Here is a 115,343-nt window from a genome sequence, read left to right as displayed (position 1 = left end):
AGCGCGCGCCGCGAGGCCGGCGCCGCGTTCGGCGACGACACATTGTTCCTGGAGCGGTTCGTCACCCGGCCGCGCCACATCGAGGTGCAGGTGCTGGCCGACCAGTTCGGCAATGTGCTGCATCTGGGCGAGCGCGAATGCAGCCTGCAGCGCCGCCACCAGAAGGTGATCGAGGAGGCGCCCTCGCCCCTGCTGGACGCCGCCACCCGCGCGAGAATCGGTGCGGCGGCGTGCAATACGGCCCGCAGCGTCGACTATGTCGGCGCGGGCACCGTCGAGTTCATCGTGTCCGCGGACCGGCCGGACGAGTTCTTCTTCATGGAGATGAATACCCGGCTACAGGTCGAGCATCCGGTGACCGAGCTGGTCACCGGCGTGGACCTGGTGGAATGCCAGGTGCGGGTGGCGGCCGGGCAGAAGATCGCAGTGGCCCAGGAGGACGTCCGGCTGACCGGGCACGCCATCGAGGCCCGGGTCTACGCCGAGGATCCGGGTCGCGGTTTCCTGCCGACCGGCGGCACGGTGCTCGGCCTGAGCGAGCCGGACGGGCAAGGGGTCCGGGTGGATTCGGGCCTGAGCCCCGGCACCGTGGTCGGCAGCGACTATGACCCCATGCTCTCGAAGGTGATCGCGCACGGCGCCGACCGGGCCGCCGCGATCGCGAAACTCGATCGAGCCCTGGGCGATACGGTGCTGCTCGGCGTCACGAGCAATATCGAGTTCCTCCGGTTCCTGCTGGCCGATCCGGACGTCCGGGCCGGCAAGCTCGACACCGGGCTGCTGGATCGGCGGGTCGGCGACTTCCAGCCCGCCGAACCCGGTGCGGATCTGTTCGTCGCCGCGGCGGCCTACCACTGGCTGCGCGAATGGCCTGCCGGCCCGGCCGACCCGTGGGAGCTGCCCACCGGCTGGCGCATCGGCTCCCCCGCGCCCACCGCGATCCGGCTCAGCGGCGGCGAGCGCACCGAGCACGTCTACCTCACCGGAACGCCCGCGGCCGCCACCGCGCGCCTCGACGGTGGCGAATCCCGCAAGCTCACCGCCGCCTACGCCGACGGCCGCCTGACGGTGACGCTGGACGGCCTGCGCCAGGACTACCGCGTCGCCGAAGACGAAGCCCAGCTGTGGGTTTCGGGACCGACCGGCGTCGCGGTGCTGCGCACGGTGCCCGAGGAGCGCGTCCGCCGCGGCGGCGACCAGGTCGGCGACGCCGAAATCCGCAGCCCCATGCCGGGTTCGGTGATCGCCGTGCTGGTCGAACCGGGCGCCGTCGTCGCGGCGGGGGCACCGATCGTGGTCGTCGAGGCCATGAAGATGGAGCACACCCTCACCGCGCCGACCGCCGGCGCCGTAGAAATTCTCGCCGCGGCGGGCACGCAGGTCCGCCTGGACCAGCCGCTGGCCCGTATCGCCGCCCAGACTCCCGCAGCAGAAGGACTTTCCGAATGACCGACTTCCTATCCACCGGCACGCTGCCCGAGGATTACCGCGATCTCGCCCTGACCGTCCGGGATTTCGCGAACTCCGTGGTCGCACCCGTGGCCGCCCAGCACGACGCCGCGCACACCTTCCCGTACGAGGTGGTGGCGGGTATGGCCGAGATGGGCCTGTTCGGCCTGCCGTTCCCGGAGGAGTTCGGCGGCATGGGCGGCGACTACTTCGCGCTCTGCCTGGCGCTCGAGGAACTCGGCAAGGTGGATCAGAGCGTCGCCATCACGCTGGAGGCCGGCGTCTCGCTGGGCGCGATGCCGATCTACCGCTTCGGCAACGACAAGCAGAAGCAGGAGTGGCTGCCGCAGTTGACCTCCGGGCGCGCGCTGGCCGCCTTCGGCCTCACCGAGCCCGGCGCGGGCAGCGACGCGGGCGGCACCCGCACCACCGCGATCGTGGACAGCGGCGACTGGGTGATCAACGGCAGCAAGCAGTTCATCACCAACTCCGGCACCGACATCACCCGGCTGGTGACGGTCACCGCGGTCACCGGCCAGGCCGAGGGCAAGAAGGAGATCTCCACCATCCTGGTGCCCACGGACACACCGGGCTTCGTCGCCGAGCCGGCCTACAACAAGGTCGGCTGGAATGCCTCCGACACCCATCCGCTCAGCTTCACCGATGTGCGCGTGCCCGAGGAGAACCTGCTCGGCGAGCGCGGCCGCGGCTACGCCAACTTCCTGCGCATCCTGGACGAGGGCCGCATCGCCATCGCCGCGCTCGCGGTCGGCGCGGCCCAGGGCTGTGTCGAGGAGAGCGTGCGCTACGCCAAGGAGCGCGAGGCCTTCGGCCGGTCCATCGGCCGCAACCAGGCCATCGCGTTCAAGATCGCCCGGATGGAGGCCCGCGCGCACGCCGCGCGCACCGCCTACTACGACGCCGCCGCGCTGATGCTGGCCGGCAAGCCGTTCAAGAAGCAGGCCGCCATCGCCAAGCTGGTGGCCAGCGAGGCCGCGATGGACAACGCCCGCGACGCCACCCAGATTTTCGGCGGCTACGGCTTCATGAACGAATACGCTGTGGCCAGGCACTACCGCGACAGCAAGATCCTGGAAATCGGCGAGGGCACAACGGAGGTGCAGCTGATGCTGATCGGGCGGGAGCTGGGCCTGTGAAAAAGGTCGTCCAGCGCGGACTGTGGTTCGAGGAGTTCGAGACCGACGTGGTCTACGAGCACCGGCCCGGACGCACCATCACCGAGGCCGACAACGTCCTGTTCACCACGCTGACCATGAACACCCAGGCGTTGCACCTGGACGCCGCGTTCGCCGACGCGCAGCCGCCGTTCAACCAGCGGCTGGTGAACTCGATGTTCACGCTGTCCACGCTGATCGGACTGTCGGTGGCGCAGCTGACCCAGGGCACGCTGGTGGCCAATCTCGGCTTCTCCGAGATCGCCTTCCCGAAGCCGCTGTTCCACGGCGACACCATGTACGCCGAGACGGTGGTCACCGATAAGCGCGAGTCGAAGTCGCGGCCCGGTGAGGGTGTCGTCACCCTGGTGCACACCGCACGCAATCAGCACGGCGTGGTCGTGGCCACCGCCACCCGCTCCACGCTGGTCCGGAAGCGGCCGGCATGAGCTGGGAGATGGCGGGCCCGGGCTGGTTGTTCTGCCCGGCCGATCGCCCGGAACGTTTCGAAAAGGCCGCCGCGGCAGCCGATGTGGTGATCCTCGATCTCGAAGACGGTGTGGCCGCGGCCGACAAGGCGGCCGCGCGCGAGGCGCTGCTGAGCACCCGGCTGGATCCGGAGAGCACCGTCGTGCGGATCAACCCGTACGGCACCGAGGCGCACACCCTGGATCTGCGTGTGCTCGCGCAAACCGGGTATCGACGGGTCATGCTCCCGAAATGCGAATCGGGCGAACAGATCCGGGCGCTCGCGCAGTGCGAGGTGATCGCGCTGATCGAATCGCCGCTGGGCGCGCTGACGGTCGCCGAGGCGATGCACGTGGACAACGCCATCGGCGTGATGTGGGGCGCGGAGGATCTGGTGGCCGGGCTCGGTGGCACCGCCAGCCGGTACGCCGACGGCGGCTACCGGGAGGTGGCGCGCCACGTCCGCTCCACGGCGCTGCTGGCGGCCAAAGCGTACGGCAAGTTCGCGCTGGATTCGGTCTACCTGAACATCCGGGATCTGGACGGGCTGCGGGCCGAGTCCGAGGACGCGGTGGCGGTGGGCTTCGACGCCAAGGTGGCGATCCATCCCAGCCAGGTGCCGGTGGTGCGGGCGGCCTACGCGCCGGGCGCCGCCGAAGTCGACTGGGCCCGGCGGGTACTCGCCGAGGTACCCCACCATCGCGGCGTCTTCGCGTTCGAGGGACGCATGGTCGACGCGCCGGTGCTGCGGCACGCCGAACAGGTGCTGCGGCGCGCGGAAACAAGCTAGTCAGCTAGGAAAGGATTGCGATGGAACCACAGCGCCCACCCACCCCGTCGGCCGAACCGCCCGCCACCCCCCAGTGGGTGCCCACCGAGCGCGACATCGCCGACGCCCGGATCACGGACTTCGCCGGGTTCGTGCGGGCCCGGACCGGGTTCCAGGCGCCGGACTACCGGGCGCTGTGGCAGTGGTCCGTCGACGATCTGCCCGGGTTCTGGCACGCGCTGTGGGACTACTTCGAGCTCGGCGAGATCGACGGCGAGGTGCTCGTCGCCCCGGACATGCCGGGCGCGCAGTGGTTTCCGGGTACCAAGCTGAACTACACCGATCAGATCGTGCGGCAGTTCCGCACCGACCGGCCCGCCATCGTCGCACTCACCGAGGACGCCGAGCCGCGCGAGGTGTCCTGGGTCGAATTGATCGATCACACCGCCGCTTTCGCGCGCAGCCTACGTGAACTCGGTGTGCGCCCGGGTGACCGGGTGGCGGGATACCTGCCGAACGTTCCGGAGGCGGTGATCGCCTTCCTGGCGACCGCCGCCCTGGGAGCGGTGTGGAGCGCCTGCGGGCAGGATTACTCCGCCAAGGCCGCCCTGGACCGGCTCGGCCAGCTGGAGCCGGTGGTGCTGATCACCGCCGACGGCTACCGATTCGGCGGCAAGGCGCACGACAAACGCGAGGACATCGCCGCGCTGCAAGCCGGATTGGGCTCGCTGCGCGCGACCATCGCCGTCTCCCGCCTGGGGCTCGAGGTGCCCGACGCCGTGCCGTGGGCCGACGCGGTCGCCGACACCGGTAACGACGCCGCCGTCATCGAGACCGAGGCGGTCGATTTCGATCACCCGCTGTGGATCGTGTTCTCCTCCGGCACCACCGGATTGCCGAAGGGCATCGTGCACAGCCACGGCGGCGTCGTGCTCGAACATCTCAAAGCCGTTGCGCTGCAATCCGATATCGGGCCGGAAGACACATTCTTCTGGTACACCAGCCCGAGCTGGATGATGTGGAACTTCCAGGTCGCCGGGCTGCTGGTGGGCGCCACCATCGTCACCTACGACGGCAGCCCGACCCATCCGGCCCCGGACGCGCTGTGGCGCATGGCCGCCGAGGTTCGCGCCACCGTGCTGGGCACCAGTCCCGGCTACGTACTCGCCTGCATCAAGGCGGGCGCGGTGCCGCGCGCCGAGCACGATCTGACGGCGCTGCGCACCGTCGGCATCACCGGCTCCGCGCTGCCGCCCGCCAGCGCGCTCTGGCTCGGCTCGAATATCGGTGACCACGTGCAGGTGTCGTCGATCAGCGGCGGCACCGACGTGGTGTCGGCGTTCATCGGCGGCGTCCGCACCGTGCCGGTGTGGCCGGGTGAGCTGTCCGCGCCGTTCCTGGGCGCCGCGCTGGACGCCTACGATCCCGACGGGAAACCGGTGCGCGGCGAGGTCGGCGAGCTGGTGATCACCCGGCCGATGCCCTCCATGCCGATCCGGTTCTGGAACGATCCGGACGGAAGTCGTTACCGCGACGCCTATTTCGACATGTTCCCCGGCGTCTGGCGGCACGGCGACTGGATCGAGATCACCGGCCACGGCAGCGTCGTGGTGCACGGGCGCTCCGACTCCACGCTGAACCGCCACGGCATCCGCATGGGCAGCGCCGACATCTACCAGGCCGTCGAGCGACTGCCCGAGATCACCGAGGCCCTGGTCATCGGCGCCGAGCAGCCCGACGGCGGATATTGGATGCCGCTGTTCGTCACCCTGACGGCGGGGACCGAACTCACCGAGGAGCTGAAGAGCCGGATCAACAGCACCATTCGCGCCGAAGTGTCCCCGCGGCACGTGCCCGACGACATTATCCTCGCCCCGGGCATCCCGCACACCCGCACCGGCAAGAAGCTCGAGGTCCCGATCAAGAAACTCTTTCAGGGCGCCGACCCGGCCCGCGTCGTCGAGCGCAGCGCCGTCGACAACCCGGATCTGCTGGACTGGTACGGCGGGCAGCGCCGCCCCTAACCCGCCTGCCGGACGCCTTCGTCGCAGGCGTCGAGCCAGGCCTGTTTGCCGGACGGGAAGCGGCCGCCGCCCTCGAGCCCCTCGATGAAGCCCTGCTCACAGAAGTTGGCGGGCAGCCGGGTGCCGGCCTCACGGACGGATTCGGCGAGGCGGCGGGCTTCGCGGACGGTGCGCGGGCGGTTCCAGACGTCGCCGTCGGGGTCGATCATGATGACCGCGGCCGGGTCGAGGGCGGCAGACGGCGCGACCGGGAGCGGAGCCTCGGAGGATGCGGGTGCGGCGGTCGCGATATCGCCACCGCAGGCGGTCAGGCTCAGGGCCGTGGCGGCCACCGCGGTGACGATGAAGAGCTTCTGCACATCAGGTCCTTAACGAATGAGCGAGACGCAATGTTAGCAAGGCGAACGTTGTCGAGCCGTGCTCGTCGACCTGGGCAAATCACCGCCGGGAGCAGGCCGATACCATGTGCGGCATGAGTGTCGACAATCGCCGTACGGCGCGCAAGGCGGTCAGCGGCGACCCGGCACCTCGCGAGATCCGGCGCCGGCCGAAGAATCGGCGCGCGCAGATCGCCGCGGCCTCGGCCGCCGCGTTCGGTTCGCTGGGTTATCACGGCGTGAGCATGGAGGACATCGCCTCCGGGCTCGGCATCAGCTCGGCCGCGCTGTACCGGCACTATCCGAGCAAGTACGCGCTGTTCCGCGAGGAACTACTGCGTGTCGGCAACGCCATGTCCGCCTCGGTGCGCCTGCCCGAGGACGCCGCGCAGGCCACGGCCGAGGAACGCCTGCGCCTGGTCGTCGACGCGCTCATCGGCTCGACCATCGAGAACCGGGCCAGCGTCACCCTGGTGCGCTGGGAGGGCCGCTATCTGGAGCCGCAGGATCAGCAGATCCTGGCCGGCCTGCAATCGGAGGTGCTCGACGCGCTCGGCGGCGAATTGGCCGCGCTGCGACCGGGTCTGGCCGAGGACGATCGCCGGGTCCTGCGCGTCGCGCTGCTCAGCACCATCACCAGCATCGCCGACCATCACGCAACCCTGCCCGCCAAACAGCTCGCGCGCCTGCTGAGTTCGGCCTGCGCGACGGTCGCCGCGACCGAGCTTCCGCCCGCCGAGGTCACCGAACCGCTGGTCGCCGCCGAGATCCCGGAGTCGTTCAAGCACGAACTGCTGCTGCGCAAGGCGGTGGAGCTGTTCCACGAGCGCGGCTACCCGAATGTCAGCGTGGAGGACATCGCCACCGCCGCGGGGCTTTCCGCCGCCTCGGCGGTGTACCGCTTCTATCGCGGCAAGTCCGATCTGCTCTCGGCGGCGTTCCGCCGCGCCGCCGAGCGCGTCTCCGGCGCGATCGGCCCCGCGGTGGCCGCGGCCGACGGCCCGGAGGCCGCACTGCGGGCGCTGATCGGCCACTACGTGACGGGCTCGTTCGCCGAGCGGGATCTGACCTTCGTCTACTACACCGAGTTCCAGCACGTCCCGCCGGAGGATCGCACCGTGCTGCGCAATATCCAGCGGCTCAGCGTCGAGGAGTGGGCGCGACTGCTGCGCGAGGTGCGGCCCGAGCTGGCGGCCGCCGAGGCGCGCTTCCTGATCCACGCGGCGTTCGCGCTCGTGGTGGATCTGGGGCGGGCGTTCGACGCGGAGCCCTTCGCCGGGCCCGCGCGGGTCTGCGCGCTGATGGAATCGGTGCTGTTCGGGCGGCCCGGAAACTAACTTCGCCCGACTGTCAATGTTAACCGGCATTCTTTGCAGACTTTTTGTTAGACTCCGTGCTGAAGGCCACGTTCACGCATTCTTGTAACGCTCGATTCCGAACGCACTCGTGCGATAGCATCGCGGGATGACTGCCGACAATCGCCGCGCCGCGCGCGAAGGTGAGGCGCCCCGGGTGCGCCGCAGACCCAGGGATCGGCGGGCCCAGATCGCGGCCGCGTCCGCGGAGGCCTTCGGGTCGCTCGGGTATCACGGCGTCAGCATGGAGGACATCGCCTCCCGCCTCGACATCACCTCCACCGCGCTCTACCGGCACTATCCCAGCAAATACGCGCTGTTCCGGGAGGAGGCGCTGCGGCTGAGCGCGCTCAGCGCCGAAGCCGTGCGGCTGCCGCCGGAACTCGCGGCGGCAGCGCCGGCCGAGCAACTCGGGCACATCGTGGACGCGCTGATCGCGAAGTCGATCAGCAACCGCCGCAGCGCGGCGCTGCTGCGCTGGCAGAGCCGGTACCTGGAGCCCGAGGACTACCGCGTCCTGATCGAGCACCTGGCCCGGACCTACGCCGTGCTCGGCGACCTGCTCGCCCGGACCCGCTCCGGACTGGACGGCGCCGACCGCGCGGTGCTGGCCACCGCCGCGCTCAGCGTGATCGGCAGCATCTCCGATCACCACGTCTCGGTGCCCGCTCGCTCGCTCACCAACCTGCTGCGCGCGGCCTGCGCAGCGGTCTTCGAGACGGACCTGCCGCCGCTGGCCGACCGGCCGGAACCCGGGGGCAGCACCGAGGTTCCGCTGACCTTCAAACACGAACTGCTGCTCAAGCGCGCAATCGAACTCTTCCACGAACGCGGCTATCCCAACGTCAGCGTCGAGGACATCGCCACCGCGGCGGGCCTGCCCGCCTCCTCCGCGGTGTACCGGTTCTATCGCGGCAAGGGCGACATCCTCGCGGCGGCGTTCCGCCGTGCGGCGGACCGGGTTTCGGCGGCGATCGGCCCGGCCATCGCCGCCTCCGACGGGCCGGAGCAGGCGCTCACCGCGCTGATCGAGCTCTATGTGACCGGCTCCTTCGAGGAGCGGGAACTGACCTTCGTCTACTACGCCGAGATCAGCAACGTCCCCGCCGAGGAGCGCACGATGCTGCGCAATATCCAGCGGCTCAACGTCGAGGAGTGGGCCAAGCTGGTGGTCGGCGTGCGGCCGGAGTTGACCACCGCCGAGGCCCGGGTGCTGGTGCACGCCGCGCTCGCGCTGGTCGTCGACCTCGGTCAATGGCTGGGCCCGGACAATCCGATCTCCAACCGCCCCCGCGTGATCCGGCTCATGCAGGTCATCCTGTTCGGGCGGCCTGCGGGCTGAACGCGACCGTGCCGGGGTGCGGGGCGCGCCGGTTGGCAAGGGGATGTGGGCCGGCGCGCCCCGCCATTCAGGTGGTCTCGGAGCGCATGGCGGCGATCAGCGAATTCGGGCGCATGTCGAGCCAGTGCGATTCGACGTAGTCCAGGCAGGCGGTGCGGGTGGTCGCGCCGTGCGCGACGCGCCATCCGGTGGGAACCGCCGCGAAGACGGGCCACAGCGAGTGCTCGCCCTCGTCGTTGATCAGGACGTAGAACTGGGCGTGCGGGTCGTCGAACGGGTTGGTCATGGCGATTGCCTTCCTGGGTGGGAGCTTTCAGGCGCCGGTGGACCACAGCGTGGTCAGGACGTGACCGATCCGGGACAGTGCGGATCCGGAGGTCATGCGCCAGTGCGTGGCCTGCACGGCGTGGTTGTGCACGGTGCCGTCGACGGCGTCGGACCACCCGGCCGCCCCGGTGGCGCCGCTCGGATCATCGAGGGCCGCGGTGAAATAGACGAGATCACCCTTGTAGCGGCGCGGCCGGTAGCGGGTGATCAGCGTCAGCGCGTGCGCGCCCGCCTCGACCAGCCGGGTGAGGCGGTCCGCGCCGAAGGAGGCGAAGGGCTCCGGCAGTTCGGCGAGCCGGGCCGGGAGCCGCGTCAGGTCCAGATCGGCCTCGTCGGCCTGATCGCCCAGCAGGCCGCCGAGCAGGTCCGCGACCGGGACCGCCGCCGCGGCGTCGACCGTGCCGAGGCGCGGGCTGTCCATCATGGCCAGCAGCGCGACATGTCGGCCGTCGTCCTGCAACTGGATCGCGACGGCGTGCGCCAGCACTCCGCCGAGCGACCAGCCCAGCAGGTGGTACGGCCCCTCCGGTTGCACCGCGCGGATCTCCCGGACGTAGCGGCTCGCCCACTCCTCGATCGAATCCGGCAGGGCGGCGGTCGAATTGAGCACCGGCGACTGGAGCCCGTAGAGGCCGCGCTCCGGATCCAGATGTGCGGCCAGGCCCGCGAAGGACCAGGCGACGCCGCCCGCCGGATGCAGACAGAACACCGGCTCCTTCGTGCCGCCCGGCCGCAGCGGCAGCAGAACGTCGAAGGCGGCGTCCGCGTCGAGCCGGCCGTGGCCGGAGCGCGCGAGGGTCACCTGCGCCAGCAGCAGGGCCGGGGTCGGCGCGGAGAACAGCCAGAGGATCGGAACGTCCTCGGCCAGTGCGGTACTCAGTCGCACCGCGAGCCGGGTGGCGAGCAGCGAGTTGCCGCCGCGTTCGAAGAAGTTGTCGTCCAGGCCGATCGACTCGACTTCGAGCACCTCCGCGAAGGCCGCGCAGATCGTCTGTTCGAGTTCCGTAGCGGGCGCGCGGTATTCGCGGTTGCCCGGCTCCGGGCGCGGCAGGGCCCGCCGGTCCACCTTCCCGTTCGCGGTCAGCGGCAGCGCGTCCAGGCGCAGCAGCACCTGCGGGACCATGTAGCTGGGCAGTGCCTCGGCCAGCGCCGAGCGCAGGGCGGCCGGATCGATCGGCTCGGCGGCGGTGAAATAGCCTGCCAGTACGGCATTGTCGGTGCCGGAGCGATGCGCCACCACGAAGGCCTCGCCGATACCGGGCCGCGAACGCAGCGCGTGCTCGATCTCGGCGAGCTCGATCCGGTAGCCGCGCACCTTGACCTGGAAGTCGCGGCGCTCGACGTACTCGAGGTTGCCGTCGGCCGCCCAGCGCACCATGTCGCCGGTGCGGTACAGCCGGGTGCCCGCGGCGCCGAAGGGGTTGGCCACGAACCTCTCCGCGCTCAGGTCGGCGCGACCGTGGTAGCCGCGGGCCAGTTGCGCGCCACCGAGGTACAGCTCACCGGTGACGCCCACCGGCACCGGGTGCAGGCGGTCGTCCAGGACATAGACCTGGTTGCCGTCCTCGACGGTGCCGATCGGCACGATCGAGCCGGTGGCGGACCCGGTGCGGTACCGGGTCACCGAGACGGCGGCTTCGGTCGGCCCGTACAGATTGTCCAGGCGGGCGTCGGTCAGCGGGGCCAGCCGCCGCACCGTCGCGGCGGGCAGCGGTTCGCCGATGACCAGCAGCCGCCGCAGCGAGCCGGGTAGTCGCGCCGCGCCGGACACCTCGGCCAGCATCGCCAGCAGCGACGGCACCAGCGTGAGGGTGGACACCTCGGCCTCCCGCACCAGCTCCAGCAGCGCGGCCGGATCCCGTTGCGCCCCTTGCGGAGCCAGTACCACGTGGGCGCCGGTGCGCAGCGCCCACCAGAACTCCCAGACCGACAGGTCGAAGGCCGCCGAGGTCATCAGCAACACCGAATCGGCCGTGTCCAAACGGTATTCGGACTGCATCCACTCCAGCTGGTGGGTGACCGCGGCATGGGTCACGGCCACGCCCTTGGGCAGTCCCGTGGAGCCGGAGGTGAAGATGACGTAGGCGGTGTGCTCCGGGCGCAGCGCGACCGGGCGGTCGCGGTCGGTGACCGGGCGGGCGTCGAGATGCTCGGACACGGTCGAGATGTCCAGCAGCAGTTCGTGTCGCGAGACCTCGTGCGGCAGCATCGGCTGCCGTCCGGAGACCAGCACCAGCGCCGGATCGGCGGCCTCGAGCACCCGCACCGTGCGATCCAGCGGATGCGCGGGATCCAGCGGCACGTAGGCCCCGCCGGCCGCCACCACCGCGTACATCGCGACGAGCAGATCGACGCTGCGCGGAATCGCCAGTGCCACCGGGACATCCGGTCCGATGCCGCGCGCGATGAGCACCCGCGCCAGCCGGTTGACCTCGGCCGCGAGCTCGGCGTAGGTCAGCAGCAGCACACCGTCGTCGACCGCGACCGCCGTCGGCGTGCGGGCCGCTTGCGCGCGGAACCCGGCGTCCAGCGTGCCCGGTGCGCAGTCGCGCCCGGCCCGGTTCCAGGTGCTGAGCACCCGCTCGGATTCGGCGGCGTCCAGCAGCGGCAGATCGCCGACCGGCGTCCGTGGATTCGCGCACAGCGCCGCGAGCAGCCGGTGCAGCCGGCCCGCGAAGCCCGCCACCGTCGATTCGTCGAACAGGGCGGTGGCGTAGGTGAGCGTGGCGGCCATGCCCGCCGGCGCGCCCGCGTCGTCGTAGCGGTCGGTGATCACCAGGTGCAGATCGAACTGGGCGACGCCGGAGTCGAAATCGACCGCGGCGACCTGCAATCCGGCCAGCTCGAAGTCGGCCTCGGCCTGATTGTGGAAGGAGAACCCGACCTGGAACAGCGGGTGCCGGGCGGTGGAGCGCTCCGGATTCAGCACCTCCACCAGGCGCTCGAAGGGGATGTCGGCGTGCGAGAACGCGGCCAGGTCGCCGTCGCGGACGCGGCGCAGCAGCGCGTCGAAACCGTCGGTGGCGGCGACCTCGGTGCGCAACACCAGGGTGTTGACGAACATGCCGACCAGATCGTCGAGATCGGCCGCGCCGCGCCCGGCCACCGGGGTGCCGACCGCGATGTCCGCGGTACCCGAGAGCCGTGACAGCAGCACGGCGAAGGCCGCGTGCAGCACCATGAACAGCGTGGCCCCGGTCTCGCGGCCGACCTCCTGGAGCCGGGCGTGCAGCGCGGGCTCGATGGCGAAGTCGACGTGGCGGCCACGGGTGGACACGACCGGTGGCCGGGGCCGATCGGCGGGCAGGTTCAGCTGTGCGGGCAGCCCGGCCAGGGTGTCGGTCCAGAACGCCACCTGCCGCGCGGCCACCGAATCCGGCTCGGTCTCCGAGCCCAGCCGCTCCCGCTGCCACCTGCTGTAGTCGCCGTACTGCACCGGCAGCGGAGTCCACTCCGGAGCGCGACCGTCCTTGCGAGCGGCGTAGGCGAGCATCACGTCACGGGCCAGCGGCACCAGGGACGAGCCGTCCGCCGCGATGTGATGCAGCACCACGACCAGCACGTGCTCGCGGGCGGCGGGCGGCACAGCGGCCGAGTCCCGCTCCGCGCGACCCGCAGGATGCACCTCGTCGGTCTGCTCACCGCGAGCCGAGCGGCCGGCCGCGCCGCGCACGGCGGGCATGCCCGCGACCACGGCCTGCCAGCGTCGGCCGATATCGGCGGTACCGGCGGGCGTGCCGAGTTCACCCGGCCTGCCGTCCCCTGCCTCCGACGGTCGGGGCCGCGTCGATTCCGCTACGGCGATTGCCGGTCCGGGGCTCGGGGCGGCGTCTGCCTGCGCCGAGTCCGCGAAACCGCCGGAAGTGCTCGGCTCGCCCCGGGTGTCCAGTGGATCCACCTCGTCGCGGGTTTCGGCGACCGCCGCGAAGAGTCGGGCCCGGAGGGGGACGGCCTCGGTGACGTCGAACCCCGCCGCGACGAAATCGGCGATGGCCGTAGGGAGGTCCTCGGCTCGGGTGGGCACCGGCGCGAGCCGCGGGATCGGGGCCGTGGTGACAGGCAGGACAATCTGGACAGGGCCGGAGTCCTGCTGGGGGTAGTAGGTGCGCAGGACCTCGTGCCTTTCGATCACGTCGGCGATCGCGGCGTTCAAGGCGGCGATATCGAGGTCGCCCGTCAGGCGGACGGCCAGGGGGATGTTGTAGGCGGTGGATTGGCGGTCCAGGCGGTTGAGGAACCACATCCGCTGCTGGGCCAGGGACAAGGGGATCGGTCCGCTGCCGGTGTGCCTGGTGAGCCGGGGCCGCGCCGGTGCGGCGTCCGGGATATCGCCGAGGGCGGCGGCCAGGGCCGACACGGTCGGATGCTCGAAAATGGTGCGGACGCCGACGGTCACCGCGCGCGCCTCACCCAGTCGAGCGGCCAATTGGGTTGCGGTGAGCGAGTTTCCGCCGCGCGCGAAGAAGTCGTCGTCGCGCCCGATCGGGTCGGCGCAGCCGAGGACCTCGGCGATGGCCCGAGCCACCGCCTGTTCGGCGGCTGTCTCGGGCGCGCGGAACTCCGTGGTCCGGAACACCGGCGCGGGCAGGGCCGTGCGATCCAGCTTGCCGACCGGGGTCAGCGGGATCGTGTCGAGCACCATGATCGCGGCGGGCACCATGTAGGCCGCGAGGGAGCGGCCCGCGAAGGCGGCCAGTTCGCCGCTGTCGACGACCCGCCCCGGCGCCGCGACGACGTAGGAGACCAGCACGGTGGCGCCGCCCTCGGCGTGCCCGACGGTGGCGGCGAACTCGACCGACTCGTGGGCGGTGAGCACGGCGTCGATCTCGCCGAGTTCGATGCGCAGGCCGCGCACCTTCACCTGCTGATCGGCCCGGCCGACGTACTGGATCGCCCCGGCGCCGGTCCAGCGCGCGAGGTCGCCGGTGCGATACAACCGGCCGCCCGGCACGAACGGGTCGGCGACGAAGCGCCCCGCCGAAAGTGCCGGTCGCGCATGGTATCCCCGGGCCAGACCGGGTCCGCGCAGATACAGCTCGCCGGTCACGCCCGCCGGCACCGGCTGCAACCGCCGGTCCAGCAGCACCGCCGACATGCCGTGGATCGGGGTGCCGAGATCCAGCGGCTCCCCGGGCCGCTTGGGCGCGCTGATCGTGGTGATGATGGTGGTCTCGGTCGGACCGTAGGTGTTGTAGAACTGCCGGCCGATCGCCCAGCGCCGCACCAGATCCGGGCCGTAGGCTTCGCCGCCGACCGTCAGCTGCGCCAGTTCGGGCAGCTGCGCCGGATCCAGCGTCTGCAGCACCGCGGGCGTGAGGAAGGCATGGGTGACGTGCTGATCCCGCAGCAGCGCGGTCAATTCCGCGCCGCCGTAGATCCCGGCGGGCGCCACCACCAGCGCCGCGCCCGCGGCCAGCGCGAGCAGCAGTTCGAGCATGGACGCGTCGAAGCTCGGCGAGGCGACGTGCAGGACGCGGGATCCGGCCGTGACCGAGTACCGATCACGCTGTGCGACAGCGACACCGGCGATGCCGGCGTGGGTGGCCAGCACGCCCTTCGGCGTGCCGGTGGACCCGGAGGTGTAGATCATCCACGCCGGATGCTGCGGGCGCTGCGGGCGCGTCAGTTCCTCGGACCGCACCGGCCCGGCGGCGAAGTGCCGCATCCGCGCCGCGACGGCGGGGGCGTCCAGCACCAGCCAGTCGGTGTGCGCGGGCAGGGTCTCGGCGGTGCCGCGCACCGTCAGTCCCAGCGCCGCACCGGAATCGGTGAGCATGTGCGCGATGCGCTCGGCCGGATAGGTCGGATCCACGGGCACGAAGGCGGCACCGGTCTTGGCGACCGCCCACACCGCGAGCACCGACTCCGGCGAGCGGGGAATAGCGAGAGCGACAATGTCTTCCGGGCCGACGCCGCGATCGATCAGCAGCCGGGCCAAGCGGGAGGACTGCTCGTCCAGTGCCCGATAGGACAGCCGCAGACCGCCGTACAGCACCGCGGCGCCGTGCGGATTCCGTGCCACGGCCCCGGCGATCACGGCGGCCAGCGTCTGCGCCGGGATTCCCGGCTTGCCCCGCCGCGCGAGCAGGGCGGCGCGCTCGGCGGGTGCCAGCAGGTCGGCGGCGCCGATCGGCGCCGCCGGGTCCGCGGTCAGCGCGCCGAGCAGCCGGCCGAAGCGGCGCAGCAGCCCGGCGGCGGTGCCCGGGTCGAACAGGTCGCTCGCGTAATCGAGTTCGATGCCGAGGTGGCCGTCGGCGTCGAGCTCGGCGGCGACGGTGAACTGCAGGTCGAAACGGGCGACGGACTCGTCGAATTCGACCGCGGACAACTCCAGACCGGGTAGCGCGGCCGACCCGGCGCCGGTGTTCGCATAGCTCAGCGCCACGGTGAACAGCGGATGCCGGGCCGGGGACGGTGCCACGCCGAGTTCCTCGACGACGCGCTCGAACGGCACGGCGGCGTGGGCGAAGGCCGCCAGGTCCGTCGCCCGGGTGGCGGCGATCGACTCGGCGAAGGACTGCTCGGCGACCGGCCGGGTCCGCAGCACCAGGGTGTTGACGAACATGCCGACCAGGTCGTCGAGCGCGGCCGAGCCGCGTCCGGCGACCGGAGTGCCGATGGCGATGTCCGGCGACCCCGACAGCCGCGACAGCAGCACCGCGAGGGCCGCGTGCACCACCATGAACGGCGTCGCGCCGTGCCGGGCGGCCAGGTCGCGGATCCGGGCGCCGACGCCGCCGCCGACCCGAGCCCGCACGGTGCCGCCGCGTTTGCTCGCGACCGCCGGGCGCGGGCGATCCGCGGGCAGGGCGAGTTCCTCGGGCAAGTCACGCAGCGTCCGCCGCCAGTACGAGAGCTGTTCGGCGGCAGTCGCTTCCGCGATGTCGTGCTGCCACAGCGCGTAGTCGGCGTACTGCACCGGCAGCGGACGCCACAGCGGGGCGGCGCCCAGCACCCGGCCCAGGTAGGCCGCCAGCAGGTCACCCAGCAGCGGCGTCAGCGAATAGCCGTCGGCGGCGAGGTGGTGCAGCACCACCACCAGCACGTGGCTGGTGCCGTGCTCACGCAGCAGCACCGCGCGCACGGGCACCTCGGCGGTGACGTCGAAGCCTGCGCCGGCGAAGGCGCTGATCCGGGGGTGCAGATCGGTCACCGATTCCACCGGCAGCGGCACCGGCGACGGGTCGGCGGGGAGGATCACCTGGTGGCCGAGGCCGTCCGGGCCCACGGGATACCGCGTCCGCAAGACCTCGTGCCGGGCAATGACATCGGCGAAGGCCGCCGCCAATTCGACCGTGTCCAGCGCGCCTTCGATGCGCAGGGCCGCGGGAATGTTGTGCACGGCCGAGTCCGGGTCGAGCCGGTTGGCCAGCCACATGCCGCGCTGGACCGGCGCGAGCGGGACGAGCTCCGGGCGCGGACCCGCGGTCGGCCCGGGTAGTCGCTCGGCGACGCCCGCGCTGTCCAGGCGCTCGGCCAGCCGGTGCACCACAGGCGCTTCGAACAGCGCCCGCACCGGGATCCGCCGGTCCAGTCGTTCGCTCAGGCGGGCCAGCACCTTGGTCGCGCTGAGCGAGTTGCCGCCCAGCTCGAAGAAGCTGTCGTCCGCGCCGACCAGCGCCAGCCCCAGGACCTCGGCGAAGGTCTCGGCGACGGCCTGCTCGGCGGCGGTCTCCGGTGCACGGTAGGCCACGCTGTCGAAGACCGGTTCCGGCAACGCCTTCCGATCCAGCTTCCCGGCGGCGTTGAGCGGGAAGGTCTCCAGGACCAGCACCACCGAGGGCAGCATGTAGGACGGCAGGGCGGCCGCGGCCGCGGCCCGCACCTCGTCCGCGAGCGCCGGCGCGCCACCCGGCGTCACCGGCAGGACGTACCCGGCCAGATGATCGCCGACCACCGAGGCCGCGGCCTGGGCGACGCCCGGCACGGCGGCGAGCACGGCTTCGATCTCGCCCAGCTCGATGCGCTGACCGCGGAACTTCACCTGGAAGTCGGTGCGGCCCAGATACACCAGCTCCGCGCCCGGACCACCCGCCACCAGTTCCCAGCGCACCAGATCGCCGGTGCGGTACATGCGCTCGCCGGGCGCACCGAAGGGATTGGCCACGAAACGATCCGAGGTCAGGTCGGCCCGGCCGTGGTAGCCGCGCGCGAGCTGCGTTCCGGCCAGGTACAACTCCCCCGCCACACCGGGCAGGGTCGGCCGCAGGCGCGAATCCAGCACGTAGACCCTGCTGTTCCACTCCGGGTTGCCGATCGGCATGACGGTGCGGTCGATCTCGCCGGTCACCTCGCGGTAGGTGATGCTCACCGCCGCCTCGGTCGGCCCGTACAGGTTGTGCAGCCGCGCCCGGCTCACCGCGCCGAAGGCGCGCACCGTCTCGGCCGGAAGCGCCTCGCCGATGACGAAGACCGTGCGCAGCGTCGCCAGCCCGGCGCGCGTCCCGGCGGCGCCGAGTTGCCCGGCGAAGACGCTGAGCATCGACGGCACGAAATCGGTCACGGTGACGCCGTGCGCCTCGATCACCTCGGCCAGGTAGCCGGGATCGCGATGCCCGTCGGGGGTCGCCAGCACCAGGCTCGCGCCGACGCGCAGGGGCAGGAAGTAGCCCCAGAGCGAGACGTCGAAGGTGGTCGCGGTCTTCTGCAGGTACACATCGCCGGCGCCGAAGCGGTACTCGGCCTGCATCCAGGTCATCTGGTTGACGATCGCGGCGTGGGAGACGCTGACGCCCTTGGGCTTTCCGGTCGAGCCGGAGGTGAACAGCACATAGGCCGGGTGCTGCGGATGCAGCGGCGCGGTGCGCTCGTGCGCCGCGACGGGATCGTCGGCGTAACCGTGCAATTCGAGGGTGTCGACCGCCAGTACGGCTCCCGCGTAGCCGAATTCGGCCCGGTCCCCCGCCCTGGTGAGCAGCACGGCCGGCCGCGCGGTGGCCAGGATGTGCGCGATGCGCTGGGCGGGGTGGTCCGGATCGATCGGCACGTAGGCGCCGCCGGCCTTCAGCACGGCGTACATCGCGACGACGAGATCGGTGCTGCGGCGAATCGCCAAGGCCACCAGCGACTCCGGGCCCACGCCGAGTCCGATCAGATGCCGGGCCAGCTGGTTCGAGCGCCGATCCAGCTCGCCGTAGGTCAGCACGGTGACCGCCCCGTCCTCGGGGACGTAGCGCAGCGCGGGATCGAACGGCGTGGCCGCGGCCTGCGCCTCGAACTCGTCGAGCAGCAGTTCGGCGACGTAGGCGGTGTGCGCGGAATCGTTCCAGCCCGCCACGACCCGGTCCAGTTCACCCGTGTCGAACAGATCGATGTCGCCGGTGATCTGGTGCGGATCGGCGATGACCGCGGCCAGCAGGCGGGTGAAGCGCGCGGCCATGGTCGCGACGGTGGCCGCGTCGAACAGGTCGGTGGCGTAGTCGAAGCGGAGCAGATCGCCGGCCACGGTCAGCTGGAGATCGAAACGCGTGGTGCGGTAGTCGAAGTCGTGCGCCGCGACGGTGAGCCCGTCCAGCTCGACGGCGACCGCGCCCAGATTCTGGAAGAACAGCGCCACCTGGAACAGCGGATGCCTGGCCTCCGAGCGCGGCGGGTCGAGCACCTCCACCAGCCGTTCGAACGGCACATCGGCGTGGGCGAAGGCATCCAGGTCGCGTTCGCGCACGCGGCGCAGCACCGCGGCGAAGCTGTCGGAGCCGGGCACCTCGGCGCGCAGCACCAGGGTGTTGACGAACATGCCCACCAACTCGTCGAGCGCGGCCTCGCCGCGGCCCGCCAGCGGTGCGCCGATCACGATGTCGGTGGTGCCGGACAGCCGGGCCAGCAGGGTGGCCAGCGCGGCGTGCACCACCATGAACGGCGTCGCGTCGAATCGCGCGGCGACCGCCTCGATACCGCGCAGCACCGCCTCGTCCAGGCGCACGCCGACGCTGTCCGCGGCATGAGTGGCCAGGGCCGGTCGCGGGCGATCGGCGGGCAGGTCCAGTTGCGCGGGCAGGCCGCTCAGGGTGCGCTGCCAGTAGCGGAGCTGGCGGGCCGACACCGATTCCGGGTCGGCCTCGAGGCCCAGCAGGTCGCGTTGCCACAGCGCGTAATCCGCGTACTGCACGGGCAGTTCGGTCCAGCCGGGCGCTCGGCCGGCGAGCCGGGCGGCGTAGGCGACGGCGATGTCGCGGGCGAGCGGGCCCAGCGAGAAACCGTCGGCGGCGATGTGGTGGACCACGAGCGCGAGCAGGTGGTCGCGCTCGGTCAGCCGCACCAGGCCGACCCGCACGGGCACGGCCGCGGTCACGTCGAAGGGCTGGGCGGCGAACTCCGCCAGCGCCGCGGCCGCGGTGTGCGCCGCCGCGGGGACGACCATCAGCGGCGGCACCGCGTCCGGCGCCAGGACGCGCTGGTAGCCGATGCCCGCACGCTCCGGATACACGGTGCGCAGCGACTCGTGCCGTCCGATCACGTCGGCGACGGCGGCGGTGAGCGCGGCCGGGTCCAGCGGCCCGGTGAGCCGCAGGGCGACCGGAATGTTGTTGACGGTGTCGGCCGGGTCGAAACGGTTCAGGAACCACATGCGCCGCTGCGCGGGGGACAGCGGGATCAGCTCCGGGCGCTCCCGCACCGTGAGCGGCGGGCGGGCGCCGGTGCCGCTGAGCCGGTCGGCGCCGGCGGCGAGACCGGCGACGGTCGGCGCGTCGAACAGCAGCCGCAGCGGCACCTCGGCGGCCAGTTCCGCGCCGAGCCGCGCCGCGACCTGGGTGGCGATCAGCGAATTGCCGCCGAGGGCGAAGAAATCGTCGTCCGCGCCGATTCCGTCGCGGCCGAGCAGGTCGCCGAAGATTCCGGCGACGAGTTCCTCGGTGGCGCTCCCGGGTGCGCGGAAGGCCGCGGACTCGAAGACCGGTTGCGGCAGCGCACGCTCGTCGAGCTTGCCGGACGCGTTCAGCGGGAACGCGTCGAGCACCACGAACGCGGTGGGCACCATATAGCCCGGCAGTGCGGCGCGCGCCGCGTGCCGGGCCCGGTCGGTCACGCCGTCCGCGCCGGTGAGATAGGCGACCAGCTGGTCGCCCCGCAGCCGGACCGCCACCTGGCCGACGCCGTCCACGACCGCGAGCACGGATTCGATCTCGCCGAGTTCGATGCGCAGGCCGCGCAGCTTCACCTGGAAGTCGGTGCGGCCCAGATACTCCAGGGCGCCATCGGGATTCCAGGCGACGAGATCACCGGTGCGATACATTCGCGCGCCGGACGCGCCGTAGGGGTTGGCGACGAAGCGGTCCGCCGTCAGATCCGGTCGGGCCACGTAGCCCAGCGCCAATTGCGCACCCGCCAGGTACAACTCACCCGGAACCCCGGCGGGGACCGGTCGCAGGCGCGAATCCAGCACCAGCAGTGCGGTGTTGAACACCGGCCGCCCGATCGGGACCGACACCGTGTCCGCCGCGGTCACCTCGTGGAAGGTGACGTCCACGGCCGCCTCGGTCGGCCCGTACAGATTGTGCACCCGGGCGCCGGTGAGCCGGCGGGCCCGCTGCGCGACAGCGGCGGGCAGCGCCTCGCCGGAGGCGAAGACACGGCGCAGCGCGGGGTGCGCCGACTCGGTGATCGCGCCGGTGAACACCGCCAGCAGCGACGGCACGAAGTGGACCGTCGTGACCTGCTCGGCGGCGATCAACCGGGACAGGTACGCCGGATCCCGATGGCCGTCCGGCCGGGCCACGACCAGGCGCGCGCCGATCTGCAAGGGCCAGAAGAACTCCCACACCGACACGTCGAAGGTGGCCGGGGTCTTCTGCAGGACGACGTCGTCGGGGCGCAGGACATAGCGGTCCTGCATCCACATCAGCCGGTTGACGATCGCCGCGTGCGAGATCGCCACGCCCTTCGGCCGGCCGGTCGAACCGGAGGTGAACAGGACGTAGGCGGTGTCGGCGGCCCGCAGCGTGCCACGACGTTCAACGGCCGTCACGGGCGCGGCCGAATGGCCGGACAGGTCCAGCTCGTCGATCGCCAGGCCCGCGAGGCCGTCCCGGGTGGTGGTGAGTACGCACACCGGTTGCGCGGTGTCGAGGACATAGCGCGTCCGGTCGGCCGGATGGTCGGGGTCCAGCGGCACGTACGCACCACCGGCGACGACCGTGGCGTACATGGCCACAACCAGCTCCACCGAGCGCCGCATGCCCAGCGCCACCAGGGTATTCGGACCGACGCCGAGATCGATCAGGTGCCGGGCGAGGCGATTCACCCGCGCGTCGAACTCCGCATAGGTCAGCGTGGCGAGGTCACTCGACCCCGCGTCCTCGAAGCGCACCGCGACCGCGTCCGGCGTCCGGGCGGCCTGGGCCTGATACATCGACGCCAGCGTCGCGGCCGGGTCGATCGGGTGCGCGGTCTCGTTCCAATGTCGCAGGACCAGTGCGCGTTCGGCGGCGTCCAGCAGTTCGATATCGCCGACCCGGATGCCGGCGTCGGCGGTCACGGCGCGCAGGACCCGTAGGAAGCGGGCGCCGAAGCCCTCGATGGTGGCGTGATCGAACAGGTCGGTCGCATACCGCAGCAGGCCACGCAGCGCGGTGCCCGTCTCGGTGCCGTATTCGCCGATCTCCAGCGCCAGGTCGAACTGGGCGACCCGATTGTCCAGCGGGTAGGCCGAGACTTCCAGGCCGGGCAGCCGCAGCACCGTGTCCTCGCGGTGCTCGAAGGTGAGCAGGGTCTGCACGATCGGCGAATGCGCCTGGGAACGCACCGGATTCAGCTCATCGACCAGACGCTCGAACGGCAGGTCGGCATGGGCGAAGGCGCGCACGTCGACCGCGCGCACCGCACGCAGCAGTTCGGCGAAGGTGTCCGCACCCCGGACCGCCGTGCGCAGCACCAGGGTGTTGACGAACATGCCGACCAGCTCGTAGAGGGCTTCCTCGGACCGGCCCGCGACCGGGGTGCCGATCGCGATGTCGTCGGTGCGCGCCAGCCGCGCCAGCAGCGTCGCGTAGGCGGCGTGCAGCACCATGAAGGTCGAAACACCGTGCCGCCGCGCGAGTTCGGTGATGGCGCCGGTGAGCTCGGCGGGCACCGCGAACTCGACCGTCGCGCCCCGCCCGGACGCCACCGGTGGACGCGGGCGGTCGGCGGGCAGGTCGAGCACCGGCGCGAGGCGGTCCAGCTCGGACCGCCAGTGCGCGAGCTGCGCGGCCAGCAGGGACTTCGGGTCGTCGGCGGAACCCAGCAGTTCGTGCTGCCAGAGCGTGAAGTCGGCGTACTGCACCGGCAGTGGCGTCCAGCGCGGCGGCTCTTCGGCGACGCGGGCGGTGTAGGCGGTCATCAGGTCCCGCGCCAGTGGAGCCGTGGAGACGCCGTCGGCGGCGATGTGGTGCACCACGAAGGCCAGCACGTGGTCCTCGGGGTCGACCCGGAACAGGGTTGCCCGCCAAGGCAGTTCGCTCCGCAGATCGAAGCCCGCCGCGGCGCGGTGCAGGATCGCGGCACGCAGATCCGCCTCGGTGACGGCGGCGACGTCCAGACCGGCGGGGACATCGTCCGAAACGACCTGCATCGGACCGGCGGCGTCGGCGGGGAACGTCGTCCGCAGCGACTCGTGCCGTTCGACGAGGTCGTGCAGCGCGGCGCGCAGCGCCGCCTCGTCCAGCGCGCCGGTCAGGCGAATGGTGAGGGGGATGTTGTAGACGGCGGACTCCGGATCCATCCGGTTCAGCAGCCACATCCGGGTCTGGGCCAGCGACAGCGGAATCCGCACCGGGCGGTCCTTCGGGGTCAGCGCGGGCCGGTCGGTCCCGCCGCCGAGCCGCGCCGAGCGCGCGACGCGCGCGGCCAGTTCGGCCACCGTCGGCGCTTCGAACACCTCACGGACGGTGAGGGTCGCGCCGAAGGTGGCGTTGGCGCGGGCCACCAGGCGCATGGCCAGCAGCGAGTTGCCGCCCCTGGCGAAGAAGTCGTCGTCCGCACCGAGCCGCGCACCGCCGATCAGGTCGGTGATCAGGGTCGCGAGCACCGACTCGACGCCCTCACGCGGCGCGCGGAATTCCACTGCGGCGCCGGTGAATTCGACTGCGGGCAGCGCCGCGCGGTCGAGTTTTCCGACGGTGGTCAGCGGCATGTCCGCCAGCACGACGATATGCGCGGGCACCATGTAGGCGGGTAACTGCGCGCGCAGGGTGTCGAGCACGGAGTCCGCGGACAGCGCCGCGCCGCTGACGTAGCCGACGAGATTCTCGGATCCGGCCGTGTCCCGGGCCACCACCGCGGCGTTGGCGACACCCGGCACCGCGGCCAGCGCGGCCTCGATCTCGCCGAGCTCGATCCGCTGACCGCGCAGTTTGATCTGGAAGTCGTTGCGCCCCAAATACACCAGGTCACCGTCGCGGTTCCAACGCACCAGGTCGCCGGTGCGGTACATCAGCCGGCCGGGCACACCGAACGGATCCGCGACGAACCGCTCGGCGGTGAGCCCGGCCCGGCCGTGGTAGCCCCGCGCCAGTTGATCGCCCGCCAGATACAGCTCACCCGTCACGCCGATCGGCACCGGCCGCAGCCGGGCGTCCAGCACGTAGGCGCGGGTGTTCCAGCAGGGGCGGCCGATGGCGACCTCGCGCCCGGATTCGGCGTCGGCATCGGAGAACTCGTGATAGATCGCCGAGATCGCGGCCTCGGTGGGGCCGTAGGCGTTGTGCACGGCCCCGTCGAAGGCGCCCCGCAGTTGCGCGAGCAGATCCGGCGTCAACGCCTCACCGCCGCAGTGCAGATGCCGGAACGAGCGCAGGGCCTCGCCCATGCCCTCACCGAGCAGCGCCGCCAGCACCGAGGGCACGTATTCGGCGATGGTGATGCCGTGTTCGCGCAGCAGGCCCGCGAAGTAGTCCAGGTCCAGGTGGCCGCCGGGCCGCGCCAGCACCAGCGGCGCGCCGACGGCGACGGGCAGGAAGCACTCCCACACCGACACGTCGAAGGTCAGCGGAGCGCGCTGCAGGATGCGATCGGCGGCGGTCACCTGATAGCGGAACTCCAGCCAGCGCAATTGGTTCATGATCGCGCGGTGGGTGACCGCGACGCCCTTGGGGCGGCCGGTGGAGCCGGAGGTGAACAGCACGTAGGCGGTGTTGGCCTGGCGCAGGCGGCCGAGCCGCTCCGCGTCGGCGACGGTCGTCGCCGCGAATCCGTCGAGCTCCAGAGTGGCTACGTCGACCACGCGAACCCCGTCCAGCGCGGGCAGTTCCGCGCCGCCGACCGCCAGAATGAGTGCGGGCGAAGCGCTTTCGACGACCAGTGCGATACGGTCGGCCGGATGCTCGGGGTCGATCGGCAGGTACGCGCCGCCCGCGCGCACGATCGCGTACATCGCGACCAGCATGTCGATCGACCGCAGCGCGGCGAGACCGACGATCGTCTCCGGCCCGACGCCCGCGGCGATCAGCCAGCGCGCCAGCCGGTTCACCCGCGCGGCGAACTCGCCGTAGCTGATCTGCTCGCCCTCGAAGCGGGCCGCGAGGCCGTGCGGCTCGGCGCCCGCGCGGGCGGTGAGCAGATCGTCCAGGGTCTCGCGCAGCAGCGGGCGGGTGGTGGCGTTGCGGTCCGAGAGCAGCATCCCGCGCTCGGCGACCGACATCAGCTCGACCTGCCCGGCCCGCGTGCGGGTATCGCGCACCAGCGCGCGCAGCACACGTTCGAACCCCGCGGCGAAACCGGCCGCGGTGGGCTCGTTGAAGAGGTCGCGGGCGTAGTGCAGATGGATGTCGATGCCGTCCGGGTTGCCGTCGGCGTCGTAGCGGTCGGTCAGCGTCCAGTCCAGGTCCAGCTGGATCGGCGCGGGGCCGACTTCGAGCGGGGCGATCGCCAGCCGCTTCAGCCGGAAGTCCGGTTGGCGGTGGTTCTGCAACGTCAGTGCGACCTGGTAGAGCGGGGCGTGCGCCTGCGAGCGCACCGGATTGAGGGCGTCCACGAGTTGCTCGAAGGGCACGGCCGCGTGCTCGAAGGCGGCCACGTCCGCGGTGCGCACGGCGGCGAGCAGGTCGGCCAGTCGCGCGTCGGGTAAGACCTCGGTGCGCAGGACCAGGGTGTTGACGAACATGCCCACGAGGTCGTCGAGGGCCTGCTCGCCGCGCCCCGCGACGGGCGCGCCGATCACGACGTCGGCGGACCCCGAGAGCCGGCTGAGCAGGACGGCCAGAGCCGTGTGCAGCACCATGAACGGGGTGACCCGGTGCGCGGCGGCCAGATCCTGGATCGCCTGGTGCAATGCGCGGTCCAGCCGGCCGAGGAACGCGCCGCCACGATAGCTCGCCACGGCCGGACGCGGCCGATCCGCAGGCAGGGTGAGCACCTCGGGCAGCCCGGCGAGCCGATCGGTCCAGTAGGCCAGCTGCCGGGCGAGCACCGAGCCCGGATCGGCCGCCGCGCCGAGGGCGGACCGCTGCCAGATCGCGAAGTCCGCGTACTGCAACGGAAGTGGCGACCACGCGGGCGCGGTGTCGGCGCAGCGCGCCACGTAGGCGGCGGCCAGGTCACGGGTCAGCGGGCCGAAAGACCAACCGTCCGCGGCGATGTGGTGCACCACGAACAGCAGCACGTGCTCGGGCTGCGTTCCCGCGTCCGCCACTTGCAGCAGGCGCACCCGCAGCGGCACCTCGGAGGTGACGTCGAAACCGGCCTGGGTGACCGTGGCGATCAGCGGCGGCAACTCGGCCGCGGCCACGGTGCGCACGACCAGGTCGACCAGCCGGGTACCGGCCGGCAGCACGAGCTGGGCGGCGTCGCCGTCGCGTTCGGGGTAGATCGTGCGCAGCGTCTCGTGCCGCCCGATGACGTCGGCGATCGCCGCCTGCAACGCGGCGACGTCGAGCGCGCCGGTCAGGCGCAACGCGAACGGGATGTTGTAACCCGCACCGGCACTGTCGAATCGGTTGAGAAACCACATCCGCTGCTGGGCGATCGACAGCGGGATGGCGTCGTCGCGGTGCTGTGGAACGAGCGGCGGCAACATCACCGGTACGGTATCCGCGTTCGCGCCGGTCCGCAGCGTGAGCCGGGCCGCCAGGGCGGCGACCGTCGCGGCGTCGAAGACGGTGCGCACCGGGACCGGCGTCCCGGTCGCCTTGCTCAGGCGCGCGGCGAGCTGGGTGGCGATCAGGGAGTTGCCGCCGAGGGCGAAGAAGTCGTCGTCCGCACCGACTTCGTCGCACCCGAGCAGCGCCCGGAAAGTCTCGGCGACAAGCGTTTCGGGCCCGTCCGCCGGAGCGCGGAAGGCGCGCTCGACCGCGGCGGGCGCGGGCAGCGCCGTGCGGTCCAATTTTCCGGAGGCGTTGAGCGGCAACGCGTCCAGCACGACGAACGCCGTGGGCACCATGTAGCCGGGCAGCCGCTCGGTGAGCGCGGCGCGCACGGCGTCGAGGTCGAGGTCCGCCGCGGGCACCAGATAGCCGACCAGCTGCTCCCCGGCCCGCACCGTGACGACCGCCTGCGCCACCGCGGGCAGCGCCAGCAGCAGGGCCTCGATCTCGCCGAGTTCGATGCGCAGACCGCGCAGTTTCACCTGGAAGTCGGTGCGGCCCAGGTAATCCAGCTCCCCGCCGGCGGTCCAGCGCACCAGATCGCCGGTGCGGTACATCCGCGCGCCCGGCGCGCCGAAGGGGTTGGCCAGGAAGCGATCTCCGGTCAGATCCGGGCGCCCCAGGTAGCCGCGCGCCACCTGGACGCCCGCGAGGTACAACTCGCCGGGGACGCCGACCGGCACCGGCCGCAGCCGGGCGTCGAGCACGTACGCCCGGGTGTTCCACACCGGTCCGCCCATCGGCAGACCGGCGACATCGGCGTCGGTGACCTCGTGGCAGCTGACCTCGACCGCGGTCTCGGTGGGGCCGTACATGTTGTGCACCCGGGCACCGGTCAGCGCGCGGGCCCGCTGCGCGAGCGCCCCGGGCAGCGCTTCACCGGAGCAGAAGAGGTAGCGCAGGGCGGGCAGCTCGTCACCGAGCTCGGCGAGGAAGACCGCGAGCATGGCGGGCACGAAGTGCACCGCCGTCACCGCCTCGTGCCGCAGGATCTCGGCCAGGTACGCCGGATCCCGGTGCCCGTCGGGGCGGGCCAGCACCAGGCGGGCGCCGGTCTGCAACGGCCAGAAGAACTCCGGCACCGAGACGTCGAAGGTCACCGGCGTCTTCTGCAGCACCACATCGCCGGTGCCGAGTTCGACCTGCGCCGACTGCATCCAGCGCAGCCGGTTGACGATCGCGGCGTGGCTGACCGCGACGCCCTTGGGCCGCCCGGTGGAGCCGGAGGTGAAGATCACGTAGGCGGTGTTGGCCGGGCGCAGCGCGCCGCGCCGCTCGGCGTCGGTGACCGGCGTCGCCGGGTACGCGCCCAGGTCGAGCTGATCGATACGTACCTGCGGCACAGGCAGTTCCAGATCCGCCGCGGCGGTCACAACGAGGACGGGCCGCGCGGTCTCGAGGATGTGTCGGCTGCGCTCGACCGGATGATCGGGGTCCAGCGGCACGTAACCGCCGCCCGCCGCGGTGATCGCGTACATGCCCACGACGAGGTCGAGCGAGCGCCGCATCCCCAGCGCCACCAGCGATTCCGGCCCGACCCCCTGTGCGATCAGCCAGCGGGCCAGCCGGTTGATCCGCGCGGACAGTTGCGCGTAGGACAGCGTCGTGCCCTCGAAGGTCACCGCGGGCGCGTCCGGCGTGCGGGCCACCTGCGCCTCGAACAGCGCGGGTAGCGTGCGCTCCTCGACCGGATGATCGGTCGCGTTCCACCGCTCGAGGACGTCGTGCCGTTCGGCGGCATCGAGCAACTCGACCGCGCCGACCCGGGTCCGGGGCGCGTCGGCCGCCACGGCCAGCATGCGTTCCAGCCGGGCGACGAACGCGACGATCGTCGCCTCGTCGAACAGTTCGGTGGCGTAGCGCAGACTGCCCGCCAGGCTCGCGTCGGCCTGCTCGTTCAGCACCAGGTGCAGATCGAATTTGGCGGTCGCGTCGGGAATGTCGAGCGGCTCGACGGACAGCCACGGCACCTTGAACGACGTGCCCGTCTCCAGCACCGGTCCGCCGAAACTGAACATGATCTGGAACAGCGGATGCGCGCCGGTGCCGCGGTCGACGGCCAGCGCCTCGACCAGTCGCTCGAAGGGCAGTTCGGCGTTGCCGAAGGCCGCGAGGTCCGCGTCCCGGACGGTGCCGACGAGTTCGGCGAACGACGCGTCCGGCGCGACCGGGGTGCGCAGCACCAGCGTATTGACGAACATGCCGATCAGCTCGTCGAGTTCGCGCTCGCCGCGCCCGCCGATCGGCGAGCCGACGACGATGTCCGCGGTGCCGGCGAGCCGGGCCAGGGTGGCGGCGAACGCGGCATGCAGCACCATGAACAGGGTGGCGTGCTGCTGCTCGCCCAGGCGGCGCAGTCCGTCCGCCACCGCCGGTGCGACGGTGAAGGGCACGGCTGCACCGTGATTCGCCGGCTGGGCGGGACGGGGCCGGTCGGTGGGCAGCGGCAGATCGGCGGGCGCTCCGGCGAGCACGTCGCGCCAGAAGCGCAGTTGCCGGTGCGCCGGGTCACCGGGGTGATCCGCGGAACCGAGCAGCTCGTCCTGCCACAGGCTGTAGTCGGCGTACTGGACGGGCAGCTCCGCGAAATCCGGTCGCTCGCCGAGCAATCGGGCCTGATAGGACCGGACCAGGTCGGCGATCAGCGGGGGCATCGAGAGCGCGTCGGCGGCGATGTGATGCACCACGAACACCAGCACGTACTCGTCGTCCGGGACGCCCCGCGCGTCGTCGGTGCGTTCGACGACGAAAAGCGCCGTCCGCACCGGGATTTCGGCGGTCACGTCGAATCCGGCCCGCACGACCGCGGCGATCGCGGGGTGCAACTCCCCCGGCCCGACCTGCACCGGATGCAGGGTCAGGCCGACCTCCGCCGGATCGAGGACCTGCTGATGCGGGCCGTCCGCGTGGTCCGGGTAGACGGTGCGCAGCGATTCGTGCCGTGCCAGCACGTCCCGGGCGGCTTGCTCGAGCGCGACCACATCGAGGCGGCCGCGCAGCCGCAGCACCACCGGCAGGTTGTAGGCGCTCGCGGCACCGTCCTGGCTCTCCAGCCGATTCAGGAACCACAGCCGGCGCTGCGCGGGCGAGAGCGGCACGCGCGCGGGACGCGCGCGCCGCGTCAACGGCAGTCTGCGCTCCCCCGACCGGCTCAGCTCGTCCACGGCGGCGGCGAAGGCGGCCACACCGGCGGCGTCGAACAGCGTGCGCACCGGAACCCGCACGCCCACCGCCTCGCTCACCCGCGCGGTGACCTGCGTCGCGTCCAGCGAGCTGCCGCCGAGGGCGAAGAAGTCGTCGTCCAGCCCGACCCGGGGCACCCGCAGCACCTCGGCGAACACCGCCGCGACCAGGCGGTGCGCCGCGTCGACGGGCGGGCGGAATTCCCTGGTCCGCAGGACGGGGAGCGGCAGGGCCCGGCGATCCAGTTTGCCGCTGGTATTCAACGGGAATTCCGGCAGCTCCACCAGCGCGGTGGGCACCATATAGCCCGGAAGTCGTTTTGTCAGAGCGGCTTTCACCGTGTCTAGATCGAGTTCCGCCCCGGGCGTGCGGATAACGTAACCCGCGAGATAGTCACCGATATCGGCGGTGATCAGGCGCACTGCGGCCTGGCCGACCTCGGGCGCGGCCAGCAGCGCGGTCTCGATCTCCGCGAGTTCGACCCGCTGCCCGCGGAACTTCACCTGGAAATCCGCGCGACCGAGATAGACGAGCTCGCCCTCGGCCGTCCAGCGCACCAGATCACCGGTGCGATACATCCGTTCGCCGTGCCCGCCGAACGGGTTGGCGACGAACCGGTCGGCGGTGAGGTCGACGCGGCCGTGATAGCCGCGGGCCAGCTGCGCACCGGCCAGGTACAACTCGCCGGGCACCCCGATCGGCACCGGGTGCAGCCGCGAATCCAGCACGTACACCTGCGAATTCCACTCCGGTTCGCCGATCGGCACCGGCCCGGCGTCCAGGCCCGTCACCTCGCGGTAGGTGATCGACACCGCCGCCTCGGTGGGCCCGTACAGGTTGTGCAGCCCGGCCGCGCACACCGCGCCGAAACCGGCGACGGTCTCCGGCGGCAGCGCTTCGCCGATAACGAAAACCGCACGCAGCGAATCGAGTTCGGCCGCTTCGGCGTGCGCGGCGAACACCGACAGCATCGACGGCACGAAATCGGTGAGGGTGACGCCGTAGCGGGCGATGCTCTCGGCGATGTAGCGCGGGTCGCGGTGACCGTCCGCGGTGGCGAGCACCAGGGTGGCGCCGGCCCGTAGCGGCAGGAAGTAGCCCCACAGCGCGACGTCGAAGGTGGTCGCGGTCTTCTGCAGGTACACATCCCGCGTGCCCGGCCGGTACTCGTCGTGCATCCAGGCGAGCTGGTTGGCGATCGCCCGGTGACTGACGGCGACGCCCTTGGGCTTGCCCGTCGATCCGGAGGTGAAGATCACGTAGGCGGGGTGATCGGGGTGCAGCACGCCGTTGCGCTCCCGGTCACCGATCTTCGCGACGGAGTACCGGTCGAATTCCAGATCGTCGAGATAGCGCACCGGCACGGTGGCCGCGCCGGTGAATCCCGCAGCGCGCGTGGTCAGCACGCACCGCGGCCGGGCGGTGTCGAGAATGTGGCCGACGCGTTCGGCCGGATGCGCGGGGTCGATCGGCACGTAGGCGCCGCCGGCGCGCGACACCGCGTACATGGCGACGACGAGCTCGAGCGAGCGCGGCAGCGCCAGCACGACCAGGGTCTCCGGGCCGACGCCGGCCGCGATCAGGTAGCGGGCCAGCTGGTTCGCGCGTTCGGACAGCTCCGTGTAGGTCAGGCTCCGCTGCTGCCCGTCCGCCGTCACGGCGACCGCGGTGGGCGTGCGCCGGACCTGGTTGTCGAAGCCCTCGTGCAGGAAGCGGTCGGCGACCCTGTGCCCGCTGGCGTTCCAGCTCGCGGTCACGTAGTCGAGCTCGCCCGCGTCCAGCAGTTCGATGTCGCCGACCGGGAGCAGCGGATCCGCGACGGCCGCGCGCAGCACCCGGACGAACTTCGCGCCGAACTCGGCGACCGTGGCCGCGTCGAACAGGTCGGTGGCATAGGTGAATTCGGCGCGATAGCCCGCGGCCTGCTCGGTGAGCGTCAGTTGGAGATCGAATTTGGAGAAGCCGGAATCGAAATCGACCAGGTCGGCGTCCACGCCGGGCAGCTCGACCGCGACCGGAGCCATGTTCTGCAGGAACAGCGCCACCTGGAACAGCGGATGCCGGGCTTGGGACCGCGCGGGATTGATCGCCTCGACCAACTGCTCGAACGGGATGTCGGCGTGGGCGAAGGCCCGCAGGTCGCGGTCGCGGGCCTGGACGATCAGCTCGGCGAAGCCGCGCTCGGGCGCGACCTCGGTGCGCAGCACCAGGGTGTTGACGAACATACCGACCAGGTCGTCCAGCGCGCGCTCGCCGCGCCCGGCGATCGGGGTGCCGAGCGCGATGTCGGTGCTGCCGGACAGCCGGGCCAGCAGCACGGCCAGCGCGGCGTGCAGCACCATGAACGGCGTGGCGCCGTAGCGTCGCGCGGTCTCCGCCACGGCGGTCCGCAGCGCGGGCTCGAGGTCGAAGGCGTGGGTGGCGCCCCGATAGGAGACGGTGGCCGGGCGCGGACGGTCGAACGGCAGCGCGAGTTCGGCGGGCAGCTCGGCCAGTTCCGTCCGCCAGAAGTCCAGTTGCCGTGTGGCCGCGGACTCCGGATCGCCGGGCTCGCCCAGGACCGCCTGCTGCCACACGGCGTAGTCGGCGTACTGCACGGCCAGCGGCGCCCAGGCGGGCGGGGCGCCCGCGCGCCGAGCGGTGTACGCGCTGACCAGGTCTCGCATCAGCGGGCCCAGCGAGACACCGTCCGCGGCGATGTGATGCACGACGAAGACCAGGGTGTGATCCTCGGCGGCGCAGCGCAGCAGTCGCACGCGCATCGGGATTTCCTCCGCGACGTCGAAACCCTGTGTCGCGAGGTCGAGTACGGCCGCGGTGAGCCGATCCGCGGGCACGTCCCGGGGCTCGAGGTGGCGCACCGGGTGCAGCGCCCGCACCACCTGCGCCGGACCGGCCTCGGTCTGCGGATACACCGTGCGCAGGATCTCGTGCCGGGCCACCAGATCGGTGACCGCAGCCGAGAGCGCCGCGACATCCAGCGCGCCGCGCAGCCGCAGGGCCAGGGGAATGTTGTCCACAGCCTGGGTCTGCGCGCCGGAACCGTAGCGGTTCAGGAACCACATCCGCCGCTGCGCGGGCGAGAGCGGGATCCGGTCGGGGCGCGCGCCCGCGACCAGCGCCGGGCGGTCCGGCGCGGTGCCGCTGCGGCTGACCAGCCCCGCCACGGTCGGGCTGTCGAAGAAGTCGCGGACATCCACAGTTGTCCCCAGGACCGCGGCGACCCGCGCGATGGCGCGGGTGGCGAGCAGCGAATTGCCGCCCAGCGCGAAGAAGCTGTCGTCCAGCCCGATCCGCGCCACACCCAGGAGCTCGGCGAAGATCTCGGCGACGGCACGCTCGGTGTCGGTGGCCGGTGCCCGGTATTCGGCTGCGGCGGAGCCGAATTCGGGCTCCGGCAGCGCGCGGCGATCGAGTTTGCCGTTGGCGTTCACCGGCATCTCGTCGAGCACCTGCAGCAGCGACGGAACCATGTACTCCGGCAACTGTTCCCGCGCGTCCGCCAGAACCGCGTCGGTGTCGAGCAGCATGCCGGGGGCGGCCACCAGATAGCCCACCAGGTGGTCGCCGCCGGGCCGCCGGTGCAGGACGACGGCGGCCTGCGCGACCTGCCGGCCGCGCGACAGCGCGGCCTCGACCTCGCCCAGTTCGATGCGCAGACCGCGCAGCTTCACCTGGAAGTCGGTGCGGCCCAAGTATTCCAGCTCGGCGGGGCCGCCGTCGGGATCGCTCGCCCAGCGGACCAGGTCGCCGGTGCGGTACATGCGGTCGCCCGGCGCACCCTCGGGATTCGCGACGAAACGATCCGCCGTCAGGCCGGACCGGCCCACGTAGCCGCGCGCCAGCTGCACGCCGGACAGGTAGAGCTCGCCCACCACCCCGCCGGGCACCGGGCGCAGGGTGTCGTCCAGGACCAGCAGCTCGGTGTCGTCGGCGGCCGCGCCGATCGGCACGGTGTGCACGTCCGCGGCGGTGACCTCGTGCGCGGTGACGTCCACCGCGGCCTCGGTCGGCCCGTAGAGATTGTGCAGCGTGGCGCCGCTGATCTCCCGGAACGCGGCCGCGGTGGCGGCGGGCAGCGCCTCGCCGGAGGCGAAGACCAGGCGCAGCGACTCCGCGGCCCGGGCGGGCGGCTCCGCGACGAACACGGCCAGCATGGACGGCACGAAATGCGCCACGGTGACGCCGGTTTCAGCGATGACCTCGGCGAGATAGGCGGGATCGCGATGCCCGTCCGGTTCGGCGATGACCAGGCGCGCGCCGACCTGCAACGGCCAGAAGAACTCCCACACCGATACGTCGAAGGTGAACGGGGTCTTCTGCAGCACCACGTCCGTCGCGTGCAGCCGGTACAGGCGCTGGCGCCAGCGCAGATTCGCCAGGATCGAGCGGTGCGAGACGGCGACGCCCTTGGGCCTGCCGGTGGAGCCGGAGGTGAAGATGACGTAGGCGATATTGTCGGGATCGAGCGCGGGTAAGACGACGGAATCGGCGTCCGCGCCGGCACGTTCGTCGATCCGCAGCACCGGGACGCCCGCGGGCAGCGGCGGCTCGTCGGCGGTCGTCGTGAGCACCAGCACCGGCGCGGCCGCCGCCAGTACATAGCCGATGCGCTCGGCCGGATGCTCGGGATCGATCGGCACGTACGCACCGCCGGCCTTGACGATCGCGTACATCCCGATCAGCAGGTCGAACGAGCGCCGTACGGCCAAGCCCACCAGCGCGTCCGGTCCGACCCCGAGCCGCACCAGGCGGCGCGCCAGCGCCTCGGACTCGGCCTCGAGTTCCGCGTAGGTCAGGGTGGCGCCCCGGAATTCCAGGGCCACGGCCTCCGGCGTCCGGCGGGCCTGCGCATCGAATTCGCTGACCAGGGTCTCCGCGGGGGCGAACGCGGTCGGCAGCACCGGGCCGGCCGCGATCAGCGCGTCGTCGACCAGATCGAGGAGCACGGCCCCGAGCGCGCCCTCGGTCGATTCCAGCAGGTCCGGAAGCTGGCTCGACACCACCACCGACACCAGCACGTCCGCGCCGAGGCCGTCGCCCATGGCCTCGGCCAGCAGGGCGATCTCGGCGTGCAGCGCGGCGTAGGTGAGCGCGATCTCGCCGTGGCGCAACGCGATTCGGTCCGGCGCCAGTTCGGCGACGGTCGCGATGAGGGCGGGCAGGTCCTCGATGCCGTAGGCCCGCCGCAACGCCGGATGCGGGCGTGCTTCGACGCGGGCGCTGGAGGTGGCCGAATCCGTCTGCGACATCAGCTGTTTCCTTCCGGATCGAGAACCTGCGCGGGCCGTGCGAGCACGGCTTGCGCAGCGGTGAGCAAGGCGTCGACGGCCTGCGTGCGGCCGTCGGCGCCGAGGGCGGCGAGGACGCCGGGCACCAGCCCGGCCAGCCCGACGGTGACGAGCGTTTCCGGCGTCGCCGCCGCGCCCATCGCCTTGGCGACGGCGGTGAGCTTGGTGTCCAGCTCGCGGAAGCAGATCGTGCGCGCACCGTGGGTGAACGCGATCTCCTCGGGGGCGCGACGGGCGGCCGCCGCGATCAGGGCGGGCAGCTCCGCGATCGTGGGCGCCACGGCGGCGACTGGTCGCGACCGCTCGTCCGCGGTGCGAATATCGATGGCGCGCACCGTGATCGAAGGATCGTCGGCGATCGACCGGCACACCCCGAGCAGCCGTTCGGCGCACCGCCGGATCGTGGCGGCGTCGAAGATGTCGGTGGCGTAGGCCAGGCGCAGCGCCAGACCCGCGCGGGCGCCGTCGGCCGTGAACCGCTCCAGGCCGGTGAGGTGCAGGTCGACCTTGGCCTCGGCGAGGTCCAGGTCCAGCACCTCGACCGCCAGGCCGGGCAGGTCGAGCCGCCCGGCGGGCAGGTTCTGGAAGGTGAACATCACCTGGAACAGCGGGGTGTAGGCGCTGGAGCGGGTGCCGCCCAGGGCCTCGACGACCTGGTCGAACGGGAGGTCCGCGTGCGAGAACGCCGCCAGATCCCGGTCCCGGGTCCGGCGCAGCAGGTCGGTGAAACCGGCACGCGGATCGATCTCGGTCCGCAGCACGACGGTGTTGACGAACATGCCGATCAGATCGTCCAGCTCCGCGGCTCCGCGGCCGGCCACGGGTGCGCCGATGGCGATATCGGTGCCGCCGGACAACTTCGACAGCAGGACCGCCAGGGCGGCGTGCAGGATGGTGAACAGGGTGCTGCCGTGCGCCCGGGCGATCTCCTCCAGCCGTGTGGTCAGCGCGGCGTCGAGCTCGACATCGATGGCGGCCCCGGCGTTCGTGCGGCGCGCGGGCCTGGGCCGGTCGGTCGGCAGGGCCAGCACCTCGGGCAGACCGGACAGTGCGGCCGTCCAGTAGTCGAGTTGGCCGCTGGATCCGGCGAGCAGCGCGTGCTGCCACTCGCTGTAGTCGGCGTACTGGATCGGCAGCGGAGCCCAGTCGGGCGCGCGACCGCGCACTCGATCGGCGTAGGCACGCACCAGGTCTCGCGTCATCGGCGCGACCGAGTACCCATCGGCGGTGATGTGGTGCAGGACCACCACGAGAATCCATTCGGCCGGTCCGTCCGCGATCTCGAACAGCGCGGCGCGCACCGGCGGCGCGGCCGCGATGTCGAAACCTTCGCCGACGAACGCGCGCAGCCGGACGTCGATATCGCCGCGCGGCAGCGTGATCGGCGCCAACTCCAGCTCGGTCGCGGGGAGGACCTCTTGGATCGGGCCCGCGGCGGTATCCGGATAGCGGGTGCGCAGCACCTCGTGCCGCGCGACGACATCGCCGATCGCGGCGTTCAGCGCCGCCCGGTCCAGCTCGCCGGTGAGGCGGATGGCCACCGGGATGTTGTAGGCGGAGGACTCCGGGGCCAGCCGGTTCAGCACCCACATCCGCTGCTGGGCGGGCGCGAGCGCGACCGGATCCGCGCCGGTGCGGCGTACCAGTGCGGGGCGCGGAGCCGTGCCGTCGAGGCCGGAGAGGTGGGCGGCCAGCGCGGCGACGGTGGTCGCCTCGAACACGGCGGCCACCGGCACCTGGACGCCCAGGGCCGCGCCGAGCCGGGCGCTGAGCTTGGTGGCGAGCAGGGAGTTGCCGCCTCGGGCGAAGAAATCGTCGTCCAGACCGGGCGGGTCCCCGCCGAGCACCGCCGCGAAGGTGTCGGCGACCAGCCGTTCCAGTTCGGTGGCCGGGGCACGGAATTCGGCTTCGGCCAGGACCGGTTCGGGCAGACGCGCGCGATCGACCTTGCCGTTCGCGTTCAGCGGCAGCGCGTCCAGCACCACCACCGCCGCGGGCACCATGTAGCCGGGCAACTCCGTGGCCAGGGCGGACCGGATCTCCGCCGCCGAACGCCCGGGTCCGGCTTCGGCGTAGGCCACCAGTCGCGCGCCGGGCGCGGCCACCGCGACCGCCGCCCGGACCCCGGGCACCCGCCGCAGCGCGGCCTCCACCTCGCCGAGTTCGATCCGGAAGCCGCCGATCTGCACCTGGAAATCGGCGCGCTCCAGGTATTCCAGCATCCCGTCGGCGCGCCACCGCACGAGATCGCCGGTCCGGTACATCCGGCCGGTGCCCGCGAAGGGATCGGCGACGAACCGGTGCGCGGTCAGACCCGCCCGGCCGTGATAACCGCGCGCCAATTGCGCACCGGCCAGATACAGTTCCCCGGCCACGCCCACCGGCACCGGCTGCAACCGGTTGTCCAGCACGTATACCCGGCTGTTCCAGGCCGGTCCGCCGATCGGCACGAGCTGCGCGGGCTCGTCGGCGACCTCGTAGGCGGTGATCGACACCGCCGCCTCGGTCGGCCCGTACAGGTTGAACAATCGGGCCCCGCGAATCTGTGCACAGGTGTCCACAGGGCGGCGGGCCGGCAGCATGCGCCGGTCGCCGAGGACCGGCCGCGCCGCCGCGCCCGCGAGCACGACGCCATTGCCGCTGGGCGCGAGATCCCCGCCGTGCATCAGCCGAGCCAGGCCCCGCAGCATCTCGGCCGCCTGCTCGACGCTGAAACTCGCCGCGTCGGAGACCTGCTCGTCGACGGGCGCGGGCTCGAGCTCCGCCGTGCCCGACAGCGCCGCGGGTCGCCGGGCGGCCCGCCGGAATTCCGCGGCCGTCGCGGCAGGCAGGGCTTCGCCGATCGCCAGCACGTGCCGCAGCGCGCCCGGCAGCGGCTGCTCCGGGGCGCAGGCCAGCAGCATTCCGAGCAGCGACGGCACCGCGTGCAGGACCGTGACGCCGTAGCGCGTCATCAGCTCGCGCAGCCGTTCCGGTTCGCGTTCGGTTCCGGGCTCGGTGACCACCAGCCGTCCGCCGGTGACCAGCGGCGACCAGAACTCCCACACCGACAGATCGAAGGTGGCCGGGGTCTTGAGCAGGACGCAGTCCTTCCCGTTCACCGCGAACTCGGCGCGCAGCCAGGCCAATTGGTTGACGATCGCCGCGTGCGACACGGTCACGCCCTTCGGGACGCCGGTCGAGCCCGAGGTGAAGATGACATAGGCCGGATGCCCCGGGCGCAGCGGGCGCACCCGCTCCCGGTCCCGGATCGGGGTCGCGGCACAGCCGTCGGCGGGCAGGCGATCGACTTCCCAGACCGGAACCGGGGTTTCGACCGGGAAGCCGTCCCGCGCGGTGGTGAGGATGCGGACCGGCGCCGCCGTGTCCAGGATGTGCCCGATGCGGTCGGCCGGATGATCCGGATCGATCGGGACGTAGGCGCCGCCGGCGCGCACCACCGCGTACATGGCCACGACCAGTTCCACCGAGCGCCGCATGGCGAGCACCACGGTGTCCTCCGGGCCGACGCCCGCGCCGATCAGGCGCCGGGCCAGGCGGTTGACCGCCGCGTCGAAATCCAGGTAGCTAAGCCAGGTTTCGGTGCGCGCGTCGATCACCGCCTGGGCGTGCGGCGAACGCGCCACCTGCGCGTCGATCAGGTCGGCCAGGGTGGCCGCCACCAGCGGCCGGGCCGTGCGATTCCAGGTCTCCAGCACCTCGGCGCGGCCCGCCCGGCCGAGCAGGTCGATATCGCCGAGCACCGTCTCCGGCTCCGCGACGATCGCCTCGAGGACCCGGCCGAGCTGGTCGGCGATGCGCTGCGCGGCGGCGGGTGTGAACAGATCGGTCGCGTAGCCGAGGGTCAGCTCCACCCCGGCGGCCGAGCCGTCCGCGGCGTAGCGGTCGACGGCGAACAGGTGCAGATCGAATTGCGAGACGCCGCTGTCGTATTCGAGCGCGCGCACCTCGAGCTCCGGCAGCAGCAGTTCGCCGCGCTCGTGGTTCTGGAAGGAGTAGCCCACCTGGAACAGCGGGTGCCGCGCGGTGGAGCGCGCCGGGTTGAGCACCTCCACCAGGCGCTCGAAGGGCACGTCGGCGTGCGCGAAGGCGGCGACGTCGGCGGCGCGGGTGCGGGCGAGCAGCTCGGCGAACGTCGCATCGCCCGGCACCTGGGTGCGCAGCACCAGGGTGTTGACGAACATGCCGATGACGTCGTCCAGTTCGGCCGCCCCGCGGCCCGCGATCGGCGTGCCCACCGCGATGTCGGCGCTGCCCGAGAGCCGGCTCAGCAGTGCCGCGAAAGCCGCGTGCAGCACCATGAAAAGCGTTGCCCCGCGGCGCTGTCCGAGCGTCAGCAGCTCCGCGTGCCGCCGCGCGTCGAGGGCGAAACCGATCTTCGCACCGCGCAGGCTCTGCCGGGCCGGGCGCGGGCGGTCGGCCGGCAGCGCCAGCTGGTCGGGCAGGCCGTGCAGCGCCTTGACCCAGTAGCCGATCTGGGTGGCGGACAGCGACTCCGGATCGTCCTCCGCGCCCAGCAGCGCCCGCTGCCACAGCGCGTAGTCCGCGTACTGCACGGCCAGGGGGGACCAGCCGGGCGCGCTGCCGGACCGGCGCGCGGTGTAGGCCAGCATCAGGTCCCGCACGAACGGCGCGCTGGAGGAACCGTCGGCCGCGATGTGATGCAGTACCGCGGCGAGCACGAATTCGGCCGGTCCGGTCTGGAACAGCCGCATTCGCACGGGGATCTCGGCGGTCACGTCGAAGGTGGTGGCCGCCAGCTGCCGGATCCGTTCCAGCAGACCGGCTTCGGTGGAGGCGACCGGGTCCAGCACCGGAACTGCCTCTGCCGCAGGCACGATCACCTGGGTCGCGACGCCGTCGACCTCCGGATACCGGGTGCGCAGCGCTTCGTGCCGGCCGATGACATCGGCCAGCGCGGCCTGCAACGCCGGAACGTCCAGCTCACCGGTCAACCGGATCGCCAGCGGAATGTTGTAGGCGATCGAGGCGCTGTCGAACCGGTTCAGGAACCACATCCGCTGCTGGGCCGGCGACAGCGGCAGCGCTGGGGGCCGGGCGGCGGCGACCAGGGCGGGACGCGTCCCCGTCGTGCTCGCCAGCACCAGCGCGGCGAGGTCGGCGACCCGCGGCGCCTCGAACAGCGCCCGCACCGACACCGTGCGGCCGAGCGCGACGCCGATCCGGGCCACCGCCTTGGCGGCCAGCAGCGAACTGCCGCCGAGGGCGAAGAACTCGTCGTCCGCGCCGATCCGCGCCTCGAGCCCGAGCACGTCGGCGAAGACGCCCGCGACGATCTCCTCGGCCGGGGTGGCCGGCGCCCGGTAGGCCGTGGTCTCGAACGCGGGCGCGGGCAGGGCGGCGCGATCCAGCTTCCCGTTGACCGTCAACGGAATTCGATCCAACGCCACGATCGCCGCGGGCACCATGTGCTCGGGCAGCACCCGGCCCAGATCCTGGCGCAGCCGCACCGTGTCGAGCGTGCCCGCGGCGACGACGTAGGCGACCAGCCGGGGCTCGTCGACCAGATCGGTGCGCACGACCACCGCGGCCTCGCGCACCGTCGACGCGGTGCCGAGCAGCGCGGCCTCCACCTCGCCCAGCTCGATCCGGAAGCCGCGCAGGTTCACCTGCTGGTCGGCCCGGCCCAGGTACTCGAGTTCACCGTCGGCCGTCCAGCGGGCCAGATCGCCGGAGCGGTAGGCCACGGATCCGGCCGCGCCGTAGGGGTCGGCGACGAAGCGGGCCGCCGTGAGCGCGGGGCGGCCCAGGTAGCCGCGCGCCACCTGCCCGCCGGAGACATAGATTTCGCCGGGCACGCCGACCGGCACCGGCCGCAGCCGGGAGTCCAGCACCCGCACCGCCAGACCCGGTATGGCCGCGCCGATCACGCTCGCCGCACCGCCGTCCGCGGTGATCGGCCGGTACGACACGTGCACCGTGGTCTCGGTGATGCCGTACATGTTGACCAGCCGCGGGCTGTCCGGATAACGCTGGAACCAGGGCCGCAAGCGCTGTGGCTCCAGTGCCTCACCGCCGAAGACGACGGTGCGCAGGGCATAGTCGGCGGCAGGCTGCGCCGCGTCGGCAGCGATCAGCTGAGAGAACGCCGAGGGCGTCTGGTTGAGCACGCTCACCCGCTCCCGCACCAGCAGTTCGCGGAACTGCTCCGGCGAGCGCGCGGTGAAGTAGTCGACGACGACGAGCTTGCCGCCGTAGAGCAGCGCGCCCCACAGCTCCCAGACCGAGAAGTCGAAGGCGTAGGAGTGGAACAGCGTCCAGACGTCGGTGGCCCCGAAGCCGAAGTGGCGCTGGGTGTTGTCGAGCAGCCGCAGCACGTTGCGGTGCGGCACGACAACGCCTTTGGGGCGACCGGTGGAACCGGAGGTGTAGACGACGTAGGCGGTATGCGCCGGGTCCGAGGGCTCGCGCCGTTCCGCGTCGGCGAGCGGTGCGGCGTCGAAGCTTTCGAGATCGGCGACGTCGAGATCGATGACCGGTCCGCCGAACCAGTCGCGGGCCAGTCCGGTGGCGGCACTGCTGACGGCGCAGACCGGACGGGCGTCGTCGAGGACGTATTCGATGCGATCGGCGGGATAGTTCGGATCGATCGGCAGGTAGGCCCCGCCCGACTTGAGCACCGCGAGCAGCGCCACCACCAGCTCGGCGGTGCGCGGCAGCGCGACGGCGACAAGCATCTCCGGCCCGACCCCGGCGGCGATCAGCTTGCGCGCCAGCCGATTCGACCGGCTGTCGAGCTCGGCGTAGGTGAGCGTGGCCTCCCCCGCCCGCACGGCGACGGCGTCCGGGTCGAGCTGGGCCGCGCGCGCGAACCGGTCCGCGATCGTCTCCGTGACCGGCGCGGCGGCCGCCTCCGCGCCCGCCCACTCGTACAGCGCGCGCTGCTGCTCCTCCCCGCTGAGCAGCTGGATGTCGCCGACCACCACGGTCGCGTCGGCGGCGATGGCGGCCAGCACCTGGGTGAAGCGGCGGGCCAGCACCGCGATCGACTCGGAGTCGAAAAGATCGGTGGCGTAGGTGATCTCGATGTCCATGCCGGCCGCGCGGCCGTCCGCGCCGCCGGATTCAAGCACGGTGAACTGCAGGTCGAATTTCGCTGCGGCCGAGTCGAATTCGAGCGGGGTGACCCGCAGGCCGCCGAGTTCGAGGCGCGGCATCGTGAAGTTCTGGAAGGTCAGCGCCACCTGGAACAGCGGATGCCGGTTGCGGGCGCGCGCCGGGGCCAGCGCCTCCACCAGGCGCTCGAACGGAATGTCGGCGTGGGACAGGGCATCCAGGTCCTGCACCCGCACGGTGTCCAGCAGTGTCTCGAAGCGGGAGCGCGGATCGACCTGGGTGCGCAGGACGAGCGTGTTGACGAACATGCCGACGAGTTGGTCCAGCGCCGCCTCGCCGCGGCCGGCCACCGGTGTGCCGACGGCGATATCGCCGCCGCCGGACAGCCGGGCCAGTAGGACGGCGAGCGCGGCGTGCACCGTGTTGAACAGCGTCGCTTCCCGTTTGCGCGCCAGCTCGCGCAGTTCGCCGTGCAGGTCGGAATCGATGCGCAGGCGGTGGGTCGCGCCCCGGTGGGTGGTCTCGGCGGGCCGGGGACGGTCGGCCGGGAGGTCGAGCTGATCGGGCAGGCCGGCCAGGGTGTGCCGCCAGAATTCCAGCTGGCGGTGCGCGGGACTGCCCGGATCGGTGTCCGCGCCGAGGGTTTCGGCGTGCCAGAGCGTGTAGTCGGCGTACTGGACCGGCAGGTCGGTCCAGGCCGGTTCCGTGCCCGTGCACCGGGCGGCGTAGGCGGTCATCAGGTCACGGGCCAGCGGGGCGAGCGAAACACCGTCGGCGGCACTGTGATGCAGCACCAGCAGCAGCACATGATCGCCGGTGTCGGCGACGCGGAACAGGTGCGCGCGCAGCGGCGTCTCCCGGCTCAGATCGAAAATCGCTGCGGCGCGGCCGGATAAGTGTTCCGGCAGCGCTGCCGCCGGAACTGTCAGCGCGGGGAGTTCGATCGGCGTACCGGGCAGGACCACCTGTTCGGCCCCGTCTTCGTCCTCGCGGAACACCGTCCGCAGCGTTTCGTGGCGGGCCACCAGATCGTCGAGCGCGGCCGAGAGCGCCTCGACCTCCAGCACACCGGTCAGCCGCAGGGCCAGCGGAATATGGTTCACCGCGTCCCCGGGACCCGCGGCGAGGAACCGGTTCAGGAACCACATCCGCTGCTGGGCGGGTGAGAGCGGGATGCGCGCCGGGCGCGGTCGCGCGGTCAGCGCCGCCCGCTGGTTGCGCTGCGCCGCTGCGGCCGCGGTCACCAGTTCGGCGACGGTCGGCGCCGCGAACAGCGCGCGCACCGGCAGCTGGGCGTCCAGCGCCGCGCCGGCCCGCGCCACCACCTGCGTCGCGGTGAGCGAGTTGCCGCCCAGCGCGAAGAAGTCGTCGTCCAGGCCCACCGGCCGGGTGGCGGGCAGGCCGAGCACCTCGGCGTAGATCGCGGCCACGGCCTGCTGCGCCGCCGTCACCGGCGCACGGAAGACCGCGCGTTCGGCCGGCGGCGCCGGCAGCGCCTTGCGGTCCAGCTTGCCGGAGGCGTTGAGCGGGAACTCGTCCAGCACCACGTACACCGACGGCACCATGTACGACGGCAGCGCACGGGCGGCGGCCGCGCGTACGGCGTCGTCCACCAGCGCGCCGGTCGTGGTGAGGTAGGCGACCAGCTGGTCACCCTGCGCGGTGGTCGCGACCGCGACGGCGACCTGGGTGACGCCCGGCACCGCCGCGAGGACGGCTTCGATCTCCCCCGGCTCGAGGCGCTGACCGCGCAGCTTCACCTGGAAGTCGGTGCGGCCCAGGTATTCCAGCTCGCCATCCGGCCGCCAGGCGACCAGATCGCCGGTGCGATACAGGCGTTCGCCCGCGCCGAAGGGGTCGGCCACGAACCGGTCGGCGGTCAGGTCCGGCCGCCCCGCGTACCCGCGCGCCAGCTGCGCACCCGCCAGGTACAGCTCCCCCGGCACACCCGCCGGAACCGGCCGGAGCCTGGTGTCCAGCACGTAGACCCGGGTGTTGAACACCGGTGCGCCGATCGGGACGCTCTGCGCGTCGGTCTCGCGCACCTCGTGCGCGGTGACGTCGACCGCCGCCTCGGTGGGCCCGTAGAGATTGTGCACGCGCGCGCCGGTCAGCTCCCGCACCGCGTGGGCCGGTCCCGGCGGCAGCGCCTCGCCGGAGGCGAAGACCAGGCGCAGCGAATCGCACAGCGCGACAGCTGGTTCCGCGACGAAGACGGCGAGCATGGCGGGCACGAAATGCGCCACGGTGATCCGCGCCGCGCGCACGATCTCGGCCAGGTAGGCCGGGTCGCGGTGCCCGTCCGGTTCCGCGAGTTCGAGCCGCGCGCCGATCTGCAACGGCCAGAACAACTCCCACACCGAGACGTCGAAGGTGACCGGCGTCTTCTGCAGCACGGTGTCGGCGGGCGTGAGGCCGTAGGTCTGCTGCATCCACACCAGCCGGTTGACGATCGCCGCGTGCGACACCGTCACGCCCTTCGGGCGGCCGGTGGAGCCCGAGGTGAACAGCACGTAGGCGGCGTGGTCCGGGCGCAGCGCGCCCAGGCGCTCGGCGTCGGTGAGCGGGGTGTCCGGGTAGTCGTCGGCATCGAGCCGGTCGAGGTCCAGGACCGCCCACATCCGCGCGTCCGCGGGCACTTCCAGGCCGATCCCGCTGTGCGTGAGCACACACACCGGGTCGGCGCTGTCCAGCACGTGCGCGATCCGCTCGGCCGGATGGTCCGGATCCACCGGTACGTACGCCCCGCCCGCCGCCACCACCGCGTGGATCGCGACCAGCAGATCCAGCGAACGGTGCAGCGCCACGGCGACCGTGCTGTCCGGGCCGACGCCCACCGAGACGAGCAGCCGGGCCAGCCGGTGCACCCGGCTCGCGAATTCCGCGTAGCTCAGTCGCGTGCCCGCGAATCCGGCCGCGACGGCCTGCGGGGTGCGCACGACCTGTGCCTCGAACATCGACACCAGCGTCGCCGTCGGGTCCACCGCGTACGCGGTGTCGTTCCAGGTCTCGAGCACCAGCGTCCGCTCGGCTCCGGACAGCAGTTCGAGATCGCCGAGGGCGCGCTGCGGAGCGGCGCAGACCGCGTCGAGGATCCGCCGCAGGCGCGTCGCGAAGGTAGCGATGGTCTCGGCGTCGAACAGATCGGTGGCGTATTCGAAGACCGCCGCCAGCCCCGTCCCGGTCTCGCGCACTGTCAACTGCACGTCGAATTTGGCGGTGCGGGTATCGATGTCGAGCCGCGATGCCGTGACGCCGCCCAGTTCCAGCGCGGTCTGCGCGGTGTTCTGGAAGTCCAGCATCACCTGGAACAGCGGGTGCCGCGCGGCGGTGCGCTCGGGATCGAGCACCTCCACCAGGCGTTCGAACGGTACGTCGGCGTGCGCGAACGCGGCCAGATCCCGATCCCGCACAGCCGCCACCAGATCCGCGAACGACAGCTCCGGACGAACCTCGGTGCGCAGCACCAGGGTATTGACGAACATCCCGACCAACTCGTCGAGGCGAGCGTGCCCCCGCCCGGCCACCGGCGTGCCGATCGAAACATCCTGCTGGCCCGACAACTTCGCGACCAGCGTGGCGAAAGCCGCGTGCAGCACCATGAACAGCGTGGCGTTCGAGCGCTCCGCGAGCGCGCGCAGCCCCCGGTGGGTTCCGTCCGGAATCTCGAACGCGTACCGCGCTCCGCGCCCCGAAGCCTGGGCGGGCCGGGGCCGGTCCGCGGGCAGCGTCGACTCCGCGGGCGCGCCGCCGAGCTCGTTCTGCCAATACCGAACCTGCTGTGCCAGCAGGGATTCCGGATCGGACTCGTCGCCGAGCAGCGCGCGCTGCCACAACGTGTAGTCCGCATACTGCACCGGCAGCGGCGACCATTCGGGTGCCGAGCCCGCGTGCGCGTGGCGCATGCTCTGCGCGGCTTCATCGCCATCCGCTTCCGCGTGCGCGCACCGCAACTCACGCGCGGGCCCCACCCCCGCGTCGTCTGACTCTCCGTTTGCGCGCCGCAACTCACGCGTGGACCTCACGTCCTGGTCGTCTGGGGTGGCATGCGAATGGCTCGGGTCCTGCGTGACGATCGTATCCGCGCCGCGGGCCGCGTAGGCGCGCATCAGGTCGCGGGTCAGCGGTGCGATCGACCAGCCGTCGGCGGCTATGTGGTGCAGCACGACCACCAGGACGTGGACCGGGGTGGCCGGGGGTGCGGGATCGTCGCAGCGCAGCAGTGTCAGCCGAACGGGGGGCTCGGAGCGAACGTCGAAAGGAACTGCGGCACAGGCTCGAATGCGCTCGGGCAGGTCGACGGCAGCGACCGGCTCCGGCTCGAGGGTCCAGGTCTCGTTTGCGGGCAGCACCTCCTGGAATGGCACGCCGTCGACCGCCGGATACCGGGTGCGCAGCGCCTCGTGCCGGGCGACGACATCGCCGACGGCTGCTGCCAGCGCGGCCCGATCCAGGGCGCCGGAGAGCCGGACCGCGGCGGCCAGATTGTCGGCTGTGGAGGCGGTGTCGTACTGGTTCAGGAACCACATGCGTCGCTGTGCGAAGGACAGCGGGACGCGCTCGGGTCGATCCACCGCGACCAGTGGCAGCCGGGCCCGTGCCGTCCCCGCGCCCGGCAGCGCCGCCGCGAGCGCCGCCACGGTGGGGTGCTCGAACAGCAGGCGGACCGGCACGTCGACGTCGATCGCCTCCGCGATCCGGGCCACGATCTGGGTGGCGACCAGGGAATTGCCGCCGCCGGCGAAGAAGTCGTCGTCCAAGCCGACGCGGTCCACGCCGAGCACTCGGCCGAACACCTCGGCCACCACACGCTCGGCCGGGGTGCGCGGGGCCCGGAACTCGGTGGGCGCGAGCACCGGATCCGGCAGGGCCTTGCGGTCGAGCTTGCCCGAGCTGGTCAGCGGCAACTCCGCCAGCCGCACATAGGCCGAGGGCACCATATAGGAGGGCAGCACCGCCCGCAGCCCCCGCGCCAACTCCGCCTCGGCGACCTCGGAGGCGACGTAGGCGACAAGCACGTCTCCGGCAGGCGCGGCGAAGACCCGCACGGCCGCCGCCCGCACCCCCGCGAGGGCGCGCAGCCCGGCCTCGATCTCCCCCAGCTCGATCCGCTGTCCCCGCAGCTTGACCTGGAAGTCGCTGCGGCCCAGGTACTCCAGCACGCCCGCACGATCACGCCGCACCAGATCACCGGTCCGGTACATCCGCGTTCCCGCCGGGCCGTAGGGGTCGGCGACGAACCGCTCGGCGGTGAGCTCCGCACGCCCGTGGTACCCGCGCGCCACCTGCACGCCGGACAGGTACAACTCCCCCACCACCAGGTCCGGCACCGGCCGCAACCGGGCGTCCAGCACCAGTGCCCGGCTCCCCCGCACCGGGCGGCCGATCGGCACCGGACCCGCGTGCGTACTCTCCACCGGCGCGTGCGTGGCATGCACGGTGAATTCCGTCGGCCCGTAGAGGTTGTGCAGCCGGGCCGCGCTCACCGCTCCGAAAGCGGCCGCCGCCGCGCCGGTCATCGCCTCACCGGCCACGAAAACCGTACGCAGCGTGCGGATCAGGGCGGAATCCACCGAATCCGCAAACACCGACAGCATCGAGGGAACGAACGAAGTCATCGTCACCCCGTGCGCGCCGATCGTGCGGGCGAGGTAGGCGACATCCCGATGCCCACCGGGTTCGGCGACCACCAGGCGCGCACCGGAGATCAAAGGCGCGAACAACTCCCACACCGACACGTCGAAGGTCGCGGGTGTCTTGAAGAGCACGGTATCGGCGGACCCGAGTTCGTACTCACTCGCGATCCACCGGATCTGATTGGCCAGTGCGTTCCGCGGTACCGCAACGCCTTTCGGCCGTCCGGTCGAACCCGAGGTAAAGATGACGTAGGCGGTATTGGCCCCACGCGCCCGGGTCGCGGCGGCGTGATCACAGCGCTCGTCCCCGACAAGCGGCACAGCACCGACCGCGTGAGCGGCACGCAGCAGCACGTCCGCCGACGCGGCAGGCTCGGCCCCATCGGCTCCGCCGACCGTCCGAGGCTCAGCACTGCGCTGGTCCGCGGCACGCGACAGCGCGCCCATCGACGCGGCAGAATCGACCCCACCGGCCCCGCCGACCGTGCCACGCTCAGCACTGCGCTGGTCCGCGGCACGCGACAGCGCGCCCGCCGACGCGGCAGAATCGACCCCACCGGCCCCGCCGACCGTGCCACGCTCAGCACTGCGCTGGTCCGCGGCACGCGACAGCGCGCCCATCGACGCGGCAGGTTCGAGGCGAACGGCTTCGCAATCGATGTCACCGTCAGCTTGGCCCGCGTCGACGGCACGCGGCAGCACCGACGTCGAAGCGGCGGTATCGCCGAAATCGACCTCGATGACCTTTCCGCCGAGGCCGCGCCACCCATCGGCGGCGCGGGTCAAAACGCAGACCGGAGCGGCGGTCTCGATGACCTGCGCGATCCGGGCCTCCGGCTGATCCGGATCCACCGGAACGTACGCACCACCCGCGGCGAGCACCGCGTACACGGCGACGACGAACTCCGCGGACCGCCGCATGCCCAGTAGCACAAGGGTTTCCGGGCCGACACCGTTGCCTGCGAGCTCAGCGGCCAGCCGGTCGACCCGCGCGGCGAACTCCGCGTACGTCCAGACGCGCGCACCGTCGATCAGCGCCACCGCGTCCGGAGTTCGACGCACCTGCGCCGCGAAGGCGTCCAGTACATCCTCGGTTCCGGCGATACCTGGGCCGAGAGCCTTTCCCTCCCCGGCCCCAGCGGGGCTCACGCCGAGAGCCCGCGCCCCGAGATCCTCGTACACCTCGACGACCGCAGCGGCATTCGCAACGAGAGCCCCCACCTCAACGACCTCAGACACCGGATCGGCGCTCCCGCCGAGAGCCGCCGCCCTGGCAACCTCGGACACCTCGCCACCCTCAGCGGCACCCGCGGCGAGCGCCCGCGCCCGCCCGGCGGAATCGAGCAGCGGCAGATCCGCGACGGCGATCCCGGGGTCCGCGACCGCCGCGCCCAGCAGCTCTAGCAACCAGCGCGCGAACGCGGCCACGGTGGCTTCGTCGAACAGATCGGTGGCGTAGGAGAACTCCGCGGGAACCTCCGCCGGTGCCGAGCCTTCCCTGTGCCCGGCACCGGCGAAGCCGTCAGTGACCGTCAGCTGTAGGTCGAACTTGGTCACTCCGGTGTTCACACTACTGCTGGAGAGCGACAACTCGGGCAATTCGAAGCGGATTGCCGCCGCGGTATCGAGGGCGAGCAGCACTTGGAACAGCGGGTGCCGGGCGCGCGAGCGCACCGGGTTGATGGCCTCGACCAGCTGCTCGAATGGCAATTCGGCGTGGTCGAAGGCCGCCAGATCGGTGTCGCGCACCTGCCGCAGCAACGCGGCGAAGGAGGCGCCGGAGTCGACCGGGGTGCGCAGCGCCAGGGTGTTGACGAACATCCCGACGAGGTCGTCCAGCGCTCGTTCGCCCCGGCCGGCGACCGGGGTGCCGAGAACGATGTCGGAACTTCCCGACACCCGCGACAGCAGCGCCGCGAGTCCGGCGTGCAGCACCATGAACGGCGAAACACCCTGTGCCCGCGCCAGCTCGGCGATCCCGGCAACCAGTTTCGCGGGCAGGGCGAATCGGTGGATACCCCCGCGCCCGGAGGCGACGGCGGGCCGCGGGCGATCGGCGGGCAGATCCAGCTGATCCGGAGCGCCTGCCAGCGTGGCGGTCCAGAAGCTCAGCTGCCGCGCCAGCACCGAGTCCGGATCACCGGCCGTACCGAGCAGTTCCCGTTGCCACAGGCTGTAATCCGCGTATTGCACCGCCAGCGGCGACCAGTCCGGTGCGATACCGGAACGCCGGGCGGTGTAGGCGGTCATCACGTCGCGCGCCAGCACGGCCAGCGAAAATCCGTCGGCGGCAATGTGATGCAGCACCAGCACCAGCGCGCAGGTACCGTCGTCGACGGTGAACAGCCGGGCCCGGATCGGGATCTCGCGCTCCAGATCGAAGCCCGCGGCCGCGAAGACCGCCAGTGCCGCGTCGAGCGCCGCGACCGTGATCGGCGCGGGCTCGCCGAGCTCGAGCGCCGTGCTCAGCACCACCTGCTCGGCGAAAGCCTCCGACCGGACCGCCGGGAAGATCGTGCGCAGCACCTCGTGCCGGGCGACGACGTCGGCCAGCGCGCCACGCAGCGCGGCCGCGTCGACCGCGCCGGTCAGCCGCACCACGAACGGCATGTTGTAGTCGGCCCCGCCCTCGAGCCGGTTCAGGAACCAGATCCGCTGCTGTGCGGGTGACAGGGGAACCAGCGGCGGCCGCGGCCGTGACCGCAGTCGCACGACATCGCTGCCGCCGCTGGTACCCCGCACCGGCTCGATCAGTCCGGCGAGCCCGGCCACCGTACTGGCGCCGAACAATTCCCGGACTCCGAGCCGGCAGCCCAGGTCAGCGCCCAACCGCGCCGCGACCTGGGTGGCCATCAAACTGTTGCCGCCCATGGCGAAGAAGTCGTCGTCGCGCCCGACCCGCTCCCGGTCGAGCACCTCGCCGAAAACGCGCGCCACCGCCGCTTCGACCGGTGTGGCGGGCGCGCGATACTCGGCCACGACGCGTTCCGGCGCGGGCAGCGCCGCGCGGTCGAGTTTGCCGGAGGCGTTGACCGGCAGCTCGGCCAGCGGCACGAACACGGCGGGCACCATGTAGGCGGGCAGGGCCCGCGCGGCGGCGGCGCGCAGGGCCTCGGTCTCGACCGCGCCCACCACGTAGGCGACCAGCTGTTCCGCGCGCACCACGACCACCGCGCGCCGGACCGCCTCGACCGCGCCGAGCACGGCCTCGATCTCACCCAGCTCGATCCGCAACCCGCGCAGCTTGACCTGAAAATCGGTGCGCCCCAGGTATTCCAGCTCACCGGCGGGCGTCCATCGCACCAGATCGCCGGTGCGATACATCCGTTCGCCCGCGCCGAACGGATCGGCGACGAATCGCTCGGCGGTGAGCGCGGGCCGCGCCACATAACCCCGGGCGAGCTGTACCCCCGACAGATACAGCTCACCCGGAGCCCCGACCGGGACCGGCCGCAGGCCGCTGTCCAGGACGTACACCCGGGTGTTGAACACGGGCGCGCCGATCGGCACCGCGAGAGTATCGGTCTCGGTCACCTCGTGGAAGGTGACGTCGACCGCGGCCTCCGTGGGACCGTACAGGTTGTGCAGTCGCGCACCGGTCAGCACCCGCAGTCGCCGCGCCGCCGCGGCGGGCAGCGCCTCGCCGGAGGCGAAGACCAGCCGGAGACTGGTCTCGTGGTCGTGCGGTTGTCCGGCCAGGAACGCTTCCAGCATCGAGGGCACGAAATGCGCTGTGGTGACTCCGTATTCGGCGATCGCAGCGCGCAGATAGGCGGGGTCGCGGTGACCGTCCGGCTGCGCCAGCGCGAGGGTGGCGCCGATCTGCAAGGGCCAGAAGAACTCCCACACCGAGACGTCGAACGTCGCCGGGGTCTTCTGCAGTACCACGTCGGCGGGGGTGAGCCGGTAGGCGTGCTGCATCCAGACGAGCCGATTCACGATGGCGGCATGGCTGACCGCCACGCCCTTGGGCCGTCCGGTCGAGCCGGAGGTGAAGATCACGTAGGCCGGGTGCGCCGGTCGCAGCACGGCGCCGCGCTCCCGCTCCCACACCGGCCCGTCCGAATACCCGGACAGCTCCAGGGCGTCGAGCCGGATCGCGTCCGGAACATGCTCCGGCGCATCGGCTTCCGTGGTCAGCACGCAGCGGGGCCGCGCGGTCGCCAGGATGTGGGCGGTCCGTTCGACCGGATGATCCGGATCCAGCGGCAGGTAGGCGGCGCCCGCCGCGAGGATCGCGTACATCGCGACCACCAGCTCCGGGGAGCGGCGCACGTGCACGGCCACCACGGTCTCCGGCCCGGCGCCGCGCTCGATCAGATGGCGCGCCAGCCGGTTCGCGCGCCCGGCCAGCTCGCGATAGGTGAGCGTCCGCGCGCCGAACCGCACGGCGACGGCCTGCGGCGTCCGCGCCGCCTGCGCCTCGAACATCGACACCAGCGTCGCCGCGCCGCCCTGGGGCAGTTCGTGGCCGGTCGCGTTCCAGAGCCGGGTGCTCACCTCGACTTCCAGCTCGGTCGCCACGTCCACCGCGCCCAGCGGCGTCTCGGGACCGGCCTCGACCAGCCGTTCCAGGTAGCGCAGGAACCGCGCGTGGTGCCGCGCCAGCTCGTCCTCCGCGTAGAGGTTGGGGTTGGCCTCGAAATCGACGTGCACGCAGTCCTGCTCGCCGTAGTACACATTGAGGCTCAGGTCCTCGACCGGCCCGGTGGACAGCACGTGGTACCGCCCGGCGGTGTGGCCGAGCCGCAGATCGCTGCGGAACAGCATGATGTTGGCCAGCGGGCCGAACAGCGCCCGGTGCGCCGGGCGGCCGTCGTGGGCGGCATCGCGCCGGATGTCCTCGTGCCGGTACCGCTGATGCCGCAGCGCGCCCGCCACCTCCACCCGGGTCGCGCGCAGCAGCGCGCCCCAGGTCACGTCCCGGCCCACCGCGACCCGCAGCGGCACGATATTGGACAGCATGCCCGCCGAACGCCGCATCGCCGCGGTGGTGCGCGCCGACACCGGCAGGCTCAGCACCACGTCGTCGCGATCGGTGAATCGGCCGAGGTAGCCGGCGAAGGCGGCCAGCAGCAGCACGGCCGGGGTCGAATCCTGGCTCGCCGCGAGCTCGTTCATGCGCGCGGTCAGCTCCGCCGGCAGCGCCCGCCCGGCGATCAGGTTGACGGCGGCCCGCGGGGCGGTGCGGCCGTCCAGGCTGGTAACCGCGTCCAGCCCGGCCACGCGCTGCGCCCAGTGCGCCCGGTCCGCTTCGAAGCGGGAGCTCCCACGGTAGGCCAGCTCGCCGTCCACCAGGTCCGCCAGCGGCGCCGGGCGCACCGGTTCGACCTCGGTGCCGAGCACGCGGGCGGTGTAGCGCTCGGCCACCCGCATGGTGTTGGTCAGCGCGCCGTAACCGTCGAGCACCAGGTGGTGTGCCCGCAGATACCAGAACCAGCGCCGCTCCTCGATTCGCAGGAGAGCGCCCGCGAACAACCGGTCGCGCACCGGATCGATCGGCGCGCCGGCTTCGGCGCGCATCCAATAACGCGCCGCGGCAACCGGATCCGCGTGGTCGCGGAAGTCGAGCAGCGGGAGGTCGACCGGGAGGGCCGGGTCGAAGCACTGGTACGGCGTCCCGCCGGATTCGCCGAACCGGACCATGGTCGATTGGTAGTCCAGGGCGGCTTCGCGCGAGATCTCCTGCAGCAACGCCGCGTCGAGCTCGCCCCGCAGGTCCACGTACTGCGCGATATTGATCGGAACCTCGGGCTCGAGCAACTGTGCGTACCACAGCCCGAGCTGCGCCGGGGCGAGCGGAAACCGCTCCGGGGCTACCGGTTCGGGCGTGTACCCACCCAACTCCATACCGGGCACCAGTGCCTCCTTCTTTCGGGCAGCGCGAACCAGAGGCTCGAGGCCTCGTGGCACCACAGATGTTTTCGGCGAAAGCGCGGGACGGACGGTGTCACCGGCGCGAGATTCCGACAGATTGCATGAGACAGGGGATTCACGGTGTCGCGAAGCGACTCCGCGGGGTGCGGCGGCCGGATGGCCTCGGTCGCCGCGGCGGCGGGCCGTCGAGGTGGCCGCCGGTGGTTTCTAGCGTTTGATCGATCCTCCAACTCGGCCACCGCGGCGATTGCCTTGCCGCGACTGTGTTTTCTGCATCACACGCATGTTCCGCGCAAACCGAACACTAGGCCCTTTGTTAATAAAAAGGAACTAAATCCAACAAAATAATCTGGTCATGTGTCCAGTGGCCGGAAGCGGCGGAAACCCAGGGCACAACGAGGCCCGGAACGCCCGGACTGTGAGCCAGGGCACGTGCAGGTGTGCAGACTATGAGCGGGAACGTTGCATCCGCGTTGCATCGGCGCCGAGCCGCCGGTCGAGCACCCGGATCTTGGCCTCGATCTGCGCATACAGCGGCGAATCACGATCGACTGCCGACCGGTAGGCCGCCCATGCCGCAGCATCGTCACGCCCGTCGGCGCCCGCGGTCCAACGCCGCAGCACACCCTCGTCACCCGAGCCGAGCACCGCCGCGCGCAACCGCGCCCGCAGTTCGTCACGGAGGTCGACGATGCCCGGCGCGGTCGAGCGCGGCAGCACCGGACCGGCGTAGAGGCGTAATGCGGATTCGACATCACCGGAGTCCAAGGCCGCCCGCAGCGCCTCGACATCGGTTGCGACATGCGATCGCAAACGGTAAGGGCGGGAGCCGATCACGTTCGAGCCCACCACGGCGCGCAAGCGCGACATGGCGGCCCGGATGGTGCCGTTGTCCAGATCGGTGTCGTCGAGCAGCAGCGCGAGATGATCCGCGCCCAGCCCCTCGGTGTGCTCGGCGAGCAGCAGCAGGATCTCCGCGTGCCGTTGCGACAACGCGACTCGCTCACCCGCCTTGTTCAGCTGCGGTTGCCCCAGCCCCAGCACGTCGAGCCCGAGGCGATCCGTCGCGACGGGCACGGGATCGCGCGGGGCGTGCTGGGCCGCGCGCATGGCGGCCAGCAGCAGGTCCATCTCCGCGGCGGTCGCGGTCGCCTTCACCAAGGCGAGGATCTCGGGCTTGGCCACCCGCACGCCGCCCGCGATCATCAGCACCCCGACCAGCCGGCCGTCGGGATCGTGCACGGGCGCGGCGGCGCCGGTCAGTTGATGCAGGCGGTGCAGATAGTGCTCGGGACCGTGGGTCCAGACGGCCCGTCCGGTGCGCACCACCAGGCCGACGGCGTTCGCGCCGACCCGGCGTTCGCTGAGGTCGTCGCCTTCGCGCAGGCCCATGTCGGAGGCCACGGCCACCTGCTCGGGGTTGCCGTGGATCCACAGCACGCGGCCGAACTGGTCGGCGACCACGACGATCAAACCCGTTCTGGCAGTGTCCTGCACGAGGAGCTTGTCGATCAGCGGCAGCAGCGGCGCGATGGTGTGCGCGTCCCGGTAGCGCTGCAGATCCGGGCCGCGCAGGCCGCGTTCACTGCCCGGATCCATCGGATCGATCCCGGCACGCACGCTGCGCAGCCATGATTCGAGAACCAGGGGGCGCAGCAAACCCGCCAGCTGCGAGAGCTGGTCGTCACCGGCGGTGAGATATCCATGGGCTTGTGCGGCATAGGCTTCCAAGGCGCCGAGTTGGCTGCCCGGTTCGAGGCCGTGCCGTGGGGGCCGCCCACCTGCGAGATTGCTGACCATTTGCCTTTCTTTCCGCCGCAGACTTTACCGGCGCAATTAGCAGGAAAAGGGCGGAAATTCTAGTTTGTCTGCCAGGTCACATCCGGATAGGATCACCGAGTTTTGTGACCTACGCGTCTTTCACACGATACCGAGAAGGCTTCCGGCGACGCGTTCGGCAATCAGCACCACCGTGGCCTGCGGTCCCCGGCTCAGCGGCACGGGCGCCACCGAGAGGTCCGCCACGGTCAATCCGCGCACGCCGTGCACCCGGCAGCGCTCGTCCACCACCGCGCCCGCGTCGCCCGCCGGGCCCATCCGGCAGGTGCCCGACAAATGTTGCGATGTCCCGAGATTCGCGCGCAACCAGGAATTATCGGGTTGCCGCGGTGTCGCGGCGGTCCCGGTAATCGCGGCGCACAACTCGGCGGCCAGACCCACCCCCGCGCGCAACCGTTCCCGGTCGTAATCCGCGGCCAGATAGCGGTAATCGAGATCGGGCGGCACCCTCGGATCGGCCGAAACCAGGCGCAATTCGCCCGACGAACGTGGCCGCATCAGCGCCACCCCGACGCGCCGCACCGCCGCATCGGAACCGAAAGCCACTGCATAAGGACGTATTTCGAGATCGTCGTGGCACAGTATGTATTCCAGTGCCACGGCCTCCGGCGCGCTCGGCGCGCCGCCGCGATACTCGACGCCGATTTCCGGATGATCGGTGAACCAGGCCCCCACCGCGGCCGGATGCACCACCGGAATGCCGAGCGCGCGCAGCTGCTCGGGCGGGCCGACGCCCGAACGCAACAGCAGCGCCGCGGATTCCACCGCACCGGCGCACAGCACCACCCGATCCGCCTGAACGGAGTGAACGCGCCCGTCACGCACGTAATCGACGCCGACGGCCCGGGTGCCGCGGAACCGGACCCGGGTCACCAGCGTCGCGCCGCGCACGGTCAGGTTGGGGCGGCCCAGCGCGGGCAGCAGATAGGTCGTGGCCGTCCCCGCGCGCCGGCCCGCGTCGATATTGCACGGCACCGGCCCGAGGCCGGATTCCGGGATCGACTCCGGCAGCGCGTTCAGATCCGGAATTTCCGGAAACCCCGCCTGCACTGCCGCCGAAGCGAATTCGACACTCGCCGGTCCCGGATCCACGGCCCGCTGTACCGGAATCGGACCGCTGCGACCGTGCCCCGGGAACTCCCCGTAATCAAGATCGCGCTCTATTTGCTGATACCCCGCCAGCGCCGCATCGAAAGTCCATTCCGGGCACTCGCGGGCCCACGCCGCGAAGTCCGTCGCGAGCGCGCGCACGAAATATCCGCCGTTGATCGCGCCGGAACCGCCGAGCACCCGGCCGCGCACGATGTCACCCGTGACGGGGCCGTCGGCCAGCCGCACGGGATAGCGCCACACCCACGGTGAGGCGGGCCCGATCGGCATGCGCCCCGCCAGGCGCAGCTCCTCGGGCACCGCCGCCGCGCCGGACCACACCGGGCCCGCCTCCAGGAGGCAGACGGCGTGCTCCGGATCCGCGCTGAGCCGGGCCGCGAGCACACAGCCCGCGGTGCCACCGCCGACGATCACGGTGCCGGCTACCGCATCGACCACGACGGCTCGATCAGTGCGGTGGCGCGGTGGGTTTGAGCGCCTCGACGCTGCGGGCCCGGTACGCACCCAGCCACAGCCCGCTGCCGTAGGCGATGTCGTCCAGGCGCTTGTAGGCGATGTAGCGGAACGGATCCAGGCCACCGGCGTCGCGATGGGTGAACCAGTCCGCCAGACCGTCGGCCAGCGCCATGGTGATCGCGATCCGGCGGATGCGCCGTGAGCACACCATCGCCAGCAGCGTCACCGGCCAATAGTGTCTGCACATCGCCGAGGCCAGGCGCCAGAGTCCGGAGAAGAAACCCCGGGACAGATAGATGGCGGCGATCCGGGTCGGATTGTCCAGCCCGGCGAAGACCCGCCGCAGCCGCACCAGCGCCGTCACCAGGGTGATCACCCCGCCGAACAGGCCCCACTTGGACAGCGTGCCGAACAGGAACGCCGCGACCACCGTCCAGGTGGGCAGCGACAGCGGCGTCACCATGCCGGGCTCGTGCCGCTGCGCCAGGGGCGCGGCGCCGGTGCCGTAGAACAGCTTCCGGTCGAACCAGGACTTGAAGGAGACGCGGTGGTCGTGGGCCACGTGCGCGGCTGGCTCGTAGCGCAGCCGCCAGCCCGACTTCTCCAGCCGCCAGCACAGGTCGACGTCCTCGGCCACCTGCATGGACTCGTCGAAGCCGCCCTCGGCCAGCAGCGCCCGCCGCCGCACCAGCAGCGCGGCGCTCGGCACGTAGGACACCAGGCCCCGCGAGTGCACGGCGGACTCGCGCCGGCCCAGGTCCAGCGACGAGCGGGTGTGCTCGTAGCGAGCCAGCGTCGTGGACTCGGGATCCAGCGCCACGATGCGCGGCGCGACCAGCGCCACACCCGGATCGCTGAAATGCCCGAGCATCACCTCGAGCCAGCCGCTGCGCGGCACCACGTCGGAATCCAGGAACGCGACGAAGTCCGTTGTCGCCGCGCGCAGTCCGGCGTTGCGCGCCGCGGCCGGGCCCTGGCGCCGGTCCTGGCGCAGCACCGTCACCCGGCAGCGGGTCCCGCGGTTCGGCGGGATCTGCACCGGTTGATCCGAGCCGTCGTCGACGACGATCACCGTGTGGCCGCGCAGGGCGGCCAGCAAACGCACCAGCCCCTCGGCGTTGTTGTACAGGGGGACGATCACCGTCACGTCCTCCAGGGAGGGCAGCAACCGCGGACGCGGGTTACCGACCCCGGAGTCGAGTAGTCGCCGGGCAACAACCGCAGACTTCGGATCCGTGACCTCGAGGTACCCGTCGCCGATCATCTCGGCCGCCTCCGGGGCAAGTCGCAGCAACCGTGCGGGCGAGCCGCCGATCAGGATGCGGCCCCCGGAATACGCACGTACTCGTGGATCGATCCGTACCCCGAATCCATCGGGCAGACGATCATGGCGCATTCCAGGCATGCTAGGCGCAGATTCACGCGTAAGCATCATTGGCACCGGGAGTCGGGCAGAATTCTTTGCGGACGCGTTGCGATGTGATTGCCACGGCGCAGATTCCATCACTGAGCAAACCGATGGCAATTGAAGGGGCCCGGCGCGTCGTCCGACGAGTTTCGAAATGCCAGCGCATCACTGGCAACTCGAGCGTCCGGACCGGGCCCCGCACCCGGGTCAGCCCAGCGGACTCTCGTCGCAGGAGCGCGACGGACGACGGGTGGTGAGCGTCAACGGAATCGGCCCGGACTTGCGCGGCTTGCGCGCAGCCTTGCGTGAATGGTCCACCGACGACCGCGGAATCGTCCGCCCCGAATCCGCCAGCGCCGCCTCGCCGTAACCCTGGACGCATTCCGGGTCGGGACCGTCGGCCGGCAGACCGGTGAAGAACTTGGCCGCCATGCAGCCGCCCCGGCAGGCGTCGTAGTGCGCGCAGCTCGAGCAGGCGCCACCCCCGCTGGGGGTGCGCAGGTCCGCGAACAGTTCGGAGGTGCTCCAGACGCTCTGGAAACCACCGTCGGACACCACGTTTCCGGCCAGGAAGGTGTCGTGGATGGCGAACGGGCAGGCGTAGACGTCGCCCACCGGATCCACCAGGCACACCACCCGGCCCGCGCCGCACATGTTCAGCCCGGGCAGCGCCTCGCCGTAGGCGGAGAGGTGGAAGAACGAATCACCGGTGAGGACACCCTCACCGTTGGCGACCAGCCAGTCGTACAGCACGCGCTGCTGCTCCTGGGTGGGATGCAACTCGTCCCAGACGTCCGCGCCGCGGCCGGAGGGCCGCAGGCGGGTCAAACGCAGTGTGGCGCCGTACTTGTCGGCGATGGCCTTGAACTCGTCCAGCTGCGGGATGTTGTGGCGGGTCGCCACCACCGAGAGCTTCGCGTCCCGGAACCCGGCCGCGGCCAGGTTCTCCAGCGCGCGGATCGCCATGTCGTAGGAGCCGGGCCCGCGCACCGCGTCGTTGACCTCGGCGTCCGCGCCGTCCAGCGAAATCTGGACGTCCACATAGTCGCTCGCGGCCAGCCGCTGGGCGACCTCCGGGGTGATCCGAACTCCGTTGGTGGAGAACTTGACTCCGACGTCGTGCGCGGTGGCGTAGTCGACCAGTTCCCAGAAGTCCGGGCGCACAGTCGGTTCACCGCCGCCGATGTTGACGTAGAAGATCTGCATGCGCTGGAACTCGTCGATCAGCGCCTTGCACTGTTCGGTGCTGAGCTCGCGCGGGTCGCGCCGGCCCGAGGAGGACAGGCAGTGCACGCAGGACAGGTTGCAGGCGTAGGTGAGCTCCCAGGTCAGGCAGATCGGCGCGGCCAGTCCGGTTTCGAACCGGTCGATCAGCTTGACCGCCTTGTCCCCTCCGGCACCGTCATCGACTCGCCGCGCGAGGCCGCCGACCTGAGGCGGGACCACCCCCGCATCCGGCCGGACGGCATGCGCCGGCGCGGGCTCGGCACCCGCGGCGCCGGCCACACGCGCCGGCGCGCCGACGATCATCTCACCCTCGGCCAATTGCGCAAGCGCCCGGACGTACGGCGCGGCGCGGTCGGCGGAGATCCCGGCCGCGTCCAGAGCCGTACGCGCGGTGGCGTGTTGGGGCAGCGATCGCACGATCTCGACGATCTTCGGGTTCTTCAGGAAGGACAGCTTGCGCGTACCGAAGTGGTAGAGCAGCGCACCGAACGGTTCCGGGCGCAGGGAGACCCGGGGATGCAGCTGCCAAGGGGTATCGAGATCGAGCATCGTCATCACCCGCGAATCAGTAGACGCCGCACATGCCGTCGATGGACACCTCTTCGATGAGGGTCTCCTCGACCAGCTCGGCACTCTCGGTGTCGCTCGGCGCGTGGAACGTGTGCAGCATGACAACCTCCATCTGTGTAGTCGCAGTCACACGATAGCCAGAAGCGGTACAAAAATGAAACACGTTCCAATCGATGGGACGGATTCTTGCGGTCCCGCCGGGCGGTGCCCAGGCTCGGGCCATGCTCCCCAGTCCGCCCCCAGCGCCCCGCACGGCGACATCCCCGATAGTCCGCACTCTAGACTTCCGATGGAAAGCAGCTGAACAGAACGTGACGGGCGCCACACGCCCGCGGTGCAGAGGTGGCATGGGAGTCGGACGGATGCAGGCCAGCGGGAGCGGCAATACGCTGTCGGAGCCGGAGATCGTCGAGGCCGCCTTACGCGTGGTGCGCGAGGACGGCGTGGAGAAATTGTCCATGCGGCGACTTTCTCGCGAACTAGGCGTCTCCCCCATGGCGCCGTACTACTACGTCGCCGACAAGCGCGAGCTGCTGGACCTGGTCGCCTCCGCCGCGCTGGCCGGAGTGCGCAAGCCACCGCCGGAATCCGGCCCGTGGCAGCAGCGGCTGCGCGAGCTGATCGATCAGATCGACGAGAAGCTGCGCAAGCACCCCGGACTCGGCGATGTGCTGATCGAGCAGATGCTGGGCAAACAGCTGGACCTGATCGCCGCGATCATGGAGATCCTGGACGAGGCCGGGTTCGACGATCGCAACATCCTGGCCGCGTACGCGACCATCCACACCTACCTGTTCGGCCGCAGCCGGGTGAATCCGCGCGACCGCTCCCCGATCTCGGAGGTGGCCCTGCCCGAGGTGGTGGAGCGGGCCACGAAGTACATCGGCGACCTGCGCGGGCGCTATGCCTACGACTTCGGCATGGAGGTGCTCGTCGCCGGTCTGGAGGCTCAGCTTGTCCGGCAGCCGGACCCCGACGTACGATGAAACTGAAACACGTTCTAGTTTTCTATCCGACCATGTTCGAGAGGCAGCGATGACAACGGTCGAAGTTCCGCACGGCTCCCGGTCCGTCGTGCTGCGGGTCGCCGCGGTGATCAACGAAACCGCCGACACCTGTTCGCTGGTCTTCGACGTCCCCGACGAAGCGCGCGAGAAGTTCGCCTACAAGCCCGGCCAGTTCCTGACCCTGCGGGTGCCCAGCGAGCGCACCGGCTCGGTGGCGCGGTGCTACTCGCTGGCCAGCTCGCCCTACACCGACGACAAGCCGAAGGTGACGGTCAAGCGCACCGAGGGCGGCTACGGGTCGAACTGGTTGTGCGACAACCTCGCCGCCGGCGATCAGATCGAAGTGCTGCCGCCCTCCGGCGTTTTCACGCCTAAGGACCTCGACGAGGACCTGCTGCTGTTCGGCGCGGGCAGCGGCATCACCCCGGTGATGTCGATCCTGAAGTCGGCGCTGGCGCGCGGCAACGGCCGCGTCGTGCTGGTGTACGCCAATCGCGACCCGCACTCGGTGATCTTCGCCGACGAACTGCGCGAGCTGTCGGACAAGCACGCCCAGCGCCTCACCGTGATCCACTGGCTCGAACACCTGCAGGGCCTGCCCTCGGTCGACGGGCTCGCGGCGCTGGTCCGCCCCTACACCGCCTACGAGGCGTTCATGTGCGGGCCCAAGCCGTTCATGGACCGGGTGCACGACGCCCTGGCCCAGCTCGAGCTGCCGCGCAACCGCACCCACGCCGAGGTCTTCAATTCCCTGGCCGGCGACCCGTTCGCGGATCAGGCGCCGGTCGAGGTCTCCGACGAGGAAGCCGCCGACGCCGCCACCGTCGAGGTGGAACTCGACGGCGAAGTGCACCAGCTGGCCTGGCCGCGCAAGCAGACCCTGGTCGACATCATGCTGGCCAAGGGCCTGGACGTGCCCTACTCCTGCCAGGAGGGCGAGTGCGGGTCCTGCGCCTGCACGGTGCTCGAGGGCAAGGTGGAGATGGAGAACGCGGAGATCCTCGATCCGGAGGACATCGAGAACGGGTACATCCTCGGCTGCCAGGCCCGCCCGGTCACCGATCACCTCAAGATCCAGTTCTAGCCCGTCCGCGCGCGGTAGTGCGCGCGCTGGTCCGGGGTGAGGTGCTCGGTCGCGTAACTCAGTGCGGTGCGGCCCATCCGGGCCGCGTTCCGGTCCAGGAAGCCGAGCAGCAGCAACCGGTCCACCCGCTTGCCCACCTCGCGCAGCATCCAGCCCAGCGCTTTCTGGATCAGGTCGCGGCGGTCGTCGAGCAGCAGTTCGCCGAGTTCGAAGGTGGTCGTCGCGTCGCCCGCCTTGATGAAGGCGAACGTGCTCAGCAGGGCGACCCGCCGCTCCCACAGCGAATCCGACTGCGCCAGTGCGAAAAGCAGGTCCCGGGGACGGTCCAGCAGCCACGGCCCGACGATGTTCTCGGCGGACACGTCCACGAGATCCCAGTTGTTCACCCGGCCCCGGCGCACCGCGTCCAGGTAGAACTCGACCATCTCCCGCTGGGCAGCCACATCGCGGGTGCGCGGTTTGGCGGCCCGCGCGAAACGCGCGTTCAGCATGACCAGCCCGGCCAGCCGCTCCTCGTGCACCGGGCTGTCCAGCAGCTCGCCGATCCCGGAGAGCGGCAGTCCCGCAAAACGTTTCGCGACCGCGCGGGTCGCGGGCACACGGACGCCGAGGAAGACGTCGCCCTCGCCGTACTCCCCCGGCCCGGTCTTGAAGAAACGCTGCAGGTGGATCGCGTCGGCGGGATCGGCGACCTCGGCCAGTGCCGCCCGCACCAGCTCCGCCGTGGGTTCTTCGGTCACGAGACTCATCCAACACCGCGCCCGCGATATTCGGTCGACACGACCCGCCGGGTCCGGTACACAGGTGACATGGTTACAGCACGTCCGCTCTCGCGGTAGTTCCGGCAGTCGTCACGCAGGCGCTGTCGCAGCGCCGCGGTCCGACCGCTCGTGCCGTCCCACGGAACGCATCAACCAGGCGAGCGTCTTCTCGAATGACGAAACCAGTTGATGGAGTGGGGGATTCCCATGACGAACGTCCAACCAGCGCATGCTGTCACCACCGACCTGGGCCGGGTCCGCAACATCGGCATCATGGCCCACATCGACGCGGGCAAGACCACGACCACCGAGCGCATCCTGTTCTACACCGGCGTCACCTACAAGATCGGTGAGGTGCACGACGGCACCGCCGCCATGGACAAGATGGTGCAGGAGCAGGAGCACGGCATCACCATCGCCGCCGCGGCGACCACCTGCTTCTGGAACGAGCACCAGATCACCATCCTGGACACCCCGGGCCACGTCGACTTCACCGTCGAGGTGGAGCGGTCGCTGCGCGTGCTCGACGGCGCGGTCGCGGTCTTCGACGCCAAGGAAGGCGTCGAGCCGCAGTCCGAACAGGTGTGGCGCCAAGCCGACCGGTACGACGTGCCGCGAATCTGCTTCGTGAACAAGATGGACAAGCTCGGTGCGGATTTCTTCTACACCGTGCGCACCATCGCGGACCGCCTGGGCGCGAAACCGCTTGTGGTGCAACTGCCCATCGGCGCCGAGGACGGCTTCGAAGGCATCGTCGACCTGGTCGAGATGCGCGCCCTGCACTGGCGCGGCGACACCGGGCTCGGGCAGCGCTACGAGATCGCCGAGATCCCGGAGCACCTGCGCGAACTCGCCGGCCGCTACCGGGAGACGCTGCTGGAGACGGTCGCGGAAACCGACGAGGAGTTGCTGGAGCGGTACCTCGGCGGCACGGAACCCACCGTGGCGCAGATCAAGACCGCGATCCGGCAGCTGACGGTGCGCTCGGCCGCCTACCCGGTGCTGTGCGGTTCGGCGTTCAAGAACAAGGGCGTGCAGCCGCTGCTCGACGCGGTGGTGGACTACCTGCCCACGCCGCTGGACGCGGGCGCGGCCACCGGTCACGCCCCGGGCGACGAGCGCGTCGAACTGCACCGCGCACCCGAGCGCACCGCGCCGTTCGCGGCGCTGGCGTTCAAGGTGTCGGCGCACCCGTTCTTCGGCAAGCTCACCTATCTGCGGGTCTACTCCGGCCACGCCGCCGCCGGCGCCGTGGTCGTCAACGCCACGAAAGGACGAAAGGAGCGCCTGGGCAAGCTGTTCCAGATGCACTCGAACACCGAGCACCCGATCCAGGAGGCCACGGCCGGGCAGATCTGCGCGGTGATCGGACTGAAGGACACCACCACCGGTGACACCCTGTCCGACCCGCACGAGCAGATCGTGCTCGAATCCATGACCTTCCCGGATCCGGTCATCCGGGTGGCGATCGAACCGCGCAGCAAGTCCGATCAGGACAAGCTGAGCACCGCGATCGGCCGGCTCGCCGAGGAGGACCCCACCTTCTCGGTCACGGTGGACGCCGAGACCGGGCAGACCGTCATCGGCGGCATGGGCGAGCTGCACCTCGACATCCTGGTCGACCGCATGCGGCGGGAGTTCAAGGTCGAGGCCGCCGTCGGCAAGCCGCAGGTGGCCTACCGCGAGACCATCACCGCCGCCGTGGACCGCTACGAGTACACCCATCGCAAGCAGCAGGGTGGGCACGGGCAGTTCGCGACGGTGGTGCTCGCGGTGGCGCCGCTGGCCGATCCGGACGGCGCGGTCTACGAGTTCGAAAGCCGGGTCACCGGTGGTCGCGTGCCGAAGGAATACATTCCCGCGGTCGACGCGGGTGCGCAGGACGCCCTGCGCACCGGCGTGCTCGCCGGATATCCGATGGTGCACGTGCGCGTCACGCTGCTCGACGGCGCCGCGCACGTGCAGGACTCCTCGGAGCTGGCGTTCCGCACCGCGGGCGCGCAGGCGGTGCGCAGAGCCGTCGCCGCGGCGCGTCCGGCACTGCTGGAGCCGATCATGGCCGTCGAGGTCGTCACCCCGGAGGACTACCTGGGTGAGGTCATCGGCGACCTGAATTCCCGGCGCGGCCAGGTGCGGTCGATGACGGAGCGCAAAGGCGCGCGCGTCGTCCGAGCGCTGGTGCCGCTGAAGGAGATGTTCGGCTACATCGGTGATCTGCGGTCCAGGACGCAGGGCCGGGCGAACTACGCCATGGTCTTCGACTCGTACGCGCAGGTCCCGGCGGGCGTGGCGGCCGAGATCGCCGCCAGGGCCGGATGAGAACGGGCCGGCGCCGCCGCACCATGCGACGGCGCCGGCCCCCACCTCGTCACTGCGCGCCGCCGTTCCGGATTGCCAGGGCGTGTCGCGGGTACGTGTCGCAGTAGCGGGCCGATACCCCGGCTACCCCCGGCGACCGTGGCGGAAGGACGCGAGCAGCATGGCGAGCACAGGTCGTTGCCCGGAATGCGGGCACGACGGCATACCGATTCTGTATGGATTACCGATCACGAAGGCGCGCGTCATGGCCGTGCGCGGCCATCTCCGACTAGGCGGCTGCCTGGTCACCGCCGACGACCCGCAGTGGGAATGCACGCACTGCGGACAACTGTGGCGAGATCCGGAGGGCGCGGCCCGTGCCCTCTCGGCGCTGTTCGCGCGGCCCGCGCAGTGAGCCGCGAGACGGGCTAGGGCTGAGCGGGTTTCACGACATCGATGCGCAGCAGTGGCTGCGGCGGCGAGACGCAGGCATCGGCCGCGAACGCGAGCGGCACGACCGCGGTCTGATTCGGCGGCTGCACCATGAGGTACCGGGTCGGCACGGTCTCGCAGTCGCGCGCCCGCAGGTAGACCACCGTGGCGCGGGCGCCGCGCCCCGGCGCGAGCACCACCTGCTGTGGGCTGCCGCCGTCCGGGATCGCGGCCGGCCCGACCTGTTTGGGCAGCGCGCCGTCGGCCAGGAAGGCCACCGGATACCCGGACAACGCACACGTGCGATCGCTGGTATTGGTGAAATCCACCGGCTGATAGGTGTACTCGGCCTCGAACCCGGGCGGGCCCAGCGCGGTGTTCAGATCCGCTGAGGTGCAGGCTCTGGTGGAATCCGGGAACGCGTTGCGCGGCGGGCCGGAGGAGATCCCCGGCTGGGCCGCGGCCGTACTGGTCACGGGTGGCGGCGGGGGTGGCGCGGGCTCACACGCCACGACGAACAACCCGAGGGCCGGAAAGACGAGCACCGCGCGGCGCATACGGCAATTCTAGGGAGGACCGGGCCCGGATGGTCGAGTCTCCGAGTTGCCCCCGGGATAGCCGCGTCCCGAAATTGTCGGTGCCCGCCGGTAGGCTCCGGCAAGTACTACAACGCGTAGGAGGATTCGATGGGCCGAGCCGCGAAGAACGCCGAACTCGCCGTGCAGGCCGGTACGCTCGAGCACGGATTGCCCTACCTGGCAATGGGTTCCGGTGCGCCGCTGGTCTTCCTGCGCTGGTTCTCGGCCGATCACGCCAATCCCACGGGCTGGATGCGCGACGCCGAGATCAAGACGCTGATGCCGCTGGCCCGGCATTTCCGGGTCTACGCGGTCGGCCGCGCGCCGGGCATGGCGGCGGGCACCACCATGGCCGACATCGCCGCGCGGCACGCGCAGGCGCTGCACGCCGAATTCGGCGGCCCCGTCGACGTTCTCGGCATCTCCTCGGGCGGCTCGGTCGCCTTGCAGCTGGCGGCCGACCATCCCGCGGCGGTGCGCCGGCTCGTCGTCGCGTCGTCGGGCTATCGCCTGGAGCGCGCCGCCTCCGAGTCCCAGGTGCGCTACGCCGAGGCCGCCGCGCGCGGCGAACGCGCCCTGCACCACATGGCTTCCGTGGGCTTCGGCGGGCCGCTGCTCTCACGCCTCGCCGCAGCGGGCATGTGGCTGCTGGATCCGCTCGCGCGTCCCGCGAACCCGGCCGACACCCTCGCCTTCGTCCGCGCCGAAGACGCTTTCGATCTCGATGGCCGGCTCGCCGAGATCACCGCGCCCACCCTGGTGATCGGCGGCGAACGCGACGGCTTCTACCCCCTGGCGAACTTCCGCCGCACCGCCGACGGAATCCCGCACTCGCACTTGATCATCTACCCGCGTGCCACCCACATGGGCGCGGTCAAGCACCCCCGCTTCGCTCCCGACGTCACCGAATTCCTCACTCGCCGGGGCTAGCGGGGTGCCACCGGTCCGGGCCGCCCGCGGTGCACACTGAACAGATGGCCGAACACGCAAACTGCCCGCGCTGCGGCACCGCGGGCGTCCCGATCATCTACGGCTTCCCCTCGGCCGCGGTCATGGACAAGGTCGAAGCGGGCCGGGCGCGGATGGGGGGCTGCGTGATCACCGGTTCGGAGCCGCGCTGGGCCTGCCCGTCCTGTGAGCACCGCTGGCGCACCGACGACAAAGCCCCGTACACCGACACCCCCGAGTTCCGCCGGCCCGACCATTTCATCGACACCCGCCGCGAACGCTCCTGAGCCTCAGCCCAGCTGGGTCATGCCCGCCGCGACAACCTGCGCGATGTTCAGGATTTCGTCGGCGTGCGGCAGGGTCACCCCGTCCAGGGCTTGCAGCCGATCGGTACTGGCGATGGCGAACATGGCCGAAACCCACGCTGTCGCGCAGGCCTTCACGGTGCCCGGCCGCACCGCGGTGGGCGCGCTGGCCTCCAGCACCCGCGCGGTGACTTCCAGCAGCTGATCGCGCAACTGGCGCAACTGCTTGCGCACATCCGGATGGGTATCGGCCTCGCGCCACATGATCACCCGCAGCACCGAGGAGTGGTGATCGCGCAGGTTCAGGGCGGCGTCCAGATTGACGAGACTGGCCGCGGGATCGCCCGGTGCGACGACCGCGCCGATGTCATCGATCGGCTGGGCCGGAACGCGCTCGGCCATGAGCGTCGACAGGATCGCGTCCTTGGTGGGGAAATAGTAGAAGACAAGGCCTTTCGGCACTGCCGCGGCCGCGGCGATGGCGGCCGTGGGCGTCGCATCGAAACCCTGCTCGGCGAACAGTTTTTCGGCGGAGTCCAGAATGAGCTGGCGGGCGTCGCCGTCGACTTTCGCGCTGCGGCGGCGCCCGGCCCGGTCCCCCCGCCGTTTCGACATCGGCGTCAGTGATGCGGCGCCATGTTGTGCAGACGACCCGACACCGCCGGCAGTGCCGCCACCGCGACCACCACCGTCGCTACCCCGACTACCCATGCGGTCCAGGATGCGCCGAAATAGTCGGTGAAGTCCAACACCCATGGCGACAGGAACAGCAACGCGCCGAACAGTGCCATCGCGTAGCCGAGCGCCACCATCGACGCCCGGCGCCACCGCACCAGCCCGGCCAGTGCGATCAGCACACCGAGCACGATCAACGCCCAGAAGGCGTTGTCGTTGGTCGCGACCCAGAGCGTGGACAGTGCGGCGAAGGCGCCGAGTATGACGGCGAGCCCGTCCTGTGCGCGGTTATCGGTGAACATGATGTGCCTCCTCAAGGCTCTTCGAAGTGTTCGTACCTCCCGGTATAGACCTGATTGACCGCCCGATCAATAATTCTGCGGACCCGTGTCCAGAACGACACCAGGGTGTGACTGGCCACACAATCCAGCGAAACCAAGCAACCGTTAGGGTGAGGATCTGGACACGCGGAACGAGGTTGCGGCGCAGGCGTGCGCGGGTACTCCACCTCCGGTACACCCGCGGGGCCGCACGCAGTTTCACCGTGTTCACGACCAACGTCCGGCGGGGCCATCCCGTCCCGGCATCGAAAGGTAGGGCGGAATGACAGCGCCGATTGTGATCGTCGGAGCCGGACTGGCCGGCTTACGGACCGCCGAGGAACTGCGCCGCGCGGGCTTCGCGGGCGGCATCGTCCTGATCGGCGAGGAAGCCCGGCTGCCCTACGATCGCCCACCCCTGTCCAAGCAGTTCGTGCGCGGCGAGACCGACGACACCACGCTGCGGCCGGCCGAATTCTTCGACGAGCACCAGATCGAGCTGCGGTTGACCACCGCGGCCACCGGCGTCGACACCGTCGCCCGCCGGGTCCGCCTGGCCGACGGCGGCACGCTCGACTACGACCAGCTCGTCATCGCCACCGGCCTGCGGCCGCGCCGCCTGCCCGGCCTCCCGGATCTGAAGGGCGTGCACGTCCTGCGCGACCACGCCGACGCCAGCGCGCTGCGCGACGAATTGGGCGCGGCGAAAAAGGCACTCGTGGTCGGCGCGGGCTTCATCGGCTGCGAGGTCGCCGCCAGCTTCCGGGCCGGCGGGGTCGAGGTCGTGCTCGTCGAGCCGCAGCCCACGCCGCTGGCCTCGGTGCTCGGCGAACAGGTCGGCGCGCTGGTCGCGCGGATGCACCGCGCCGAAGGCGTCGACCTGCGCTGCAACACCGGCCTGGACACCTTCCTCGCCGACGGCGGCGACCGCGTGCGCGGCGCGCGGCTGTCCGACGGCAGCGAGGTCGACGCCGACCTCGTCGTCATCGGCGTCGGCTCGCGGCCCGTCACCGACTGGCTGGCCGGGTCCGGCATCGAACTCGCCGAACCCACGGTCGGCGGCGGCGTGCTGACCGACGCGGTCGGGCGCACGTCCGCCGAAGGCGTCTGGGCCGTGGGCGATGTCGCCGCCTGGCTGCACGACACCGGCCACCGCAAACGCGTCGAGCACTGGACCAACGCGGGCGAGCAGGCCAAGCTGCTCACCTGCGCGCTGCTCGGGCTCGCCGCCCCGACGGCCGCCCAAGTGCCCTACTTCTGGAGCGACCAGTACGAGGTGAAGATCCAGGCCCTCGGCACGCCCAACGCCGCCGACGACGTCAGCATCGTCAGCGACGACGGCCGCAAGTTCCTCGCCTACTACGCCCAGGACGGCATCCTCACCGGCGTCGTCGGCGCGGGTCTCACCGGCAAGGTGATGAAAACGCGCGCCCAGCTCGCCACCCGGACCCTCATCGCCGACCTGCTCACACCGGCGACCTGAACGGGCCGCGCTCTTTGGCTGACGCTGAGGCCGCGATGGCGGTCCAGCAGGTTCGCTGTAATACGGTGGTCTGGTGATCGTCGCGCTCATCGATTCCGGTTTGGGGCTGCTACCCACGGCCGCGTGGCTGCGCAAGCTGCGGCCGGAGATCGATCTGCTGCTGCAGACCGATCCGGAGGGCGCGCCGTGGGGCCCGAAGCCGGAGGCATGGGTGGTCGAGCGGGTCGTCGACGCGGCGCGGAATTCGTTGCGCCACGGCGCACAGGTCATCGTGCTGCCCTGCAACACGGCGAGCGTCACCGCGCTCGAGCACGTGCGCGCCGAGGTCGGTCCCGAGATCCCGGTCGTCGGGACGGTTCCGGCGATCAAACCGGCCGCGGCCGCCTGCGCGTCGGTGGCGGTGTGGGCCACCGCGGCCACCACCGCGAGCAAGTACCAGGCCAACCTGATCGCGCAATTCGCCGGGGACGCAAGGGTTGTCGGCGTCGCCTGCCACGGGCTGGCCGACGCCATCGACCGCGGCGATCTCGCCGCCGCCAAGGAATCCATCGCGCGCGCGGCCGAGCAGTCCCCCGCCGATCTCGAGGGTGTGGTGCTCGGCTGCACGCATTATCCGCTGGTGGTGGACGAGATCATCGCCGCACTGCCGGCCGGTGTCCGGCTCTTCGACAGCGCGGAAGCGGTCGCCGCCCAGACCATTCGGCGGCTCGACGGACTGCGGCTCGCGCCGGGTAGCGGCGCGGTCACCGTGCTCAACAGCGGGCGGCCCGGGGTGCTGCCGTCCTCGGCCGCGAACTTCGAGCCCGGGCGGCTGCTCGGCGCGTCTCTCTGAACCAGTAGCGCGCATGCGCTGACGGGTCGCGCGAGTGGGCGTGGCCTGATCGCCGGACTCGAACTTCACCGGCGCGGACTGTCTCACGCCGGCGTGGTGCGCGAGAATCGCTGCGCGGCAGAACTATTCACAGTTATCCCCAGGGTGGAAGTTATCCACAGGTGGTCCTCGGGGGTAGGGGCGACAGGTCCGGCGGCGCGCATCATTGGCGGCATGGCCGACGAATTGCTGCTTCGCAAAGCCGCGCTGGAACGCGGCGTCACGGATTACGACCTGCGGCGGGCATGCCGGAGCGGGCAGCTCACCCGGCTGCGGCCCGGGGCTTACGCACAAGTGCGAGGTCCGGCAGATCCCTACGCGCGGCATCTGCTGACGGTGACGGCGGCGGCCCGGGTGCTCGGCGACGGTGTGGTGATCAGTCACCAGTCGGCGGCCGTGCTGCACGGCCTGCCGCTGCTGTATCCACCGGACCATCAGGTGCACGCGACGGTGAACCGCGTCAACGGTGGTCGGCTCACCCGCAGTCTGCACCTGCACAGCACCCGGTTCGACGACGACGAGATCACGACCGTCGGCGGCCTGCGCACCACCACGCCGGCTCGCACCATCGCCGACCTGGCCCGCACCGCGTCGTTCTGCGAGGCCGTGGTCACCGGCGACGCCGCGATGCGCAAATTCCACCTCGGCACCGACGATCTGATCGCCGCCCTGCACCGCTGGCATCGCCGTCGCGGGTTGTCGCAGGCCCGCCAGGCCATCGTCTTCATGGATCCGCGCGGTGCGAGCCCCGGCGAATCCCGCAGCCGCGTCGCCCTGCACTTCGCCTTCCTCCCGAAACCCGACCTGCACATCGCGATTCACGACGAGCGCGGCGTCTTCCACTCCCGCGCTGCCTTCTTCCTGCCCGAGCATCACATCGTCGGCCGGTACGACCCGCTCCCGCACGCCCGATCACTGACCGATGCTCTCGCCCAGGAAAAAGACCGCGAGGAGGCCCGGTCCCGCGCGAAGGAGCACGAGCAGTCCATCCGCGACCTCGGCGGACAACTCATCCGCTGGACCGATTCCGACCTGGATGATTTCACCGCCGTGGCCAGCCGCTGGCGGCGCGCCATTGAACGCTCGGGCACTGCCCCGGCACCGCGCTGGCAGATCCGATGACCAGCCTGCCGACGCCGCCTCGGCAAGGGCCGCACCCAGCGCACGCCCTGCCCAGGCCGCGACAGTGCTGCAGGCGAGACTGCGGCCATCTCCGATTTGGCGGTGGTCCTGTTGCTGACCTGTCTTCTCCTGGTCGCCCGCTGCAATGCCCTCGATCAGACAACGTTGCTCGCGGGTGCTCGAAGCACGTCCGCGACGCCCCGCCTGCCCTGCCGAGCACGCGGGTACCGAATGCGCCGTCGTCAGACCAGGATTCTGGTCACCCGGCCGGCGCCGACGGTGCGCCCGCCCTCCCGGATCGCGAACCGCAGGCCCTCGTCCATCGCGATGGGCTGGATGAGCTTCACCGTCATCTCGGTGTTGTCCCCGGGCATCACCATCTCGATGTCCTTGGGCAGGGTGACCACGCCGGTGACATCGGTGGTGCGGAAGTAGAACTGGGGGCGGTAGTTGTTGAAGAACGGGGTGTGGCGGCCGCCTTCGTTCTTGCCGAGAATATAGACCTGCGCCTCGAATTCGGTGTGCGGCGTGGTGGTTCCGGGCTTGACGACGACTTGGCCGCGCTCGACGTCCTCGCGCCTCACCCCGCGCAGCAGCAGCCCGACGGCATCGCCGGCCTGGCCCTGGTCGAGCAGCTTGTGGAACATCTCGATGCCGGTGACGTGGGTCTTGATCCGCTTCGTGCGGATGCCGACGAGTTCCACCTCGTCGTTCAGCTTCAAGACCCCGCGCTCGATCCGGCCGGTGACGACGGTGCCGCGGCCGGTGATGGTCACGACGTCCTCGATCGGCATCAGGAACGGCTTGTCGGTCTCGCGGATCGGTTCCGGGATGAATTCGTCCACGGCGTCCAGCAATTCGAGGATCGACTGGGTCCAGGCCGGGTCGCCCTCCAGCGCCCTCAGCGCCGACACCCGGACGATGGGCGCGTCCTCGTCGAACTCCTGTCCGGCCAGCAACTCTCGCACCTCGAGCTCGACCAGCTCCAGAATGTCCTCGTCGTCGACCAGATCCGCTTTGTTCAAGGCGACGAGAATGTAGGGCACGCCGACCTGGCGCGCCAGCAGCACGTGCTCACGGGTCTGCGGCATCGGGCCGTCGGTGGCGGCGACCACGAGAATCGCGCCGTCCATCTGCGCCGCGCCGGTGATCATGTTCTTCACGTAGTCCGCGTGGCCGGGTGCGTCCACGTGCGCGTAATGCCTACGCTCCGTTTGATATTCGACGTGCGCGATATTGATCGTGATGCCGCGCGCCTTCTCCTCCGGCGCCTTGTCGATCGAATCGAACGCGGCCATCGAATTGAGCCCGGGATACCTGTCGCTCAGCACTTTCGTGATCGCCGCGGTGAGCGTCGTCTTGCCGTGGTCGACATGACCGATCGTGCCGATGTTGACATGCAGTTTGGTCCGGTCGAACTTCGCCTTGGCCACCGGAACACCTTCTCCCTGGGACTAGCTGGTGGATCTGCCACGAGGGCACCGACCAAACCCCGAGATTCCGCCGTGACCCCGACCTCGACGATAGCCCTCGACCACCCCTGCCCACCCGCGATTTTCCAGACCGCGACCCGAGTGCAATCCGCCCAAAGATCAACTACGCCAACCGAAGTCGGCTATTCGGCGACCCCCGGAGTCACCACCGAATAGCCAGGCTGGATCTGATCCGGCCGCAACGGGCGCAGCACCAAAGAGGCCACCGCCGAATCCATCGGCTCACGCCCGATCAGGTCGATGCCGACCAGCGTGGTACGCCGCCGCGCACCGGTCGGAGCGATGATTTCCAGCTCATCCCCCACCGCGGCCACCCCGCTGCGCATTGTCCCGACGACGATCACGCCCCGGCCGGGTACGTGGAACACCTCGGTTACTCGCATCACGAACGGCTCGGCCATCGCTGCAGTCTGACAGAGAAACGCCGAACGGCGCCGCCCCTTTCGGAGCGACGCCGTTCGGTGTCAGCCGGCTTCCGCCGGCCCCGGCTTACGCCGGGATGACGTTGCGGGGCAACGTCACTTGATGATCTTCGTGACGCGACCGGCGCCGACGGTGCGGCCACCCTCACGGATCGCGAAGCGCAGGCCCTCGTCCATGGCGACCGGCTGGATCAGCTTGACGGACATCTCGGTGTTGTCACCGGGCATGACCATCTCGGTGCCCTCGGGCAGGGTCACAACGCCCGTCACGTCAGTCGTACGGAAGTAGAACTGCGGACGGTAGTTGTTGAAGAACGGGGTGTGGCGGCCGCCCTCGTCCTTCGACAGGATGTACGCCTGGCCCTCGAACTCGGTGTGCGGGGTGGTGGTGCCCGGCTTCACGACGACCTGGCCACGCTCGACATCTTCGCGCTTGATGCCACGAACCAGCAGACCGACGTTGTCGCCGGCCTGGCCCTGGTCGAGCAGCTTGCGGAACATCTCGATACCGGTGACGGTGGTCTTGGTGCTCTTCTCGCGGATGCCGACGATCTCGACTTCCTCGTTCACGTTGAGGATGCCGCGCTCGATACGACCGGTGACGACGGTGCCACGACCGGTGATCGTGAAGACGTCCTCAACGGGCATCAGGAAGGGCTTGTCGGTCTCACGGACCGGCTCCGGGATCGACTCGTCGACCGCGTTCATCAGCTCGACGATGGACTCGACCCACTTCTCGTCGCCCTCGAGCGCCTTGAGGCCGGAGACGCGCACGACCGGCGCTTCCTCGTCGAATTCCTGCGAGGCCAGCAGTTCGCGGACCTCCATCTCGACGAGCTCGAGGATTTCCTCGTCGTCGACCATGTCGGACTTGTTCAGCGCGACCAGGATGTAAGGAACACCGACCTGACGGGCCAGCAGCACGTGCTCACGGGTCTGCGGCATCGGGCCGTCGGTGGCGGCGACCACCAGGATGGCGCCGTCCATCTGCGCCGCGCCGGTGATCATGTTCTTGATGTAGTCAGCGTGACCCGGAGCGTCGACGTGCGCGTAGTGGCGCTTTTCCGTCTGGTACTCGACGTGGGAGATGTTGATCGTGATACCACGAGCCTTCTCTTCCGGCGCCTTGTCGATCTGATCGAACGCGAACGCCGCGTTCAGATCCGGGTACTTGTCAGCCAGCACCTTGGTGATCGCTGCAGTCAGCGTGGTCTTGCCGTGGTCGACGTGACCGATGGTGCCGATGTTGACGTGCGGCTTCGTCCGCTCGAACTTCGCCTTCGCCACTTTGGTGTCCTCCTGGACTTGTTGGTGCGTGCAGTTGCAGCAGTGCGGTTATAAAGGGGGGTCGTGCATGACTCCCGGCTGATGGGGGCAAGTCTTGCACTTGCCCCGATCACGGTATTAGTCGCCGGTCGCCTTGGCGATGATCTCCTTGGACACGTTGGCCGGAACCTCCGCGTACTGGGCGAACACCATGGAGTAGTTCGCTCGGCCCTGGGTCTTCGACCGCAGGTCACCGATGTAGCCGAACATCTCCGAGAGCGGAACCAGCGCCTTGACGACACGGGCACCACTGCGTTCCTCCATGGCCTGGATCTGGCCACGGCGGGAGTTCAGGTCGCCGATCACATCGCCCATGTAGTCCTCGGGCGTGATGACCTCGACCGCCATCAGCGGTTCGAGGATCACCGGACCGGCCTTGCGGGCCGCTTCCTTGAGGGCCTGCGAGCCGGCGATCTTGAAGGCCATTTCCGACGAGTCGACGTCGTGGTACGCGCCGTCGAGCAGAACGACCTTCAGGTTCACCAGCGGGTAGCCCGCGAGCACACCGTACTGCATGGCATCCTGCGCGCCCGCGTCCACCGAAGGGATGTACTCACGGGGAACGCGACCACCGGTGACCTTGTTCTCGAACTCGTAGGTCGCGCCGTCCTCGCCGACGAACGGCTCGAGGGCGATGATGACCTTCGCGAACTGGCCGGAGCCACCGGTCTGCTTCTTGTGGGTGAACTCGAGCTTCTCGACCGTCTTGGTGATGGTCTCGCGGTAGGCCACCTGGGGCTTACCGACGTTGGCCTCGACCTTGAACTCGCGCTTCATGCGATCCACGAGGATGTCGAGGTGGAGCTCGCCCATGCCGCCGATGACGGTCTGGCCGGTCTCCGCGTCGAGCTTCACCGAGAACGTCGGATCCTCGCGCGCCAGCTTCTGGATCGCGGTGCCGAGCTTCTCCTGGTCGGACTTGGTCTTGGGCTCGATCGAGACCTCGATGACCGGGTCCGGGAACGTCATCGACTCGAGGACGACCTGGTTCTGCGGATCGGACAGGGTGTCACCGGTGGTGGTGTCCTTCAGACCGATCACGGCGTAGATGTGGCCGGCCGAGGCGGTGGTGACCGGGTTCTCCTTGTTGGAGTGCATCTGGAACAGCTTGCCCAGACGCTCCTTCTTGCCCTTGGTCGAGTTGACGACCTGGGCGCCGGAGGCGACCGCACCGGAGTAGACGCGCACGTAGGTGAGCTCACCGAAGAACGGGTGCACGGCGATCTTGAACGCCAGCGCCGCGAACGGCTCGTCGACGTTCGGCTTGCGGGTGACCAGCTCGTCTTCCTTGCCCGGGACGTGGCCGGTGGTGGCCTCGACGTCCAGCGGGGAGGGCAGGTAATCGATGACCGCGTCGAGCATGGGCTGCACGCCCTTGTTCTTGAACGCGGAACCACAGAGCACCGGGTAGAGCTCGGAGTTGACCGTCATCTTGCGGATGGCGCCCTTGATCTCCTCGATCGAGAGCTCCTCACCGCCGAAGAACTTCTCCAGCAGCGCCTCGTCGGACTCGGCGACGGTCTCGAGCAGTTCCTGACGGTACTGCTCGGCCTTCTCCTTCAGGTCCGCCGGGATCTCGACGACCTCGTACTCTTCGCCGAGCTTGGTCTCGCCCTTCCAGACCTTGGCATTGTTCTCGACCAGGTCGACGATGCCTTCGAAGTCGTTCTCGGCACCGATCGGCAGCTGGATGACCAGCGGCTTCGCACCGAGGCGATCCTTGATGGTCTGCACGGTGAAGTAGAAGTCGGCGCCGAGCTTGTCCATCTTGTTGACGAAGCAGATGCGCGGGACGTCGTACTTGTCGGCCTGACGCCACACCTGCTCGGACTGCGGCTCGACACCCTCTTTACCGTCGAACACCGCGACCGCGCCGTCGAGCACGCGCAGCGAACGCTCCACCTCGACGGTGAAGTCGACGTGCCCGGGGGTGTCGATGATGTTGATCTGGTTGTCTTTCCAGAAGCACGTGGTAGCCGCGGAGGTGATGGTGATACCACGCTCCTGCTCCTGCTCCATCCAGTCCATGGTGGCGGCGCCATCGTGGACTTCACCGATCTTGTAGGTGATGCCGGTGTAGAAGAGGATGCGTTCAGTTGTGGTCGTCTTGCCCGCATCGATGTGGGCCATGATGCCGATGTTGCGGACCTTGTTGAGGTCGGTGAGCACGTCCTGTGCCACGGAAATCTTCCCCGCTCTGCTTGTCGTAGATCAGCGTGTTGGGATTCGGGTATCGGACCTTGTCAGGTCCACTATGTCAACGTCGGGAACGGCACCGAAGTGCCGCCCCCGACTGTGACCGCCTTCCGGCCCCCGACACGAGCGACGGGCCGGGCGGCAATCACCAGCGGTAGTGCGCGAAGGCCCGGTTGGACTCGGCCATCTTGTGCGTGTCTTCACGACGCTTGACCGAAGCGCCGAGGCCGTTGCTGGCGTCCAGCAACTCGTTGGCCAGACGCTCGATCATGGTCTTCTCGCGGCGGGCGCGGGAGTAGTTGACCAGCCAGCGCAGCGCCAGGGTGTTGGAGCGGCCCGGACGGACCTCGACCGGCACCTGGTAGGTGGCGCCACCTACGCGGCGGGGCTTCACCTCGAGGGCGGGCTTGACGTTGTCCAGCGCGCGCTTGAGGGTGACGACCGGATCGGTGCCGGTCTTCTCGCGCGCCTGCTCCAGCGCGCCGTAGACGATGCGCTCGGCGGTGGACTTCTTGCCGTCCAGCAGGATCTTGTTGACCAGCTGAGTGACCAGCGGCGAACCGTAGACCGGGTCGTTGATCAGCGGACGCTTGGGTGCGGGGCCCTTGCGTGGCATATCAGCTCTTCTCCTTCTTGGCGCCGTAGCGGCTGCGGGCCTGCTTGCGGTTCTTCACACCCTGGGTGTCGAGGGAGCCGCGGATGATCTTGTAGCGCACACCGGGGAGGTCCTTCACACGACCGCCGCGCACGAGCACCATCGAGTGCTCCTGCAGGTTGTGGCCTTCACCCGGGATGTACGCCGTGACCTCGACCGCGCTGGTCAGGCGAACACGCGCGACCTTACGCAGCGCGGAGTTCGGCTTCTTGGGGGTCGTGGTGTACACGCGGGTGCACACGCCACGACGCTGCGGGCTCCCCTTGAGGGCCGCGGTCTTGGTCTTGGAGACCTTGTCGCGACGACCCTTGCGGACCAGCTGGTTGATGGTTGGCATAGACCGGCTTTCCTTGTTTTGTCTAACGCGGTGTCTGGAACTTCATGTCTTTGTGGTTCGAGTCATCGAACCCGCACGTCCGTCCACGTTTCTCGCGTCCCGAGGTCGGGCGTGTCGCGCTTCGAGTGCGAGCCTTATTCCGGGCACGCCGGTAAGGTCGGCCGCTTTCGCTGGCTTACGTCGAAACACGAACTTGCCCGCATGCTTCCGGGCACAGCGGTCCACGATACCCGTGACCTCGAGAGAGGTGCAAAACGGGGTCGAAAATCACCCGGCTAACGGGCCCGGTTCAACGTCAGCTCGAGCAGTTGCTTGGCGCCCGCGCACGGATCGGGATGGCCGCCCGGGCGGTAGTTGATCCACCAGCTGACGACCCCGGTGTCGGCGGCACTCGCGGTGACACCACAGGAATCCGGGTCGTTGGGGCGCCTGGTCTGCAGACCGCGGCTGCCCTGCACGGTGATGTTCTCGCTGGAATATCCGAGCTTGTCGTTGTTCGCCTTCTCATTGTTCAGCGAACCGACCTCGTACCAGGCCAGTGTGACCATTGCCACGCCGCCGGGAGCGTCCTCGACATCCCACATGCACACCGCGCCGTTGAAGGAGCTCTGCACGATCTGCGAATTGCCGACCGCCTCGCCGATCTTCTCCTGCGAGACCACCTCGCATTCGCGCAGCAGCTTGTCGAAGTTGGTGTTGATCGAGGACGACCCGCCGCTGCCGCCGGCGGGAAAGGCCGACCCCGGCACCGTCTGACCACAACCGGTCGCGGCGGCCAGTACCGCCAGCACGGCCACCCCGACGCCCGCGGACCGGACCGCCTGCATGCGCTTCCCCCTCATCCGAGCCGCCGCACGGTCAGCTCGGCCAGTTTGTAGGCGTTGTCGCACGGATTCGCGGACGCCGCGAACAGACCGTAGGACATCGACCATTCGAAGAAGTCGTCGTCGAGCTGGACCGCGAGATCACAGATCTTGCCGCTCGGATCCAAGCCCTTCCACCCCGGGCGGCCGCCCACCTCGATCGTCTCCGGGGCCCGGCCGGCGGTGCTCACCCAGGCCTTCTCCCGTTCGATCGGGCTGCCCCGGTAGGAGGCGAAGGTGACGCTGGGCGAGGCCGCGCCCGCCGACTGCCAGTTGCAGCCGGTGGAGTTCTTGAAGACCCGCGAGACCCGCCCCAGCCCGGCGATGGTGGCGATCTCCTCGTCGGTGACGTGCCCGCACTCGCCGACGAACGGGCCGAGCGAGGCCACCCGCGGCGGCGGCCGTAGCGGCGTGTTGTCCGAGTCGGAGCCGCCGCCGGACCCGCAGGCCGACAGCGTCAACGCCAAGGCCATACCGGTGATGAGCGCCGACGAGATCCGCATGCCACGAACTCTACTGGGTTCGGCGCCAACAGCTCCGAGCGCGAGACGCGCTCGCGCCGCCTACAGATTGCCGCGGGCCTCCTGCTCGCGCTCGATGGCCTGGAACAGGGCCTTGAAGTTGCCCTTGCCGAAACCGAGGGAGCCGTGGCGTTCGATGAGTTCGAAGAAGACGGTGGGGCGGTCGGTGAGGGGTTTGGTGAAGATCTGGAGCAGGTAGCCGTCTTCGTCGCGGTCGACGAGGATGCCGCGGCGCTGGAGCTCCTCGACGGGGACCCGGACGTGGCCGATGCGGGCGCGGAGTTCGGGGTCGGAGTAGTAGGTGTCGGGGGTGTCCAGGAATTCGACGCCCTCGCGGCGCAGGGCGTCGACGCAGGTGAGGATGTCGTTGGTGGCCAGGGCGATGTGCTGGACGCCGGGGCCGCGATAGAAGTCCAGGTACTCGTCGATCTGGGAGCGCTTCTTGCTCACCGCCGGCTCGTTCAGCGGGAACTTGACGCGGTGGTTGCCATTGGCGACGACCTTGCTCATCAGGGCGGAGTAGTCGGTGGCGATGTCGTCGCCGACGAATTCGGCCATGTTCGTGAAACCCATGACGCGGCGGTAGAACTCGACCCAGTGGTCCATCTTGCCGAGTTCCACGTTGCCGACCACGTGGTCGATGGCCTGGAAGAGCCGGGCGGGCCGGCCGGGGCGGGTCTCGTAGCCGGAGCTGCGCGCGACGAAGCCGGGCAGGTAGGGCCCGTCGTAGCGGGAGCGATCGACCAGGGTGTGGCGGGTCTCGCCGTAGGTGGCGATGGCCGCGGACCGCACCGTGCCGAATTCGTCTGTGTCGTCGTGCGGTTCGACCAGGACGGTGGCGCCCTGCTTGCGCGCCTGCTCGATACAGCGGTCCACGTCGGGCACCTCCAGCGCGATGTCGACGATGCCGTCGCCGTGCCGGTCGTGGTGCCCGACCAGCGGGCTGTCCGGGTCCACCGCGCCGGTGATGACGAAACGCGCCGCGCCGCTGCGCAATACGTAGGCCTTGTGATCGCGGTTGCCGGTCTCGGGGCCGGAGTACGCCTCCAGTCGCATGCCGAACGCGGATTGCAGGAAGTGCGCGCACTGCGTCGCGTTGCCGACCACCCAGACCAGGGCGTCCCAGCCGATGACGGGGAACGGATCGACACTGGTGTCATGGTCGACGAGGCCGACGAGGCCGCGCAGCTCGCCGTCGGAGGGCAGGTGCTCGATGGTCATACCACTCAGGAAAACGGCGTCCCCCAGCGGTAGGCAACAGCGACATTTTTCTATAGACATTGTGGCGAATTCGGCTAGCTGGAGCGCGCTGATGCTGGACAATTTGAATAGACACTAAGGAGGCCGCAATGTCGCGTACGCCGGCGAAGCTGGACGAGCTCGACCTCGCCATTCTCACCGCCATGCACGAGTACCAGAAGGCGGGGATTCTGGAGCTCTCCCGCCGGACCAGGGTCGCGCGGGCGACGGTGCAATCCCGGATCGGGCGGATGGAGGAATCCGGCGTCATCGCCTCCTACGATCCGCAGATCGACGTCACCGCAGCGGGTTTCGACGTGCAGGCGTTCGTGACGCTGGAGATCGCGCAGGGCGCGCTGGATCTGGTGGCGGCCGAACTGGACGCGATTCCCGGAGTGCTGGAGGCCTACGCGACCACCGGCTCGGGGGATGTCTGGTGCCGGATCGGCGCCGACTCGCACGCCGGGCTGCAGACCGTGCTGCTGAGCATCGACCGGACCAGTTCGGTGGTGCGCTCGCACAGCGTCATCGTGCTCTCCACCGTGGTGCCGCGCCGCACGCTGCCGCTGCTGCGCACCCTGACCCCCACCCACAGCAGCAAGGCGCCCGCCTATCGCGGGGAGCCGCACGAACGCTGAGTCGCCTACGGCAGCGGCATGATCCGCACGACGGTGGTCGTGATGCCGCCGACGACGAACCATAGTCGCAGGCTGGGCCCGCCGGACCGGTCACCCGGCTCGTAGCGGCTGCGCACCGTCACGTGCTGGCGCGCCAGCACCGGCGCGACGTACTCGATGACCGCGCGGTGCGGCGCCGCCACCAGCTTCGGATACTCCACCAGGAGTTGCTCCACCGCCTGCCAGTAGCAGGCGTTGTTGACGTGGTTGAAGCTGTCGATATCGGTGGCGCGCACCGGAAACGGCAGATCGGTGTCGGACTCCGGCGGCGTCGGATCTGTCAGGTACGGGCGCCAGCGCAGCCGGTGCTCCTGGGTGGTTTGCGCCAGGTATGCCAGGCCCTCGTCGCTGATCCGCGCCGGCATGTTGTTGGACTCGCTGATGTTGATCCAGAAGCCCTCGGTCTCGATCAGGCCGCCGTTGCCGCTGGTGATCCGCACCCGCATATTCGTCCAGCGGGTCGACATGCTCGAACACCAGCGCAGCAGGTGCACCTCGTCGGGCCAGAGGACCGGCCGGATGACATCGATGACCGTGCGCCGGACGATCCAGCTCGGATCCGTGCGGTGCAACGAGGTCTTGTGCAGCTGCTCCCAGGCGATGTCCTGCAGATAGCGGGCGATCCCGTCGAACCGCAACCGGTCATACGGATCCACGTCACCAGCCCGGACAGGCCACGCCGAAGCGAAGCCCGCCCCCTCCTGCGACCCGCCCGGTACTGCTTGCAGGTCGCTCGAAAGGGTCAGCGGGGCAAGTGGCTGATCGAGTGACACTGGTGCTCCTCGCGCGGCACAGGTGCGTGCCGCGTTTTTTCTTTCGGTGCTCTTCTGAGACGACTTTACGGGGCGTACGTCACACCCTCGCGTCGAGATCGGCGTACCCGCGCGTAGCGCCGCTCAGCATCATGGACTCATGACCATGTCCGATCTGCCCGAAAACTCGGCAGACCGGCCGAACCGGCCCCGGCCGCGGGTGGCCTGAGCTTCGCCCGATCAGTAACCCACGTAGCTCCCACCCGAGTTCATCGCGGCGATGCCCGGCACGTTCGACAACGACCCGTAGCGCTCGATGGCGTACCGGCTGCCCGCGATGATGTTGTCGACCGGGTTGTAGATGTCGTCGTGGCCGGGCAGCTTGTAGGAGTTGAACGTCGGGTCGATGGTCTGCATCAGGCCCTTGGACGGAATTCCGGCTGCCGCGTTGCTGTCCCAGAGGTTGATCGCGTTCGGGTTGCCGCCGGACTCCTTCTCGATGATCTTGGCGATGATGGCGGCGTCGCTGTCGCTGACGTCGTAGCCCGCGGCGCGCAGCTCCTGGATGGCCTTCTCGATCCATTCCTTCTGCTCGCCGGTCGGCATGGTGGTGGGCGCGTCGCTGCTGTACTGCGTGCCCGAACCGGTGCCGGTACCCGTGCCCGAACCCGAACCGGTGTTGTTGTTCGACGTCAGGTTGCTGGCCGGACTCTGGGTGACCGGCTTCTGTGTGGTGGCCGGGACCGTCGGCGCGGCCGGGACACCGAGATTCGGATCGCCGAGGCCGTCGAAGGCTGTTTGCAGTTTGGTGACCGCCATGTCGACCCGCGTTTTGGCGGTGGCGGCGACGCCGGCCGCCACGACCAGTGCGTTGGCGATATCGAGCTGGCGCTGCGCCGCCGCCAGCTGCTCGGCGACAACGGCCGCCTCGACATTGCCGCGGGGCCCGGACTCCGCGCTGCCCTCCTGCGAGCCGGTGTCGGCCTTGCGGATTTCGGCGATGCGCGCCGTCGCGGTGACGACGCCCTCGGCGCTGACCTCGAAGGGCGGCTTCTGATTCACCGCGTCATCGCGCAGTTGAATCACCTTGTCCTTGGCGTTGGTCAGGTTCGTCACCTGCTCGGTGAAGGCCGTTTGCAGCTCGAGCAGGGCGGCGCTCACGGCGGAGCCGCGCGTCTTCTCCGTCTCCATGCGGGTGTTGGCGGCGCCCGCGGCCGCGCCGGACCAGTTCAGGCCCTGGGTATCGGTGATGCTCTTGGTGAACAGACCGTCGAGCTTGGTGGAGACCGTGTTCGCGTGCGTGCCCGCGGCGGTGAGCTTGGTGGGCTCCCACTTCTCGACATCGGGAATGGTGAGCGTCATTTCACCTCCAGGCCGATGGTCTTCAGTTTGTCGGCGAAATCCGCCTCGGCGAGCTCGAACTTGCCCGCCGCGTTCTGCATGTTGTCCGCGATGGTGGACAACCGCGCGTTGATCCGCGTCAGGCAGTTGTTGAGCGTGTCTGTCGCGCTGGTGACCGCGGCGCCGAACTCGGTGCCGGGAAGCGCGCCGGAGGCGAAATTGAACCCCTCGCCGGCGCCGAGGCTGCTGATGTCGGTCGCCTCGGTGCGCAGATTGGTCGCAAACTTTTGCAGCGCTTCGGAATTGACCTGCAACGTGTCGTCCGGAACGGCCATCGGAACCCCCTTGTCTCCCCGTCCTCGATTCGCGGCAAGCTTAGCCAAGTTCGCACCGGCTGGACAGGCCGGAAGCCTCCAGATCCCCGGTCGAACCATTGCCCGACCGGGGGCGCGAGGCCCGCGCGGCCGGTGCAAGGCATCTGCAGGCAGACGCCTTCTGATGGACCGGTTATGTTGGTCACGAAGTCGTCGGCGGCCGGACGGGCCGCCGGAGTGGAGACGGAGAGGTCAGCCGATGCGCGCAGCTCAGGTCAGCAAACTGGAGGGGCCGGAAGCCATCGAGGTGGTGGACATCCCGGAGCCCGCGGGATACCCGGGCGGGGTCGTCATCGACGTGCACGCCGCCGGCGTCGCGTTCCCGGACGTGCTGATGACGCGCGGCCTCTACCAGATGAAGCCGGAACTGCCGTTCGTCGTCGGCGGCGAGATCGGTGGCGTGGTCCGCGAGGCGCCCGCGGACGCGCACGTGCGAGCGGGTGACCGGGTGGTGGCGCTGACGCTGCTCGGCAACGCCATCGCCGAGGTCGCCGTCGCGCCCGCCCAGATGGTGTTCAAGCTGCCGGACAACATCTCCCTGGAGGCCGGCGCGGGCATCCTGTTCAACGATCTGACCGTGCACTTCTGCCTGCGCAACCGCGGCCGGCTGGCGCCGGGTGAGACGGTGCTGGTGCACGGCGCGGCCGGCGGCATCGGCACCTCGACGCTGCGCATGGCGGCGGCGCTGGGCGCGGGCAAGGTGATCGCGGTGGTCAGCACCGAGGAGAAGGCCGAGGTCGCGCGCGCCAACGGCGCTACGGACGTGGTGCTCACCGAGGGCTGGCTCGCGGCGGTCAAGGAGATTACCGGCGGGCGCGGCGTGGACATCGTGCTGGACCCGGTCGGCGGCGATCGCTTCACCGACAGCGTCCGCTCGCTGGCCTCGGCGGGTCGCCTGCTGGTCGTCGGCTTCACCGCGGGCGAGATCCCGACGGTGAAGGTGAACCGGCTGCTGCTCAAGAACGTCGAGGTGATCGGCGCGGCCTGGGGTGAGTGGGTGATGACCCACCCCGGCTACCTGCAGGAACAGTGGGCCGAGGTGGAGCCGCTGCTGGCCGGCGGCCAGATCGCGCCGCCGCGGCCGGTGCTGTACCCGCTGGAGCGGGCGGCCGAAGCCGTGGCTTCCCTGGACAATCGGACCGCCACCGGCAAGGTCGTCGTCACCCTGCGCTGACTCGAGCGCCCGGGCGCGTCCGCCGCGCCCGGGCGACAACCCCGCGGCCTGCTCGTACTGTGAGCGCATCATGAAGTTGTCGAACCGGGTCTTGAACCGGACACTGCTCGAGCGCCAGCATCTGCTGGAGCGCTCCACGCTGACCGCGCACCAGATGTGCGAGCACCTCGTCGGCTTGCAGGCGCAGGACGTTCCGCCGCCGTTCGTCGGATTGTGGAGCCGGATCACCGATTTCGACCCCGCCACGGTTTCGGCCGCGCTGGAGGACCGCTCGCTGGTCCGGATCACCCTGATGCGCGGCACCATTCATCTGGTGACGCCGCCGGATGCCCTGCGCATCGCGCCGCACATCCAGCCCGAACTCGAAAAGGTGCCCTTCCGCAAGGGTTTCAACTACGGCGCGATGGTCGGGCTCGACCCCGACGAGGTGCGCGCCCACGGAGAGGCGGCGCTCGGGGACGACCCGATGTCCGCCGCCGACCTGCGCGCCCGCGCGGCGGAACTGTATCCGGATCGCGATGCCGGAGCGGTGCTGCAGACCTGGCTCTATCAGCTGCCGGTCCTGCAGACCCCGCCGCGCGGCAAGTGGAAGGACAACAGCCGCCCGGTCTGGTCGCGCGTCGAACCGTGGCTCGGCGCGCCGCTCGATCCGGGCTATCCCCTGTCGGAGTTGCTGATTCGCTACCTGCGCGCCTTCGGCCCCGCCGGCACGATGGACATGCAGGCGTGGTCCCGGCTCACCGGGATCAAGAAGGCCGTCGACGAGCTGGGCGACCGGGTGCGCGCCTACACCGACGATCGCGGCCGCACCCTCTACGACCTCGCCGACGCCGAGCTCGCCGACCCGGACCGGCCCGCGCCGGTCCGCCTGCTGGGCTGGTACGACAACGCGGTGCTCTCGCATCAGGACCGCTCCCGGATCGTCCCCGACGGCAACACCCCGCCGCTGCGCGCCTTCGCCACCGCGGTCTCCTCGATCCTGATCGACGGCTACCTCGCGGGCCTGTACAAGATCTTCCCGAAGGGCGGGGTCGCCCGGCTGCGGATCAGCCCGGCCCGCCCGTGGACCGCCGCCGAGTGCGCCGCGGTCGAGGCCGAGGCGCTCGCGCTGCTCGGCTTCCTGGAGGCCGGCAGCACACCCGTCGTCGAGATCCTGGAGCCGGGCGCCGATCTGCGTCCCCAGGTTTAACAACCCCGAAATACCACGTGGTTAGGCTTCCCGGCACGTCGCTCATGGCTGCAACGGGCGATGGGGACCGCTGAATCGGGCGGGCGAACCAGCCGCATTTCCAGGAGGAATGCCGCATGGTGTCCGCACAGTCCACCGTCGTCACCGATGTCACCGTCTACCTGCGCGAGGAGTCCGGGCCGCGCTGGCAACCCGGCCAGGATGTCGTCGTCCGCGACGGCGTGATCGCCGCGATCGGCCCGGACGCCGGTCGCGCGCACCGCGACCTGCCCCGCGCCGACGGCAGCGGCGGTCATCTGCTGCCGGGGTTCGTCAACACCCACACACACCTGCAGCAGGCCGTGCTGCGCGGCATCGGCGAGGGGCTGCCGCTGCTGGAATGGCTGCGCTGCGTCGGCGAGCGCACCGTCGCGGCGACGCCGGAGCAGACCTATCTGTCCGCCCTCGCCGGCGGCCTGGAATTGCTGCGCGGCGGTGTCACCACCGTGGTCGAGCACATGTGGCCGAGCACCTCGGAAGCGGTGCACGACGCCATGATTCGCGCACTGGACGAACTGGGCATCCGGGTGATCCTCGGTCGCGGGCTGGCGGATCGGGCCGACGCCAGCCGGAAGTGGGGTCTGGATCCGCGCCTGATGCAGCCGCTCCCCGAGGTTTTCGCGCATATCGAGGCCCTGGACGCGCGGCTGCGCGGTTCCCGCATCGACACCGCGCTGGCGGTGCCGAATCCGCGGTGCCTCACGCCGGACGGGATGGCGGCCGCGCGGGAGTTCGCGGTCCGCCACGGTAAGACGGTCTCGATCCACGTGCTGGAGACCACGACCGATGACGAGATGTGCCGCGCACACGCCGGATCGGGGGCCGTCGACTATCTGGACGCGGCCGGATTCCTCTGGGATCGCACCCTGGCCGTGCACTGCGTGCACCTGGATGCCCACGGCCGCGGGGTCTTCGCCGAGCGGGGGGTCGCGGTCTCCTACAACCCCCTGAGCAACATGCGGCTGGGCAGCGGCGTCGCGCCGGTGCTGGAGATGCTGGCGGCGGACATCGCGGTCGGCCTCGGCGTCGACGGCGCGGCCTCCAACGACACCCAGGACATGTTGCTGGCGCTGCGCATGGGCTCCTATCTCCAGCGGGTGACCCGCCGGCGCGCCGATCTCCTGAATTCCGACGCGATGCTGGCGATGGCGACCGGCGGGGCGGCCCGCGCGCTGGGCCGCCCGGTGACCGGCCCCGGCCTCGGGGTGGGCGATCGCGCCGACTTCACGCTGCTCCGGTTCGACCGGGACTTCGCCTGCCTGCCCGTGCTCGACCCCGGTGCGACGCTGCTGACCGCGGCATCGCCGCGCGTGGTGGACACCGTCTGGGTGGACGGCGAGGCGGTGATCCGCGACGGCCGCAGCACCCGGGTGGACGCCGAGGCGCTCGTCCGCAGCCTGATCAGCATGCGATGACAAGTTAATCAGCCGGAAACGCACCGGCGATTACATGTAATTCATCGCAGACAAACTGATCTCACGCACGGGGTTACACGCAACGACCGTGACCCAGCGAGGGAAGGCACGAACTGTGACACTCTTCGACACATCGCGAGACGCCGACGCCCGGACCCTGCTGTCCGGCCTCGAGGTCTCCTTCGCCAAGGCCGGCAAGCGCTTCGGCGACACCACGGCCCTCAGCGACATCGATCTCGACATCCGCACCGGCGAGTTCGTCGCCGTGGTCGGCCCGTCCGGCTGCGGCAAGTCCACGCTGCTGCGCCTGGCCTCCGGACTGACCCGGGTCAGCTCCGGATCCGTTGCGGTGCAGAGCGACTCCATCGGCTTCATCTTCCAGGAGGCGACCCTGCTGCCCTGGCGCTCGGTGCTGCGCAATGTCGAGCTCAGCGCCGAATTGCAGGGCCTGGACCGCCGTACGCGCCGGGCGCGGGCCACCACCGCCCTCGCCGCCGTGGGACTGACCGACTTCGCCAAGAGCCTGCCGCACCAGCTCTCCGGCGGCATGCGGATGCGCGTCTCACTGGCCCGGGCGCTGACGCTGCAACCGAGACTCATGCTGCTGGACGAGCCTTTCGGCGCGCTGGACGAGTTGACCCGGCTCAGCATGCAGGAGGAGCTGCTGCGCCTCTACCGGGACGAGGCGTTCACCGCGCTGTTCATCACGCACTCGGTGACCGAGGCCGTGTTCCTCGCCTCGCGCGTCGTGGTCATGTCGGCGCGCCCCGGCCGGGTGCACGAGGTGATCGAGGTCGGCCTGCCCTATCCGCGCGAGCGCGAACTGCGCTTCGATCCCGCCTTCACCGAGCTGGTCGCGCGCACCTCCCACGCCCTGAAGGAGGCCTGCTGATGCCCCGGTTGTCGAAACTGGCTGTGCCCGTACTGTCCTTCGGACTGGCCACCGCCGCCTGGTACGCGGTTTCGCTGCTGGTGCTGAGTCCGCAGCGGCGCTTCCTGCTGCCGCCGCCGCACGCGGTCGTCACCGAATCGCTGGCCGACCCGGCCAAGCTGGAGGTGATGCTGCGCGCGCTCGCGGTGACCGCGCGGGTCGCGGTGACCGGGCTGCTGATCTCCGCGGCGCTCGGCGTCGCGATCGCGGTGCTGATGAGCCAGACCAAGCTCATCGAACGGGTCGTGTATCCGTACTCCGTTGTCCTGCAGGCCATTCCCGTGCTGGCCGTGGTACCGCTGATCGGGCTCTGGTTCGGCTACGGCATCGGCTCGCGCACCATCGTGTGCGTCCTGATCGCGATCCACCCGATCATCGCGCTGACGCTGTTCGGCATCCAATCGGTGGACGGCAACCTGCGCGAGCTGTTCGCGCTGGGCCGGGCGGGCCGGATCCGCACCATGCTCGCCCTCGAGCTGCCCGCCGCCCTGCCCTCGATCATGACGAGTCTGCGTACCGCGGCCGGACTTTCGGTGACCGGCGCGATCATCGGCGACATGTTCTTCGCGCAGGGCCGCCCGGGCATCGGCACCCTGCTCGACACCTATCGCGCCCGCCTGCAATCCGAGGACCTGCTCGCGGCGCTGCTGCTGGCCGGCCTGTTCGGCGTGCTGGTGTTCGCGATCTTCACTGCCGCACAGCGGATCACCACCGGCGGCTGGCATGCCGCCGGTCGCTAGCCCCACCCTGGAGGATTCCATGCGTATACGCACATTCGGCGCGATAGCCCTCGCCGCCGCCGTAATCGGTTCGGGCGCGGCGTGTTCCGGCACCGACACCGAGACCGCCGCCGTCGATCTGCCGCCGGCGCCGGCCGAGCAGCAGCTGTCCGGGGTCTGCCCGGCCAAGGTCGTCGTCCAGCTGCAATGGGAACCGGAAACCGATTCCGGCCCGATCTTCGGGCTGCTCGGCCCCGGCTACCGGGTCGACTCCGACCGCAATCTCGTCACCGGCCCGCTCGCGATCGACGGCAAGGACACCGGCGTCGATCTGGAGATCCGGGCCGGCGGCCCGGCCATCGGATTCCAGACGGTGCCGTCGCAGATGTACGTCGACTCGTCGATCACGCTGGGGCTGGCGCACTCCGAGCACGCCATCGCCGCCGCGTCGACGCAGCCGATCGTCGCGGTGACCACACTGCTGCGCAACAGCCCCCAGCTGCTGATGTGGGATCCGGGCACCCATCCGGACTGGCGCGGAATCGCCGACATTGGCAGATCCGGTGCGCCGGTGGTGGTTTCGCAGGGCCAGCTGTATCCGGACTGGCTCGTCGCGCGCGGACTGCTGAAACCCGAGCAGATCGACGCCTCCTACGACAACTCGCCGTCGCGCTTCGTGGCCGGGCCGTCGTTCGCGCAGCAGGGCTTCGCGAACTCCGAACCCTTTGTCTACCAGCACGAAGTGCGCGCCTGGGGTAAGCCGGTCGGCTACCAGCTGCTGCGCGACGTCGGCTACGAGGGCTACGCGCGCACCGTCAACGTGCGCGCCGACAAGCTCGCCGAACTGCGCCCCTGCCTGCAGCGGCTGGTGCCGATGATCCAGCGGGCGACCGCCCGGTTCCAGGCCGACCCGGCGCCGGTCAACGACGTCGTCGTGGACGTGGTCGCCAAGAGCGCCAACTTCTCGCCCTACAGCGCCGAGCTCGCCGAATTCGGTTCGCGCGCCCTCATCGACGGCGGCCTCGTCGGCCCCGACACCGACGGCGTCGTCGGCAGTTTCGACGAGGCCCGGGTGCAACGCGTCATCGCCGAGTTCGCACCCATCCTGCGCCGCGGCGGCGCCCAGGTGCCGGACGGCCTGTCCGCCCAGGCCCTGGTGACCAAGGAATTTCTCGACCCGACCGTAAGGAACTGAGCATGGCAACCAGCTACGACCTGTCCGAAGTCTCGCGCGAGCAGCAGATGGGCGGCCTCGGCACCGAGACCGAGCGTGAGATCCGCGTCATCGACCTCACCGATTTCGAGGACCGCCGCGCCGAGATCACCACCCAGCTCTGGGACGCCGCCACCGAGATCGGCTTCTTCCAGCTCTCCGGCCACGGCATCCCGCAGGAGCTGATCGACGACGTCTTCGCCCGCACCGCACGGTTCTTCGCGCTCCCGGAAACCGTCAAGGGGCAGTATCCGCTGGTCAAAGCGAACAACGCGGGCTGGGAATCGATGAGTCAGGTGCGCCCGTCCATCGGCGTACCCGACCAGAAGGAGTCCTACCAGATCACCCGCCCGCACATGGACGGGCTCTGGCCCAGCGCAGCGGAACTGCCCGGATTCCGGGACACCCTGCTGGATTTCGAGCACCGCACCTGGGCGGTGGCGATGCGGGTGCTGTCCTGCTTCGCCGACCGCCTCGGACTGGACCGCGAACACTTCACCGCCGCACACGATCCCGAGTCGCCGCAGTACCAGAGCACGCTGCGGCTGCTGCACTACTTCGCGGTGCCCCCGGAGCTGCGTGGCATCCCCGGACGCTGGCGGGCCGGCGCGCACACCGACTTCGATTGCCTCACCCTGCTTTTCCAGCGCGACGGTCAGGGCGGGCTGCAGGTCTGCCCCGGCCGCGAGATGCGCGAGCAGGAGTGGACCTCGATCACGCCCTCGTCGAGCCTGATCACCTGCAATATCGGTGACATGCTCACGCGCTGGAGCGACGACCTGCTGCCGTCGAACTTCCACCGCGTGCGCAGCCCCGGCGCCGGCGAGTACCAGGGCGAGCGCTACAGCATCGCCTACTTCGCCCAGGCCGACCGCGACGCCGTCATCCAGGGGCCGGGCGGCACCTATCCCCCGGTCACCGCCGCCGATTTCCTCACCCAGCGGGTGCAGGCCAACTATCGACCGCAAGGATAGGGACGACGCCCGTGGGAAGGGGACCACTGTCATGACCGAAACGGACACGCCGCACGCGGCCCTGCTCGGCCCGCACGTGTACGGGCAGGTCCGGCAGCTGGTCCTCTCCGGCGAGCTGGCGGCCGGGCACCCGCTGAGCGTGCCCGCGCTGGCCGCGCGGCTCGGCGTCAGCCGCAGCCCGGTGCGCGAAGCCGTGCAGCAGTTGATCTACGAGGGCCTGGCGGTCAACGTGCCGCACGCGGGCGCCCGGGTCGCGACGCTGGACGATGCCCAGATCCGCGACGTGCTCGCGGTCCGCGCCGCGCTCGACGGCCTGGCGGCGGCCCAGGCCGCGACCCGGCTCACCGACGCCGATCTCGACGAACTCGCCGAACTCGTTGCCGCACAGGAGCACAACCTGCGCGGTGACGCCGACCCCGGCCGCGACACCCAGCTGGATCTGGCGTTCCACCGCTTAATCCGGGACCGCGCCGGCAACCGGACGCTGGCCGAGGAACTGGCCCGGCTCGAGGCCCAGGCGCACCTGCACCGGGGCGACCTGTGGCGCTCCACGCGCAACCGGCACACGGCGCTGCGCGAGCACCGCCGGATTCTGCGGGCCCTGGAGGCCGGGCAGCCCGACGCCGCCCGGGCCGCGGCCGAATCCCATGTGCAGGGCTTGATCACGCGGCTCGGGCGGCGCTGACGGTCAGCCGCGGGCGGCTTTGAGCAGGTCCTCGCGGGTGGTGAACTTGACCCGCGGGCGGCGCGCGGCCTTGCCCGCCGTCTTCTCCGCGAGATCGATGGACTTCCAGCCCGCGCGGTCGACCGCGTCGGGCTGCCGCTCGGCCACCAGCGCCTTCAGCGCCGCGCGATCGGCCTGCGGCTTGGTCAGCTTGCCGCTGGTGAAGTCCGCGACCAACTGCTCCACGGTCTCCTCGGAGTCGGTGCGGTTGGAGCCGATGACACCGCGCGGGCCCCGCTTGATCCAGCCGCTGACATAGACGCCGGGCAGCGGCGCGCCGTCCTCGCCGAGGACCCGGCCGTGCTCGTTCGGGACCACCGCGCGCCGCTCGTCGAAGGGCAGGTCGGCGACCGGTTCGCCCTTGTAGCCGATGGAGCGCAGCACCAGGCCGGTCGCCAGGCTCTCGGTGCGGTCGCCGGCGCGGGCCACGACCTGACCGCCCTCCTCGACCAGTTCGTTGTGCACGAACTCCAGGCCCTCGACCTTGTCGGCGCCGGTCAGCGCCGTCGGCGAACCCAGGTAGCGGAACACGATGCGGCGGTTGGCCGGATCCCGGCGACCGGCGGCGTATTCCTTGGCCAGGGTGTACTTCAGGCGAAGGTGCGGTTCCACGTCCGCGTCGTCGAGCAGGGCCTGGCTGGTCGGGTCGAGCGCCAGGTCGGCGTCGTCGACGACGATGTCGACGCCCTTCAGGTGGGCCAGTGCCAGGAACTCCGGCGAGGTGTAGGCCGCCTGCAGCGGGCCGCGGCGGCCGAGCACGACGACCTCGCGAATCCGGCTGCGGCGCAGCGCGTCCAGGGCGTGATCGGCGATGTCGGTCTTGGCGAGCTCGTCCGGGTCCACGGTCAGGACGCGGGCCACGTCCAGGGCGACGTTGCCGTTGCCGACGATGACGGCGCGCTCGGCCGACAGATCGAACTCCCGATCCGCGAAATCGGGGTGACCATTGTACCAGTTGACGAACTCGGTGGCGGAGTGGCTGCCGGGCAGTTCTTCGCCGGGCACGTTCATCCGCCGGTCCGAGGCGGCGCCGACCGCGTAGATCACCGCGTGGTGGTGCTTCAGCAGCTCCTCGTGCGAGATGTGCGTGCCCACCTCCACGTTCAGGTAGTACTGCAGCGTCTCGCGCCGGAACGCGGACTCGAACAGGTTCGACACGGTCTTGGTGCCCGGGTGGTCGGGGGCCACGCCGTTGCGCACCAGGCCCCAAGGGGTCGGCAGCCGGTCGAACATCTCGACCTCGACGTCGCAGCGGCGCAGCAGTTCGTCGGCCGCGTAGCAGGCCGCCGGGCCGGCGCCGACGATGGCGACGCGCAGGGTGCCGAGTTCCTTCGGCGGGCGCGCGGGCGTCACGATCGGATCGAAGTTCGACTCGAGTGGATGGCGTTGGAAATAGGCGGCGTTGATGTCGCGATAGCGCGCCAGCGAGGCGGTCAGATCGTCCTCGGAGAAGATGGCTTCCACCGGGCACGCGTCGACACAGGCCCCGCAGTCGATGCAGGTATCGGGGTCGATGTAGAGCATCTCGGTCGTCGCGAACTCCGGCTGGTCCGGGGTGGGACGAATGCAGTCGACCGGGCACTCGGAGACGCAGCTGGCGTCGTTGCAACAACGCTGCGTGATGACGTAGGCCATAGTGTGCAGATCCTCGAAATGTGCGTGGGCTGTGTGCCACCCGGGTGGTTTGCGGTGGACCGTGGAGTCACGACGGCGGGGTCGCGCGGATGTGACGCCGCTTTCAGTGTGCCCGAAGAGTGGCGCACGCCTCGCTCCGGACTGCCACGGTCCTATCACAGGGGCTCTCGGTCACGTCAATCCCCCACCACATCGTGAGACGCGCGCCGATCGGCTCTACGGTTAGGCGCATGGTGCGGACTCTGATCCTCCTGCGGCACGGCAAGTCGAGCTATCCGGACGGCGTCGCCGACCACGAACGACCGCTCGCGCCGCGCGGAGAACGCGAGGCCGGTCTGGCCGGGCAGTGGTTGCGCGACACCCAGCCGCCGGTCGGGCTGGTGCGCTGCTCCACCGCCGTGCGGACCCGGGAAACGCTGGCCGCCACCGGAATCGACGCTCCGGTGGTATTCGAGCGCGGTATCTACGAGGCTTCGCCGCGCACGCTGATCGAACTGGTGCAGCTCAGCGACGAGGACGTCTCGACGCTGCTGCTGGTCGGGCACGCGCCCGGAATGCCGTGGACGGCATGGGAGCTGGCGGCCAACCGGAACTCCGATCAGGCGATCGAGCTCAGCCGGAAATTCCCCACTTCGGCACTGGCGGTGCTGGAATTCGACCGCCCCTGGGCCGAGGTGGACCCCGGCACGGGCGAACTCACCCACTTCCACGTGCCGCGATAACTACTTCAGGAGCTTGCCGCCGACCACGACGACGCCGCCGAGGATCAGCAGCAGAACGAAGGCGACGAAGCCGTTCGTCAGCCACCAGACCACGCCGAGCGCGAGCAGTACCGGCGCCACCGCGACCGCGGTGATGAAGGGCGATTCCCGGACCGTGGCCAGAGCCGAACGAGCCCGGACGCGATCAATTTCCTTAGCCATGTTCCCAGGGTAGGCCGGTAATCCGAGAACGGCCGGTGACAGCGGGAATCGGCCGATTCCGAGTGCGCCCGCCCGGGCCCGGTGGAAGGCTGAGGCCATGGACTGGAAAATCGAACTCGTCGCGATTCCCGTCGCCGACGTCGATCGCGCCAAGGATTTCTACACCTCGATCGGGTTCAACGCCGATCACGACCATTCACCCAGCGAAGACATCCGTTTCGTCCAGTTGACACCACCCGGTTCGGGCTGCTCGATCTGCATCGGCCGGGGTCTCACCGAGGCCGCGCCGGGCAGCGTCGAAGGGATGCAGATGGTCGTCGCGGACGCCGAGGCGGCCTACAAACAGCTGGTCGCGGCCGGTGTCGAGGCGAGCCCGGTGCAGGATCTGGGCTGGGGCCTGTTCACCTTCTTCGCCGATCCCGACGGCAACAAGTGGGCCGTGCAGCAGCTGCCGAAGTACGACTGACCGCGCCGCCTGCCGGACCCGGCGAAATTTATCCTTGCTTGGAGTGCACTCCAGGTGAGTAGCGTCGTCGGTGTTCTTCGAAAGGGCGGGTCATGAGTCTTCCAGCAGGTCAGCGCGATATCAGCGATCTCGACCGGCCGCGGTACTCGATCGGCGAGGTCGCCGAGCGGTCCGGCCTGAGCCGGGACACCCTGCGCTGGTACGAGCGGATCGGCCTGATGGATTACGTCGGCCGGGACCACACCGGCAAGCGGCGGTTCAGCAACCGGGACCTGGAATGGCTGGCGCTGATCGGGCGCCTGCGCACCACCGGGATGCCGGTCGCCGACATGCTCCGCTATGCCGAGCTGGTGCGGTCCGGGGACGAGACGCTGCCCGAACGGTTGCAGATGTTCCGGGACACCCGTGCCGACGTGCTCGACCGCATCGAAGAGCTCCGCAAGACCGTCGAGGTGCTGGATTACAAGATCGCCTTGTACTCCGGTGACACCACCGCGGTCCGGCCGGCCCTACTGATCGCGCACGACAGCAAAGGAACTCAGGCATGACGCTGCCCGTCACCACGCTCGGCACCCACGGCATCGAGGTCGGCATCCAGGGCCTCGGCTGCATGGGGATGAGCGAGTTCTACGGCCCCTCCGACCTCACCGAATCCCGCGCGACGCTGGATCGCGCGCTGGAACTCGGCATCACCCTGTTCGACACCGCCGACATCTACGGCTCGGGGCACAACGAGGAATTCCTCAGCGATTTCGTCCGCGCCCACCGCGACCGCGTCGTGCTGGCCACCAAGTTCGGCATCGTCCGCAAGGCCGACGACCCCGCCTACCGCGGTTTCGACAACTCGCCCGGCTACATCCGCACGTCCGTCGAGAACAGCCTGCGCCGGCTCGGCGTCGAGGTCATCGACCTGTACTACATGCACCGGCGCGACCCGCGGGTGCCGATCGAGGAGACCGTCGGCGTGCTGGCCGAGCTCGTCACGCAGGGCAAGGTGCGGGCGCTGGGCCTGTCCGAGGTGACCGGCGCCGAGCTGCGCGCCGCGCACTCCGTCCATCCGATCGCGGCGTTGCAGTCGGAATGGTCGCTGTTCTCCCGCGACGTCGAGCGCACCGCGGTTCCGGCGGCCGCCGAACTGGGCGTCACGTTCGTGCCGTACTCGCCGCTGGGGCGCGGCTTCCTCACCGGCAAGCTGGACGTCACCGGCGCGCGGGACTTCCGCGCGGGCATGCCGCGCTTCACCGGCGACAACGCCGCGCACAACACCGAACTGCTGGCGCCGCTGCGGGCGATCGCCGAGGCGCGCGGCGTCACCCCGGCGCAGGTGGCGCTCGCGTGGGTGCACGCCCAGTCCGCGGTGCACGCCCTTCCGGTGGTCCCGATTCCGGGCACCCGGAGCCGGAACCGCCTGGCGGAGAACGCCGCGGCCGCCACCCTGCCGCTGACCGCCGACGAGCTGGCCACCCTCGAACCGATCGCCGGAAAGGTCGCCGGGCCGCGCTACGCCGACATGTCCTTCACCTCCGCCGGCCGGGAGTGACCAGCGTCCGTATGGACAACTCCCCCTGCACGCGGTATTAACTAGAACAGGTTTCAATTCCGAGTGCGGGAGATTCGATGGACAGCGCGGCCGTGGGCGAAATGGTGATGGCCGGGTTCCAGAAACTCGGCTTCATCCAGTACACCGGCATCGCGGGCGTGGAATTCGGGCCGGGCCGGAACGTGGTGTCCATCGAACCCAAGCCCGAGCACCTGAACCACAACGCGGACCTGCACGCGGCGGTGCTGTTCGGGCTCGCCGAGACGGCCGCGATGGGCGCCTCGGTGTCGGGCATCGTGGATCTGATGGGCGAGACGTTCATCGTCGCCCGGAACGGCCGGATCGAGTACCTGGCCCGCGCCAAGGGGGCGAACGGGCCGTTCCTGGCGACCTCGGAGCTCACGCCGGAGACCCTGGAGCAGGTCCGCGCGCAGATCGCGGACCGCGCCGACATCGAGCTCGAGGTGCCGGTGGCCATCACCGACACCACCGGGAAGCAGGTGGCCGCAGCGGCTTTCACCGCCGTCATGCGGCCACGCCGCAAATAGGTCCTAGGCTTCCGCGGGCGCCTCGGCGCCGGCCGGACGGCGGGTGAGCAGCCAGCCGACCCCGGCCGCGAGCGGGAACATCAGCACGCCGTACACCGCGGCCGGAACGGCCATCTCGGTGCTGTCGAGGACGCTCAGCGCGACCGTCATCGCGATCGTGCTGTTGTGGATGCCGATCTCCATCGAGCAGGCGATGGCCTGGCGGTCGTTCACGCCGAGCCAGCGCGGCACGAAATAGCCCGCGGTCAAGCTGACCAGGCAGAACAGCGTGGTGACCGCGCCGACGTCGACCAGGTAGCCGGTCAGGTTCTCCCGCTCGGCCAGCATGGTGCCCAGGATGACCAGCAGCAGCGTCACCGCCGAGCCGATCCGGACCGGGCGGTCCATCCGCTCGGCGAAGCCGGGGGCCCGGCGCCGGGTCAGCATCCCGAGCGCGACCGGGATCAGCACGATCGCGAAAACCTGTGCGGCCTTGCCGAACTGCAGGCCGACCTGCCCGGCGCTGCCGCCCGGCTCGAAGTAGTCGATGGCGAAGTTGGTGACCAGCGGCAGGGTGACCACGGCGACGATCGAATTCACCGCCGTGAGCGAGACATTCAGCGCGACGTCGCCGCGGAACAGATGGCTGAACAGGTTGGCGGTGGTGCCGCCCGGCGACGCGGCCAGCAGCATCATGCCGACCGCGAGCAGCGGCGGCAGGTCGAACAGCAGCACCAGGCCGAAGGCCGCCGCGGGCAGCACCAGCAGCTGGCAGGCCAGGGCGACGGCCACCGGTTTCGGATTCACCGCGATCCGCCGGAAGTCGTCGACGGTCAGCGAAAGACCCAGGCCGAACATGATCACGGCCAGCGCCAACGGAAGCGCCACCGATACCAGCGGAGAATTCATGCAGTGTCCTCATCACTCGTCCGGCCGCCTCGGCCGGATCATCTGAACCCATCGGGTGTCAGAATTTGCTGAGGATAGCCGGACTGTGATGCGCGTCGCAATAGCGGCGGCGGAGTTATGGCTGCCCGGTGAGATAGGCGACCGCGGCGTCCACCGAGGGCTGCCCGCCGCCCTGGTGCAGGCCGACGAACGCGCCGATGACCGCACCCACCACCGTGGCGATCGGCACCGTGATCACGTCGAAGATGAACAGCCCCAACGGGAAACCGACCAGGAAGCCGATCGCCGCGCCGATGGCCGCACCCTGCAGCACCTGCGGCTGATAGCGCTCGATATCGGCGAAGAATCGCTCCTGCGCGGCGACATCGCGGACCGGGGCCTCCGACAGGCCGTCCGGAGCGAGCGAGAGGCGCGTGCCCGCCTCGTCGATCAGCGGCCGCAGATCGATCTTGTGCCCCTCCACGTCGATCGTCAGCGGAAACGCCGCCAGGATGTGCCCGGCATCGTCGGCGACCGTCACGACCTTGTTGTCGGCGACGAGCGCGAAGCGGCCGCGCTCCAGCGTGGTGACCGTCGACTTGCGATCCCCGGCCACCGCGACCTGGTAGCCGACCTCCTGGAAACTGCCGCGCAGGTCGAGTGGAACGTCGGCCTGCGCGGGCTCGGCGGCCACCACGCCGCCCGCCAGCCCGGTGGCCGCCACGGCCAGCAGGGCGGTAGCGGCAATTCTGCTGATCCTCATCAGGTAACTCCCTAGAGCGAATTCGTTCGTCCGAAGATACCCACCCGACCCCGACATCAGTAGAGCCACAGACAGATTGGCCGCTTCAGGCCACCCGCGGCACGATCTTGCCGCGCGCGGCCCGAGCCCGGCTCACGGCGATTCGAGGGTTGACACCACGCACCCGGCGCGCAACACTGAACTAGATGGTTCAGTATGACTTCCTAGGCGCATCGTTCGGAGCGCTCGCGGATCCCACCCGGCGTGGGATCCTGGAGCACCTCGGGCGTGGGCCCGCGACCGTCACCGAGCTGGCCGATCGCTTCGAGATGACCCTGACCGGCATCAAGAAGCATCTGCGGCTACTGGAGGACGCGGGCATGATCGTCACCGAGAAACGCGGCCGGGTCCGGTACTGCCGGCTCGGCGAGAACATCTTCGACCGCGAGCTCGCGTGGCTGCAGAACTACCGGCGCATGGTGGAAGGCCGGATGGACCGTCTCGGCGAATTCCTCGAGCGAACGGAGCGCAACCAATGAGCACATCCACCAGGGACGCCGCGGTCACCACCACCGGCGACCGCGACTGTCATATCGAGCGCGTCTTCGACGCCCCGCGCGAGCGGGTCTGGGCCGCCTACAGCCGGGTCGAGCAGCTGGCCCAGTGGTGGGGCCGCGGCAATCGGCTCGACATCGAGCGCTGGGAGTTCCGCAAGGGCGGGCACTGGCGCTTCGTCGAGCACGCCGAGGGGCAGACCCACGGCTTCGAAGGCCGGTTCCGGGAGATCACCCCCGAGGAGCGGATCGTGCAGTCCTTCGAATGGGACGGCATGCCCGCGCACATCACCATCGACACCACGACTTTCGTGGACCTGGGCGACGGGCGCACCAAAGTGGTCACCGACAGCCTCTTCCACACCCAGGAGGAACGGGACGGCATGCTGCAATCCGGCATGGAAACCGGGCTCAACGAGAGCTACCGCGCGCTGGACCGCTTGCTCGCGAGCTGAACCCGGTCTCGGCCTCCCTCCCGGTTCCCAGAGGGAGGCCGAATACCGGTGTGCGGCTTCAGGACCGCTCGGCGCCCACCCGGCGCTTGCGCGGCTTCAGATGCAGCGCGGGCAGCGGCGGGGCCGGAATCCGCTGTTGCGGTGAGTGCCCCGCGATATCCGGGAACCGCGTGACATCGCGGCCCTCCCAGTCGTTCCGGGCCGCCACGATCTCCTCGTGACTGCGCCCCACGAAGTTCCACCACATCACCAATTCCTCGCCGAACGGCTCGCCGCCGATCAGCAGGAAATGCGCGCCTCCGGAACTGCTGAGGCGCAACTCGTCCCGGTCGGTACCCAGATACAGCAGTGGCCCCGGCGTCAGCTCGGCGCCCGCGACCCGGACGTCGCCCTCGACCAGCAGCACCGCGTGCTCGAAACCCGGTGCCAGCGGCAGTGTTACCGCCGCACCCGGCTCGAGCCGGACATCGGCTCCGACGATCGGCGTGTAGGCCCGCGCGGGCGAGGTGTGCCCCGCGAGCGAGCCGATCAGCACGACGGCCTCGATCCCCTCTGCCCGGTACACCGGCAGCTCGCGATGCTGCTCGAAATGCGGGTCGACCCCGGTCGCGTTGCCCGGCAACGCGATCCACAGCTGCAAGCCGTGGCTGGCCGGCGCGTCCTCGGCGTAGTACTCCGAATGCGCGATGCCACGGCCGGAGGTCATCAGGTTCAGCTGACCGGGATGGATCTCGACATCCGAGCCGACCGAATCGCGGTGCCGGATCCGGCCGGTGAACGGCCAGGTCACCGTTTGCAGGCCGATGTGCGGATGCGGGTCGATATTCGGCGGTGCACCGGTCTTGGTCACCGTCGGCGAACCGAAGTGATCGAAGAAGCACCAGGCGCCGACCGTCGGCAGATCGCGTTGCGGCAGTACACGTTCGACGAACACGCCGCGCACGCCGCCGAGCGGCACCTCACGGGCCGGGAACAACTCGGCGACCGGGCCGCAGCGCGGACTGGGCTCGCACCGGTCCGCCGACGGATGCTCCTGCAGATCACTCACGGGTGACGCCCTTGCCGACCACGTGCGCGTCGTACTCCGGGTTCTTCTCCAGGTACGCCTTGATGAACGGGCACAGCGGGCGGATCACGCGCTGCTGGGCGATGGTGTCCTCGATCGCCGCCTTCGCCAGCACCTTGCCCAGGCCCTTGCCGCCGAACGCGTCGTCGATCTCGGTGTGGGTGAACACCCGCTCGTCGCCGCGCTCGTCGTACTCGGCGAAGCCCGCGAGCTTGCCGCCGTAGTAGACCTCGTAGCGGGTCTTCTCGTCGTTGCGGGTAACCGTGGTCTCGGGAGTTTCGGTCATGTTCTGCTCCTTCTGTGCTCGTACCGGGTGACTGCTCAGGATGGACACTCGGTTGAACGCGGCGATCGCCGTCGCCACCCAGATCACGGCGGACATCTGGTCCTCCGAGAGGGACCGGCGCGCAAAAGCGTACTCGCGCCGCATGGTCGGCTCGTCCGGCAACTCGGCGGTGATCTCGGCCAGCGCCAGCGCGGCCCGCTCCCGCTCGCCGAACAGTTCGGTGCGCCGCCAAGCCGGCAGCACCGCCAGCTCACGCTCGGTGACCCCGGCCTCGAGCGCGGCCCGATGATGGATGTCCAAGCAGGTGGCGCACCCATCGATCTGCGACACCCGCACATTGACCAACTCGATCAGCCGCCGATCCAACCCCGCCGCGGCCCCCGCCGCCCGCACCTGCGCCGCCACCCCCTTCAGCGCGCGGAACACCTCCGGATGCTGCTTATCGATCCAGACGCGACGCTCGGAAACCAACGACTCCATGCCCCGAACAACTCCCGTGCCGCGCGAATTGTTCCGGACCGCAGTCCGTTTGCTAACGAGCGAGCTTATCGAGATCGATGGCCAGGCGGGCCGGCAGCTCGGTGGTGTATGTCCCGGTCACCTCGCCGTTGTCGACGTAGCCGAGTTCTTCGGTCAGACGCAGCGGCAGCAGGCTGATCGGCGGTGTGAGATCAATGATCCAGTAGTGCGGGATACCCGCGTCGGCGTACTCGCTGCGTTTGACCTTGTTATCCATCCGCCGGGTACTGGGCGAGACGATTTCGACGGCGAGATGAACACACGAGGCTCGCAATACGCCGCCCTCCTGCTGCACGCGGCGATGCTCGACGGTGTCGACAACCACCAGATCCGGACAGCGGATCGTTGCGGGGCCGTCTTCGGGCACGAACCCCAGATCCACGTCCACGGCCGGAAAAGACATCAACTCCGGCGGTAACTGGACCTCGATCTGGTGGTCGAGCCGACTGCCGACCTTCTGGTGCGACGGCGTCGGCGACGGAGACATCACGAGAACCCCCTCCTGCAGCTCCCAGCGGAACTGATCGTCCTCGCCGAGTGCCAGAAAATCCGCGATGGTCAACGGCGACCTGGACGCGATAGCAGTCCACCGCTGCTCCGGTTCCGGAAGTGCCGTCACACTCACTCCTTCGCTCGCCCGCCCCCTGCTCGGCTCCAGTGTCCCACGCAACGTACTCCCCGAAGGGCAAGTGCGGGTCCGCTTCAGCGCAACCGGCCCGCTAACCTTCCTCGCCCAGAACGCACTTCGGCCCCCGTTCCCGGAGGAACAGGGGCCGAATGCGTTGGCTACCTACTGGTTAGCGGTAATCGCTGAACCCGTAGTCGTCCAGTGGCACCGCGGCGCCGGTCGACGAGCCGAAGCTGTCCGGGCTGTAGTAGGTGTCGTCGTAGGACGGCACCGCGTACGCGGCCTGGCGGGCTTCCTCGGTCGGCTGCACCTGGATGTTGCGGTAGCGGTTGATACCGGTACCGGCCGGGATGAGCTTACCGATGATCACGTTCTCCTTGAGACCGATGAGCTTGTCGGAGCGGCAGTTGATCGCCGCGTCCGTCAGGACTCGAGTGGTCTCCTGGAAGGACGCCGCCGACAGCCACGAATCGGTGGCCAGCGACGCCTTGGTGATACCCATCAGCACCGGGCGACCCGAGGCCGGCTCGCCGCCCTCGGCGACGACCCGACGGTTCGCGGCCTCGAACTCGGCGCGCTCGGTGAGCGAGCCGGGCAGGAACTCCGTCGCGCCCGAATCGATGATCGTCACGCGACGCAGCATCTGGCGCACGATGACCTCGATGTGCTTGTCGTGGATCGACACACCCTGCGAGCGGTAGACCTCCTGGACCTCGTGGACCAGGTGGACCTGCACCTGACGGGGGCCCATCACGCGCAGCACCTCGTGCGGATCCGCCGCGCCTTCCAGCAGCTGCTGGCCGACCTCGACGTGGTCACCGTCGGAGAGCAGACGCTCGGTGCCGTCGTCGTGCTTGAACACCCGCAGACGCTGCCGCTTCGAGAGCTTGTCGTAGACAACCTCTTCGGAGCCGTCGTCCGGAATGATGGTGATCTTGTAGAAACGATCGTCATCCTCCAGCCGCACGCGACCCGAGATCTCCGCGATCGGCGCCTTGCCCTTGGGCACACGCGCTTCGAAGAGCTCCTGCACACGGGGCAGACCGCCGGTGATGTCATCGCCCGCGACACCACCCTGGTGGAAGGTACGCATGGTCAGCTGGGTACCGGGCTCACCGATGGACTGCGCGGCGACGATACCGACGGCCTCACCGATGTCGACCAGCTTGCCGGTCGCCATGGAGCGGCCGTAGCAGGTCGCGCACACGCCGGTGCCGGTGGTGCAGGTCAGCACGGAGCGGACCTTCACCTCGGTGATGCCGGCGTCGAGCAGCGCGTCCAGCGCCGGGTCACCGAGATCGGCGCCCTTGGCCACCACGACATTGCCCTTGGCGTCCACCGCGTCGGTCGCGAGCGTCCGTGCGTAGGTGGAGGTTTCGACGTGCGCGTCGCGGATGATGCTGCCGTCGGCCATCTTCTCCGCGATCGGCACGACGATGCCGCGCTCGGTGCCACAGTCGTGCTCGCGCACGATGACGTCCTGCGAGACGTCCACCAGACGACGGGTCAGGTAACCCGAGTCGGCGGTGCGCAGCGCGGTGTCGGCCAGACCCTTACGGGCACCGTGGGTGTTGATGAAGTACTCGAGAACGGTCAGGCCCTCACGGAAGGAGGACTTGATCGGCCGCGGGATGAACTCACCCTTCGGGTTGGTAACCAGGCCCTTCATACCGGCGAGGGTACGAGTCTGGGTGAAGTTACCGGTCGCGCCCGACTCGACGATCGTGATGATCGGGTTGTCCGGCGGGTAGTGCGCCCGCAGTGCCGTACCGACCTCTTCGGTCGCTTCCTGCCAGATCTTGACCAGGGCGTTGTTGCGCTCCTGGTGATCCAGGGCACCACGCTGGTACTTCTTCTCGATCTGATCGGCCTGCGCCTCGTAGCGCTCCATGATCTCGGTCTTCTCCGGCGGAACCAGAACGTCCGACATGGAGACCGTGACACCGGAGCGGGTGGCCCAGTAGAAGCCGGCGTCCTTCAGCTTGTCGACGGTCTGCGCGACGACGATCATCGGGTACCGCTCGGCCAGATCGTTGATGATCGTGGCCTGACGCTTCTTCGGCATCTGCTCGTTGATGAACGCGTAGTCCGCGGGCAGCAACTCGTTGAACAGCACGCGACCCAGGGTGGTCTCGGCGGTCCACGCGTCGCCGCGCTTCCAGCCGTCCGGGAACAGCTCGGACTCGATCTCGCGCGGCGGGCGCTGGTCGATCAGGCGGACCTTGATCAGCGAACGCACGGTGAGCTCGTCGCGGTCCACGGCCATCTGCGCCTCGGCGGGCGAGGAGTAGACGCCCTGCTCCGGGCTGTCCTTGGTGGCGGCCTGGTACTCGCCCTTGGCGCCCTCGACGAGGCGGGTCAGGTAGTACAGGCCGGTCACCATGTCCAGACGGGGCATGGCGAGCGGGCGGCCGGAGGCCGGCGACAGGATGTTGTTCGAGGACAGCATCAGGATGCGGGCCTCGGCCTGCGCCTCCGCGGACAGCGGGAGGTGCACGGCCATCTGGTCACCGTCGAAGTCGGCGTTGAACGCTTCACAGACGAGCGGGTGCAGCTGGATCGCCTTACCCTCGACGAGCTGCGGCTCGAAGGCCTGGATGCCCAGGCGGTGCAGGGTGGGCGCGCGGTTCAGCAGCACCGGGTGCTCGGCGATGACCTCTTCGAGGACATCCCACACCTGGGGACGCTGCCGCTCGACCATCCGCTTGGCGGACTTGATGTTCTGCGCGTGGTTCAGGTCGACCAGGCGCTTCATCACGAACGGCTTGAACAGCTCCAGCGCCATCAGCTTCGGCAGACCGCACTGGTGCAGCTTGAGCTGCGGGCCGACCACGATGACCGAACGGCCGGAGTAGTCGACGCGCTTGCCGAGCAGGTTCTGACGGAAACGACCCTGCTTGCCCTTGAGCAGATCCGACAGCGACTTGAGCGGACGGTTACCGGGACCGGTGACCGGCCGGCCACGACGGCCGTTGTCGAACAGCGCGTCCACCGACTCCTGCAGCATCCGCTTCTCGTTGTTGACGATGATCTCGGGCGCACCCAGATCGATCAGTCGCTTGAGGCGGTTGTTGCGGTTGATGACGCGGCGGTACAGGTCGTTCAGGTCGGAGGTGGCGAAGCGGCCACCGTCGAGCTGAACCATCGGGCGCAGCTCCGGCGGGATCACCGGAACGGCGTCGAGCACCATGCCCATGGGCGAGTTGCCGTTGGCCTGGAAGGCCGCGACGACCTTGAGCCGCTTGAGCGCGCGCAGCTTCTTCTGGCCCTTGCCCGAGCGAATGGTCTCGCGCAGGTTCTCGGCCTCGGCCTCGATGTCGAAGTTCTCCATCAGCTTCTGGATGGACTCCGCACCCATGGCGCCGGTGAAGTACTCGCCGTAGCGGTCGACCAGCTCGCGGTAGAGCACCTCGTCGACGATGAGCTGCTTGACCGACAGCTTGGTGAAGGTGGTCCAGATCTCGTCCAGGCGATCCAGCTCGCGCTGGGCCCGGTCGCGCAGCTGACGCATTTCGCGCTCGCCGCCGTCCTTGACCTTGCGGCGCACGTCGGACTTGGCGCCCTCGGCCTCGAGCTCGGCGATGTCCGCCTCGAGCTTCTGGGCGCGGGCCTCCAGGTCGGCGTCACGCTGGTCGGCGACCGCCTTCTTCTCGACCTCCATCTCGGCCTCGAGGGTGCTGAGCTCGTTGTGGCGCAGCTCCTCGTCGACACCGACGATGACGTAGGCGGCGAAGTAGATGATCTTTTCCAGATCCTTCGGCGCCAGGTCGAGCAGGTAGCCCAAGCGCGACGGAACGCCCTTGAAGTACCAGATGTGGGTGACCGGGGCGGCCAGCTCGATGTGGCCCATCCGCTCACGGCGCACCTTGGCGCGAGTCACCTCGACGCCACAGCGCTCACAGATGATGCCCTTGAAGCGGACACGCTTGTACTTACCGCAGTAGCACTCCCAGTCGCGAGTCGGTCCGAAGATCTTCTCGCAGAACAGGCCGTCCTTCTCCGGCTTGAGCGTGCGGTAGTTGATGGTCTCCGGCTTCTTGACCTCGCCGTAGGACCACTGACGGATGTCTTCGGCGGTGGCCAGGCCGATTCGGAGTTCATCGAAGAAGTTGACGTCTAGCACGTAACTTCCTTTCCCCTATGCGGGTCGAATTCGAGCAAAAGTTCACTAGTGGGTCGAGCGCGCCACCCCGTCGGCCCGGAATGCCCGGGCCGACGGGAGGACGCCGAACGCATCAGTTCGCCAGATCGTCAACGGTGGCGGCTTCGTTCCTGGACAGGTTGATGCCCAGGTTCGCGGCCGCGCGCTCCAGATCCTCGTCGTCGCCGTCACGCATCTCGATCGCGGCGCCGTCGGAAGACAGCACCTCGACATTGAGGCACAGCGACTGGAGTTCCTTGAGGAGCACCTTGAACGACTCCGGAATGCCCGGCTCCGGAATGTTCTCGCCCTTGACGATCGCCTCGTAGACCTTCACGCGGCCGACCACGTCGTCGGACTTGATGGTGAGCAGTTCCTGCAGGGTGTACGCGGCGCCGTACGCCTGCATCGCCCAGCACTCCATCTCACCGAAGCGCTGACCACCGAACTGCGCCTTACCACCGAGCGGCTGCTGGGTGATCATCGAGTACGGGCCGGTCGAACGCGCGTGGATCTTGTCGTCGACCAGGTGGTGCAGCTTCAGGATGTACATGTAGCCGACCGCGACCGGGTACGGGAAAGGCTCACCCGAGCGACCGTCGAACAGCACCGACTTGCCGTTCTCGTCGACCATGCGCTCACCGTCGCGGTTCGGCAGGGTCGAGCCGAGCAGACCCGTCAGCTCCTCTTCGCGGGCGCCGTCGAAGACGGGGGTCGCGATGTTGGAGTCCTGCGGGGCGGCCAGCATCTCCTCCGGCAGGGCCGAGGCCCAATCCGGCTTGACGCCGTCGGCGCCGTGCACATCCCAGCCCGCCTTGCCGATCCACCCGAGGTGGGTCTCCAAGATCTGGCCGATGTTCATACGACGCGGCACGCCGTGGGTGTTCAGGATGATGTCGACCGGGGTGCCGTCGGGCATGAACGGCATGTCCTCGGTGGGGAGGATCTTGCCGATGACGCCCTTGTTGCCGTGCCGGCCTGCCAGCTTGTCGCCGTCCTGGATCTTGCGCTTCTGGGCCACGTAGACGCGGACCAGCTCGTTGACGCCCGGGGGCAGATCGTCGTCGTCCTCGCGCGAGAACACGCGGATGCCGATGACCTTGCCGGACTCACCGTGGGGCACCTTCAGCGAGGTGTCGCGCACCTCGCGCGCCTTCTCACCGAAGATCGCGCGGAGCAGGCGCTCCTCCGGGGTCAGCTCGGTCTCGCCCTTCGGGGTGACCTTGCCGACCAGGATGTCGCCGTCGCGGACCTCGGCGCCGATGCGCACGATGCCGCGCTCGTCCAGATCGGCCAGCACCTCGTCGGAGACGTTCGGGATGTCCCGGGTGATCTCCTCGGCGCCCAGCTTGGTGTCGCGGGCGTCGATCTCGTGCTCTTCGATGTGGATCGAGGTGAGGACGTCCTCTTCTACGAGGCGCTGCGACAGGATGATCGCGTCCTCGTAGTTGTGGCCTTCCCACGGCATGATCGCCACGAGCAGGTTCTTGCCCAGGGCCATCTCACCGTTCTCGGTGCAGGGGCCGTCGGCCAGCACCTGACCCTGCTCGACCCGCACACCCTCGTCGACGATGGGACGCTGGTTGGAGCAGGTGCCCTGGTTGGAGCGGTTGAACTTGCGCATCCGGTAGGACTTGCGGGTGCCGTCGTCGTGCATGACGGTCACGTAGTCGGCCGAGACCTCTTCGACCACACCGGGCTTCTCGTTGACCACGACGTCGCCGGCGTCGACCGCGGCGCGCAGCTCCATGCCGGTGCCGACCAGCGGCGCCTCGGAACGGATCAGCGGCACGGCCTGACGCTGCATGTTCGCGCCCATCAGGGCACGGTTGGCGTCGTCGTGCTCGAGGAACGGAATCATCGCGGTCGCGACGGAGACCATCTGGCGCGGCGAGACGTCCATGTAGTCGACCTGCGAGGCGGCGACGAACTCGACCTCTTCACCGGCGCGGCGCACCAGGACGCGATCCTCGAGGAAGCGGCCCTCGGCGTCGACCGGGGAGTTGGCCTGCGCGCGAACGTGGCGGTCCTCCTCGTCGGCGGTCAGGTACTTGACCTCGTCGGTGACGCGACCGTCGACGACCTTGCGGTACGGGGTCTCGATGAAGCCGAACGGGTTGACCCGCGCGTACACCGACAGCGAACCGATCAGGCCGATGTTCGGGCCTTCCGGAGTCTCGATCGGGCACATGCGGCCGTAGTGCGACGGGTGGACGTCTCGGACTTCCAGGCCGGCGCGCTCACGGGACAGACCGCCGGGGCCCAGCGCCGACAGGCGGCGCTTGTGGGTCAGGCCCGAGAGCGGGTTGTTCTGATCCATGAACTGCGACAGCTGGGAGGTTCCGAAGAACTCCTTGATCGCGGCGACGACCGGGCGGATGTTGATCAGGGTCTGCGGCGTGATGGCCTCGACGTCCTGGGTGGTCATCCGCTCGCGGACCACGCGCTCCATGCGGGACAGGCCCACGCGGATCTGGTTCTGGATGAGCTCGCCGACGGTGCGCAGGCGGCGGTTGCCGAAGTGGTCGATGTCGTCGACCTCGACCGGCACCTCCTGGCCGCCGGGGGCGGTCATCATGCGATCACCGGCGTGCAGGCGCACCAGGTACTCGATGGTGGTGACGATGTCTTCCTTCGTCAGCACCGAGCTGGTGACCGGCTCGCCCACGTGGATGCCGAGCTTCTTGTTGATCTTGTAGCGACCGACGCGCGCCAGGTCGTAGCGCTTCTCCTTGAAGAACAGGTTCTCCAGCAGGGTCTGCGCGGACTCCTTGGTCGGCGGTTCGCCCGGACGCAGCTTGCGGTAGATGTCCAGCAGCGCCTCGTCCTGACCGGCGGTGTTGTCCTTCTCCAGCGTCGACATCATGATCTCGGAGAAGCCGTAGCGCTCCACGATCTCTTCGTTCGTCCAGCCCAGCGCCTTCAGCAGCACGGTGACCGGCTGACGGCGCTTGCGGTCGATGCGGACACCGACGGTGTCGCGCTTGTCGATGTCGAACTCCAGCCACGCGCCACGCGAGGGAATGACGCGCACACTGTGCAGGTCCTTCTCGGTGGCCTTGTCGACCGAGTGGTCGAAGTAGACGCCCGGCGAACGCACCAGCTGCGAGACGACGACGCGCTCGGTGCCGTTGATGATGAACGTGCCCTTGTCGGTCATCATCGGGAAATCACCCATGAAGACCGTCTGGCTCTTGATCTCACCGGTGTTGTTGTTGATGAACTCCGCGGTGACGAACAACGGCGCCGCGTAGGTCATGTCCTTGTCTTTGCACTCGTCGATGGAGGCCTTGACCTCTTCGAACCGAGGATCCGAGAACGACAGGGACATGGAGCCGGAGAAGTCCTCGATCGGCGAGAGCTCCTCGAGCACCTCCTCGAGCCCACCGACCAGGCCGACGTCGCCGCGCGCGGCGGCCTTCTCACGCCATGACGGCGAGCCGATCAACCATGCAAAAGAGTCTGTTTGTAGATCGAGAAGTCCGGGCACCTCCAAGGGCTCACGGATCTTCGCGAAAGACACCCGCTTCGGGGCTCCGGGGATTCCGGCAACTGCCTTGGTCTGGGTGGAGACTGCCAAGATGCGTCCTTCCAGCACCTCACGCGCGCCGCGTGGTGGTCCGCGGCCGTCGCTTGCTTCGCTTTCGAATTCCGCTGGTCACAACCCGAACGAAACCCGAACAGCAGACAACGGAAGTAACACCGGAAGGGGTGGAACTTACGTGTGCAAATCGAGGTATGGACAGGAGGCAGCCAGCGCAACGTCCAAACTTACACCACCTGACCCGGTGGTGTCAAAGGCACACCTCTACCGGGTGTGAAAATACCACTCGCACGAGCGTGCGCGTGGCTGGCGCGCCGGGTGTCAACCGACACGGGGCCGATCCTGTCGAGCGACCGGCAAGATCGCTACGTTCGGGCCGGCGGCTCCGGCGCCGCGCTCGAATCGCTGGCTGCGTCGAGAGCAACGGGGCATCTGGAGCCACTGTGACAGCTGCCGCTGTTGTGAATAGCGTGACGGCTCCGGAGAAAACCGTCAAGTGCCAGGACCGACCAGCCGGTTATCGAGATCGCCTGCCGCGCTGGCCGATCTGGCGATTCGCGGGCCTCGCGGCGGCGACCGCAGAGGTCCTGGTCAGCGGTCCACGATGTCGGCGGCGAGCCAGCGCCCGTCGATCTTGCGCATCTGCAGCACCACCGGCCCGGCCACGCTCTGCTGGGCCTGGCCGCCCTTGTCCGCGCTGATCACCAGGTTGACCAGCAACTCCGCCCGGTCGTCGTCGAGCAGGGTCACCCCGATCGGCTCCGCCTGGGCATCGGCGCTGGTCTGGGCCTGTTTGATCGCTTCGACGGTGGTACCGGAGAACTTGTCCAGGTCGGTCAGCATCTTGCCGGTGACCACCTGGCGCACGGCCTGCTCGTAACCGTCGAGGTGCTCGATGTCGTAGCGGTAGATGGTGCGCAGCGCGTGGCCCGCGGCGGCGCGCACCTCCTCGGTCGCCTCGGTGTCCAGAAAGGCCGCGTTGCTGTCGTCGACGCCCGGTCGCAGCGCGGCGAGGGCGGCGAACCCGCCGAGCAGAACGGTCGCGGCGAGCAGCACGAGCGCGGCGGTCCACGACGAGCGCGGCGCCGGGATCCCGGCCGGCTTGCGGAGGAACCGCCGGGGACGCGACGGCGGCGCGGTGGGTGCGGGACGCGACGCCGAGGCGAGCGGGCGACGGGCGGAGCTGATGCGGTTGACCGGTCGGCGGGTGGTCATCGCACGCCCTCCGGCTCGGCGGGCGCGGGCGCGGGCTGGGGCTGGGCGACCCCGGGCACGGGGCCGTCGAGCAGCACGGGCTGGGTCAGCGACGCCACCTGCTCGGCCTTCCACACGCCGCCGGCCTCGGCCATCTCCAGATTCCACGTATAGCGATAGTTCGCGGGCTGCTCGCCGGGCTTGCCCTCGGTGACCTGCAACACGATCAGCGCCGCGGCGTGATCGCGCTCGCTGTTCAGCGCGGTGAGGCTCGCGCCGAGCACCTTCGAGGTCATCGCGACGCCGGTGCGGGCCGCGAGTTCCTCGGACTGCTGCTGATTCTTCTCGGACGAGGCCAGGATCTCGCCGGTCATCGAGGAGCGGGCCAGCGCGAGCGAGCCCGGGATGTCCTCGAGCCGCATCGTGGTCATGTTCAGCGCGGCTTGCCGGGCGGCGACCAGCGCGCTCTCGCGGGCCGCCGCGCGGGGCCCGTCGGTGAACCACAGGGCCTGCATCCAGCCGGTCCCGAACCAGACCGCCGCGACCAGGGCCACGGCCGCCGCGGCGGCCGTGAGGACGGTCGCCGCCACCGGGCCGGAACGGCGCGAGACGGCCTCGCGCGGCACCGTCTCCGTCCGGCTCGGCGCTTGCTTCGCTACATCGATACTCACTCGCACACCTCACGTCGTCGTTGCCGGGAAAGGCGGTTCAGTGCTTGGGCGTGACCCCCATCAGGGTGGCCAGCTGAATGGCGATCGGGCTCAGGTTGAGCTTGGGCGGATCGGTCTTGGGCGTGCGGTCCCACGGCTGCGCGATGCCCGGATCGGCCAGTTCGGCCCGCAGACCGCCCCGCACGGCGGTCGGATTACCAAAGGGCACAGTGCATTTCGCGTCCTTGTTGAACGGGAAGTCGTCGACCGTGTCGTCGAAATCCGGATCGCGGCGCTTCATCTCCGCGAGAATCTCCTGGGTGCCCTCGTAGCCGACGGTGCAGGCCGGCGGGTTGTTCACCTCGAGCACCAGGCCGAAGTGGCTGGTGTTGTCGCCGGGCGCGGTGGCCGAGGCGCCGATGGACAGCTGCGGCAGCATCTGCAGCAGCGGGCGCAGGGCGTAGAACTTCGGCGAGATGGCCTGCAGCAGGCTGCGCAGGTTGGTCAGATCCTCGGTGAGCGCGGCGCCGCTCTGCTGCCACAACTCGCTGATCGCGGCGCCCGCGTCCGTCCCGGTGCCGATCAGCCGGCGAAGATCGGGGTCGCTGGAGCGCAATTGGACGCTGAGCCGGTCCAGGCCGTCGCTGAAGCGCAGGATCTCCGCGGACTGCTCGGCCTGGGTGGCCAGTGCGACCCGGCCCGCGCGGATCAATTCGACGGTCTGCGGCAGATTGTCGTTCAGGGCGGTGCTGAATTCGTTCAGCGCCACCACGAAGGTGCGCAGATCGTCGCCCTTGCCGTCCAGGGCTTTGCCGAGTTCGGTGACGGTCGTGGTCAAGGCGGGCAGGTCGACGGTGGCGGCGAAACGGTCGACGCTGGTCACCAGCTGTTCCACCGGGATCGGGGCGTCCAGGCCGCGGATCACCGAGCCGTCCTTCAGGTACGGGCTGTCGTCGTTGGCGGGCTGCAGGTCCACGAACTGCTCGCCGATCGCGGAGCGGTTGGCCACCACCGCCTTGGCCGTGGCCGGAATGCGCGGCGCGCCGTCGTCGATGATCAGCGGGATGCGCACCCCGTCGTCGGTGAGTTCGAGCCCGCCGACCCGGCCCACGGCCACGCCGCGGTAGGTGACCTCCGCGCCCTGGTAGGCGCCGCCGGCCCGGTCCGCCTCGATCCGCACCGTGTACTGGTTGAAGCCGAGCATGTGGTCCAAACGGATGTACCGGGCGCCCACGTACACCACGCCGAGCACGGCGATCACCAGGAAGGCGATCAGCTGGACGCGCACCATCCTCGTCATCGCGGACTCCTCACCTGCGGCGTGATGCCCATCCCCTCGAGCAGCGGCCCGAGGCGGTCCGGTGCGCCCTCGGGCAGCAGGCCGGGCGGCACGGGCACCGCCGCGAACACCGTCGGCCAGCCCGGACGCGGGCCGTTGCCGTTGTAGTACGGGTTGGTCGGGTTCACCGGCACCGGCGGCCCGTACGGCGGCGGGACGTAGACCGGCTCCGGTTTGCCGACGCCCAGATTGCTCAGGGTGACGCCGATCTGCTGATCCACCGACAGGAAGGTGTTCACCTGGCCGCCGAAGGTGGCGGGCAGCGACGAGTCCGGGAACGGATAGGTCGGGATGAGCGGGAACGCGGTCACCAGATCCGGTGCGGCGGCGGCCAATTGCTGCAAGGTCGGCCGCAGCGAGGTGAGGTCGCGGATCAGGTTGTCCTTGGAGGTGTCGATCACGTCGAAGCCGGCCTGCCCCACCCGATCCAGCTGGGCCAGCAGCGAGATCAGTTGCGGCCGTTGCTCGTCCAGGATCCGGATGCCCTCGGGCAACTCGTCCAGGATCTTGCCGATCTGGTCGGTCTGGGTGCTCACCCGGCTGCTCAGCAGCGCCAGGCCGTCGATCGCCCGGGTGATGTCCTCGACCTGCGCGTTCAGGCCGCCGATCAGCGTCTCGGCCTCCTCCAGCAGCGAGCGCACCCGGCCCTCGCGCCCGGCCAGCGTCTTGTTCAGCTCCGAGACGATCGGCGCGAGCTGGGCGATGCCGCCGCCGTTGAGCAGCAGCGACAGCGCGCCGAGCACCTGCTCGAGTTCGACGGCGGCGCGGGTGTGGTCGCGCGGGATCACGGCCCCGCTGGTCAGCGGGGCGGGCGCCGGATCGGCGGGCCGCGACAGCTCGATGAACTTCTCCCCCAGCAGGTTCGACTGGCGGACCTCGGCGCGCGCGTTGGCGGGCAGGTCTACCGCATCGTTGACCACCACGCGCACGCTGGCCGTCCAGCCCGTCGGGCCCAAGGCGATCTCCTCGACCCGGCCGACCGGCACGCCCTCGACCTTGACCGCGGACTGCGGCACCAGATCGAGCACGTCGTCGAATTCGATGGTCAATCGCATCGGATCCTTGCCGATGTCCGCGCCGCCCGGCAGCGGGACGCTGTAGATGCCGTTCCCACAACCCGTCAGTGCCAGCGCGCCCACGAGAGCGCTTGCCGCCCAGACTGTCCGGAGCCTCATCGAATACCTCCCGGCTGCTGCGACGGGGGCAACTGATCCGACGGCGTGCCCGGCACGGTGCCCGGCACCGGCGCGCGCTGCTGGTTCTCGTTGCTCAGAATGCCGAACGGCAGGATCAGCGACGGCGTCTGCACCCCGGCGGTGATCTGATCCGCGATCTCGCGGCAGTGCTCGATGAGCGGCCGCATCTGCCTGCCGACGGCCTCGAATTCCGGGTCCCCGGGCATCAGTTTCGACAGATCGATCATTTTGCAGATCACCCCGAACGGGTCCTGCAGATCGGTGAAGTTGGCGCGCATGTCGAGGGTGCCGGATTCGCCGTTGTGCACATTGATCAGATTGCTCAGCGCCAGCGTGAGTACCGGCAGCGCGGCCGCCAGATCATCGCGCTGCTCGGACAGGGTCCTGGTCAGCGAGGTGAGCGCCACCGCGTTGTCGCCGATCAGCGCGTTGTTCTCGTCCAGGAATCGGGCGACGTCGCCGAGCGCGATGGACAGCAGTCGCAACGCGGCGCCGAGATCCTCCCGTTCGTCGCCCAGAAAGGCCGCGAGATCGGCCAGCTGCGCGTTGAATTGGCGCACCTGCTGATCATTGCG

At 70.1% G+C, this 115,343-nt stretch carries 71 protein-coding genes and 1 pseudogene (2 of these 72 only partly in view); 32 read left to right on the top strand and 40 right to left on the bottom strand.

What is annotated here, in order from left to right:
- The 5 genes in view from AB0I43_RS14335 to AB0I43_RS14315 are tightly spaced (at most 20 nt apart) and all read left to right on the top strand, a layout consistent with a single transcriptional unit that may run on beyond the window.
- Positions 1 to 1,449, top strand: the 3' portion of a protein-coding gene (locus AB0I43_RS14335) for an acetyl/propionyl/methylcrotonyl-CoA carboxylase subunit alpha (protein WP_356973475.1). It extends 570 nt beyond the left edge of the window; only the last 1,449 of its 2,019 coding nucleotides appear in the window; its start codon lies beyond the left edge, outside the window; its stop codon occupies positions 1,447 to 1,449.
- Entirely contained in the window at positions 1,446 to 2,606 is a 1,161-nt protein-coding gene (locus tag AB0I43_RS14330; RefSeq protein WP_356973476.1) for an acyl-CoA dehydrogenase family protein, read from the top strand. The genes AB0I43_RS14335 and AB0I43_RS14330 overlap by 4 nt, the downstream gene beginning before the upstream one ends.
- Positions 2,603 to 3,073 carry a MaoC family dehydratase gene (locus tag AB0I43_RS14325; RefSeq protein WP_356973477.1) on the top strand — a complete coding sequence of 157 codons (471 nt, stop codon included), beginning with the start codon at positions 2,603 to 2,605 and terminating at the stop codon, positions 3,071 to 3,073. The genes AB0I43_RS14330 and AB0I43_RS14325 overlap by 4 nt, the downstream gene beginning before the upstream one ends.
- Positions 3,070 to 3,882 (top strand): CoA ester lyase, encoded by an 813-nt coding sequence (locus tag AB0I43_RS14320; protein WP_357432125.1) that lies wholly within the window; start codon positions 3,070 to 3,072, stop codon positions 3,880 to 3,882. Before AB0I43_RS14325 ends, AB0I43_RS14320 begins: the two co-directional genes overlap by 4 nt.
- A gap of 20 nt (positions 3,883 to 3,902) precedes the next feature.
- Positions 3,903 to 5,885 carry an acetoacetate--CoA ligase gene (locus AB0I43_RS14315; RefSeq protein WP_357432123.1) on the top strand — a complete coding sequence of 661 codons (1,983 nt, stop codon included), beginning with the start codon at positions 3,903 to 3,905 and terminating at the stop codon, positions 5,883 to 5,885.
- On the opposite strand, the gene AB0I43_RS14310 is transcribed toward AB0I43_RS14315, so the two are convergent.
- The gene (locus AB0I43_RS14310) at positions 5,882 to 6,244 is read right to left on the bottom strand and encodes a hypothetical protein (protein ID WP_357432121.1); all 363 of its coding nucleotides are present in this window, start codon (positions 6,242 to 6,244) and stop codon (positions 5,882 to 5,884) included. The genes AB0I43_RS14315 and AB0I43_RS14310 overlap by 4 nt on opposite strands.
- A gap of 113 nt (positions 6,245 to 6,357) precedes the next feature.
- Between AB0I43_RS14310 and AB0I43_RS14305 the strand changes: the two genes are divergently transcribed.
- Both AB0I43_RS14305 and AB0I43_RS14300 read left to right on the top strand, forming a co-directional pair.
- Positions 6,358 to 7,599, top strand: a complete 1,242-nt coding sequence (locus AB0I43_RS14305; protein WP_357432119.1) for a TetR family transcriptional regulator — start codon at positions 6,358 to 6,360, stop codon at positions 7,597 to 7,599.
- Positions 7,600 to 7,726: 127 nt separating this feature from the next.
- Complete coding sequence (locus AB0I43_RS14300; RefSeq protein WP_356973482.1) at positions 7,727 to 8,959, top strand: TetR/AcrR family transcriptional regulator; 1,233 nt, start codon at positions 7,727 to 7,729, stop codon at positions 8,957 to 8,959.
- Between the two features lie 67 nt (positions 8,960 to 9,026).
- Here the strand turns inward: AB0I43_RS14300 and AB0I43_RS14295 are convergent, their stop codons facing one another.
- The 9 genes and pseudogenes from AB0I43_RS14295 to mftA all read right to left on the bottom strand — a co-directional run bounded on the left by AB0I43_RS14295 (position 9,027) and on the right by mftA (position 60,117).
- Positions 9,027 to 9,245, bottom strand: coding sequence for an MbtH family protein (locus AB0I43_RS14295; RefSeq protein WP_356973483.1), 219 nt, complete (start codon positions 9,243 to 9,245; stop codon positions 9,027 to 9,029).
- Between the two features lie 27 nt (positions 9,246 to 9,272).
- A complete protein-coding gene (locus tag AB0I43_RS14290) occupies positions 9,273 to 34,778 on the bottom strand; it encodes a non-ribosomal peptide synthase/polyketide synthase (RefSeq protein ID WP_357432117.1) in 25,506 nt (8,501 codons plus the stop codon).
- Positions 34,778 to 53,380 (bottom strand): non-ribosomal peptide synthase/polyketide synthase, encoded by an 18,603-nt coding sequence (locus AB0I43_RS14285; RefSeq protein ID WP_357432281.1) that lies wholly within the window; start codon positions 53,378 to 53,380, stop codon positions 34,778 to 34,780. The genes AB0I43_RS14290 and AB0I43_RS14285 overlap by 1 nt, the downstream gene beginning before the upstream one ends.
- A gap of 474 nt (positions 53,381 to 53,854) precedes the next feature.
- The gene (locus AB0I43_RS14280; RefSeq protein WP_357432115.1) at positions 53,855 to 55,207 is read right to left on the bottom strand and encodes a GAF domain-containing protein; all 1,353 of its coding nucleotides are present in this window, start codon (positions 55,205 to 55,207) and stop codon (positions 53,855 to 53,857) included.
- Between the two features lie 120 nt (positions 55,208 to 55,327).
- Entirely contained in the window at positions 55,328 to 56,794 is a 1,467-nt protein-coding gene (gene mftG, locus AB0I43_RS14275) for a mycofactocin system GMC family oxidoreductase MftG (protein ID WP_357432113.1), read from the bottom strand.
- Positions 56,795 to 56,804: 10 nt separating this feature from the next.
- Entirely contained in the window at positions 56,805 to 58,208 is a 1,404-nt protein-coding gene (mftF, locus tag AB0I43_RS14270; protein ID WP_356973488.1) for a mycofactocin biosynthesis glycosyltransferase MftF, read from the bottom strand.
- Between the two features lie 219 nt (positions 58,209 to 58,427).
- Positions 58,428 to 59,594 carry a mycofactocin radical SAM maturase gene (mftC, locus tag AB0I43_RS14265; protein WP_356973720.1) on the bottom strand — a complete coding sequence of 389 codons (1,167 nt, stop codon included), beginning with the start codon at positions 59,592 to 59,594 and terminating at the stop codon, positions 58,428 to 58,430.
- Between the two features lie 159 nt (positions 59,595 to 59,753).
- Positions 59,754 to 59,996, bottom strand: a pseudogene (gene mftB, locus AB0I43_RS14260) (mycofactocin biosynthesis chaperone MftB); the annotation flags it as partial.
- A 16-nt stretch (positions 59,997 to 60,012) separates the two neighbouring features.
- Positions 60,013 to 60,117, bottom strand: a complete 105-nt coding sequence (gene mftA / locus AB0I43_RS14255) for a mycofactocin precursor MftA (protein ID WP_356973489.1) — start codon at positions 60,115 to 60,117, stop codon at positions 60,013 to 60,015.
- A 247-nt stretch (positions 60,118 to 60,364) separates the two neighbouring features.
- On the opposite strand from mftA, the gene mftR2 reads away from it, so the two are divergent.
- Positions 60,365 to 61,003 (top strand): mycofactocin system transcriptional regulator MftR2, encoded by a 639-nt coding sequence (gene mftR2 / locus AB0I43_RS14250; RefSeq protein WP_356973490.1) that lies wholly within the window; start codon positions 60,365 to 60,367, stop codon positions 61,001 to 61,003.
- 49 nt (positions 61,004 to 61,052) lie between these two features.
- Complete coding sequence (locus tag AB0I43_RS14245) at positions 61,053 to 62,108, top strand: ferredoxin--NADP reductase (protein WP_357432111.1); 1,056 nt, start codon at positions 61,053 to 61,055, stop codon at positions 62,106 to 62,108.
- Here AB0I43_RS14245 and AB0I43_RS14240 read toward each other — a convergent pair.
- On the bottom strand, positions 62,105 to 62,848 hold the full coding sequence (locus AB0I43_RS14240; RefSeq protein WP_357432109.1) for a DNA alkylation repair protein: 744 nt from the start codon (positions 62,846 to 62,848) through the stop codon (positions 62,105 to 62,107). The genes AB0I43_RS14245 and AB0I43_RS14240 overlap by 4 nt on opposite strands.
- Before the next feature lie 228 nt (positions 62,849 to 63,076).
- On the opposite strand from AB0I43_RS14240, the gene fusA (AB0I43_RS14235) reads away from it, so the two are divergent.
- On the top strand, positions 63,077 to 65,188 hold the full coding sequence (gene fusA / locus AB0I43_RS14235) for an elongation factor G (RefSeq protein WP_357432107.1): 2,112 nt from the start codon (positions 63,077 to 63,079) through the stop codon (positions 65,186 to 65,188).
- 244 nt (positions 65,189 to 65,432) lie between these two features.
- Positions 65,433 to 65,582 carry a hypothetical protein gene (locus tag AB0I43_RS14230; RefSeq protein ID WP_356973494.1) on the top strand — a complete coding sequence of 50 codons (150 nt, stop codon included), beginning with the start codon at positions 65,433 to 65,435 and terminating at the stop codon, positions 65,580 to 65,582.
- A gap of 13 nt (positions 65,583 to 65,595) precedes the next feature.
- Here AB0I43_RS14230 and AB0I43_RS14225 read toward each other — a convergent pair whose 3' ends face one another.
- The gene (locus AB0I43_RS14225; RefSeq protein ID WP_356973495.1) at positions 65,596 to 66,156 is read right to left on the bottom strand and encodes a DUF4232 domain-containing protein; all 561 of its coding nucleotides are present in this window, start codon (positions 66,154 to 66,156) and stop codon (positions 65,596 to 65,598) included.
- A gap of 129 nt (positions 66,157 to 66,285) precedes the next feature.
- On the opposite strand from AB0I43_RS14225, the gene AB0I43_RS14220 reads away from it, so the two are divergent.
- Positions 66,286 to 67,107: an alpha/beta hydrolase gene (locus AB0I43_RS14220; protein WP_356973496.1), complete on the top strand. Its 822-nt coding sequence runs from the start codon at positions 66,286 to 66,288 to the stop codon at positions 67,105 to 67,107.
- Positions 67,108 to 67,151: 44 nt separating this feature from the next.
- On the top strand, positions 67,152 to 67,412 hold the full coding sequence (locus AB0I43_RS14215) for a hypothetical protein (protein WP_356973497.1): 261 nt from the start codon (positions 67,152 to 67,154) through the stop codon (positions 67,410 to 67,412).
- A gap of 3 nt (positions 67,413 to 67,415) precedes the next feature.
- On the opposite strand, the gene AB0I43_RS14210 is transcribed toward AB0I43_RS14215, so the two are convergent.
- Together AB0I43_RS14210 and AB0I43_RS14205 are read right to left on the bottom strand one after the other, a co-directional pair.
- Positions 67,416 to 68,045 (bottom strand): TetR/AcrR family transcriptional regulator, encoded by a 630-nt coding sequence (locus AB0I43_RS14210; protein WP_356973498.1) that lies wholly within the window; start codon positions 68,043 to 68,045, stop codon positions 67,416 to 67,418.
- Between the two features lie 5 nt (positions 68,046 to 68,050).
- Positions 68,051 to 68,407, bottom strand: coding sequence for an SPW repeat protein (locus AB0I43_RS14205; RefSeq protein ID WP_356973499.1), 357 nt, complete (start codon positions 68,405 to 68,407; stop codon positions 68,051 to 68,053).
- A 301-nt stretch (positions 68,408 to 68,708) separates the two neighbouring features.
- On the opposite strand from AB0I43_RS14205, the gene AB0I43_RS14200 reads away from it, so the two are divergent.
- The 3 genes from AB0I43_RS14200 to AB0I43_RS14190 all read left to right on the top strand — a co-directional run bounded on the left by AB0I43_RS14200 (position 68,709) and on the right by AB0I43_RS14190 (position 71,901).
- Entirely contained in the window at positions 68,709 to 69,908 is a 1,200-nt protein-coding gene (locus AB0I43_RS14200) for an FAD/NAD(P)-binding oxidoreductase (protein WP_356973500.1), read from the top strand.
- Positions 69,909 to 69,981: 73 nt separating this feature from the next.
- On the top strand, positions 69,982 to 70,740 hold the full coding sequence (locus tag AB0I43_RS14195; protein ID WP_356973501.1) for an aspartate/glutamate racemase family protein: 759 nt from the start codon (positions 69,982 to 69,984) through the stop codon (positions 70,738 to 70,740).
- Between the two features lie 213 nt (positions 70,741 to 70,953).
- Positions 70,954 to 71,901, top strand: coding sequence for a type IV toxin-antitoxin system AbiEi family antitoxin domain-containing protein (locus tag AB0I43_RS14190; protein ID WP_356973502.1), 948 nt, complete (start codon positions 70,954 to 70,956; stop codon positions 71,899 to 71,901).
- Positions 71,902 to 72,143: 242 nt separating this feature from the next.
- On the opposite strand, the gene tuf (AB0I43_RS14185) is transcribed toward AB0I43_RS14190, so the two are convergent.
- From tuf (AB0I43_RS14185) to hppD, 9 genes are all read right to left on the bottom strand, one after another.
- A complete protein-coding gene (tuf, locus tag AB0I43_RS14185) occupies positions 72,144 to 73,334 on the bottom strand; it encodes an elongation factor Tu (protein WP_356973503.1) in 1,191 nt (396 codons plus the stop codon).
- A 182-nt stretch (positions 73,335 to 73,516) separates the two neighbouring features.
- Positions 73,517 to 73,795, bottom strand: a complete 279-nt coding sequence (locus tag AB0I43_RS14180) for a hypothetical protein (protein WP_356973504.1) — start codon at positions 73,793 to 73,795, stop codon at positions 73,517 to 73,519.
- Between the two features lie 117 nt (positions 73,796 to 73,912).
- Positions 73,913 to 75,103, bottom strand: coding sequence for an elongation factor Tu (gene tuf, locus AB0I43_RS14175; RefSeq protein WP_356973505.1), 1,191 nt, complete (start codon positions 75,101 to 75,103; stop codon positions 73,913 to 73,915).
- A gap of 117 nt (positions 75,104 to 75,220) precedes the next feature.
- Complete coding sequence (gene fusA, locus AB0I43_RS14170; protein ID WP_356973506.1) at positions 75,221 to 77,323, bottom strand: elongation factor G; 2,103 nt, start codon at positions 77,321 to 77,323, stop codon at positions 75,221 to 75,223.
- A gap of 160 nt (positions 77,324 to 77,483) precedes the next feature.
- Entirely contained in the window at positions 77,484 to 77,954 is a 471-nt protein-coding gene (gene rpsG, locus AB0I43_RS14165) for a 30S ribosomal protein S7 (protein ID WP_030525248.1), read from the bottom strand.
- Between the two features lies 1 nt (position 77,955).
- Positions 77,956 to 78,330 carry a 30S ribosomal protein S12 gene (gene rpsL / locus AB0I43_RS14160; protein ID WP_019049359.1) on the bottom strand — a complete coding sequence of 125 codons (375 nt, stop codon included), beginning with the start codon at positions 78,328 to 78,330 and terminating at the stop codon, positions 77,956 to 77,958.
- A gap of 275 nt (positions 78,331 to 78,605) precedes the next feature.
- Positions 78,606 to 79,157 (bottom strand): DUF3558 domain-containing protein, encoded by a 552-nt coding sequence (locus AB0I43_RS14155; protein WP_356973507.1) that lies wholly within the window; start codon positions 79,155 to 79,157, stop codon positions 78,606 to 78,608.
- 11 nt (positions 79,158 to 79,168) lie between these two features.
- Positions 79,169 to 79,696 carry a DUF3558 domain-containing protein gene (locus AB0I43_RS14150; RefSeq protein ID WP_356973508.1) on the bottom strand — a complete coding sequence of 176 codons (528 nt, stop codon included), beginning with the start codon at positions 79,694 to 79,696 and terminating at the stop codon, positions 79,169 to 79,171.
- A gap of 60 nt (positions 79,697 to 79,756) precedes the next feature.
- On the bottom strand, positions 79,757 to 80,935 hold the full coding sequence (hppD, locus tag AB0I43_RS14145; protein WP_356973509.1) for a 4-hydroxyphenylpyruvate dioxygenase: 1,179 nt from the start codon (positions 80,933 to 80,935) through the stop codon (positions 79,757 to 79,759).
- Positions 80,936 to 81,063: 128 nt separating this feature from the next.
- On the opposite strand from hppD, the gene AB0I43_RS14140 reads away from it, so the two are divergent.
- Positions 81,064 to 81,591: an Lrp/AsnC family transcriptional regulator gene (locus AB0I43_RS14140; RefSeq protein WP_356973510.1), complete on the top strand. Its 528-nt coding sequence runs from the start codon at positions 81,064 to 81,066 to the stop codon at positions 81,589 to 81,591.
- A 5-nt stretch (positions 81,592 to 81,596) separates the two neighbouring features.
- Here AB0I43_RS14140 and AB0I43_RS14135 read toward each other — a convergent pair whose 3' ends face one another.
- The 3 genes from AB0I43_RS14135 to AB0I43_RS14125 all read right to left on the bottom strand — a co-directional run bounded on the left by AB0I43_RS14135 (position 81,597) and on the right by AB0I43_RS14125 (position 84,058).
- Positions 81,597 to 82,403: an acyl-ACP thioesterase domain-containing protein gene (locus AB0I43_RS14135; protein WP_357432105.1), complete on the bottom strand. Its 807-nt coding sequence runs from the start codon at positions 82,401 to 82,403 to the stop codon at positions 81,597 to 81,599.
- Between the two features lie 219 nt (positions 82,404 to 82,622).
- Positions 82,623 to 83,744: a transglycosylase SLT domain-containing protein gene (locus AB0I43_RS14130; protein WP_356973511.1), complete on the bottom strand. Its 1,122-nt coding sequence runs from the start codon at positions 83,742 to 83,744 to the stop codon at positions 82,623 to 82,625.
- Entirely contained in the window at positions 83,741 to 84,058 is a 318-nt protein-coding gene (locus AB0I43_RS14125; RefSeq protein WP_356973512.1) for a type VII secretion target, read from the bottom strand. The genes AB0I43_RS14130 and AB0I43_RS14125 overlap by 4 nt, the downstream gene beginning before the upstream one ends.
- A 238-nt stretch (positions 84,059 to 84,296) precedes the next feature.
- On the opposite strand from AB0I43_RS14125, the gene AB0I43_RS14120 reads away from it, so the two are divergent.
- The 8 genes from AB0I43_RS14120 to AB0I43_RS14085 all read left to right on the top strand — a co-directional run bounded on the left by AB0I43_RS14120 (position 84,297) and on the right by AB0I43_RS14085 (position 92,436).
- Positions 84,297 to 85,271: an NADPH:quinone oxidoreductase family protein gene (locus tag AB0I43_RS14120; protein WP_356973513.1), complete on the top strand. Its 975-nt coding sequence runs from the start codon at positions 84,297 to 84,299 to the stop codon at positions 85,269 to 85,271.
- Positions 85,272 to 85,341: 70 nt separating this feature from the next.
- Positions 85,342 to 86,460 carry a winged helix DNA-binding domain-containing protein gene (locus AB0I43_RS14115; protein WP_356973514.1) on the top strand — a complete coding sequence of 373 codons (1,119 nt, stop codon included), beginning with the start codon at positions 85,342 to 85,344 and terminating at the stop codon, positions 86,458 to 86,460.
- A gap of 116 nt (positions 86,461 to 86,576) precedes the next feature.
- A complete protein-coding gene (locus AB0I43_RS14110) occupies positions 86,577 to 87,914 on the top strand; it encodes an amidohydrolase family protein (RefSeq protein WP_356973515.1) in 1,338 nt (445 codons plus the stop codon).
- A 115-nt stretch (positions 87,915 to 88,029) separates the two neighbouring features.
- Positions 88,030 to 88,806, top strand: coding sequence for an ABC transporter ATP-binding protein (locus AB0I43_RS14105; protein ID WP_356973516.1), 777 nt, complete (start codon positions 88,030 to 88,032; stop codon positions 88,804 to 88,806).
- Positions 88,806 to 89,585 carry an ABC transporter permease subunit gene (locus AB0I43_RS14100; protein WP_356973517.1) on the top strand — a complete coding sequence of 260 codons (780 nt, stop codon included), beginning with the start codon at positions 88,806 to 88,808 and terminating at the stop codon, positions 89,583 to 89,585. The genes AB0I43_RS14105 and AB0I43_RS14100 overlap by 1 nt, the downstream gene beginning before the upstream one ends.
- Before the next feature lie 19 nt (positions 89,586 to 89,604).
- Positions 89,605 to 90,759, top strand: coding sequence for a nitrate ABC transporter substrate-binding protein (locus AB0I43_RS14095; RefSeq protein ID WP_356973518.1), 1,155 nt, complete (start codon positions 89,605 to 89,607; stop codon positions 90,757 to 90,759).
- Positions 90,760 to 90,761: 2 nt separating this feature from the next.
- Entirely contained in the window at positions 90,762 to 91,751 is a 990-nt protein-coding gene (locus AB0I43_RS14090) for a 2-oxoglutarate and iron-dependent oxygenase domain-containing protein (protein WP_356973519.1), read from the top strand.
- Positions 91,752 to 91,782: 31 nt separating this feature from the next.
- Positions 91,783 to 92,436: a GntR family transcriptional regulator gene (locus AB0I43_RS14085; protein ID WP_356973520.1), complete on the top strand. Its 654-nt coding sequence runs from the start codon at positions 91,783 to 91,785 to the stop codon at positions 92,434 to 92,436.
- Between the two features lie 3 nt (positions 92,437 to 92,439).
- Here the strand turns inward: AB0I43_RS14085 and AB0I43_RS14080 are convergent, their stop codons facing one another.
- Positions 92,440 to 94,110, bottom strand: a complete 1,671-nt coding sequence (locus AB0I43_RS14080; RefSeq protein WP_356973521.1) for an FAD-dependent oxidoreductase — start codon at positions 94,108 to 94,110, stop codon at positions 92,440 to 92,442.
- A 230-nt stretch (positions 94,111 to 94,340) separates the two neighbouring features.
- Between AB0I43_RS14080 and AB0I43_RS14075 the strand changes: the two genes are divergently transcribed.
- Positions 94,341 to 94,832 carry a histidine phosphatase family protein gene (locus AB0I43_RS14075; protein ID WP_356973522.1) on the top strand — a complete coding sequence of 164 codons (492 nt, stop codon included), beginning with the start codon at positions 94,341 to 94,343 and terminating at the stop codon, positions 94,830 to 94,832.
- On the opposite strand, the gene AB0I43_RS14070 is transcribed toward AB0I43_RS14075, so the two are convergent.
- Entirely contained in the window at positions 94,833 to 95,033 is a 201-nt protein-coding gene (locus tag AB0I43_RS14070) for a hypothetical protein (RefSeq protein ID WP_209886722.1), read from the bottom strand. It abuts the gene before it with no gap.
- Between the two features lie 97 nt (positions 95,034 to 95,130).
- Between AB0I43_RS14070 and AB0I43_RS14065 the strand changes: the two genes are divergently transcribed.
- The 4 genes from AB0I43_RS14065 (at position 95,131) to AB0I43_RS14050 (ending at position 97,587) form a co-directional block, all read left to right on the top strand.
- Complete coding sequence (locus tag AB0I43_RS14065) at positions 95,131 to 95,499, top strand: VOC family protein (protein WP_356973523.1); 369 nt, start codon at positions 95,131 to 95,133, stop codon at positions 95,497 to 95,499.
- Between the two features lie 92 nt (positions 95,500 to 95,591).
- Positions 95,592 to 96,047 (top strand): MerR family transcriptional regulator, encoded by a 456-nt coding sequence (locus AB0I43_RS14060; RefSeq protein ID WP_356973524.1) that lies wholly within the window; start codon positions 95,592 to 95,594, stop codon positions 96,045 to 96,047.
- Positions 96,044 to 97,039 (top strand): aldo/keto reductase, encoded by a 996-nt coding sequence (locus AB0I43_RS14055; RefSeq protein ID WP_356973525.1) that lies wholly within the window; start codon positions 96,044 to 96,046, stop codon positions 97,037 to 97,039. The genes AB0I43_RS14060 and AB0I43_RS14055 overlap by 4 nt, the downstream gene beginning before the upstream one ends.
- A gap of 77 nt (positions 97,040 to 97,116) precedes the next feature.
- Positions 97,117 to 97,587 carry a DUF4442 domain-containing protein gene (locus AB0I43_RS14050; RefSeq protein ID WP_356973526.1) on the top strand — a complete coding sequence of 157 codons (471 nt, stop codon included), beginning with the start codon at positions 97,117 to 97,119 and terminating at the stop codon, positions 97,585 to 97,587.
- 3 nt (positions 97,588 to 97,590) lie between these two features.
- Here AB0I43_RS14050 and AB0I43_RS14045 read toward each other — a convergent pair whose 3' ends face one another.
- Together AB0I43_RS14045 and AB0I43_RS14040 are read right to left on the bottom strand one after the other, a co-directional pair.
- Entirely contained in the window at positions 97,591 to 98,475 is an 885-nt protein-coding gene (locus tag AB0I43_RS14045) for a bile acid:sodium symporter family protein (RefSeq protein ID WP_356973527.1), read from the bottom strand.
- Between the two features lie 115 nt (positions 98,476 to 98,590).
- Positions 98,591 to 99,217 (bottom strand): hypothetical protein, encoded by a 627-nt coding sequence (locus AB0I43_RS14040; RefSeq protein ID WP_356973528.1) that lies wholly within the window; start codon positions 99,215 to 99,217, stop codon positions 98,591 to 98,593.
- 185 nt (positions 99,218 to 99,402) lie between these two features.
- On the opposite strand from AB0I43_RS14040, the gene AB0I43_RS14035 reads away from it, so the two are divergent.
- Together AB0I43_RS14035 and AB0I43_RS14030 are read left to right on the top strand one after the other, a co-directional pair.
- Entirely contained in the window at positions 99,403 to 99,735 is a 333-nt protein-coding gene (locus AB0I43_RS14035; RefSeq protein WP_356973529.1) for a metalloregulator ArsR/SmtB family transcription factor, read from the top strand.
- Positions 99,732 to 100,205 carry an SRPBCC family protein gene (locus AB0I43_RS14030; protein WP_356973530.1) on the top strand — a complete coding sequence of 158 codons (474 nt, stop codon included), beginning with the start codon at positions 99,732 to 99,734 and terminating at the stop codon, positions 100,203 to 100,205. The genes AB0I43_RS14035 and AB0I43_RS14030 overlap by 4 nt, the downstream gene beginning before the upstream one ends.
- A 58-nt stretch (positions 100,206 to 100,263) precedes the next feature.
- Here the strand turns inward: AB0I43_RS14030 and AB0I43_RS14025 are convergent, their stop codons facing one another.
- The 10 genes from AB0I43_RS14025 to AB0I43_RS13980 all read right to left on the bottom strand — a co-directional run.
- Positions 100,264 to 101,253 carry a pirin family protein gene (locus tag AB0I43_RS14025; protein ID WP_357432103.1) on the bottom strand — a complete coding sequence of 330 codons (990 nt, stop codon included), beginning with the start codon at positions 101,251 to 101,253 and terminating at the stop codon, positions 100,264 to 100,266.
- Positions 101,246 to 102,037 carry an N-acetyltransferase gene (locus tag AB0I43_RS14020; RefSeq protein WP_356973532.1) on the bottom strand — a complete coding sequence of 264 codons (792 nt, stop codon included), beginning with the start codon at positions 102,035 to 102,037 and terminating at the stop codon, positions 101,246 to 101,248. Before AB0I43_RS14020 ends, AB0I43_RS14025 begins: the two co-directional genes overlap by 8 nt.
- A 52-nt stretch (positions 102,038 to 102,089) precedes the next feature.
- Positions 102,090 to 102,695 (bottom strand): Uma2 family endonuclease, encoded by a 606-nt coding sequence (locus AB0I43_RS14015; protein ID WP_356973533.1) that lies wholly within the window; start codon positions 102,693 to 102,695, stop codon positions 102,090 to 102,092.
- Positions 102,696 to 102,873: 178 nt separating this feature from the next.
- Complete coding sequence (locus tag AB0I43_RS14010) at positions 102,874 to 106,827, bottom strand: DNA-directed RNA polymerase subunit beta' (RefSeq protein WP_356973534.1); 3,954 nt, start codon at positions 106,825 to 106,827, stop codon at positions 102,874 to 102,876.
- Positions 106,828 to 106,939: 112 nt separating this feature from the next.
- The gene (locus tag AB0I43_RS14005; protein ID WP_356973535.1) at positions 106,940 to 110,443 is read right to left on the bottom strand and encodes a DNA-directed RNA polymerase subunit beta; all 3,504 of its coding nucleotides are present in this window, start codon (positions 110,441 to 110,443) and stop codon (positions 106,940 to 106,942) included.
- Positions 110,444 to 110,980: 537 nt separating this feature from the next.
- Positions 110,981 to 111,604 (bottom strand): hypothetical protein, encoded by a 624-nt coding sequence (locus AB0I43_RS14000; RefSeq protein WP_356973536.1) that lies wholly within the window; start codon positions 111,602 to 111,604, stop codon positions 110,981 to 110,983.
- Positions 111,601 to 112,254, bottom strand: a complete 654-nt coding sequence (locus tag AB0I43_RS13995) for a hypothetical protein (RefSeq protein WP_357432101.1) — start codon at positions 112,252 to 112,254, stop codon at positions 111,601 to 111,603. Before AB0I43_RS13995 ends, AB0I43_RS14000 begins: the two co-directional genes overlap by 4 nt.
- Positions 112,255 to 112,291: 37 nt before the next feature.
- The gene (locus AB0I43_RS13990; protein WP_356973538.1) at positions 112,292 to 113,533 is read right to left on the bottom strand and encodes an MlaD family protein; all 1,242 of its coding nucleotides are present in this window, start codon (positions 113,531 to 113,533) and stop codon (positions 112,292 to 112,294) included.
- Positions 113,530 to 114,747 (bottom strand): MCE family protein, encoded by a 1,218-nt coding sequence (locus AB0I43_RS13985; RefSeq protein ID WP_356973539.1) that lies wholly within the window; start codon positions 114,745 to 114,747, stop codon positions 113,530 to 113,532. Before AB0I43_RS13985 ends, AB0I43_RS13990 begins: the two co-directional genes overlap by 4 nt.
- Positions 114,744 to 115,343, bottom strand: partial view of an MCE family protein gene (locus tag AB0I43_RS13980; RefSeq protein WP_356973540.1) — the end only. 669 nt of this gene lie beyond the right edge of the window; only the last 600 of its 1,269 coding nucleotides appear in the window; its start codon lies beyond the right edge, outside the window; the stop codon is at positions 114,744 to 114,746. Before AB0I43_RS13980 ends, AB0I43_RS13985 begins: the two co-directional genes overlap by 4 nt.

It is taken from the genome of Nocardia sp. NPDC050435 (assembly GCF_040655395.1).
Lineage (GTDB): Bacteria > Actinomycetota > Actinomycetes > Mycobacteriales > Mycobacteriaceae > Nocardia.
Note: the sequence above shows the minus strand (reverse complement) of the source record. Positions and strands in the feature narration are given on the sequence as shown.

Bases quoted from the DNA above. Each gene is read 5' to 3' on its own strand.
- AB0I43_RS14330 (WP_356973476.1), top strand. From the start codon at position 1,446: ATGACCGACTTCCTATCCACCGGCACGCTGCCCGAGGATTACCGCGAT.
- AB0I43_RS14320 (WP_357432125.1), top strand. From the start codon at position 3,070: ATGAGCTGGGAGATGGCGGGCCCGGGCTGGTTGTTCTGCCCGGCCGAT.
- AB0I43_RS14315 (WP_357432123.1), top strand. From the start codon at position 3,903: ATGGAACCACAGCGCCCACCCACCCCGTCGGCCGAACCGCCCGCCACC.
- AB0I43_RS14305 (WP_357432119.1), top strand. From the start codon at position 6,358: ATGAGTGTCGACAATCGCCGTACGGCGCGCAAGGCGGTCAGCGGCGAC.
- AB0I43_RS14300 (WP_356973482.1), top strand. From the start codon at position 7,727: ATGACTGCCGACAATCGCCGCGCCGCGCGCGAAGGTGAGGCGCCCCGG.
- AB0I43_RS14295 (WP_356973483.1), bottom strand. From the start codon at position 9,245: ATGACCAACCCGTTCGACGACCCGCACGCCCAGTTCTACGTCCTGATC.
- AB0I43_RS14290 (WP_357432117.1), bottom strand. From the start codon at position 34,778: ATGTCGCAGACGGATTCGGCCACCTCCAGCGCCCGCGTCGAAGCACGC.
- AB0I43_RS14285 (WP_357432281.1), bottom strand. From the start codon at position 53,380: ATGGAGTTGGGTGGGTACACGCCCGAACCGGTAGCCCCGGAGCGGTTT.
- AB0I43_RS14280 (WP_357432115.1), bottom strand. From the start codon at position 55,207: ATGGTCAGCAATCTCGCAGGTGGGCGGCCCCCACGGCACGGCCTCGAA.
- mftF (WP_356973488.1), bottom strand. From the start codon at position 58,208: ATGCGCCATGATCGTCTGCCCGATGGATTCGGGGTACGGATCGATCCA.
- mftA (WP_356973489.1), bottom strand. From the start codon at position 60,117: ATGCTGCACACGTTCCACGCGCCGAGCGACACCGAGAGTGCCGAGCTG.
- mftR2 (WP_356973490.1), top strand. From the start codon at position 60,365: ATGGGAGTCGGACGGATGCAGGCCAGCGGGAGCGGCAATACGCTGTCG.
- AB0I43_RS14245 (WP_357432111.1), top strand. From the start codon at position 61,053: ATGACAACGGTCGAAGTTCCGCACGGCTCCCGGTCCGTCGTGCTGCGG.
- fusA (WP_357432107.1), top strand. From the start codon at position 63,077: ATGACGAACGTCCAACCAGCGCATGCTGTCACCACCGACCTGGGCCGG.
- AB0I43_RS14230 (WP_356973494.1), top strand. From the start codon at position 65,433: ATGGCCGTGCGCGGCCATCTCCGACTAGGCGGCTGCCTGGTCACCGCC.
- AB0I43_RS14225 (WP_356973495.1), bottom strand. From the start codon at position 66,156: ATGCGCCGCGCGGTGCTCGTCTTTCCGGCCCTCGGGTTGTTCGTCGTG.
- AB0I43_RS14220 (WP_356973496.1), top strand. From the start codon at position 66,286: ATGGGCCGAGCCGCGAAGAACGCCGAACTCGCCGTGCAGGCCGGTACG.
- AB0I43_RS14215 (WP_356973497.1), top strand. From the start codon at position 67,152: ATGGCCGAACACGCAAACTGCCCGCGCTGCGGCACCGCGGGCGTCCCG.
- AB0I43_RS14210 (WP_356973498.1), bottom strand. From the start codon at position 68,045: ATGTCGAAACGGCGGGGGGACCGGGCCGGGCGCCGCCGCAGCGCGAAA.
- AB0I43_RS14205 (WP_356973499.1), bottom strand. From the start codon at position 68,407: ATGTTCACCGATAACCGCGCACAGGACGGGCTCGCCGTCATACTCGGC.
- AB0I43_RS14200 (WP_356973500.1), top strand. From the start codon at position 68,709: ATGACAGCGCCGATTGTGATCGTCGGAGCCGGACTGGCCGGCTTACGG.
- AB0I43_RS14190 (WP_356973502.1), top strand. From the start codon at position 70,954: ATGGCCGACGAATTGCTGCTTCGCAAAGCCGCGCTGGAACGCGGCGTC.
- AB0I43_RS14180 (WP_356973504.1), bottom strand. From the start codon at position 73,795: ATGGCCGAGCCGTTCGTGATGCGAGTAACCGAGGTGTTCCACGTACCC.
- rpsG (WP_030525248.1), bottom strand. From the start codon at position 77,954: ATGCCACGCAAGGGCCCCGCACCCAAGCGTCCGCTGATCAACGACCCG.
- rpsL (WP_019049359.1), bottom strand. From the start codon at position 78,330: ATGCCAACCATCAACCAGCTGGTCCGCAAGGGTCGTCGCGACAAGGTC.
- AB0I43_RS14155 (WP_356973507.1), bottom strand. From the start codon at position 79,157: ATGCAGGCGGTCCGGTCCGCGGGCGTCGGGGTGGCCGTGCTGGCGGTA.
- AB0I43_RS14150 (WP_356973508.1), bottom strand. From the start codon at position 79,696: ATGCGGATCTCGTCGGCGCTCATCACCGGTATGGCCTTGGCGTTGACG.
- hppD (WP_356973509.1), bottom strand. From the start codon at position 80,935: ATGACCATCGAGCACCTGCCCTCCGACGGCGAGCTGCGCGGCCTCGTC.
- AB0I43_RS14140 (WP_356973510.1), top strand. From the start codon at position 81,064: ATGTCGCGTACGCCGGCGAAGCTGGACGAGCTCGACCTCGCCATTCTC.
- AB0I43_RS14130 (WP_356973511.1), bottom strand. From the start codon at position 83,744: ATGACGCTCACCATTCCCGATGTCGAGAAGTGGGAGCCCACCAAGCTC.
- AB0I43_RS14125 (WP_356973512.1), bottom strand. From the start codon at position 84,058: ATGGCCGTTCCGGACGACACGTTGCAGGTCAATTCCGAAGCGCTGCAA.
- AB0I43_RS14120 (WP_356973513.1), top strand. From the start codon at position 84,297: ATGCGCGCAGCTCAGGTCAGCAAACTGGAGGGGCCGGAAGCCATCGAG.
- AB0I43_RS14115 (WP_356973514.1), top strand. From the start codon at position 85,342: ATGAAGTTGTCGAACCGGGTCTTGAACCGGACACTGCTCGAGCGCCAG.
- AB0I43_RS14110 (WP_356973515.1), top strand. From the start codon at position 86,577: ATGGTGTCCGCACAGTCCACCGTCGTCACCGATGTCACCGTCTACCTG.
- AB0I43_RS14100 (WP_356973517.1), top strand. From the start codon at position 88,806: ATGCCCCGGTTGTCGAAACTGGCTGTGCCCGTACTGTCCTTCGGACTG.
- AB0I43_RS14095 (WP_356973518.1), top strand. From the start codon at position 89,605: ATGCGTATACGCACATTCGGCGCGATAGCCCTCGCCGCCGCCGTAATC.
- AB0I43_RS14090 (WP_356973519.1), top strand. From the start codon at position 90,762: ATGGCAACCAGCTACGACCTGTCCGAAGTCTCGCGCGAGCAGCAGATG.
- AB0I43_RS14085 (WP_356973520.1), top strand. From the start codon at position 91,783: ATGACCGAAACGGACACGCCGCACGCGGCCCTGCTCGGCCCGCACGTG.
- AB0I43_RS14080 (WP_356973521.1), bottom strand. From the start codon at position 94,110: ATGGCCTACGTCATCACGCAGCGTTGTTGCAACGACGCCAGCTGCGTC.
- AB0I43_RS14075 (WP_356973522.1), top strand. From the start codon at position 94,341: ATGGTGCGGACTCTGATCCTCCTGCGGCACGGCAAGTCGAGCTATCCG.
- AB0I43_RS14070 (WP_209886722.1), bottom strand. From the start codon at position 95,033: ATGGCTAAGGAAATTGATCGCGTCCGGGCTCGTTCGGCTCTGGCCACG.
- AB0I43_RS14065 (WP_356973523.1), top strand. From the start codon at position 95,131: ATGGACTGGAAAATCGAACTCGTCGCGATTCCCGTCGCCGACGTCGAT.
- AB0I43_RS14060 (WP_356973524.1), top strand. From the start codon at position 95,592: ATGAGTCTTCCAGCAGGTCAGCGCGATATCAGCGATCTCGACCGGCCG.
- AB0I43_RS14055 (WP_356973525.1), top strand. From the start codon at position 96,044: ATGACGCTGCCCGTCACCACGCTCGGCACCCACGGCATCGAGGTCGGC.
- AB0I43_RS14050 (WP_356973526.1), top strand. From the start codon at position 97,117: ATGGACAGCGCGGCCGTGGGCGAAATGGTGATGGCCGGGTTCCAGAAA.
- AB0I43_RS14045 (WP_356973527.1), bottom strand. From the start codon at position 98,475: ATGAATTCTCCGCTGGTATCGGTGGCGCTTCCGTTGGCGCTGGCCGTG.
- AB0I43_RS14040 (WP_356973528.1), bottom strand. From the start codon at position 99,217: ATGAGGATCAGCAGAATTGCCGCTACCGCCCTGCTGGCCGTGGCGGCC.
- AB0I43_RS14035 (WP_356973529.1), top strand. From the start codon at position 99,403: ATGGTTCAGTATGACTTCCTAGGCGCATCGTTCGGAGCGCTCGCGGAT.
- AB0I43_RS14030 (WP_356973530.1), top strand. From the start codon at position 99,732: ATGAGCACATCCACCAGGGACGCCGCGGTCACCACCACCGGCGACCGC.
- AB0I43_RS14020 (WP_356973532.1), bottom strand. From the start codon at position 102,037: ATGGAGTCGTTGGTTTCCGAGCGTCGCGTCTGGATCGATAAGCAGCAT.
- AB0I43_RS14000 (WP_356973536.1), bottom strand. From the start codon at position 111,604: ATGACCACCCGCCGACCGGTCAACCGCATCAGCTCCGCCCGTCGCCCG.
- AB0I43_RS13990 (WP_356973538.1), bottom strand. From the start codon at position 113,533: ATGACGAGGATGGTGCGCGTCCAGCTGATCGCCTTCCTGGTGATCGCC.
- AB0I43_RS13985 (WP_356973539.1), bottom strand. From the start codon at position 114,747: ATGAGGCTCCGGACAGTCTGGGCGGCAAGCGCTCTCGTGGGCGCGCTG.